Origin of the sequence: Bradyrhizobium prioriisuperbiae (assembly GCF_032397745.1) — a bacterium.
In the GTDB taxonomy this organism is placed as follows: Bacteria; Pseudomonadota; Alphaproteobacteria; order Rhizobiales; family Xanthobacteraceae; genus Bradyrhizobium_A; species Bradyrhizobium_A prioriisuperbiae.
The window spans coordinates 4,432,563-4,544,450 of record NZ_CP135921.1; the positions used below are offsets into that span (position 1 = coordinate 4,432,563).

Annotated in this window: 109 protein-coding genes and 1 pseudogene (1 of these 110 cut by a window edge); 67 read left to right on the forward strand and 43 right to left on the reverse strand. The window is 64.3% G+C overall.

Features of this window, described 5'->3' with window-relative positions; translation table 11 throughout:
- The 3 genes from RS897_RS20825 to RS897_RS20835 all read right to left on the reverse strand — a co-directional run.
- On the reverse strand, positions 1-416 hold the 5' end (the start) of the coding sequence (locus RS897_RS20825; protein WP_315838385.1) for a M23 family metallopeptidase. It extends 1,387 nt beyond the left edge of the window; the window shows 416 of its 1,803 coding nt (coding positions 1-416); the start codon lies at positions 414-416; its stop codon lies beyond the left edge, outside the window.
- A gap of 265 nt (positions 417-681) precedes the next feature.
- Positions 682-2,436 (reverse strand): S10 family peptidase, encoded by a 1,755-nt coding sequence (locus tag RS897_RS20830; RefSeq protein ID WP_315838386.1) that lies wholly within the window; start codon positions 2,434-2,436, stop codon positions 682-684.
- A gap of 102 nt (positions 2,437-2,538) precedes the next feature.
- Complete coding sequence (locus tag RS897_RS20835; protein ID WP_315838387.1) at positions 2,539-3,036, reverse strand: anthrone oxygenase family protein; 498 nt, start codon at positions 3,034-3,036, stop codon at positions 2,539-2,541.
- Between the two features lie 342 nt (positions 3,037-3,378).
- Here RS897_RS20835 and RS897_RS20840 point away from each other — a divergent pair, with 342 nt between their 5' ends.
- The 5 genes from RS897_RS20840 (at position 3,379) to RS897_RS20860 (ending at position 11,009) form a co-directional block, all read left to right on the forward strand.
- Positions 3,379-4,842, forward strand: coding sequence for a caspase family protein (locus RS897_RS20840; RefSeq protein ID WP_315838388.1), 1,464 nt, complete (start codon positions 3,379-3,381; stop codon positions 4,840-4,842).
- Positions 4,843-5,139: 297 nt separating this feature from the next.
- Positions 5,140-6,573, forward strand: coding sequence for an outer membrane protein (locus tag RS897_RS20845; RefSeq protein WP_315838389.1), 1,434 nt, complete (start codon positions 5,140-5,142; stop codon positions 6,571-6,573).
- 186 nt (positions 6,574-6,759) lie between these two features.
- A complete protein-coding gene (locus tag RS897_RS20850; RefSeq protein WP_315838390.1) occupies positions 6,760-8,202 on the forward strand; it encodes an outer membrane protein in 1,443 nt (480 codons plus the stop codon).
- A gap of 184 nt (positions 8,203-8,386) precedes the next feature.
- Positions 8,387-9,823, forward strand: a complete 1,437-nt coding sequence (locus tag RS897_RS20855; protein WP_315838391.1) for an outer membrane protein — start codon at positions 8,387-8,389, stop codon at positions 9,821-9,823.
- 253 nt (positions 9,824-10,076) lie between these two features.
- Positions 10,077-11,009, forward strand: a complete 933-nt coding sequence (locus RS897_RS20860) for a DUF2167 domain-containing protein (RefSeq protein WP_315838392.1) — start codon at positions 10,077-10,079, stop codon at positions 11,007-11,009.
- A gap of 87 nt (positions 11,010-11,096) precedes the next feature.
- Here the strand turns inward: RS897_RS20860 and RS897_RS20865 are convergent, their stop codons facing one another.
- Both RS897_RS20865 and RS897_RS20870 read right to left on the reverse strand, forming a co-directional pair.
- A complete protein-coding gene (locus RS897_RS20865; protein ID WP_315838393.1) occupies positions 11,097-13,868 on the reverse strand; it encodes a bifunctional diguanylate cyclase/phosphodiesterase in 2,772 nt (923 codons plus the stop codon).
- Between the two features lie 225 nt (positions 13,869-14,093).
- Positions 14,094-14,480 carry a VOC family protein gene (locus RS897_RS20870; RefSeq protein ID WP_315838394.1) on the reverse strand — a complete coding sequence of 129 codons (387 nt, stop codon included), beginning with the start codon at positions 14,478-14,480 and terminating at the stop codon, positions 14,094-14,096.
- A 197-nt stretch (positions 14,481-14,677) separates the two neighbouring features.
- Here RS897_RS20870 and RS897_RS20875 point away from each other — a divergent pair, with 197 nt between their 5' ends.
- Entirely contained in the window at positions 14,678-15,790 is a 1,113-nt protein-coding gene (locus tag RS897_RS20875) for an alkene reductase (RefSeq protein ID WP_315838395.1), read from the forward strand.
- A gap of 10 nt (positions 15,791-15,800) precedes the next feature.
- On the opposite strand, the gene RS897_RS20880 is transcribed toward RS897_RS20875, so the two are convergent.
- Complete coding sequence (locus RS897_RS20880; protein ID WP_315838396.1) at positions 15,801-16,739, reverse strand: LysR family transcriptional regulator; 939 nt, start codon at positions 16,737-16,739, stop codon at positions 15,801-15,803.
- 177 nt (positions 16,740-16,916) lie between these two features.
- Here RS897_RS20880 and RS897_RS20885 point away from each other — a divergent pair, with 177 nt between their 5' ends.
- Genes RS897_RS20885 through RS897_RS20895 form a run of 3 tightly spaced genes read left to right on the forward strand, consistent with a single transcriptional unit; the run spans position 16,917 to position 18,912 of the window.
- Positions 16,917-17,126 (forward strand): DUF1127 domain-containing protein, encoded by a 210-nt coding sequence (locus tag RS897_RS20885; RefSeq protein ID WP_315838397.1) that lies wholly within the window; start codon positions 16,917-16,919, stop codon positions 17,124-17,126.
- Positions 17,123-17,710, forward strand: coding sequence for a GNAT family N-acetyltransferase (locus RS897_RS20890; RefSeq protein WP_315838398.1), 588 nt, complete (start codon positions 17,123-17,125; stop codon positions 17,708-17,710). The genes RS897_RS20885 and RS897_RS20890 overlap by 4 nt, the downstream gene beginning before the upstream one ends.
- An 8-nt stretch (positions 17,711-17,718) precedes the next feature.
- The gene (locus tag RS897_RS20895) at positions 17,719-18,912 is read left to right on the forward strand and encodes an MFS transporter (RefSeq protein ID WP_315838399.1); all 1,194 of its coding nucleotides are present in this window, start codon (positions 17,719-17,721) and stop codon (positions 18,910-18,912) included.
- Here RS897_RS20895 and RS897_RS20900 read toward each other — a convergent pair.
- A complete protein-coding gene (locus RS897_RS20900) occupies positions 18,902-19,636 on the reverse strand; it encodes an SDR family NAD(P)-dependent oxidoreductase (protein ID WP_315838400.1) in 735 nt (244 codons plus the stop codon). The genes RS897_RS20895 and RS897_RS20900 overlap by 11 nt on opposite strands.
- A gap of 179 nt (positions 19,637-19,815) precedes the next feature.
- Between RS897_RS20900 and RS897_RS20905 the strand changes: the two genes are divergently transcribed.
- Positions 19,816-20,607, forward strand: a complete 792-nt coding sequence (locus tag RS897_RS20905) for an SDR family NAD(P)-dependent oxidoreductase (RefSeq protein ID WP_315838401.1) — start codon at positions 19,816-19,818, stop codon at positions 20,605-20,607.
- Between the two features lie 62 nt (positions 20,608-20,669).
- Here the strand turns inward: RS897_RS20905 and RS897_RS20910 are convergent, their stop codons facing one another.
- Entirely contained in the window at positions 20,670-21,791 is a 1,122-nt protein-coding gene (locus RS897_RS20910; RefSeq protein WP_315838402.1) for a helix-turn-helix transcriptional regulator, read from the reverse strand.
- A gap of 300 nt (positions 21,792-22,091) precedes the next feature.
- Positions 22,092-22,511 (reverse strand): nuclear transport factor 2 family protein, encoded by a 420-nt coding sequence (locus RS897_RS20915; protein WP_315838403.1) that lies wholly within the window; start codon positions 22,509-22,511, stop codon positions 22,092-22,094.
- Between the two features lie 180 nt (positions 22,512-22,691).
- Here RS897_RS20915 and RS897_RS20920 point away from each other — a divergent pair, with 180 nt between their 5' ends.
- Together RS897_RS20920 and RS897_RS20925 are read left to right on the forward strand one after the other, a co-directional pair.
- Positions 22,692-23,117 (forward strand): MarR family winged helix-turn-helix transcriptional regulator, encoded by a 426-nt coding sequence (locus tag RS897_RS20920; RefSeq protein WP_315838404.1) that lies wholly within the window; start codon positions 22,692-22,694, stop codon positions 23,115-23,117.
- 39 nt (positions 23,118-23,156) lie between these two features.
- The gene (locus RS897_RS20925; RefSeq protein WP_315838405.1) at positions 23,157-24,086 is read left to right on the forward strand and encodes a ketopantoate reductase family protein; all 930 of its coding nucleotides are present in this window, start codon (positions 23,157-23,159) and stop codon (positions 24,084-24,086) included.
- A 171-nt stretch (positions 24,087-24,257) separates the two neighbouring features.
- Here RS897_RS20925 and RS897_RS20930 read toward each other — a convergent pair whose 3' ends face one another.
- Positions 24,258-24,443, reverse strand: a complete 186-nt coding sequence (locus RS897_RS20930; protein ID WP_315838406.1) for a hypothetical protein — start codon at positions 24,441-24,443, stop codon at positions 24,258-24,260.
- A 563-nt stretch (positions 24,444-25,006) separates the two neighbouring features.
- Between RS897_RS20930 and RS897_RS20935 the strand changes: the two genes are divergently transcribed.
- From RS897_RS20935 to RS897_RS20955, 5 genes are all read left to right on the forward strand, one after another.
- Positions 25,007-25,720: a Crp/Fnr family transcriptional regulator gene (locus RS897_RS20935; RefSeq protein ID WP_315838407.1), complete on the forward strand. Its 714-nt coding sequence runs from the start codon at positions 25,007-25,009 to the stop codon at positions 25,718-25,720.
- A 117-nt stretch (positions 25,721-25,837) separates the two neighbouring features.
- Positions 25,838-26,440 carry a GNAT family N-acetyltransferase gene (locus RS897_RS20940; protein WP_315838408.1) on the forward strand — a complete coding sequence of 201 codons (603 nt, stop codon included), beginning with the start codon at positions 25,838-25,840 and terminating at the stop codon, positions 26,438-26,440.
- 266 nt (positions 26,441-26,706) lie between these two features.
- Complete coding sequence (locus RS897_RS20945; RefSeq protein ID WP_315838409.1) at positions 26,707-27,444, forward strand: aminoglycoside phosphotransferase family protein; 738 nt, start codon at positions 26,707-26,709, stop codon at positions 27,442-27,444.
- A gap of 91 nt (positions 27,445-27,535) precedes the next feature.
- Entirely contained in the window at positions 27,536-27,736 is a 201-nt protein-coding gene (locus tag RS897_RS20950) for a hypothetical protein (RefSeq protein ID WP_315838410.1), read from the forward strand.
- A gap of 131 nt (positions 27,737-27,867) precedes the next feature.
- Positions 27,868-28,851 carry a hypothetical protein gene (locus tag RS897_RS20955; RefSeq protein ID WP_315838411.1) on the forward strand — a complete coding sequence of 328 codons (984 nt, stop codon included), beginning with the start codon at positions 27,868-27,870 and terminating at the stop codon, positions 28,849-28,851.
- A gap of 137 nt (positions 28,852-28,988) precedes the next feature.
- Here the strand turns inward: RS897_RS20955 and RS897_RS20960 are convergent, their stop codons facing one another.
- Together RS897_RS20960 and RS897_RS20965 are read right to left on the reverse strand one after the other, a co-directional pair.
- Positions 28,989-29,222: a dodecin family protein gene (locus tag RS897_RS20960; RefSeq protein ID WP_315838412.1), complete on the reverse strand. Its 234-nt coding sequence runs from the start codon at positions 29,220-29,222 to the stop codon at positions 28,989-28,991.
- 214 nt (positions 29,223-29,436) lie between these two features.
- Positions 29,437-30,381 carry a LysR family transcriptional regulator gene (locus RS897_RS20965; protein WP_315838413.1) on the reverse strand — a complete coding sequence of 315 codons (945 nt, stop codon included), beginning with the start codon at positions 30,379-30,381 and terminating at the stop codon, positions 29,437-29,439.
- Between the two features lie 112 nt (positions 30,382-30,493).
- Between RS897_RS20965 and RS897_RS20970 the strand changes: the two genes are divergently transcribed.
- Genes RS897_RS20970 through RS897_RS20980 form a run of 3 tightly spaced genes read left to right on the forward strand, consistent with a single transcriptional unit; the run spans position 30,494 to position 34,340 of the window.
- Positions 30,494-31,375, forward strand: a complete 882-nt coding sequence (locus RS897_RS20970; protein ID WP_315838414.1) for an NAD(P)-dependent oxidoreductase — start codon at positions 30,494-30,496, stop codon at positions 31,373-31,375.
- A gap of 32 nt (positions 31,376-31,407) precedes the next feature.
- Entirely contained in the window at positions 31,408-32,937 is a 1,530-nt protein-coding gene (locus tag RS897_RS20975) for an aldehyde dehydrogenase family protein (RefSeq protein ID WP_315838415.1), read from the forward strand.
- Between the two features lie 41 nt (positions 32,938-32,978).
- Positions 32,979-34,340, forward strand: coding sequence for a DUF3100 domain-containing protein (locus RS897_RS20980; RefSeq protein WP_315838416.1), 1,362 nt, complete (start codon positions 32,979-32,981; stop codon positions 34,338-34,340).
- 11 nt (positions 34,341-34,351) lie between these two features.
- Here the strand turns inward: RS897_RS20980 and RS897_RS20985 are convergent, their stop codons facing one another.
- Both RS897_RS20985 and RS897_RS20990 read right to left on the reverse strand, forming a co-directional pair.
- Positions 34,352-37,405: a bifunctional diguanylate cyclase/phosphodiesterase gene (locus RS897_RS20985; protein ID WP_315838417.1), complete on the reverse strand. Its 3,054-nt coding sequence runs from the start codon at positions 37,403-37,405 to the stop codon at positions 34,352-34,354.
- 136 nt (positions 37,406-37,541) lie between these two features.
- Positions 37,542-38,189, reverse strand: a complete 648-nt coding sequence (locus RS897_RS20990; RefSeq protein ID WP_315838418.1) for a FadR/GntR family transcriptional regulator — start codon at positions 38,187-38,189, stop codon at positions 37,542-37,544.
- A gap of 197 nt (positions 38,190-38,386) precedes the next feature.
- Here RS897_RS20990 and RS897_RS20995 point away from each other — a divergent pair, with 197 nt between their 5' ends.
- The 10 genes from RS897_RS20995 (at position 38,387) to RS897_RS21040 (ending at position 47,237) form a co-directional block, all read left to right on the forward strand.
- Positions 38,387-39,550 (forward strand): zinc-dependent alcohol dehydrogenase, encoded by a 1,164-nt coding sequence (locus RS897_RS20995; RefSeq protein WP_315838419.1) that lies wholly within the window; start codon positions 38,387-38,389, stop codon positions 39,548-39,550.
- 85 nt (positions 39,551-39,635) lie between these two features.
- Positions 39,636-40,079, forward strand: a complete 444-nt coding sequence (locus tag RS897_RS21000) for a cupin domain-containing protein (protein WP_315838420.1) — start codon at positions 39,636-39,638, stop codon at positions 40,077-40,079.
- A complete protein-coding gene (locus RS897_RS21005; RefSeq protein WP_315838705.1) occupies positions 40,079-41,062 on the forward strand; it encodes a quinone oxidoreductase family protein in 984 nt (327 codons plus the stop codon). The genes RS897_RS21000 and RS897_RS21005 overlap by 1 nt, the downstream gene beginning before the upstream one ends.
- 80 nt (positions 41,063-41,142) lie before the next feature.
- Positions 41,143-42,021, forward strand: a complete 879-nt coding sequence (locus tag RS897_RS21010) for a branched-chain amino acid ABC transporter permease (protein WP_315838421.1) — start codon at positions 41,143-41,145, stop codon at positions 42,019-42,021.
- Positions 42,021-43,022 (forward strand): branched-chain amino acid ABC transporter permease, encoded by a 1,002-nt coding sequence (locus RS897_RS21015; RefSeq protein WP_315838422.1) that lies wholly within the window; start codon positions 42,021-42,023, stop codon positions 43,020-43,022. The genes RS897_RS21010 and RS897_RS21015 overlap by 1 nt, the downstream gene beginning before the upstream one ends.
- A complete protein-coding gene (locus tag RS897_RS21020; RefSeq protein WP_315838423.1) occupies positions 43,019-43,759 on the forward strand; it encodes an ABC transporter ATP-binding protein in 741 nt (246 codons plus the stop codon). The genes RS897_RS21015 and RS897_RS21020 overlap by 4 nt, the downstream gene beginning before the upstream one ends.
- Entirely contained in the window at positions 43,749-44,480 is a 732-nt protein-coding gene (locus RS897_RS21025) for an ABC transporter ATP-binding protein (protein WP_315838424.1), read from the forward strand. The genes RS897_RS21020 and RS897_RS21025 overlap by 11 nt, the downstream gene beginning before the upstream one ends.
- 48 nt (positions 44,481-44,528) lie before the next feature.
- A complete protein-coding gene (locus RS897_RS21030) occupies positions 44,529-45,809 on the forward strand; it encodes an amino acid ABC transporter substrate-binding protein (protein WP_315838425.1) in 1,281 nt (426 codons plus the stop codon).
- Positions 45,810-45,835: 26 nt separating this feature from the next.
- Positions 45,836-46,810: an NAD(P)-dependent oxidoreductase gene (locus RS897_RS21035; protein ID WP_315838706.1), complete on the forward strand. Its 975-nt coding sequence runs from the start codon at positions 45,836-45,838 to the stop codon at positions 46,808-46,810.
- A 139-nt stretch (positions 46,811-46,949) separates the two neighbouring features.
- A complete protein-coding gene (locus RS897_RS21040; protein ID WP_315838426.1) occupies positions 46,950-47,237 on the forward strand; it encodes a DUF1330 domain-containing protein in 288 nt (95 codons plus the stop codon).
- Between the two features lie 45 nt (positions 47,238-47,282).
- On the opposite strand, the gene RS897_RS21045 is transcribed toward RS897_RS21040, so the two are convergent.
- A complete protein-coding gene (locus RS897_RS21045; RefSeq protein ID WP_315838427.1) occupies positions 47,283-48,032 on the reverse strand; it encodes a TetR/AcrR family transcriptional regulator in 750 nt (249 codons plus the stop codon).
- Positions 48,033-48,100: 68 nt separating this feature from the next.
- Here RS897_RS21045 and RS897_RS21050 point away from each other — a divergent pair, with 68 nt between their 5' ends.
- Complete coding sequence (locus RS897_RS21050) at positions 48,101-49,504, forward strand: serine hydrolase domain-containing protein (RefSeq protein ID WP_315838428.1); 1,404 nt, start codon at positions 48,101-48,103, stop codon at positions 49,502-49,504.
- A 12-nt stretch (positions 49,505-49,516) separates the two neighbouring features.
- On the opposite strand, the gene RS897_RS21055 is transcribed toward RS897_RS21050, so the two are convergent.
- On the reverse strand, positions 49,517-49,978 hold the full coding sequence (locus RS897_RS21055) for an Lrp/AsnC family transcriptional regulator (RefSeq protein WP_315838429.1): 462 nt from the start codon (positions 49,976-49,978) through the stop codon (positions 49,517-49,519).
- 152 nt (positions 49,979-50,130) lie between these two features.
- Between RS897_RS21055 and ald the strand changes: the two genes are divergently transcribed.
- From ald to RS897_RS21070, 3 genes are all read left to right on the forward strand, one after another.
- Positions 50,131-51,261 (forward strand): alanine dehydrogenase, encoded by a 1,131-nt coding sequence (gene ald / locus RS897_RS21060; RefSeq protein ID WP_315838430.1) that lies wholly within the window; start codon positions 50,131-50,133, stop codon positions 51,259-51,261.
- Complete coding sequence (gene aptA, locus RS897_RS21065; RefSeq protein WP_315838431.1) at positions 51,261-52,595, forward strand: omega-aminotransferase AptA; 1,335 nt, start codon at positions 51,261-51,263, stop codon at positions 52,593-52,595. The genes ald and aptA overlap by 1 nt, the downstream gene beginning before the upstream one ends.
- A gap of 304 nt (positions 52,596-52,899) precedes the next feature.
- Complete coding sequence (locus RS897_RS21070; protein ID WP_315838432.1) at positions 52,900-53,286, forward strand: hypothetical protein; 387 nt, start codon at positions 52,900-52,902, stop codon at positions 53,284-53,286.
- An 88-nt stretch (positions 53,287-53,374) separates the two neighbouring features.
- Here the strand turns inward: RS897_RS21070 and RS897_RS21075 are convergent, their stop codons facing one another.
- Positions 53,375-53,605: a hypothetical protein gene (locus RS897_RS21075; protein WP_315838433.1), complete on the reverse strand. Its 231-nt coding sequence runs from the start codon at positions 53,603-53,605 to the stop codon at positions 53,375-53,377.
- A 94-nt stretch (positions 53,606-53,699) separates the two neighbouring features.
- Here RS897_RS21075 and RS897_RS21080 point away from each other — a divergent pair, with 94 nt between their 5' ends.
- Positions 53,700-53,963: a hypothetical protein gene (locus tag RS897_RS21080; protein WP_315838434.1), complete on the forward strand. Its 264-nt coding sequence runs from the start codon at positions 53,700-53,702 to the stop codon at positions 53,961-53,963.
- 59 nt (positions 53,964-54,022) lie between these two features.
- Here RS897_RS21080 and RS897_RS21085 read toward each other — a convergent pair whose 3' ends face one another.
- Positions 54,023-54,508 carry a DUF5662 family protein gene (locus tag RS897_RS21085; protein ID WP_315838435.1) on the reverse strand — a complete coding sequence of 162 codons (486 nt, stop codon included), beginning with the start codon at positions 54,506-54,508 and terminating at the stop codon, positions 54,023-54,025.
- A 252-nt stretch (positions 54,509-54,760) separates the two neighbouring features.
- Here RS897_RS21085 and RS897_RS21090 point away from each other — a divergent pair, with 252 nt between their 5' ends.
- Positions 54,761-55,006, forward strand: a complete 246-nt coding sequence (locus tag RS897_RS21090; RefSeq protein WP_315838436.1) for a hypothetical protein — start codon at positions 54,761-54,763, stop codon at positions 55,004-55,006.
- Here RS897_RS21090 and RS897_RS21095 read toward each other — a convergent pair.
- Positions 55,003-55,683, reverse strand: coding sequence for a TetR/AcrR family transcriptional regulator (locus tag RS897_RS21095; RefSeq protein WP_315838437.1), 681 nt, complete (start codon positions 55,681-55,683; stop codon positions 55,003-55,005). The two genes, RS897_RS21090 and RS897_RS21095, sit on opposite strands and share 4 nt — an antisense overlap.
- Positions 55,684-55,861: 178 nt before the next feature.
- Here RS897_RS21095 and RS897_RS21100 point away from each other — a divergent pair, with 178 nt between their 5' ends.
- Positions 55,862-56,350 carry a MaoC family dehydratase gene (locus tag RS897_RS21100; protein WP_315838438.1) on the forward strand — a complete coding sequence of 163 codons (489 nt, stop codon included), beginning with the start codon at positions 55,862-55,864 and terminating at the stop codon, positions 56,348-56,350.
- Positions 56,351-56,386: 36 nt separating this feature from the next.
- Here RS897_RS21100 and RS897_RS21105 read toward each other — a convergent pair whose 3' ends face one another.
- Positions 56,387-57,325, reverse strand: coding sequence for a glutathione S-transferase family protein (locus RS897_RS21105; protein ID WP_315838439.1), 939 nt, complete (start codon positions 57,323-57,325; stop codon positions 56,387-56,389).
- A 158-nt stretch (positions 57,326-57,483) separates the two neighbouring features.
- Here RS897_RS21105 and RS897_RS21110 point away from each other — a divergent pair, with 158 nt between their 5' ends.
- Positions 57,484-57,795, forward strand: coding sequence for a hypothetical protein (locus RS897_RS21110; RefSeq protein WP_315838440.1), 312 nt, complete (start codon positions 57,484-57,486; stop codon positions 57,793-57,795).
- A gap of 94 nt (positions 57,796-57,889) precedes the next feature.
- On the forward strand, positions 57,890-59,149 hold the full coding sequence (locus tag RS897_RS21115) for an MFS transporter (RefSeq protein WP_407654522.1): 1,260 nt from the start codon (positions 57,890-57,892) through the stop codon (positions 59,147-59,149).
- Positions 59,150-59,161: 12 nt separating this feature from the next.
- On the opposite strand, the gene RS897_RS21120 is transcribed toward RS897_RS21115, so the two are convergent.
- Positions 59,162-59,740 (reverse strand): hypothetical protein, encoded by a 579-nt coding sequence (locus RS897_RS21120; RefSeq protein WP_315838441.1) that lies wholly within the window; start codon positions 59,738-59,740, stop codon positions 59,162-59,164.
- A 399-nt stretch (positions 59,741-60,139) separates the two neighbouring features.
- Here RS897_RS21120 and RS897_RS21125 point away from each other — a divergent pair, with 399 nt between their 5' ends.
- Positions 60,140-60,355: a hypothetical protein gene (locus RS897_RS21125; RefSeq protein ID WP_315838442.1), complete on the forward strand. Its 216-nt coding sequence runs from the start codon at positions 60,140-60,142 to the stop codon at positions 60,353-60,355.
- Between the two features lie 392 nt (positions 60,356-60,747).
- Positions 60,748-62,112, forward strand: coding sequence for an MFS transporter (locus RS897_RS21130; RefSeq protein ID WP_315838443.1), 1,365 nt, complete (start codon positions 60,748-60,750; stop codon positions 62,110-62,112).
- Between the two features lie 27 nt (positions 62,113-62,139).
- Here the strand turns inward: RS897_RS21130 and RS897_RS21135 are convergent, their stop codons facing one another.
- On the reverse strand, positions 62,140-62,508 hold the full coding sequence (locus RS897_RS21135) for a ribbon-helix-helix domain-containing protein (RefSeq protein ID WP_315838444.1): 369 nt from the start codon (positions 62,506-62,508) through the stop codon (positions 62,140-62,142).
- A 239-nt stretch (positions 62,509-62,747) separates the two neighbouring features.
- Between RS897_RS21135 and RS897_RS21140 the strand changes: the two genes are divergently transcribed.
- Complete coding sequence (locus RS897_RS21140) at positions 62,748-63,347, forward strand: cysteine hydrolase family protein (RefSeq protein WP_315838445.1); 600 nt, start codon at positions 62,748-62,750, stop codon at positions 63,345-63,347.
- A 16-nt stretch (positions 63,348-63,363) separates the two neighbouring features.
- Here RS897_RS21140 and RS897_RS21145 read toward each other — a convergent pair.
- Positions 63,364-63,567 (reverse strand): annotated as a pseudogene (locus RS897_RS21145) (c-type cytochrome); the annotation flags it as partial.
- A gap of 255 nt (positions 63,568-63,822) precedes the next feature.
- On the opposite strand from RS897_RS21145, the gene RS897_RS21150 reads away from it, so the two are divergent.
- From RS897_RS21150 to RS897_RS21170, 5 genes are all read left to right on the forward strand, one after another.
- Complete coding sequence (locus tag RS897_RS21150; RefSeq protein ID WP_315838446.1) at positions 63,823-64,713, forward strand: helix-turn-helix domain-containing protein; 891 nt, start codon at positions 63,823-63,825, stop codon at positions 64,711-64,713.
- Positions 64,714-64,979: 266 nt separating this feature from the next.
- A complete protein-coding gene (locus RS897_RS21155) occupies positions 64,980-66,233 on the forward strand; it encodes an MFS transporter (protein ID WP_315838447.1) in 1,254 nt (417 codons plus the stop codon).
- A gap of 36 nt (positions 66,234-66,269) precedes the next feature.
- On the forward strand, positions 66,270-67,136 hold the full coding sequence (locus RS897_RS21160) for a dihydroorotate dehydrogenase electron transfer subunit (RefSeq protein WP_315838448.1): 867 nt from the start codon (positions 66,270-66,272) through the stop codon (positions 67,134-67,136).
- Positions 67,133-68,080 (forward strand): dihydroorotate dehydrogenase, encoded by a 948-nt coding sequence (locus RS897_RS21165; RefSeq protein WP_315838449.1) that lies wholly within the window; start codon positions 67,133-67,135, stop codon positions 68,078-68,080. Before RS897_RS21160 ends, RS897_RS21165 begins: the two co-directional genes overlap by 4 nt.
- On the forward strand, positions 68,059-69,366 hold the full coding sequence (locus tag RS897_RS21170) for a Zn-dependent hydrolase (RefSeq protein ID WP_315838450.1): 1,308 nt from the start codon (positions 68,059-68,061) through the stop codon (positions 69,364-69,366). Before RS897_RS21165 ends, RS897_RS21170 begins: the two co-directional genes overlap by 22 nt.
- A 218-nt stretch (positions 69,367-69,584) precedes the next feature.
- Here RS897_RS21170 and RS897_RS21175 read toward each other — a convergent pair whose 3' ends face one another.
- On the reverse strand, positions 69,585-69,932 hold the full coding sequence (locus tag RS897_RS21175) for a hypothetical protein (RefSeq protein WP_315838451.1): 348 nt from the start codon (positions 69,930-69,932) through the stop codon (positions 69,585-69,587).
- A 284-nt stretch (positions 69,933-70,216) separates the two neighbouring features.
- Here RS897_RS21175 and RS897_RS21180 point away from each other — a divergent pair, with 284 nt between their 5' ends.
- A complete protein-coding gene (locus RS897_RS21180; protein ID WP_315838452.1) occupies positions 70,217-71,200 on the forward strand; it encodes a Bug family tripartite tricarboxylate transporter substrate binding protein in 984 nt (327 codons plus the stop codon).
- A gap of 15 nt (positions 71,201-71,215) precedes the next feature.
- On the opposite strand, the gene RS897_RS21185 is transcribed toward RS897_RS21180, so the two are convergent.
- Positions 71,216-72,136, reverse strand: a complete 921-nt coding sequence (locus tag RS897_RS21185) for a LysR family transcriptional regulator (RefSeq protein WP_315838453.1) — start codon at positions 72,134-72,136, stop codon at positions 71,216-71,218.
- Between the two features lie 142 nt (positions 72,137-72,278).
- Here RS897_RS21185 and RS897_RS21190 point away from each other — a divergent pair, with 142 nt between their 5' ends.
- Both RS897_RS21190 and RS897_RS21195 read left to right on the forward strand, forming a co-directional pair.
- On the forward strand, positions 72,279-73,226 hold the full coding sequence (locus tag RS897_RS21190; RefSeq protein ID WP_315838454.1) for a dihydrodipicolinate synthase family protein: 948 nt from the start codon (positions 72,279-72,281) through the stop codon (positions 73,224-73,226).
- A gap of 176 nt (positions 73,227-73,402) precedes the next feature.
- A complete protein-coding gene (locus tag RS897_RS21195) occupies positions 73,403-74,812 on the forward strand; it encodes an MFS transporter (protein WP_315838455.1) in 1,410 nt (469 codons plus the stop codon).
- A gap of 19 nt (positions 74,813-74,831) precedes the next feature.
- Here RS897_RS21195 and RS897_RS21200 read toward each other — a convergent pair whose 3' ends face one another.
- From RS897_RS21200 to mhpA, 3 genes are read right to left on the reverse strand one after another with little or no spacing between them, the layout of a single operon-like run.
- Positions 74,832-76,043, reverse strand: coding sequence for an ABC transporter substrate-binding protein (locus RS897_RS21200; RefSeq protein ID WP_315838456.1), 1,212 nt, complete (start codon positions 76,041-76,043; stop codon positions 74,832-74,834).
- A gap of 60 nt (positions 76,044-76,103) precedes the next feature.
- Positions 76,104-76,952, reverse strand: a complete 849-nt coding sequence (locus RS897_RS21205) for a fumarylacetoacetate hydrolase family protein (RefSeq protein ID WP_315838457.1) — start codon at positions 76,950-76,952, stop codon at positions 76,104-76,106.
- A 28-nt stretch (positions 76,953-76,980) separates the two neighbouring features.
- Complete coding sequence (mhpA, locus tag RS897_RS21210; protein ID WP_315838458.1) at positions 76,981-78,501, reverse strand: bifunctional 3-(3-hydroxy-phenyl)propionate/3-hydroxycinnamic acid hydroxylase MhpA; 1,521 nt, start codon at positions 78,499-78,501, stop codon at positions 76,981-76,983.
- 291 nt (positions 78,502-78,792) lie between these two features.
- On the opposite strand from mhpA, the gene RS897_RS21215 reads away from it, so the two are divergent.
- Positions 78,793-79,944, forward strand: a complete 1,152-nt coding sequence (locus RS897_RS21215; protein ID WP_315838459.1) for an ABC transporter substrate-binding protein — start codon at positions 78,793-78,795, stop codon at positions 79,942-79,944.
- Positions 79,945-79,992: 48 nt separating this feature from the next.
- Positions 79,993-81,183, forward strand: a complete 1,191-nt coding sequence (locus tag RS897_RS21220) for a cytochrome P450 (RefSeq protein WP_315838460.1) — start codon at positions 79,993-79,995, stop codon at positions 81,181-81,183.
- A 10-nt stretch (positions 81,184-81,193) separates the two neighbouring features.
- On the opposite strand, the gene RS897_RS21225 is transcribed toward RS897_RS21220, so the two are convergent.
- On the reverse strand, positions 81,194-81,985 hold the full coding sequence (locus RS897_RS21225) for a DNA-binding transcriptional regulator (protein ID WP_315838461.1): 792 nt from the start codon (positions 81,983-81,985) through the stop codon (positions 81,194-81,196).
- A gap of 205 nt (positions 81,986-82,190) precedes the next feature.
- A protein-coding gene (locus RS897_RS21230; protein WP_315831865.1) for an IS5 family transposase occupies positions 82,191-82,948 on the reverse strand; the annotation gives its coding sequence in 2 pieces (ribosomal slippage) (positions 82,191-82,621 and positions 82,621-82,948; 759 coding nt in all).
- 145 nt (positions 82,949-83,093) lie between these two features.
- Between RS897_RS21230 and RS897_RS21235 the strand changes: the two genes are divergently transcribed.
- Positions 83,094-84,077, forward strand: coding sequence for a VOC family protein (locus RS897_RS21235; protein WP_315838462.1), 984 nt, complete (start codon positions 83,094-83,096; stop codon positions 84,075-84,077).
- A gap of 40 nt (positions 84,078-84,117) precedes the next feature.
- The gene (locus tag RS897_RS21240) at positions 84,118-84,291 is read left to right on the forward strand and encodes a hypothetical protein (protein WP_315838463.1); all 174 of its coding nucleotides are present in this window, start codon (positions 84,118-84,120) and stop codon (positions 84,289-84,291) included.
- Between the two features lie 74 nt (positions 84,292-84,365).
- On the opposite strand, the gene RS897_RS21245 is transcribed toward RS897_RS21240, so the two are convergent.
- The gene (locus RS897_RS21245; protein WP_315838464.1) at positions 84,366-84,824 is read right to left on the reverse strand and encodes an RICIN domain-containing protein; all 459 of its coding nucleotides are present in this window, start codon (positions 84,822-84,824) and stop codon (positions 84,366-84,368) included.
- A gap of 305 nt (positions 84,825-85,129) precedes the next feature.
- Between RS897_RS21245 and RS897_RS21250 the strand changes: the two genes are divergently transcribed.
- From RS897_RS21250 to RS897_RS21265, 4 genes are all read left to right on the forward strand, one after another.
- Positions 85,130-86,107: an MBL fold metallo-hydrolase gene (locus tag RS897_RS21250; RefSeq protein WP_315838465.1), complete on the forward strand. Its 978-nt coding sequence runs from the start codon at positions 85,130-85,132 to the stop codon at positions 86,105-86,107.
- 252 nt (positions 86,108-86,359) lie between these two features.
- Positions 86,360-87,052 carry a TetR/AcrR family transcriptional regulator gene (locus tag RS897_RS21255; protein WP_315838466.1) on the forward strand — a complete coding sequence of 231 codons (693 nt, stop codon included), beginning with the start codon at positions 86,360-86,362 and terminating at the stop codon, positions 87,050-87,052.
- An 18-nt stretch (positions 87,053-87,070) separates the two neighbouring features.
- On the forward strand, positions 87,071-87,331 hold the full coding sequence (locus RS897_RS21260; RefSeq protein ID WP_315838467.1) for a hypothetical protein: 261 nt from the start codon (positions 87,071-87,073) through the stop codon (positions 87,329-87,331).
- A gap of 3 nt (positions 87,332-87,334) precedes the next feature.
- Complete coding sequence (locus RS897_RS21265) at positions 87,335-87,733, forward strand: hypothetical protein (RefSeq protein WP_315838468.1); 399 nt, start codon at positions 87,335-87,337, stop codon at positions 87,731-87,733.
- Between the two features lie 4 nt (positions 87,734-87,737).
- On the opposite strand, the gene RS897_RS21270 is transcribed toward RS897_RS21265, so the two are convergent.
- Positions 87,738-89,654 (reverse strand): methyl-accepting chemotaxis protein, encoded by a 1,917-nt coding sequence (locus RS897_RS21270; RefSeq protein ID WP_315838469.1) that lies wholly within the window; start codon positions 89,652-89,654, stop codon positions 87,738-87,740.
- A gap of 495 nt (positions 89,655-90,149) precedes the next feature.
- Complete coding sequence (locus tag RS897_RS21275) at positions 90,150-90,749, reverse strand: TetR/AcrR family transcriptional regulator (RefSeq protein WP_315838470.1); 600 nt, start codon at positions 90,747-90,749, stop codon at positions 90,150-90,152.
- A gap of 83 nt (positions 90,750-90,832) precedes the next feature.
- Here RS897_RS21275 and RS897_RS21280 point away from each other — a divergent pair, with 83 nt between their 5' ends.
- Complete coding sequence (locus tag RS897_RS21280) at positions 90,833-91,654, forward strand: acetoacetate decarboxylase family protein (RefSeq protein WP_315838471.1); 822 nt, start codon at positions 90,833-90,835, stop codon at positions 91,652-91,654.
- 331 nt (positions 91,655-91,985) lie between these two features.
- Here the strand turns inward: RS897_RS21280 and RS897_RS21285 are convergent, their stop codons facing one another.
- From RS897_RS21285 to RS897_RS21300, 4 genes are all read right to left on the reverse strand, one after another.
- Positions 91,986-92,333: a hypothetical protein gene (locus tag RS897_RS21285; protein ID WP_315838472.1), complete on the reverse strand. Its 348-nt coding sequence runs from the start codon at positions 92,331-92,333 to the stop codon at positions 91,986-91,988.
- A gap of 186 nt (positions 92,334-92,519) precedes the next feature.
- Positions 92,520-93,329 carry an aldolase gene (locus RS897_RS21290; RefSeq protein WP_315838473.1) on the reverse strand — a complete coding sequence of 270 codons (810 nt, stop codon included), beginning with the start codon at positions 93,327-93,329 and terminating at the stop codon, positions 92,520-92,522.
- A 119-nt stretch (positions 93,330-93,448) separates the two neighbouring features.
- Complete coding sequence (locus tag RS897_RS21295; protein WP_315838474.1) at positions 93,449-94,831, reverse strand: sensor histidine kinase; 1,383 nt, start codon at positions 94,829-94,831, stop codon at positions 93,449-93,451.
- Between the two features lie 35 nt (positions 94,832-94,866).
- Entirely contained in the window at positions 94,867-95,616 is a 750-nt protein-coding gene (locus RS897_RS21300; protein WP_315838475.1) for a response regulator, read from the reverse strand.
- A 253-nt stretch (positions 95,617-95,869) separates the two neighbouring features.
- Here RS897_RS21300 and RS897_RS21305 point away from each other — a divergent pair, with 253 nt between their 5' ends.
- The 3 genes from RS897_RS21305 (at position 95,870) to RS897_RS21315 (ending at position 100,674) form a co-directional block, all read left to right on the forward strand.
- Complete coding sequence (locus RS897_RS21305; RefSeq protein WP_315838476.1) at positions 95,870-97,345, forward strand: efflux transporter outer membrane subunit; 1,476 nt, start codon at positions 95,870-95,872, stop codon at positions 97,343-97,345.
- Positions 97,346-97,508: 163 nt separating this feature from the next.
- Positions 97,509-98,711 carry an efflux RND transporter periplasmic adaptor subunit gene (locus RS897_RS21310; protein WP_315838708.1) on the forward strand — a complete coding sequence of 401 codons (1,203 nt, stop codon included), beginning with the start codon at positions 97,509-97,511 and terminating at the stop codon, positions 98,709-98,711.
- 1 nt (position 98,712) lies between these two features.
- Positions 98,713-100,674 (forward strand): MacB family efflux pump subunit, encoded by a 1,962-nt coding sequence (locus RS897_RS21315; protein ID WP_315838477.1) that lies wholly within the window; start codon positions 98,713-98,715, stop codon positions 100,672-100,674.
- A 122-nt stretch (positions 100,675-100,796) separates the two neighbouring features.
- Here RS897_RS21315 and RS897_RS21320 read toward each other — a convergent pair whose 3' ends face one another.
- Positions 100,797-101,087, reverse strand: coding sequence for a hypothetical protein (locus tag RS897_RS21320; protein ID WP_315838478.1), 291 nt, complete (start codon positions 101,085-101,087; stop codon positions 100,797-100,799).
- Between the two features lie 110 nt (positions 101,088-101,197).
- Between RS897_RS21320 and RS897_RS21325 the strand changes: the two genes are divergently transcribed.
- On the forward strand, positions 101,198-102,163 hold the full coding sequence (locus RS897_RS21325) for a GlxA family transcriptional regulator (protein ID WP_315838479.1): 966 nt from the start codon (positions 101,198-101,200) through the stop codon (positions 102,161-102,163).
- Here the strand turns inward: RS897_RS21325 and pdxR are convergent.
- Positions 102,115-103,617, reverse strand: coding sequence for a MocR-like pyridoxine biosynthesis transcription factor PdxR (gene pdxR, locus RS897_RS21330; RefSeq protein WP_315838480.1), 1,503 nt, complete (start codon positions 103,615-103,617; stop codon positions 102,115-102,117). The two genes, RS897_RS21325 and pdxR, sit on opposite strands and share 49 nt — an antisense overlap.
- 118 nt (positions 103,618-103,735) lie before the next feature.
- Here pdxR and RS897_RS21335 point away from each other — a divergent pair, with 118 nt between their 5' ends.
- Positions 103,736-104,923 carry an MFS transporter gene (locus tag RS897_RS21335; RefSeq protein ID WP_407654524.1) on the forward strand — a complete coding sequence of 396 codons (1,188 nt, stop codon included), beginning with the start codon at positions 103,736-103,738 and terminating at the stop codon, positions 104,921-104,923.
- 63 nt (positions 104,924-104,986) lie between these two features.
- Here the strand turns inward: RS897_RS21335 and greA are convergent, their stop codons facing one another.
- Together greA and RS897_RS21345 are read right to left on the reverse strand one after the other, a co-directional pair.
- The gene (greA, locus tag RS897_RS21340) at positions 104,987-105,469 is read right to left on the reverse strand and encodes a transcription elongation factor GreA (protein WP_315838482.1); all 483 of its coding nucleotides are present in this window, start codon (positions 105,467-105,469) and stop codon (positions 104,987-104,989) included.
- Between the two features lie 27 nt (positions 105,470-105,496).
- Complete coding sequence (locus tag RS897_RS21345) at positions 105,497-105,877, reverse strand: nuclear transport factor 2 family protein (RefSeq protein WP_315838483.1); 381 nt, start codon at positions 105,875-105,877, stop codon at positions 105,497-105,499.
- A 291-nt stretch (positions 105,878-106,168) separates the two neighbouring features.
- Here RS897_RS21345 and RS897_RS21350 point away from each other — a divergent pair, with 291 nt between their 5' ends.
- The 3 genes from RS897_RS21350 to RS897_RS21360 all read left to right on the forward strand — a co-directional run bounded on the left by RS897_RS21350 (position 106,169) and on the right by RS897_RS21360 (position 108,703).
- Positions 106,169-106,747 (forward strand): class I SAM-dependent methyltransferase, encoded by a 579-nt coding sequence (locus RS897_RS21350; protein ID WP_407654525.1) that lies wholly within the window; start codon positions 106,169-106,171, stop codon positions 106,745-106,747.
- Positions 106,748-106,979: 232 nt separating this feature from the next.
- Positions 106,980-107,633, forward strand: coding sequence for a flavin reductase family protein (locus RS897_RS21355; RefSeq protein WP_315838485.1), 654 nt, complete (start codon positions 106,980-106,982; stop codon positions 107,631-107,633).
- Between the two features lie 101 nt (positions 107,634-107,734).
- Complete coding sequence (locus RS897_RS21360) at positions 107,735-108,703, forward strand: Bug family tripartite tricarboxylate transporter substrate binding protein (protein ID WP_315838486.1); 969 nt, start codon at positions 107,735-107,737, stop codon at positions 108,701-108,703.
- A gap of 60 nt (positions 108,704-108,763) precedes the next feature.
- On the opposite strand, the gene RS897_RS21365 is transcribed toward RS897_RS21360, so the two are convergent.
- Both RS897_RS21365 and RS897_RS21370 read right to left on the reverse strand, forming a co-directional pair.
- Positions 108,764-110,569, reverse strand: coding sequence for a hypothetical protein (locus RS897_RS21365; protein ID WP_315838487.1), 1,806 nt, complete (start codon positions 110,567-110,569; stop codon positions 108,764-108,766).
- A gap of 10 nt (positions 110,570-110,579) precedes the next feature.
- A complete protein-coding gene (locus RS897_RS21370; RefSeq protein ID WP_315830715.1) occupies positions 110,580-111,620 on the reverse strand; it encodes a hypothetical protein in 1,041 nt (346 codons plus the stop codon).
- Positions 111,621-111,888 lie beyond the last annotated feature (268 nt).

A 111,888-nucleotide genomic window follows, 5' to 3' on the forward strand; every position in this document is an offset into this window, starting at 1 on the left:
GGCGGCTGGCCGAGCCGGGCGATCACATGAGTGAAGGGTTTCGGGCCGAGTTGGTCGTCGTCGAGCTGTTCGATCCGTGCGCGCATCAGGCCGTCGTCGTCTTGCGCCTGTGTGGCGGCGAGGCGATCGCCGCGTGCAAATGCCGTATCGGTTGCGATCCGCCGCGCGAATGTCGGCGCCGCCGCGAATTGGGCGTGCGAACCCAGCATGGACCACAGCGCGCCGAGCATCAGCGCGGCCGCGACTGTCGCCATCAGTATCACCGCGGTGAGCCATCGCACGCTGACAGGCATGCTGATCGGGCCGAGGACGATGGTGTGGCGGATCGGCGTGGTCTCGACGTCCGCGTCGGTCGCGCCGTTCAGGGGCGGCGCGCCGTCGGTCACGGTCGCGTCGGGCAGCAGCGGTCCCTTCATGCGACGACGACCCGCATCATGCAGACATCATCCGCCACGCGTGATGACGCAAGCCGACTTCAATTCTGATGGTGGCGTGGAAGCTCGGCAACACTGTTCCGCCCGCGGTCCGGGCGAACCACGTCTGTCGGCGGCTCCCCGATGCTGGCGGATGCGATTCGACGTTACACTATAACGTTGGAAAGGTAGGCAGCATTGTGGCGCCGGCTTGCAGATCGTATCCGCAAGCGGTCATTTAATGATTGCCACGAGCTGTGGACGTCATTCAGTCCGTCTGCTTCGCATCCCATCCCGTGGCGGCGGCATAAAACGCCTTGGCGTCTGCCGTGAAGGCGAGGCGAGAGGGACGAACCGTGTAATGCATGTGGCCGCCGCGATAGAGCTTCAGCGCGACGCGTCCGGCGGCGAGCGATGGCGGCAAATGGTCGACGACATAGCGGCTGACGCCATAGGGCGTGATCAGGTCGCTGTAGCCCTGCGTGATCATCAGCCGAAATGACGGCTCCAGGGCCAGCAATTCGCGAATGTCATCGCTGACGCTTGCCTGGTTACGCGAGCTGCCGCCGCCGTTGTCCCATTTCCACTTGCCGTTCACGTCGGTGGCCAGCAACTGGTAAGTCATCTCGGTCTTGAAGCCGAGTTGGTCGCGCGCGTAGGCGGCAAACGCACCCCCATAGGCGCGGGTGAAGCCGTCGAGCACCGGATCGGGGCCACGGTCCGACAGCGATTCCGGATAGGGATCGGGTGCCACCAGCGTCGCGTCATAACGACTGACCACCGCCTGGTCGCTCTCGCGCAATTGCTTCAGATACGCGTCGCGCACGAAGCCGCGGCTGCGCGTCACCACGTCGAGCGGCAGGCCCGTCATTTGCGCGACACGGGCGTAGAAGGCGGCCGCCGCCTCGCCGGTCGGGGCAGCTCCGGCCAGCGTGGTCATGTACTCGGTCATCGCGAAGCGGTCGGCCTCGGCCATCGCCTCGCGGCTGAAAGCATTGCGTCGCTCGAGCTCGGTCGCCACCAGCGAGGGCAGTTGCAGCGCGGCGCCGAGCGGATAGCGGCTGGCGCCGAAGATCAGCCGCCCTTCCAGCAGCGGCGACACCATGACGATGCCGGCGACGATCAGGCCCTGTTCCTGGCGCAGCGCGTCGGCGGTCTTCGCCGCGCGAAATCCGCCATAACTTTCGCCGAGCAGATATTTTGGCGAGCCGGCGCGATTGTTGTGGGCGACATAGAGTGCGATCGCCTTGGCCATCGCGGAGGCATCGGGGCGCACGCCGTAGAAGTTCGCGGCATCGTCGGCCTTCGCGGTGCGGCTCCAGCCGGTGCCGATCGGATCGATCATCACGAGATCGGTGAAGCCGAGCCAGCTCTGCGGATTGTCGACGAGTTTGGCGTTGGCGCCGTCGCGACCGCTCGGGCCGAAGTCGAGAATTTTCGGGCCGACCAGGCCGAGATGCAGATAGGCCGAGGCCGCGCCGGGCCCGCCATTGAACACGAAGGTCACCGGGCGGCCGGCGGATGCGGTTTTATCGGCGCCTTTCGCGACATACGCGGTGTAGAAGATCGCTGCCGTGCGCTCGCCGCTCTGTCCGTAGAGATTGAGCGTGCCCGCGGTCGCCGTGTAGGCGAGGGGACGGCCGTCGATGTCGGCGGTGTGTTCGGTGACGGAATCGGCCGGCAGCAGCGCCAGCACGCCGGCGCTCGTGCCTGCATTGTCTGTCCGCGCGCCGGGCTTGCCTTCAGGTTTTCCGGCGACTGATGCGTCGTCAGCGGATTTTGGACCGTCGGGCGTTGCAGCATCTGACTTTGCCGCGTCGGGTTTGGCGGCATCCGACTTGGTCGCACCGGCCTTAGCCGCTTCCTTGGCTGTTTCCTTGGCCGCTTCGCTTGCGGCATTCACCTTCGGCCTGGCGCCTCCGGCGCGTTCCTGTGCCGCGGCCTCGCGTGGCGTGACTTGCGGCAGCGCGACCAGCACGAACAGCGGAAGCGCGAGCGCCCGCAAAGCGACAGGGAACGTCATGAAGGCTCTCCAATAATGTCAGTCAGCAGAGCAAAAACCGCACCCAGCGTCCATGCGAGAGCCTGCACGTTGTCGTGAAAACGCTGCGGCGGTTTTGCGCAGTTACGCCGCGGTGCGCTCCAGCGCGGCGGCGATCACCAGGCACAATGCGACAAGGCCGAGCCGCAGCCGTACCACATGCCAGCGCCACCAGCTGTTGCGCAATTCGGTCCAGTTCTCCGGCGGCGCGTCCTTTGACCAGCCCAACATCTCTGTGTTGATCGGCTGGCTGAGGAAGCGGGTGATCAGGCCGGTTGCCATGAAGCAGGCGGCGGCGATCGCAAGCGTGACCACCCGGGTTCGGTCCTCATAGGCGAGCAGGGTGGCCACCAGCGTGACCAGCACGGTCAGCGCGCCGAGCCGCGGCATCGTCACCCGCATGCTGCGAACGACACTCTGTTGTTGTGCGATATAGGTCGCGGCATCGAGTCCTGTGGGATTGTGGCTCAGCCAGACCCCGAAGATGGAGCCGACCAGGAGGGCTGCGAGCAACAGGTCGGCGAAATCGACGACGAGGGACACCAGCAGCAGGTTGGCGAGATCGATGATGGCCATCAACATGAATCCGCTCTCAAATGATAGATGATCAAAACACGGGCTTGAAAATCCTGGCGCGGACGGTTCTGTATTGGTGTGGCGAAATTGCAGATGGCGCTGCACACTCTTGCCGGCCGCGTGGACAGTGTCGCAACTTCAACTTGCGACACTGCGGATCAAGTCGTGCGGGCTCTGCATCATGATTGCCATGTGCCACCCGTTGCGGGGCTTTTTTCTGCGGAAAAACACCTTATTTATCTGATCGGTCAGGCCCGATCCCAACCGGTTTACCCCTTGCAAATTCCGTATTCCGCAAGCATGTCGTTCGATCGCATGTGGTCCGCAATGCACAGCGTTGCGCGACTGATGACGAGCCTCGTGGTTGCGCTGGTCTGCGTTGCCGTGCCTGTGCGGGCACAGGACCAGCCGTCGCAATATTGCGATCCGGAAGCCTACACCGCCGAGGATATCGATGCGGCGCTCGCGGCGTGCGATGCGCAACTCGCCGGCAAGAGCGTGCTTTTGCGCGAGCGGATTCGCGCCTATTTGACCCGTGGCGATCTGCTGGGGTTGAAAGGCCAGCCTGAAGCGGCGATGTCGAACTACGACCAGGCGGTGAAGCTGATCGCGACCGCGGGGCAGCTCACCTCCGGCTCGCTGCTCGACAAGGAGACGCCGGACTCGGTGAGCAGGATCCTGGCCGCCTCCGTGCTCTATCATCGCGGCGAGGCATTGCGCGTGCAGGGGCAGATGCCGCTCGCGGTCGCCGATTATTCCAGGGCGATCGACTATTACGAGGACGACGCGCAGACATACTGGCATCGCGCCCAGGCCTATGAAGCGGGCGGCCAGCTCGCGCTCGCGCTGCGCGATCTCGACAAGGCCGCGACCCTGGAGCCGGACGGCGCGCGCTATCTGATCGATCGTGGCCGTATTCTGACCCGAACCGGCGCGCTCAACCGCGCCATGGCCGATTTCGACAAGGCGCTGGCGCTGTCGCCGAACGATGCCAATGCGCAAGCCGGCCGCGAGGCCGTACAGGCGCGACTGCGTGCGCAATCGCAGCAGACGTCGACGCGGGGGCCATCGCCCGCCGTGGCGGAACGGCGTGTCGCGCTGGTGATCGGCAATTCGGCCTATCGCAACGCGCCGCGGTTGCCGAATCCGGCGCGCGATGCGGCTGGTGTCGCCGACGCGCTGCGTCGCGTCGGGTTCGCCACCGTGACCCTGGAGACCGATCTGCCCAGGGACAAACTCACCGAGGCCTTGCGCGCATTCGCGCAGCTCGCCGACGAGGCCGACTGGGCGCTGGTGTATTACGCCGGCCACGGCATCGAGCTCGGCGGCGCCAATTATCTCGTTCCGGTGGATGCGAAACTCTCGGCTGACCGTGACATCGGCTTCGAGGCGGTGCCGCTGGAGTCCGTGCTGAGTGCGGTGGAAGGTGCGAAGAAGCTGCGCATCGTGGTGCTCGATGCCTGCCGCGACAATCCGTTCGCGAGCCAGATGCGCCGCACGCTGAGCGCAACGACACGGGCAATCGGCCGCGGGCTTGCCTCGGTCGAGCCGGAGCGCGGCACGCTGGTGGTCTATGCCGCCAAGCACGGCGAGACCGCGCTGGACGGCGATGTCAGTGGCAACAGCCCATTTGCCACTGCGTTCATCAAGAACGTGCAAGTCCCGGGCCTCGAAGTGCGCCGGATGTTCGATGTGGTGCGTGACGACGTCATGGATATCACCGGACGGCGGCAGCAGCCGTTCAGCTACGGCTCGGTCTCGGGCCGGCAGGACTTCTACTTCGTGGCGGCGCAGACGGCCGGAAAGAAGTAGGTCGACGCGGGGCCTTCGGAATGCCCGGCTCGAGCGTTCGGGGACATGGCCGACTGGTGTTTGGAAACATCGCCGACATGGCTGACCGGTTCGAACTGGCCGGTTTTGGAGGGGCCCGCCGCTTCCTTGGTGCATGTCTCTTTCCGCGCAAAATCTTCAAAATTCTTAAGAGATATCAATACTTGCGCTTGTCGAAATGTCCTGGCTGTGACCTGCGGGACACAGCTCTGGCAGATGTCTTCAGGTAATGTCCATGGCAGAAAGATTCTGCAGTCCTGCTGTCTCCCGGAGAGTTCCATGAAAGTTGTTGCCCTCGGCTCCGCCGCCCTCGCGCTGGGCACTGCCCTTGTCGCAGGCGCTGGCGCCGCTTCCGCCGCCGATCTGCCGGCCCGCGTCTACACCAAGGCGCCGCCGATGCTGGTGCAGGCCTACAACTGGACCGGCTTCTACGCCGGTGTGAACGCCGGCGTCGGTTTTGGCCGCAGCAAGACCGATCTGGCCGTGCCCGGCCTTGGTGACGAGCACTCGCGCCTCGGCGGCCTCGGTGCCCTCGGTGGCGCCCAGATCGGCTACAATCTGCAGACCGGCAACTTCCTCGGTCTCGGCAACATCGTGTTCGGCGTTGAAGCCGACATCCAGGGTGCCGACCTTCAGGACAACCGCACCTGCTACTATTTCTGCGCCCCCGGTGCCGGGGCCGCGATCAACCAGAAGCTCGACTGGTTCGGCACCGCGCGCGGCCGCGTCGGTATCGCCAGCGGTCCGGTGTTCAGCTACTTCACCGGCGGTTTCGCTTACGGCAACGTCAAGACCACCATCACTGACCTGAGCGGGCTCACCGCTCCGTCCACCTTCAGCAGCACCCGCACCGGCTGGACCATCGGCTCCGGCGTCGAAGCGGCGCTCGGCGGCAACTGGACCGGCAAGGTCGAGTATCTCTATGTTGATCTCGGCACCCAGAGCGGCATCAACACCGCCGTGCCGTATACCTACTCGTCCGAGATCCGCGAGCACATCTTCCGCGCCGGCCTGAACTATCGCTTCGGCGGCACCGGCGTCTATGCACCGGAACCGGTGGCGAACTGGACCGGCTTCTACATCGGCGGCAACGGCGGCGGCGCCACCGCGCTCAACAAGAGCTCCCTGCAGGATGGCGCGGTCAACGAGAAGTTCAACCTGAGCCCGGACGGCTACTTCGGCGGCGCCCAGATCGGCTACAACTGGCAGGCGGCGAACTGGGTCTGGGGCCTCGAAGCCGACATCCAGGGCGGTTCGCTCAAGGATAACTTCGCCTGCCTGAACAGCTGCGACGTGGCCACGTCGACATTGATCGCATTCAACCAGAAAATGGAGTGGTTCGGCACCGTTCGCGGCCGGCTCGGCTATTCGGTTGGCTCCTCGCTGTTCTATGCCACCGGCGGTCTCGCCTATGGCAACGTGAAGACCCAGCTCTCCGGTGCCAACGGCCCGGGCATCCCGATCGACGAGTCGTTCTCGCACACCAAGGTCGGCTACGCGGTGGGCGGCGGCATCGAATCGCCGTTCGATCTGTTCGGCTGGTTCGGCAAGAACTGGACCTCGAAGACCGAATACCTGTTCGTCGACCTCGGCAAGTCGACCGACTCGGTGTCCGCGGTTCCGGGTCTCACCTTCACCACCCACGCGCAGGAGCACATGCTCCGCACCGGCCTGAACTATCACTTCAACTCCCCGGTGGTGGCGAAATACTAAGCTTCGACAGGGCTTTATCCGAAGACAAAACCCCGGCCGTGCGCCGGGGTTTTTGTTTGGCCGGCCGTGGTTGAGGATTGCGCGCGATTTGGCGTTCAGTCTGAAACTTCAATCCTGTGGCCGGTGGGTTACATCGTCGCACCCCTGATCGATGTAATGTTTCTGCATATTGGCGGGGGTTTTGACATGAAGATTGCAGCTTTCCTGACGGGTGTCGCGGGTGCCGCGCTGATCGCAGGGGTAGGTTCGGCGCACGCCGCTGATATGCCTGCCAAGGTTTACCGGAAAGCCCCGCCCATGGTGGTGCAGGCCTACAACTGGACTGGCTTTTACGCCGGCGTGAATGCCGGCTTCGGCTTCGGCCGCGATTTGACCACGGCGCGCAATGGCGTCCTCAACGAGCAAAGCCGCATTGGAGCGCTGGGCGGTCTCGGTGGCGGCCAGATTGGCTACAACTGGCAGTTCGGCGATTTCGGCTTGGGCAATGTGGTGCTCGGCGTCGAGACCGACATCCAGGGGGCGGGTATCGAGAGCGATCGCACTTGCGGCGTCAACAATTTCTGTGGTCCGACCTCCGGCACCACCTATTCGCAGAAGCTCGACTGGTTTGGCACGGCGCGCGGCCGCATCGGCGTCGCCACCGGTCCGGTGCTGAGCTATGTCACCGGCGGTTTTGCCTACGGCAGCGTCGAAACCGGATTCAGCCGTCCGCTGGTCGGCTCGTCGAGCTTCAAGGAGACCCGCACCGGCTGGACCATCGGCTCTGGTATCGAAGCGGCGCTCGGCGGCAACTGGACCGGCAAGATCGAATATCTCTACCTCGACCTCGGCACCCAGAACGGCGCGCCACTGCTGGCGACCCTTCCGACCTCGTCATTCTCGTCGGAGATCCGCGAGCACATCTTCCGCGTCGGCCTGAACTACCGCATCGGTGGCACCGGCGTTTATGCGCCGGAGCCGGTGCGCAACTGGGCGGGCTGGTATGTCGGCGGCAACGGCGGCTCCGCGACCGCGCGCAACCCGACCTCGGTGATTCCGGCCTCCGATCCGACGGTACGCGAGCGTACCGTGCTGAGTCCCGACGGTTACTTCGGCGGCGCCCAGATCGGCTACAACTGGCAGGCCGCGAACTGGGTGTTCGGTTTGGAAACCGACTTCCAGGGCTCGTCGCAGAAGGACGACAAGGTCTGCCTGTTCGGCTGCCCGACCAACGGTCTCGGCGGTGCCGTCGACCAGAAGATGCAGTGGTTCGGGACGGCCCGCGGTCGCCTCGGTTATTCCGTCGGCTCCTCGCTGTTCTATGCCACGGGCGGTTTCGCCTATGGCAATGTGAAGACCAACTTCACCTTCCTCGATGTGCCGTCGGTCTCGACTTCGATCTCGCAGACTCGGACAGGCTGGACGGTTGGCGCCGGCCTCGAATCGCCGTTCGAGTTCTTCGGCCTGTTCGGCAAGAACTGGACCTCGAAGACCGAATATCTCTATGTCGATCTGGGACGCACAACGGGAACCGTCGCGACGCCCGGCTTCTTCGGTGGCAGCCAGACGTTTACCTCGCGTGCGCAGGAACACATTTTCCGCACCGGCCTGAACTACTACTTCAACTCGCCGGTGGTGGCGAAGTACTGAGCAATCCTGAGACCGAACATCTCAGCGAACTGGCTGAAAAACCCCGGCCTCGTGCCGGGGTTTTTACGTATGGCCAGGGCGTCTGCCGCACGGTGGTTTGCGCCCGACTGTGGCCTGCGCGGTACAGACGAGACGGGCCGAACGACGTATCGTTACGCAATATTTCTGGGGTGCCATTGGGGGGATGCTGGTGAAAAAGCTTGTTGTCGCAGCTGTTTTTATCGCAACCGCCGGCGGATCCGGCGCCGCGTTGGCCGCTGATCTTCCGGCCCGGGTCTACACCAAGGCGCCGCCGCTGGTGGTGCAGGCCTACAACTGGACCGGCTTCTACGCCGGTGTAAACGCCGGCTTCGGCTTTGGCCGCGACCTCACGACATTCAACAGCGCGACCGGCATCGCAGAGCGGATGCGCATCGGCGCGCTTGGCGCTGTGGGCGGCGGCCAGATCGGCTACAACTGGCAGGCGGGCAATTTCGGCCTCGGCAATGTGGTGTTCGGTCTTGAAGCCGATATCCAGGGGGCAGGGCTCTCCAGCGATCGCACCTGCGGCCTGTTCTGCGCACCCGGTTTCGGATTGCAGTATTCCCAGAAGCTCGATTGGTTCGGCACTGCGCGCGGCCGCATCGGCCTCGCCACCGGTCCGGTGCTGAGCTACGTCACCGGCGGTTTTGCTTTTGGCAATGTCGAGACCAGTTTCACGTCTTTTGCCAATCCGGTGACCGTCACGAGTTTCCGGGAAAACCGCACTGGCTGGACGGTAGGTTCCGGCATCGAGGCGGCGCTTGGCGGCAACTGGACCGGCAAGATCGAATATCTGTATCTCGATCTCGGCACCCAGACCGGCGCGCTGACGCTTCAGGGGATTCCTTCGGCGTTCTCCTCCGAGATTCGCGAACACATCTTCCGCGTCGGCCTGAACTATCGTATCGGCGGCACCGGCATCTATGCGCCTGAGCCGGTGGCGAACTGGGCCGGCTGGTACATCGGCGGCAATGGCGGCTCCGCCACCGCGCGCAATGCAACGACCTTCGGCATTCCTTCGGTGCCTCCGTCCCAGCAGCGCACCTTCGTCAGTCCGGACGGCTATTTCGGCGGCGTCCAGCTCGGCTACAACTGGCAGGCGGCGAACTGGGTGTATGGTCTTGAAGCGGACATCCAGGGCTCGTCGCAGAAGGACAACAAGGTCTGTGCCGCGCCCTGCGCGCCGGGCTTCGTCACCTTCGCCATCGATCAGAAAATGCATTGGTTCGGGACCGTGCGCGGCCGGCTCGGCTATTCGGTCGGCTCCTCGCTGTTCTATGCCACCGGCGGCTTCGCTTACGGCAGCGTCAAGACCAACATCCTGACCATTGCCGCGGGCGTGCCCGCAGACAGCTCGTTCTCGAACACCCGCACCGGCTGGACGGTCGGTGCCGGCCTGGAATCGCCGTTCGAGTTCTTCGGCCTGTTCGGCCGCAACTGGACCTCCAAGACCGAGTATCTCTATGTCGACCTCGGCCGAAGCACGGACACGATCGTGCATCCGATCTTCAATACCACCTTCAGCACCCGTGCCCAGGAACACATCTTCCGCACCGGCTTGAACTATCACTTCAATTCGCCGGTGGTGGCGAAGTACTGAGCAGGACAACCGAGACCGAACATCTCGGAGTTGACAGCAAAACCTCGGCCTTCGCGCCGGGGTTTTTGTTGATGTTGTCACCACGACGATCACGTTCCGGATCGTGCCGTCGGATTCATTCTCAGCGATGGTCGCGAAGCCCATTGCCATTGCCCGCACGCTCTGCATAGTGCTGCGTGCATTTTGTGATCGCTGCAATTTCATATCGATGCCATCGCGCTGTCGTGCTGGCGAATTTTCATGGAGATCGGCGATGCAGGCGCTCCTGCTGAGAGACTTGCTTTCCCGGAGCATGATGGCCGCCGTTGCGTTGCTGATGTCTGTGGTCGCATCGTCGCCGGCGTCGGCCCAGCCCGCGCCGCCGAGCGAGGCCGCGCGCAAGGCGGAAATGCAGGCCGCTTGGCAAGCCGCCGAGAAGGGTGGCAAGGCCGGCCCCGCCGATATCACCTTGATCGATCAGGCCACGCTTAAGCTGCCGGTGGATTATTTCTTTGTGCCCAAGGCCGAGGGTGCGCGCGTGCTGCGGGCGATGGGCAATGTGGTCAATGAGGCGAGCTTCGTCGGCCTCGTGGTCGGCACCCGACAGAACGATAACTGGATCGTGGTGATCCGCCACGTCAAGGATGGCTACATCAAGGACGACGATGCCAAGAACTGGAATGCCGACGAACTGTTGAAGAATCTCAAGGACGGGGCGGAGGAGGCCAACAAGGATCGCGTCGCGCGCGGCTTTCCCGAGATGCAGGTGATCGGTTGGGTGGAGCCGCCGGCCTATGATGCTGCCAGCCACCGGCTGGTGTGGTCGCTGCTCGCCAAGGACAAGGGCGAAGCGGACACCGCGCCGAAGGCGATCAACTACAATACCTATGCGCTCGGACGTGACGGCTATTTCAGCCTCAATCTGTTGTCCGGTTCGGAGCGGATCGCCGGCGAAAAACATGTCGCGCACGAATTACTCGCCGATCTTTCCTACGATGTCGGCAAACGCTACGAGGACTTCAGCCCCACGACCGATCGGATTGCCGAATATGGTCTGATGGCGCTGGTCGGCGGCGTGGCCGCGAAGAAGCTCGGCTTGTTCGCACTGATGGCCGGCGTGGTGCTCAAGTTCGGCAAACTGTTCGCGGTCGGCGCCGCGGTGGCTGGGGCGGGTTTGTTGAAATTCTTCCGCCGCAAGCCGCAATAGTCAGCTCGGCTATGGCGAGCCGAAAGCCCGGCAATTGGCCGGAACAAAATTAAGAATCTTCGCCTGACAACGTCGCGCCTTAAGTCCTCACGCCGCAGACACGGTGCGCGAAGGCGCGCTGCGATCCGCATCTATCAGCAACTGCCGGATCTCGCAGGCCGGCCTCGCGGCGGAGAACAAAAAACCCTGCATCTCGGTGCAGCCGAGCGTGCGCAGCAGTTCGCGCTGGCGGTCGGTCTCCACACCTTCCGCCACCGTGGTCATGTTGCGGGCGGCGGCGATGTTTACCACGGCCTGCACGATCGAGGACGATCCAGCGGCGTCGCCGATGGCACTGACGAACGAGCGGTCGATCTTGATCTTGTCGAACGGGAAGCGCTGCAGATAGGAGAGTGACGAATAGCCGGTGCCGAAATCGTCCAGCGCGATGCGCACGCCGATGGCGCGCAGATGATGCAGGATGGCAAGCGCCGTATCGTCGTCGCGGATCAGCACTGCTTCGGTGATTTCCAGCTCCAGCCGGCTCGGCGAGAGTCCGGAGGATGACAGCGCCGTCGCGACATTGAGCGCCAGAGTGTGGCTGCGGAACTGCACCGGAGAGACGTTGACGGCGAGCCGAACGCCGTCAGGCCAGCGCGCAGCCTCGGTGCAGGCGGTCATGAGCACCCATTCGCCGAGCGCGATGATCAGACCGGTTTCTTCGGCCACGGGAATGAATTCGGCCGGCGAGACCATGCCGCGCTCGGGATGGCGCCAGCGCAGCAGCGCCTCGCAGCCGGTCACGGTGTTGCGGGCGAGGTCGAGCAGCGGCTGGTAATGAATTTCGAAGCCGCCGCCCTCGAAGTCGCGGCTGCCCACGATCTGGCGCAAGTCCTGCTCCATCTCCTGGCGTGCCTTCACCCGCGCGTCCATCTGCGGCTCGAAGAAACGCCAGGTGCGCCGGCCGTCGGCCTTGGCGCCGTACATCGCGAGATCCGCATGCTTGAGCAACTGGTCGAGATCGGCGCCGTCGCGCGGTGCCAGTGCGATGCCGATCGAGGCGTCGGTTGAGATGCGGTGACCCAGGCATTCGCATGGCCTGCGGATCGTCTCCTGGATACGGGTCACCATGTCGACGACGTCGCGCTGGTGCCGCACACCGGTCTGCACCACGGCGAATTCGTCGCCGCCGAGCCGGGCGACGAAATCCTCGTCGCGCAGGCAGCCGCGCAGCCGTGCCGCGATTTCCTTCAGCAGGGCATCGCCGACGGGGTGCCCCAGCGAATCGTTGATGCTCTTGAATTCATCGATGTCGAGATAAAGCACGGCGAACTGGCCGCCGCCTTCGACGCTCCCGAATTCCTGCTCCAGCCGCTCATGCAGCAGCACCCGGTTCGGCAGGTCGGTCAGCGCATCGTAGTGCGCGAGATGAGCGATCTTTTCCTCGGCGCGGCGGCGTTCGGTGATGTCTTCCAGTGTGGTCACCCACCCGCCATCGTCGAGCGGCTGGTACTGGAACTGGATGATGCGTCCGTCGCCCGGCTCGAACAGCGATTGCGTGACCTCGCCCTTCGCCACCATGCGCATGAAATTCATGCAGTAGTCGTCGACGTCGCCTGGGAAAGATCCGCGCTCTCTGCGATGCTCGATCAGATCCCGCAACATGCAGCCCGGCTTCACCACGTCGGGCGACAGGTTGAACATGTCGATATAGCGCTGATTGAACACCACCAGCCGCTGCGATCGGTCGAACAGCAAGAGGCCGTGCTTCATGTTGTTGAGCGCGGTGTCGAGATGGCGCTTTTGCTGCCCCAGCCGGCGCTGCGAGGCCCGATGCTGCCGCGACATCTGCCGCACGATCAGATACAGCATCGAGGCGATCACCAGCGCCGAAAGTCCGGCCGCCGCGATCAGAAGCCGGGTCTGGGCGCGCCAGTCGGACAGCGCTGCCTCCACCGTGGCGGTGGCGATGAGCGTGAGCGGTGTGCCGCCGAGGTGGCGCACGGTGCCAAGGCGATCCTGATGGTCGACCGGACTTTTGAACCGCAGCGTTCCGGAGCCGCCGTTCTTCCGCGCGAGGGTCAGCAGCGGGCCGTTCGCAAGGTTTTTGCCGACCATCGCTTCGACGTGGGGATGCCGCGCAAGCAAAGTGCCATCGCGATGAAACATGGAGATCGCGGAGCCTTCCGCCAGTATGACCGAGCTGAAGAACTGCTCGATCATTTCGGGAGCGATGCCGCGCGTCACCACGCCGAGAAACTCACCGTTGGGTCCGAGGATCCGCCGCGAGGCGATGATCGCCCAGCTGCCGGAGAGACGGCTCTGCACCAGCTCAAGCTGGGTGGGCATCGGCGCACTGCCGGACTTGAAGGCCTTGAAGTAGGCGCGGTCGGCGATGCTGATCGGCCGTATCGGCCAGACCGTCGACGAGTTGACCATTATTCCGTTGGCGTCGTAAATGTTGATGCCGTTGGTATCCAGTGTGCTGCCAATCCGCGTTGTGAGCATCTGGTGAGTATCTTCGCCGGAAATTGCATCGCGAAACGCTTCCGGTGAGATGACAGTGCTGACAGGCAGATGGGCGACGATGTCCCCCTGCATGGCCTGGATGTCCTGGAATTGCAGATCGAAGTGGCGCGCCAGCAGCAGGATGGTGTTATTGAGTTCGCGCGCCGTGCTCGCCAGCGCCCGGTCGCGGGAATGACCGATTGTCATCGCGGTGCCGACCGCGATCGCCGCGATCAGCAGTGCGCCGCAGATCAAAAGCCAGCGGACGGGGCTGCGCCAGCCGGTTGCTCTGGCGTCGACCGTATCGCTGTCGCCGGACGTTGTCCGGCCGCGATCATGCTCCATGCTGCGTTCGACGAGTTGCAACGCCATCGCCCCACCCTTGGGGGTAAGTAAATACGTGGCACAGATGGAGTTATCGTTAGCAATGTCGGTTACCCAAAGGTTTATGAGACCGTTCGAATGCCGCGCGTGCGGGAATGTGGCATGGCGCTGCAATTGTGCTCCCGAATTCGCGCTGATCGGCAATGATGGAGTAAGGATAATGCGCCTGCGTGAATTCCATTCTCATGGAAGCTGTCGTCGCGTCATCGCTGCTCACGGCGGCGTTGGTGACGGCACGGTCATCACCTCGATCTTGTTGCCGTCGGGATCGCGGATGAAGGCTGCATAATACATCACCATGGTGGCCTGCCGCAGGCCGGGTGCACCGTCGTCGCGGCCGCCACTGGCAAGGGCGCGGGCATGAAAGTCCTGTACGGCTTCGGTGGTCTTGGCCCGCAGGCAGACATGCGCGCCGGTGTCGTCGTCAAGCGGACGCATCGCGGGCCGGGCGTTGAGCCAGACCTCGGGATATTTCTGGCCGAAACCGATGGTCGCGGGCCGCTCCACCAGGCGGCTGTAACCCAGTGGCTCCAGCACATGCTGATAGAACGCCGCGCTTGCCGCGAGGTCGCGCACGGCAATGGAGATGTGGTCGATCATGAAAACCCCCGCCTGTGTCCGGAATTGCAGCAAATCATGCTAGCAGCCGAGCCGGAAGCCCGAAGGGTGCGTCTGCAAGGCAGCCATGACAGGCGCCATCGATTGCGGTGGTTGAACCGAGTGGGAGCGGCGGGATAGCCTGCCGCCGTCCTTTCAGAGCTTCCTTCAATTATGCCTTAATTGCCCTTGGAGCCTCCATGCCGACATCGTCGCTGTTTTCACCGCTGCAGATCGGGCCTTATCGGCTGGCGCATCGCGTCCTGATGGCGCCGTTGACTCGGATGCGGGCGGAGCAGGCGAGTTTCGCGCCACGCCCGCTCAACGCCGAATACTATCGGCAACGGGCCAGCCGAGGCGGCCTGATCATTGCCGAGGCTTCCCCGGTGGCGGCGACCGGACGCGGCAATCCGGCGACGCCCGGTATCTATTCGGAGGAGCAGATCGCCGGCTGGCGCAAGGTCACCGATGCGGTGCATGCCGAGGGCGGCCTCATCTTTTTGCAACTGTGGCACGTCGGGCGTGTCTCGCACTCTTCGCTGCAGCCGGGCGGCGTGCTGCCGGTGGCGCCCTCGGCGGTCGCCATCGACGGCGTTACCATGACGCCGGCATCCAGCACGCCGCAGCGCTACGAGACGCCGCGCGCGCTGGAAACCGCTGAGATCCCCGGCGTGGTCGAGGCCTTCCGGCAAGGTGCGCGCAATGCGCTTGCAGCCGGCTTCGACGGTGTCGAGATTCATGGTGCCAATGGCTACTTGGTCGAGCAGTTCCTGCAGTCCCATACCAATCTGCGTACTGACCAATATGGCGGCTCGATCGCCAACCGCACCCGTTTCCTGCTGGAGGTCACCAATGCGGCGATCGAGGTGTGGGGTGCCGATCGCGTCGGCGTGCGGCTGTCGCCTTATGGTGTCGCCAACGGTAGCGGCGAGGCCGAGCCGATGCCGCTTTATGACTATGCGGTCGGCGCGCTCGATCCGCTGGGCCTCGCCTATCTGCATCTGCTTGAGCCGCGCTCAAGCGGCGCGGGCCGGGCCGAGGTCAATCACACCAACGTGCCCTCGGCGATGGAGTTGTTCCGGCCGAAATGGCGCGGCGTGCTGGTCACCGCCGGGGGCTTCACCGCGGACTCTGCCGAAGCTGCTGTTGCCGAAGGCCATGCCGACGCCATCGCATTCGGCCGCTTCTTCATTTCCAATCCGGATCTGCCGCGGCGCATCCAGCGCAAGATCCCATTCACGCCCTACAACCGCGCAACGTTCTATGGCGGCGAGGAGGCGGGTTATACCGATTATCCGGTCGCGGCGGAGTAGGGGCGCCACTTCAGTTCTTCGCCAATCCCTTCAGCACCTGCACGGTTTCCTTCAGGCCGCGATGCAGCGGCTTGTCGCGGCGGATGACGACGGCGAGCGTGCGGGAGAGCTTCGGCGACAGCGGGCGAATCACCAGCGATTTCACGGCGGCGCTGCGGGCGCCGCCGTCCCGGCGTAGCGCCATGCCCGGAACCACCGCACAGCCGAGGCCGGCGGCAACCAGCTCCTTGATGGCTTCGACGCTTGCCAGCGTCATCGCCGGGCGCAGCGCCACGCCGCTCGAGGCGAACCAGTTCTCCACCAGGCGGCGGGTGTTGCCGCCCGGCAGCAGCACCGGCAACGCGGCGAGCGTCGATGGGCTCACCCGTGCGGGCAGCTGTGTGTTCGGTGGGGCGATCAGCATGAAATCGTCATCCAGCACCGGGGTGATTTCGAGCGCACGGCCCGAGGCCGGTAGCGTCACGAGGCCGATGTCGAGGGTATTGTCCTCCACCGCCTTCACCACATCGATGGTGTTGCCGGTGCCGACCGAAATCTCGAGGGTTGGAAACCGCCGGCGCAGCTCGCGCAGGATCGACGGCAACAGGAAGATGCAGGCGGTGGCGCCGGTGCCGAGCCGCACCCGTCCCATCGCGCCGGTGGCGTGCCGCGCCATGGCATCGTGCGTCGCCGCGACCGCGGCCTCGATCCGCACGGCATGATCCAGCAGTTCGGAGCCCGCGACCGTGGGCTTCGCCCGCCGCCCGACGCGCTCGATCAGCTTGACGCCGAGGCGCTGCTCCAGCGCCCGCACCTGGAGGCTGATCGCTGGCTGCGACAGGTTCGCGCGCTCGGCCGCGGCGGAGAACGATCCCAGCTCGATCACGTTGCGGAAGCTGCGCAGTTGATCGAGGTTGAGTCCGGGCGCATGAGGCGCCGCGATTTGCACGTCCTGGCGAAATGAGCGCATGGATTCTCCCTCAGGCGGGCGATGCATTCCGGATCGTGTCGGCATCATGGGGCACCGAGCCGAATTGATAAGAAAATCTCATACTCCGTATAATTTATCAAAGCTTCTTTTATGTCTTGGATGGGTGCACATTGGCTTCGGAGCTGGTTGAAAACACGGATCGACAGGTTAAAGACAATGTCACGCCCACCCTATGGAGCTCTCACGGAGCGCTGCTTCGACGCCATCATCGACTGGAGCATCGAGCTCGGATTGATCATCACCGGTTCGCCGCATTCGCAGCTGCGCCAGCGCGCGGCGCTGCGCCGGCTGGATTCCCGGCTGCGCGCCGATGTCGGCGTCAGCCGCACGGAAGCATTGCGCGGCCGACGCGATCTGACACCATGACGCTTGCGCGGGGCTCCGATCCGAAGCTGCCGCGCTCCGCCGTCGTGGTGCGCGATGCCACCGTCACCGACATGACGGACGTGGCCGCAATCTATTCCGATCACGTGCTGCACGGCCTCGCCACCTTCGAGGAAGTGCCGCCGACGGTGGATGAGATGGTGTCGCGCCGGGCTGCGGTGCTGGCGCTCGGACTGCCATACCTGGTCGCGCAGATCGAGGAACGGGTGGTGGGTTATGCCTACGCCAGTGCCTATCGGCCGCGCCCGGCCTATCGTTTCTCGGTGGAGAATTCAGTTTACCTTGCCGACGGGCTCGGCGGCCGCGGTCTTGGTGCCGCGCTGCTTGCCGAACTGATCAGGCGTTGCGAGCAGGGCCCGTGGCGGCAGATGGTCGCTGTCATCGGCAACAGCGGCAACGCAGCGTCCATCGCACTGCACCGTAAGCTCGGTTTTCAGCCGGTGGGTACGCTGACATCGGTGGGCTTCAAACTCGGGCGCTGGGTCGATACGATGCTGATGATCCGACCGCTCGGCGAGGGCGATACGACATCGCCGGATGCCAATCCCGTGGGCGTCCGAACCTGAAAGTCTGAATGCCGATCCCCTCCCGCACCGTCTTCTGCCTCGGCCTTGCGCAGCTCATCTCGTGGGGCATTTCCTATTACCTGATCGGCGGATTCGGCGAGGCGATGTCGGCCGATCTCGGCTTCTCGCGCGGGCTGATCTATGGCGGTTTCTCGGTGGCGCTGCTGGTGATGGGCCTGAGTTCGCCGCTGGTGGGATCGCTGATCGATCGCCATGGCGGTCGCAGCGTGATGATCGCAGGCACGCTGCTCAACGCCATCGGTTGTATCACGCTCGCATTGTGCCGTGGCCCGGTGCTGTATTTCGTGGCCTGGATCGTGCTCGGGCTGGCGATGCGGCTGACGCTTTATGAGGCGGCGTTCGCGGCTCTGGCGCGGCTCGGCGGACCGCAGGCGCGCCGCGCCATGTCGCAGATTACGCTGCCGGGCGGCCTTGCCTCCACGGTGTTCTGGCCGCTCGGCCATTTGATCGCCGAACATGCCGGCTGGCGCGGCGCTGTTTTCGCCTATGCTGGGTTCGCGCTGCTCACAATTCCGCTGCATCTGGCGATTCCGCGCGGCCGCTATGCGGACGGTGTCGCGCATGACGCGGGACCACAGCACGTGCCTCTGGCACAAACGCCGCGTGCGCGGCTGCTGGCCGGGGCGCTATATGCCGTGATCGCGATGCTGACCAATTTCCTCAATGCCGGGATGTCGTCGCACATGATCGCGATCCTGACCGGGTTGGGAGTTGCCGCCACCACGTCGGTGTGGATCGGCGCCTTGCGCGGCATTGGCCAATCCGCATCGCGTCTCAGCGAAATCCTGTTCGGGCGACGAGTACCGCCGCTGCTGCTCAATCTCGCCGCCTGCAGCCTGCTGCCGTTTGCCTTTATCGCCGGCTTGTTCAGCGGCACCGTCGGGATCGCCGCGCTGGCGTTCGCCTTCGTCTACGGTGCCACCAACGGCATCGTCACCATCACCCGCGGCACGCTGCCATTGGTGCTGTTCGATCATCGCGTCTACGGCTCGCTGGTCGGCCGTCTGCTGGCGCCAAGCTTCGTCGTCTCCGCCGCAGCGCCCCTGATCTATGCATCGGTAATCGACCGCTTTGGCGAGGCTGGCGCGCTGTATCTCTCGCTCGCAGCGGCGGGCATTGCTTTTGCCGCGGCGGCGTGGCTGGCGGTGGCGTTCCGGCCGGCGACGTCGGTCACAAGATAAGCCCGCCGTCGACGACCAGCGTCTGTCCGACGATGTAGGAGGCCAGCGGCGACGCCAGAAACAGTGCCGCACCGGCCATATCCGCCGGCGTGCCAAGCCGTTTCAATGGAATCTTCTCCACAGCGGCTTCCAGCCGCTTCGGATTGGCCGTCGTCACCCTGGTCATCTTGGTATCGACCAGGCCGGGCGCGATGCCGTTGACGCGGATGCCGTCTTCGGCCCAGGCCTGCCCCAGTGTCCGCGTCAGTCCCATCGCACCGGTCTTCGAGGCGTTGTAGGCGGGATTGCCTTTGGTGGAATGATAGGCCGCCGTGGACGAGACGATAATCAGCGTGCCTCCGCTCGCCTTCAGCATGTCATGGAACTTGCCGCCGCAGGCCATCAGGCTCATCAGGTTGACCTCGAGTACCTTGCGGAAGCCCGGCATCTCGAATTCGGCGCGCTTGTAGAGCACGGCACCCTGCGCCAGCACCAGGACATCCAGCCGGTCGAAAGCGGGCTGGAAGGCGTCGATTGCGCGGGGATAGCCGACGTCCAACTGGCTGTAGTGCAGGCCATCGAGGTTGCTGCCATCGTCGGGCGAATAGTCCCGCGCCGTGGCGCGGGTGCCGGACACATGTACGCTCGCGCCCCTGGCGCGGAACGCCTGCGCGATGCCGTTGCCGATCCCGCTCGAGCCGCCGACCACGAGTGCGGTTTTGCCGGCAAAATTCAGTTCGTTCATCGCTGTCCGTCCCTGATCATTTCTTGTTCGTCTGGATGCTGCACAAGGCGATTGACCTGATCCAGTTTGCTCCCGGACAATGCGTGCGATCAACAGTGCAGGTTTGGCCGGTATCCCGTTTCGCGGAATACCTGCAATGAGCCCGTTCAATGAAAAGCAGTGCAGGGAAGGACAGCCACATGTCGGATGCCACGTCGGACTTCAAGCAGCTGAGCCGTTCGGTTGCGGGATCGCGCGTGCTGGTTACGGGCGCCGCCAGCGGCATGGGCCGCGCCACGGCGCGGGTGTTCGCAGCAGAGGGCGCGGTGGTGGCGGTGACCGACCTGGCACTGGCGGATGCGGAGCGGGTGGCCGCCGATATCCGCGCCCGGGGCGACCACGCTACGGCGTGGGCGCTCGATGTGGCTGACGGCGACGCCATCAGCCGCGTGGTTGGTGAGATCGCGGACAAATTCGGCGGCCTCGACATTGTGATCAACAATGCCGGCGTCTCCGGCACCTCGCCGATCGATGGCGACGGCTATGATGCGCTGTGGCAGCGGAGCATCGCGCTTCTCCTAACGGCGCATCCGCGCATCATCCGCGCCGCGCTGCCTCATCTGCGCAAGGCGAGGCACCCGCGTATCGTCAACATCGCGTCGACCGAGGCGCTCGGCGCCACCGCGCTGCACAGCCCGTATTCCGCGGCCAAGGCCGGCGTGGTCGGGCTGACGCGTTCGCTCGCGGTGGAGCTGGGGCGCGAGGGCATCACGGTGAACTGCATCTGCCCGGGGCCGATCACCACCGGCATGACCGCGCGGATCAGCGACGAGCACAAGGCGATCTATGCCAAGCGGCGCACCGCGCTGGGGCGCTACGGCGACCCGGAAGAGGTCGCGCACATGACGCTGAGTCTCTGCCTGCCGGCGGCCTCGTTCCTGACCGGCGCGATCATTCCGGTGGATGGCGGGTTGATGGCCAGGAATGCTTGAGCAATGCGTAGCGAATACATTGAGAATATGTCAGTCGAATAAGCGCAATCAGCCTTCGCTGACTACATCTCGCCCAGGGAAAAATTCCGCACCAGGGCGCCCAGCGCGGCCTGGGTGCGAACGCCGGTCTTGTCGAAGATGCGCTTGAGGTTGAAGCGCACGGTGCCGGTGGTGAGATCGAAACGCTCGGCGATACCATCGACATTGGTGCCGCCCGCCACCAGCGCGGCGATCTCGCTCTCGCGCGGTGTCAGGCGGAAGACGTCACTGAGCGCCGCGGCATCGATCTTGAGCACGGCGTCCGGCTCGCGGATGAAGACGACGGTGCGCGGTGTCCGCAATCCCGGCTCGGAGGTGTGCAGCCGCCAGATCGGTGCGATGTGCAGCAAAAGCGGCAGCCGGGCCGACGGCCGCGGCAGGTGCATCCGCTTGCCGTCGCTGATGGCCGACGTGCCGACTACGGAGAGGGCGTCCTGTAATTTCTCGGTCAGTGCCGCGGTTGCCGCGCGCAGGCCGCAACGTCCCAGCGACAGCCCGTCGTTCTGATCCAGGATCTCCATGGCGCGTGCGTTGAGGATCAGCGGCTGTTGCGCGTCGTCGAGCACGATGGCGCCGTCGGCCATCCTTTCGATCACGCTCGCCAAACCGTCGGCGCGGCGTTCGGCATCGCTGATGCGATTCTGCAGGTCGATCGCGGTGGCGACGTGGGGAATCATCGCTTCCATCAGGCGGACCTCATTGGGGGCGAAGGCGCCGACATGGCGCCGCCGGCAGGTGATGAGATGGAATGGTGCGCTGGTCTGAACGTGTTGGACCGACATCGCATAGAAGCCGTTCGCCGGCCTCACCAGTTCATTGTAAATCTCGCTGCGTTCGAGATCGCGGTCGGCGATCATTTCCGCCGATGACACCACCTTGCCTTGCGGCAGCATCTCGACCCACTCATGCCACAGCGGTGCGGTCGTCGACGAGGCGAACCGCGCTACGCCTTGTGTATCGAGGCCGGCACTGGCCTTGAGCGGGCCCGGGCCCGGTTGCGAGGTGTCGGTCGAAAACAGCAGCGCATGCTCGCCGCGAAAGTGCATCATCATGTTGTCGAGCGCCGTGTCCCAGAACTGTGGGTCGGCGGCGGACTGATAGACCTGGTCGACCAGGCGAAGCAATTCAGGCGTCACGTCAGTCATTAAAATTCATCAACAACAGGTGCAAAAAATTCACCAGCGGAATGCGCGGCTTATGTCTCATCGGCGAACTTTGCGGCTAAAACAAGGGAGAATCCGTTGTGTCGCGACCACATCCCCATCGCGTATTGCGAAGAGCGCGCATGTCTCTCATGCAACTCATGTTTGAGAGATGCACAGGCACGCGCGGCTTCGCGTTTTATACAGTTGCCAAGTTTTGACATCTGGCCAAATCGCACTGCGCCCAATCATGCGGCGCCAAATGCAACGCGAACAGGCCGGTAAAATAGCTCACATAGTGGTTTATGCGTAGCTTGCCGCCAGCGCCTTGAACCCGACCCATCCCCAATAAACGCGATGGTGAGCGATCAGGCCGTCGACGATATCCATCACCTCGACGAGGTCGACCTGATCGCCCTGCGGTGTGGCGCGGGGATATTCCCAGGTCAGTTGCCGGCCGTTGGCGAAAAACGTGCCGGTGCGGTACCAGCGGCCGAGACCGTTGCTCGGTTTGTTCAGGCCCACGGCGAAGAACGCGCGGATCGCGGCGTTGCCGTGCAGGACGCCTTCGCTGCGGTCGCGCAGCGTGGCGAGTATCAACGGCGTTTCAAACACGGCGTCTTGTGCGTAGAGCGCCATTAGGCCATCGAGATCGCGGTTCACCACGGTATCGTGCCAGCGCTCGTAGATGTGACGAATCTCCGCCTCGGTATTATCGCGCATCGTTGCTCCCATTGCTGATATCGTGAAGAGGACGCAAGCTAACGCGCACGGTGTCGCCAATGCTTCGAAGTTGGTCGAAGTGTTGATCCGTGGACAGTCAGATCCGGAAAAACATCGCGCAACGCTTCCATGCATGTGTTGCATTTGACCTCCATCGATAAGCGGGTATATACCCGCAATATGATGGATCAAGATGCCTGCTTCTGCGCGTCGCTGCGGCGGATGGCCCACGCGGCCACCGAAATCTACGATCGCGCGCTGGAGCCGTCCGGCCTGAAGATCACCATGTTCCGGGTGCTGCGCCGGCTGTCCCATGCGGGCAAGCCGAGCATCAGCGAACTGGCACGCATCGTCGAACTCGATCGTTCTTCGCTCGGCCGCAACTTGAAAGTGTTGCAGCGGCAAGGCCTGGTGCGCTTCTCCGGGGGCGACGACGAGCGAAGCAAGCTGGTGCTGTTGACATCCAAGGGGCGGACCGCGCTGGACAAGGCGCTGCCGCTGTGGGCGAAGGCGCAGGCCAGGATGCGATCGGTCCTCGGGCGCGACAGTGAAGCGGTGTTTTCCGCTCTGGCGAAGGTCGATGCGGAGAACGTCACGGCGGCGTGATGCAGTAGGCGCCGAAATAGTCACGACAGGAGTTTGACAATGCGATTGCTCGTGGTCGGCGCCGGCTCGACCGGTGGATACTTCGGTGGCCGGCTGGCCCAGGCCGGCCGTGACGTGACCTTCCTGGTGCGGCCCGGACGGGCCGAGCGATTGCGGCGAAATGGTCTGCAGTTGATCAGCCCGCATGGCGACGTCACGCTGGAGCGGCCGCAACTGGTCACCGCAGGCGAGATCCGCGGGACCTATGATGCGGTGCTGCTCACCGTAAAAGCATTCTCGCTGCAGGCGGCGCTCGAGGACATGGCGCCGGCGGTCGGGCCCGACACCATGATCCTGCCGGTGCTCAACGGCATGAAGCATGTCGATATCCTCACCGCGCGGTTCGGTGCAAAGGCCCTGGTTGGCTGCGTCTGCAAGGTGGCGACCCTGGTCGATGATGACGGCCGCATCGTTCAGCTGAACAAGCTGCAGGATATCGCTTATGGCGAAATGGACGGCACGGAGTCGCCGCGCACCCATCGCATCGATGCGTTCATGCAAGGTGCGGGTTTCGATGCGCGGCTATCGGCCACCATCGCGCGCGAGATGTGGGAGAAATGGGTATTGCTTGCGACACTCGGCGGGGTCACCTGCCTGATGCGCGGCACCATCGGCGAGATCGAGGTCGCACCCGGCGGGGCGGACTTCGTGCTGCGCTTTCTCGACGAAGTGGTGGCGGTGGTTCGCGCCGTTGGCGTCGCACCGGGCGACGGATTTCTCGCGGCGACCCGCACGCTGCTGACCACCAAGGGATCGCCGCAGACCTCGTCGATGTATCGGGATTTGCAGAAGGGCAGCCCGATCGAGGTCGAACAGATTATTGGTGACCTCCTGGTCCGCGGGCGCAGCGCCGGGTTCGCAACGCCGCTGCTGGCGACGGCCTATACGCATCTCAGTGTCTATCAGAACCGGGTGCTGGCGGCGGCGTGACGCGCCGTTAAGTCGGATGCCGGACATTGGCAATGGTCTGGTCGTGGCATCGCGATCCCGGGGACATGACACGATGCCGGATTTGCGAATTACGCGTTAATACGGATGTCGATGGCGTGCAGCTGGGATGGAGATCGTGTCGGCGTCGTGGTCACATCTGACGGAGCGCCGCTAATCCGGCTTGGCGAGGAGGATGGCGAGCTCGATCACCTTCTGCCGGTCGTCGGCGGAGGTAATCTTGCAGAAGGCCTGCATCAGGTCGAGGCTTTCCGTCGTGAGTGCCGGGTCGAGCATACGGACTTCAGTCGATCCGCCGGGGATCACGGTGAGCGATACTTTCGCGGATTCGTCGGTCATTGTGCCTATCCCGCAGGTGCTGGGCTCTGTATCAGGCTTGGGTGCTAGCTTCGATCTCGGCATGCAACGAATGTGACGCCGTCAAGGGGTGATCGAAGCCGCTCCGGCGCCCGGCTGCTCGGTCCGATCACCCCGTCACATCGATGTTCCACGATACGCCCGACGACCGCGGTTGGAATTTCGCAGCAAAGATGGCGCGAATTCAAGTGCAATCGAACATGTGTCGGTAGGTTTCCGGACGCGGGATGCCTCGACGCTGCGGCAGTTGGCGACGGCGATATGGCAGCCGGAGAGGCTCATGCCGGGCAACCGCCATCCGCTGTGTCCGGTTATTGACATAAATTTCTATGGGCGGACAATGTCGCCGTGATCTGTCCGGACGCGTTAGCTGCGAAACACCGGCGGATCTGCCATCGGCTGCCGTCCGGCCAAGTCCACGCGTATGAACGGTTTCGGGCCGACACGACGGGGCCGCCTCTCTAGATTGGCAGGTCCTGTCACGGCGTGCTTTTGCGCACTGCGTGTTTGCTGCGAGCCAACCTGATGGCAGGGCGAGGATCGTTGTGAATTCGTCACCATCGAAGCCACTCAACAACGGGCTGCTGGCTTCGCTGCCAAGCGCGGATTTCAATGCGATTCAGAAACACCTGAGCTTGGTCGCGCTGGAGCGGGGCATCCAGTTACTGGCGCCCGGCGACGAGGTCGACACGGTCTTTTTCCCGGTCAGCGGAATGCTGTCGCTGTTGGTGCTGATGGGTGATGGCCGCGCCATCGAAACCGCGACCGTCGGCCGCGAAGGCGCCGTCGGTGCCATGGCCGGCCTCGGGCTCTATGTGTCGCGGGTAAAGGTGGTGGTGCAGTTGCCGACCACGCTCGCGCGGATTCCCGCATCGCAATTCAGGAAGGCGGTCGCGGCCAGCGCGGTGTTGCGCGAGCTCTGCTATGGCTACAATGAACAGCTGCTGACTCAGGCGCGGATCACCGCCGCTTGCAACGCGCTGCACCAGGTCGACGCGCGCTTCTGCCGCTGGCTGCTGCAGACCGCCGACCGCGCCGAGAGCGACGTCATGGCGCTGACCCAGGAGCTGTTGTCGCAGATGCTCGGCGTGCGCCGCACCTCAGTCACCGACGTGGCGGGAAAGCTGCAGGCCGAAGGCGTGATCAGCTACTCGCGGGGCATCATCAGGATCCTGGATCGGGCGGGTCTCGAGGCGCGAAGCTGCGAGTGTTACCAGGCGATGACGCATGAGTTCTCGGCATCGCCCCTGCGTGGCTGAAGTCGCGAAGCGGGCAAGCCTTGTGAAGTCGTTGAATTTAATCCGTTGAGTTTTGATCCCGGGCATTTTGCGGGTAGGTTGCCGGTCCGGCTGGTTCGACAGGGATAGGGAGCCATCGTGGGGACTGTGATCCGACAGGCGTCCGCGGAGGATGCCGACTTCATCGCCTGGACCATTCTTGCCGCCCAGCGCGGACATCGGCCACGCGGCTGGTTCGATATCGCGCTGGATCGCGGCGAGCCGGATAGCCTCACCTTCGTGCGCCAGGTCGTGCTGTCGCCGATCCGCTCCTGGTGGCATGTCGCTCATTTTGTTGTCGCAGAGGTGGACGGCGTGTGCGCCGCCGCGCTCTGCGCGTTGCCGGTCGACGGCACGATCGCGGCCGCGCGCGCTGCGGTTGATGACGCGATGGTCGCGCTCGGCTTCGACGCGGAGGAACGGGGGGCGTTTGGCCAGCGCGGCGCCTATGCCCGCAACTGCTGGATGCGCGGCGAGGATGATGACTGGATCGTCGAGCACGTCGCGACCAGATCCGGCTACCGCGGCCGCGGACTGATGGCGGCGCTGCTTGCGCATGCGCTGGCGGCCGGCGCGCGCAACGGTTACAAGCGCGCGCAGATCACGTTCTATATCGGCAACGATGCGGCCGAACGCAGCTACGCCCGCGCGGGCTTTCGTTTCGCCGAAGAGAGAAACGCCATCCGGACTTCGAGGTCCTGACCGGCGCGCCCGGCTTCCGGCGTTATGCGAGGGATTTGAGTGACTGCTGATTCACGTGCTGGTCTGCCGGTTGTCGCGGACATGGAGACCTTCCGAGCGTGGCGCTCAACTCCTTCGTTGTGGCTCCCGGCCGTTATCGATATCGCGCGCAGTCACGGCTTGCCCCACGACGCGGTCGAGCCGTTTGCGACCGGGACAAATCTCGTGGTCGCGCTCGACGCCATCGCATTCTGAAACTGTTTCCGCCGCTATTGAGGAGCCAGTTCGTGTCCGAGCGCGGCACGCTGCGCCAGCTCAGTGGGCGTCTTGATGTGCCGATCCCCGAGATCGTGCTGGAAGGCGAGCGCGAAGGGTGGCCGTATCTGGTCATCACCCGTCTCGACGGGGTGCTGGGAACGCAGGCGTGGCCGCAACTTCCCGAGGACCAGAAGGAAAGGGTCCTGCATCACATCGGCGAGACGATTGCGCAGGTTCAGCGCGCGCCGCTCGGCGAATTGGCGGATCTGGAGCCCGCGTGGCCGGCGTTTATCGCCCGGCAGATAGCGGGATGCCGGGCGCGCCACGAGCGGCTGGGATTGCCGCGAAAATATCTCACCGAACTCGACGATCTCGTGGCTCAGGCGCCGGCACGGATTCCGATGAACGCTGCGCCGGTGATCCTGACTGGCGAATTCATTCCCGAGAACATCCTGCTGAGTGAACAGCCCGGCGGGTGGCAACTTGCGGGGCTGTTCGATTTCGGCGACGTCATGACCGGCTGGGGCGAGTATGACCTGCTAGGTCCCAGTTCGTTCATGACAGCCGGGAATTCCAGGCGGCTGCACAGCCTGCTGCGTGGCTTTGGCTATGCCAGGGCGGACATCGATACCGCGCTGACCCGGCGCCTCATGATCCTGACTTTGCTGCATCGCGCGAGCGATCTGGTCCGGCAGCTCAGCATCCCGAACTGGCCAGACAAGGCCGATACCCTCGCGGGGCTGGAGCGCCTGCTATGGCCCATATGAAGGCCGTGGAACCTTATCGTGGCCATCGCCGTTAGGCCCCCCGTAGCGGGCGAACCGAATAACGAATCCGGACAATCAATCGCGGATCGCGGTGATCACGGGCGTCGTTTATGCCTTGATTGGCTTCGCTCTCGCCGGGGGCGGCGCGTGGCTGGCCGCCCTCGGCGGCTCGCCGGCCTCCATCGTCATCGGCCTTCTCATCCTTGTTTCCGGTGCGCTGCTGGTGGCGTTCAGCCGGTTGGTGCCTGACCGCTCCGGGCAGGAGCTCTACGCAGTGCCGAGTTGTTGCTGAAGATGTCCCGCGCCTGCGTGGGTTCAATTTGTCATCGGAGCGTTCGAACCTGCGCGTCCCCCCGGCGTCTAACCCTGAGTGCTTGACCCCTGAGGTCGGACCACCACGATTGCGGTTTCGCGGGGCCACACATGACACTGACACTGCGACGACGATCTTCAGGGGCGGATAGCACCACCTTGCTGGTGTGCGTGCTCGGTTGCTTCCTTGCAGCCATGGCGAGCGCCCGTGCCGCGCCAGCGCCGGAAGATCGTTATGTCGCGGCACGCGAGGCGGCGATCAAGACACTCAAGCCGCTCTACGATGGCGGCAAGGCCGAAGCCGCAAGCGCCGATGACACGGCGCGCGCCGATCTGGAGGCGCAGATGCGCGCCATCCTCGGGCCACTGGCATTCCCGGGCTATGGTCCGGGCAAGCTCAATCTCGATGCGCTGTACGGCAGTGACCAGGGCTTCGGCATGCTCGATGGCCTGCGTTTCGATGCCGACACCGGCGTCAACGGGGAGCCGTCGGGCACCGGCAAGGACGACAAGTACGTGGCGCCGAAGGCCCATATCCTCGTAACCACGCAAACCCTGTTCGGGCGCTGGCTGCGCGCCCACAAGGACTGGTGGGACAAGGGGGTGAAGAACGTGCCGCAGCAGATCGGCGCGGCGCTCAGGGATGAGAGCTTCTACACCCAGGCGATCTCGACCGATGCCGCCGTGGTGAGCTTTGCCGATCTGCCGCTGGCGAAGCCCGCTGGGGCAACGCAGGTCTACGGCATGCTTGCCGCGCGCACCCAATCGGAGATTCCGGACGCGGCGGACGAGGTCTTTGTCTCGGCGCTCGCAGGCGACAAGGTCTATGTCGTCTATGGCGCGATCGCACCGCCGGTGCGGATCGCAGCCTGCAGCACCATCCGCCCCGACTACAACAAGAAGGCCGAGGACGCCAACGAGGCACTGCAGCAGAAGCGCATCAGCCAGAAAGCCTACGACAAGCTCGGCAATCTGATCCAGCAGGGTGAAGACGCCTTCAAGCGCTGCTTCGCCCCGCTGGCGTCAAAAGAGCCTACCTTCGCGGAGGCGCAAAAGCAGGCCCAGGCGATGCTGCAGACCGCGGTCGGGAAGTAGCTGGACCGGGTATCGGGGCAATACGTCGATAAGCAACAGCGCTCGAATGTGATGTGTCGGAATTTGGAGACTGCCTCGCAGCAGCCCCCAGATCCGGCAGCCCTATAGGCCTGTGTGTGGTTGGATGCGACGCAGTCTCAGCGCTTCTTGCCCGCGGGCTTGTCGCCTTCGAACTTGAACGAGACTTTCACCTTGGCGCGATAAGCCTCTACCTTGCCGTTGGACAGCTGCATATCCAGCTCGACGATCTCGGCGACGCGCAGATCGCGCAGGGACTTCGAGGCGCGGTCGACCGCGGCTTTCGCCGCCTTCTCCCAGGACTCGGTGCTGGTGCCCACCAGTTCGATCACCTTGTAGACGCTTTCGGCCATTTCCCGCTCCTCTGATGATTATTGATTATGAACGCCGGCGGCTTCGCCCGTCGCAAGATGAGATGCTGCGGCCGGCGCTGGAATGATGTGCTCGTTTGCGGCAGCCGTCAAAGGCCGTGTGGATGCAGCCCCGGTTGCGGCAGCGCAGCACGCTGCCGTCGGGTGCGGCTCGGTGGGGACTCGTCTGAAGATGATTGGCCCGCGCATCCCATCGTCAGCGCTCCGTCGCCGACATCGGAATGGATGTCTCGCGGAACGCGCGCATCTGGGCGATCAGGAATCGGAGAAGCTGACCGGCGGCATGAGGCAATTCCCGACCGAGCCGAGTGATGACCTGGGCTTGCGTCGATGCGAGCAGCGGATTGTCGATCGGCAGCGCCACCAGAGATCCGTCAGCCAGGTCGGAGGTGATGGAGAATGCGGGAAGCAACGTCAAACCCATGCCTGTTTTGACGAAGTGCCGCAGCACGCTGATCGAACTGGTGGTCAGTTTCGGTGAGAGCCCGATCTTCTCCGACGCCTCGGCCATGGTGACGATCTGCCTTGTGCCGTAGCTCGGATACATCAGGCCGATCGCGTGGCCGGCAACCTCTCGCAACTGGATCGGGCCGCCGCGTCGCGCCAGCGGATGATCGGGGGCGGCGATGAGACAGATGGGCTGCTGGATCGCAACGACGGTCCTGATCCGTGCATCCGGTCCTGCATTGTAGACCAGACCGATGTGACACCTGTCTTCCGCGACAGCACGAATGACCTCGTTGGTCCCCGCCAGATCGAACGACATGGTGAGGCGTGGATGACGCTGCCAGAACCTGTTGAGCGGTCCGGACATCAGGTCGCTGACAAAGCCTTCGCCGAGCACGACGTCGACATGGCCGCGCTGCAGACCCTGGATCTCGCGGAGTTTGGCGATGGTGTCCTCGCGGTCCGCCGACCATTGGCGAAAGCGCTGCACCAGAAGTTCGCCGGCCTCGGTGGCCCGAATGCCGCGGCTGAGACGCTCGATCAGCCTGACGCCCAGGTCTTTTTCCAGTTGTGCGATCTGGCGGCTGATCACCGATGGATTGACGTCGAGTCCCTCGGCGGCCGCGCGCACCGAGCCGAGGCGGACGGCCTCGAACAGATAACGCAAACGGTGCTCATCCAGTGGGGTGTTCATGTCAGGCAGGACTCGTCCGTTGACTCCAGAGCAACACTAAATCAACGCCCCGGGTATGTCTGCCGACTTTTTGGCCGGTTATTTTTTTAGGCAACCACACGGGGACCGGATCATGGCAGCCGTCGGCATCATCGGACTTGGCAATATGGGACGCGGGATGGCCCTGTCTCTAAAGCGCAGCGGCTATCGCGTGCTCGGCTTCGATGCCGTGGAGGCGACCCGTGCGGCGCTTGCCGAGGAGGGGATCGAGACATTTTCCGATATCGGTCCGCTCTGCCGGGACGCCGAAATCGTCATTCTGTCGCTGCCGACCGCGGCGATCGTCGAGGAGGTGGTGACAGGCAAAAATGGTCTGCTGGCGCATGCCAGGCCCGGACTGCTGGTGGTCGACACCTCGACCTCCCACCCGCAGACCACCCGCAAACTGTCCGGCCTGCTGGCCGATGCAGGCATGGCGCTGATGGATGCGCCGGTCAGCGGCGGTCCGAAAGGTGCCATCACCGGGACCATGACCATGGTGATCGGCGGTTCGGATGCCGACGTTGCCCGCGCGACGCCGGTGCTGGAAGCGATGAGCGCCAAGCGCGTGCATGTCGGTCCGGTCGGTGCCGGTCACGTCACCAAAATCATCAACAACCTGCTGTGTGCCGCGCAGTTGCTCACTGCCGCCGAGGCGGTGCGGATCGCGCGCGAGGCCGGTGTCGACGCCGAGCGCATGCTGGAGGGCATCAATGCCGGATCCGGGCGGTCCGGTGTCACGCTGGTGAATTTTCCGACCTGGGTGCTCAACGGCGCGTTCGATTCCGGCTTCAGCATGAAGCTGATGCGCAAGGATGTGCGGTTGGCCGAGCAGTTCATGGGAGAACTCGGTTTGTCGCTGCCGCTGGCCGCGGACACCGCGCGGATCTGGGCCGAGAGCGTCGCGACGATTCCCGACGGCGCGGACTTCAATCGGATCGTCGAGCTTCAGCTCGGCCAAGCCACCACGAACTGATTTTGCGAGCTGAGCTGCAAGGACCGACGCGCATGACCCACTTCATCGATCCCCGCCTGAAACAGGCGCTCTCTCCCTTCTGGCCCAATCTCGACCGGGTCGGCTCCCATGTCGGCGGGGCGATGATCGCCGGCGAAGGCGCGGCCGTGACGATTGCAGATCCTGTGACCGGCAAGCCTCTGTTGTCCTATGCGGATGCGGGGGCGCCGGTCGCGGCCAAGGCAGCCGCGGCCGCAGCGGCCGGGCAGGCGGAGTGGAGCAGGCTCACCGCCGCCGCGCGTGGCCGCACCATGCAGGCGATCGCACGCGAAATCCTCGCGCAGCTCGAACCGCTGGCCCATCTGGAATCGCTTGGTGCCGGCAAGCCCATTCGCGACACCCGGGTCGAGGTCGCCAAGGTTGCCGAGATGTTCGAATATTATGCCGGCTGGGCCGACAAATTCCATGGCGAGGTCATTCCCGTCCCCTCCAGCCATTTGAACTACACACGGCGCGAGCCGATGGGCGTCGTGCTCCAGATCACGCCGTGGAATGCGCCGGTGTTCACCTGCGGCTGGCAGGTGGCGCCCGCGATCGCCATGGGCAACGCGGTTCTGCTGAAACCTTCGGAATTGACGCCGCTGACGTCGCTGGCGGTGGCCGTGCTGGCGGAACGCGCCGGCCTGCCCAAAGGCGTCGTCAACGTGCTCGCGGGTTACGGTCACAGCACCGGTCAGGCGGCGATGGCGGAGCCCGCGGTGAAGAAGGTCGTGTTCGTGGGCTCGGTGCCGACCGGGCGGCTGATTGCCGAATCCGCCGCCCGACGGCTGCTTCCCTGCGTGCTCGAACTCGGCGGCAAGTCCGCCAACATCGTATTCGCGGATGCCGATCTTGCGCGTGCTGCGATCGGTGCCCAAGCCGCGATCTTCTCTGGTGCCGGCCAAAGCTGTGTGGCGGGATCGCGGCTCCTGGTCCAGCGGTCGGTCTATCAGCGTGTCGTCGATCTGGTCGCCGAGGGCGCGGCCCGGATCAAGCTCGGCGATCCGCTGTCGCCGGACATCGAGGTCGGCCCGATCAACAACGCCAGGCAATACGATCACGTTCTGTCGATGGTACGCGATGGTGTGGCCGAAGGCGCGGAAATCGTGACGGGAGAGAGCGGCGAGACCACGCCGGGCGGCTACTTCGTCAGGCCGACCGTGCTGAAGAACGTCCGCAACGACATGAGCATTGCCCGCAACGAGGTATTCGGTCCGGTGGTCGCGGCGATTCCCTTCGATACCGAAGCCGAGGCCATCGCTATCGCCAACGACAGTGATTTTGGTCTGGCCGGCGCGGTTTGGACCAGCGATGTGGGACGTGCGCACCGGGTGGCGGCCGCGGTCAAGGCGGGCACCTTCTGGATCAATTCCTACAAGACCATCAACGTGGCATCGCCGTTCGGTGGCTACGGCTTCAGCGGCCATGGCCGCTCCAGCGGCGTCGAGGCACTTTACGAATACACGCAGGTCAAGAGTGTCTGGGTCGAGACGGCGGCCGAACCCGCCGTCGCCTTCGGCTACGCGCCGGGCGTCCGAGCGTGACGGACAAGCTTGACTACGACCGACAGCGAGGGGGCTGACACATGAGCGATAGTCGGACGGCAGGATTGCTGCCAGATGCGATCGGACTGATTGGGCCAAGCCGGCTGGTCCGGGTTTTTATCTATGCGGCCCTGTGCGTGCTGGCGGCCGAATTGATTGGTGCGATCAATGTTCCGCTCGGAGGCACCTACAAGGTCGTGCTTCTGCCGTTGCTCTGGGCGTTGCTGCTTGGTGCGGCCTGGGGACTGGCCACGCCGGTTCTGCCGGCGCCGCTCAAGGTCAATGAAGGCCTGCAGAGCATTTCCGCCGCCGTGCTGCAGCCGGCGCTGCTGCTGTTCGTCGCCAAGCTCGGCTTGCTGGTCGGCGGGTCGCTTCCCCGGATTTTCAGCTCCGGCTGGGCCTTGGTATTTCAGGAGTTCGGACACTTCTTCGGCACCATGGTGTTCGGCCTGCCGATGGCGCTGCTGCTCGGGATCAAGCGCGAGGCCATCGGCGCGACATTCTCGGTCGGGCGCGAACCGAGCCTGGCCATCATTGGCGAGAAATACGGCATGGCCAGTCCGGAAGGGCGTGGCGTGCTGGCGGAATACATGACCGGAACCATTTTCGGCGCGGTCTTTATTGCGATCCTGGCCGGCGTGGTGTCGAGCCTCGGCATTTTCAATCCGCTGGCGCTGGCGATGGGCGCGGGCGTCGGATCCGGCAGCATGATGGCGGCCGCCGCCGGTGCGATCGCAGCACAGCAGACGCCCGAGGTGGCCAAGGACGTCGCGGCCTTCGCCGCGGCGAGCAACCTGATCACCACCACCATCGGCACCTATTTCACGCTGTTCCTGTCGCTTCCCTTCACGGTCTGGGCCTATGGCGTGCTGGAGCCGATCCTCGGGCGCGGCAAGGCCGTCGACGCGCCGGCAAGGGAACCGCCCGCGGCGCGCGCCGTGGCGGAGACCGCGGTCGAACTGTCGCTGCCGCAGCTCCTGGTGGCCTGGATGATCGCGGGCGCAATGGCGCTGATCGGCAATTTCCTCGCCTACAAGACCGTTCCGGATGCGCAGGTGATCGGCGGGCTGGCTGTGATCATCGCTGCCGTGATTGTCGGATACGGCATCTATCGGCTGACCAGGGGAATCGTGCCGGCGGTGGTGTGGGTGTCGCTCGCCGCCATGGCCCTGACCTATCCGGGCATGCCGTTCGCAGCCGAGATTGCGGCGCTCACCGGCAAGATCAATTTTCTGGCGCTGGCGACGCCGTTGCTGGCGTTCGCGGGGCTGTCGATCGCGAAGGATGTTCCGGTGTTCGCAAAGCTCGGCTGGCGCATCGTGTTGGTGTCGCTGATGGCCAATGCCGGAACGTTCATGGACGCGGTTCTGATCGCCCAGTTCTTCATGCACACGCCCGTGTGAGGTGCTGCCGCTCAGGCCTCCTTGCGGGCGCGCGTGTCGATGCTGCGGGTCTCGCTGAACAATTCCGACGGCGGCTGCGGGCGGCCGGTGAGGTAGCCTTGCGCGGCATGGCAGCCTTCGCGGGCGAGCAGGGCGAACTGCGCCTCGGTCTCGACACCCTCCGCCAGCACCGGCACGTTCAGGCTCTGGCCCAGCCCGATCACCGCACGCACGATCGCCTGCGAATGCCGGCTGGTGTCCAGGTCCATCACGAATTTGCGGTCGATCTTGATGCGGTCGAAGGTAAAGGCGTGCAGGTAGGACAGCGACGAATAGCCGGTGCCGAAATCATCCAGCGCGATCTCGACGCCCAGCGCCTTCAGCCGCCGCAGCACGGAGACCGCGCGGGCAAAATCCTCGATCAGCACGCCCTCGGTAATTTCGAGCTCGAGCCGCGAGGCCGGCAGCCCGGTGTCGAGCAACACCATTTGCACGAGGTTCGGCAGGTCGATCTGCTGGAATTGCCGCGGCGAGATGTTGACAGCCACCGTCTTCGGCTCGCGCCAGGACCGCGCCTCGCGGCAGGCGTCGCGCAGGATCCATTCGCCGATGTCGGCGATCAGTTCGCTCTCCTCGGCCAGCGGCATGAAGATATCCGGCGACACGTTGCCATACTTTTTTGAGGTCCAGCGCGCCAGTGCCTCGTAGCCGATCACCTGCCGGCTCGCCTCGGGACGCATCGCGACCTGCGGCTGGTAGTGCAGGCTGATTTCGCCGGCCTGCAGCGCGCCGCGCAACTCCTCCTGCATGGCGCGCCGCTCACGTACCCGTACGTCCATCTCGGAATTGAAATACTGCGCGGTGCCGCGCTTCTTCGCCTTGGCGCGGTAGAGCGCGAGGTCGGCATTGCCGAGCAAGGTTTTGGTGTCGGTGCCGTGATCGGGATAGACCGCGATGCCGATACTCAGGCCGACACGGAAACGCTGGCCGTCGAGGAAAAAATCCTCCTGCACCGCGGCGATCAGGCGCTCGGCCAGCCGCTGCGATTGCGAGCGGTCGGCGTTGTCGGTGCCGATCAGCGTGAATTCGTCGCCGCCGACCCGCGCCAGGAAGGCCTCCTCGGCGGTGGCCTGCAGCCGCTCGGCGATAGCGCGCAGCACCTGGTCGCCGGTCGAATGGCCGTTGAGGTCGTTGATCTGCTTGAAGCCGTCGAGATCCAGGCACATCACCGCGATCCGGCTGTGCTGGCCGGCGGCCGCGGCGATGACGGCGGTGAAATGCTCGTCGAACGAACTGCGGTTGGGCAGGTCGGTGAGCTTGTCGTGATGGGCGATGTAGGCGATGCGTTTCTCCGCCTCGCGCTGTGCGGTGACGTCGATCGCCGCGACGATGCGGGCGTTTTTCCCCTCGTAACTCAGGGCGTGGGAATAGACGCGGACCTCGAACACGCTGTTGTCGGCGCGTTGGTGCCGCCAAATCCTCTCGCCATAGTCGGTGACCGGAATGGTTTCGACGAAGTCCAGGAACCGGCTGCGATCTTCCGGCGGCCGGATCTCGGTGATCGGACGTCCGACAAAATCGTTGCGCGCAAAGCCGTATTGCGACACCGCAGCGTCGTTGACGGCGAGAAACCGCAGCGTGTCCTGGTCGTAGACCCACATCGCGATCGGATTGTTCTCGAACAGCAGCTTGAATGATTCCTCGCGCTGCCGGCTGGCGGTGATGTCGTCATGGGTGGAGAGATAGCCACCACCGGGAATCGGCTCGTTGACGACATGAATCAGGCGGCCGTCATCGGTCTGCATGGTGTATTCGTCGCGCCTTCCCGTCGCCATCAGGTCGCGCACCTGCCGTAGATAGACGTCGGGATCGCCCTTGAAGGTCCCGGTCGCGATCCGGAACGCGAGGGTCTCCCTGAGGTCGCAGCCGGGATGGGCCAGTTGCGCGGGCAGGCCGTACATCCGCACATAACCGTCATTGCTGACGATATAGCGCGCGTTGCGGTCGAGGATCACCAGCCCCTTCGACATGTTGTTGATGGCGGTGGTGAACTGGGCGTTGCTGGAGTTGATCACCTTGGTGAAGCGGCGGACTCCGAAAAATGCCAGCAGGGCGACCAGCGTCAGCACCGTGGCGGCGGCAAGCACGATGTATTGCGTGGTCCGGCGCCACAGCGCCAGCGCTTCGACCACCGTCGACGTCACGACCACGCGGACCGGATAGTGTTCCAGCCGGCGGATCGCAATCAGCTTGTCGCGCCCATCGATCGCGCTGTCCCGGCGGAATTCGATGCTGGGCGTCGTGAAATTCTGTTCGACGGCCGGGAACGTTTTCCCGATCAACTCCGGTTCGCGGGGGAAGCGCACCAGCAGCGTGCCGTCGTCGCGAAACAGTGCGATCGAGGCGTGTTCCGCCGGCGTGACGCTGGCGAAATAATCCTCGAAATAGTCGAGATCCATGGTGCCGTTGACGTATCCGGCAAGTCTTTTGTCGGGAAATGACAACCGGCGCGAAATGAAGAAACTGAGCTTGCGGGTTTCCGGATTGAGCAGCGGCTCGCCCAGTGTGGATGTCGCATTGGGATTGGCGCGGAAGAACGCAGCCGGATTCGGGCTCAGCACATCGTCGGGGATCGGCCAGCCGAACGAGGAGTTGATGAGTTCACCGTCCGCGTTGCGGATGGTCAGTCCTGAAATATGCGGCAGCCCGATGGTGTGGGCGCGCAGGCTGTCATGGATTGGCTGGGTGCCGAGCCTTGCCTTGAAATCCGCATCCCGCGCCACCGGCATCCGCGTGATATCGGCGGCGATGGCCTGCTGCACCAGTTCGATCGACTGGAAGCTGCGGTCGAGCTGCTCGGCCAGCACCAGCGCCAGCCGGCGCTGTTGCAGCTTGTTTTCCTCCATCACCTTGGCGCGCAGGGTGAACACCACCGCGATGGTCGCCACCAGGAACAGCGCCGACACCACGATGCTTGCGACGATCAGCCAGCGCTTGAGCTGCCAGGCCTTCGCTTCCAGACCGAACCGGCGCCCTGGCGGCGCTGGATTCGCCTGTGTCTGGAAGGAGGTGAGTGGCATCTGCATGGGGCCTGAGGATCCGTCTGGTTTGTCCGGATTTATGCAGGCGAAGGTTAGTTTCCTGCGGCCATTTTACCGCCCGTTGCGATTATCCCTTACCAATCGGCCGGCAATTGCGGACAATTGTCTGTAGCGGATGGGATCAGCCGGGCGATCCGATCAGCTTGTCGCTGGTGGTGCGCAGATGGCGCCGCATCGCGTCCATGGCGCCGGCCCGATCGCGCTTTTCGATCGCGCCGATGATGGCGTCGTGTTCGTCGAAGGAGGAGTAGTCGGGCGGCGGTCCGGACGGGCGGGTATCGAGCCATTTCCACACTACGGCACGCCGTACGTCGTTGACGATGCCGTGCACCGCCGCCAGCAGCTTGTTGCCGGCGGCCTCCGCGATCAGGCAGTGCAGGCGTCCGTCATACTGTTCGTAGGCCTCCCAGGTTTTGGCGTGCCGCATCTGCGTGGCCAGCGCCTGCATGGTTTCGATCTGCTTGTAGGACGCATTGATCGCCGCGAGGCTCGCCAGTTCGGGCTCGATCAGCAGCCGGGCTTCCATCGCTTCACGCGGCGACGTGCTTCGCTGCAGCGTATCGAGTTCGGAGACCTGTTCGGCCAGCGGCGCGCGCACGAAGGTGCCGCGGCCGACTTCGCGGGTCAGTTGCCCATCAGCCTCGAGCCGCGCCAGCGCCTTGCGGATTTCGTTGCGGGAGACGCCGAATTCCGCTGCGAGCTGGCGCTCGGGCGGCAGCTGGGTGCCGGCTCCGGCCTCGATGTAGCGCGACAGCAGGTTCAGAACCAAAGTGCTTGTCCCTCAACCAATTTCAACCAATCATGAAATTTGCCCAAAGGCGAGAGTTTTTCAAGACCAATTTTGCCAGATCACGCGATTTGCGTTTGACGTTAGAGAAAAATATCGGCAGATTTCGCTGCAACAATCGAGACCAATACAAAATTTGGTCAACCAATACACTGAACCAATCACAGGGAAACGTCGCGATGTATGGCTCTCCGGGGGTGGTCACCTCCAGCGACATGCCGATCCCGGACCGGATGAAAGCCTGGGTGCTCGGCGCGCCGAATGAACTCAAGCTCACCGAGAAGCCGGTGCCCGTGCCGCGGCGCGCCGAGGTGCTGGTCCGCATCGATGCGGTCGCCATCTGCGCTACGGACCTGGAGATCATCGAATATGGCACGCCGGCGCTGATCGAGGGTGGTCCTCCGTTCAACAGGAATTTCACCCCGGGCCATGAATACATGGGCACGGTGGCCGCGCTCGGCCCGGGCGTTGACGAATACCGCGTCGGTGAGCGGGTCACGGTGGAGATCCACGCCGGCTGCGGCCAGTGCAAGCGCTGCCGCCAGGGCATGTACACCTCGTGCCACAACTACGGCCTGAATTACGGCGCGGTCGACAAGGGCCATCGCGCCAACGGCTTCACCACCGACGGTGGTTTCGCCGAATACGCCATCAATAACATCAACACCCTGGCACGGGTGCCCGACCACATGAGCGACGAGGAGGCGACGCTGGTCGTCACCGCCGGGACGTCGATGTACGGGCTGACGGAACTCGGCGGCCTCGTTGCCGGCGAAAGCGTCGTGGTCAGCGGTCCCGGACCGATCGGGCTGTTGGCGGTGGCGGTGGCCAAGGCGCTCGGCGCCGATCCGGTGATCCTGTCGGGCACGCGCGATGCGCGGCTGGCGATCGGGAGCAAGCTCGGCGCCGACCGTGTCGTCAACATCCGCAACGAGAACCTGGTGTCGGTGGTCAAGCAGATGACGGGGCGCGGCGCCGATTATGTCATTGAATGCGCCGGCACCGATACGGCGATCAACGAGGCGGCCCAGATGATCAACCGCGGCGGCAAGATCTGCCTCGCCGCCTTTCCGCACGAACCGGTGCTCGCCGACATCGGCGCGCTGGTCAAGAATAACGTCTATGTCTACGGCATTCGCGGTGAGGGCAGGAGCGCGACCCACCGCGCCATGGCGCTGATGGCAGCCAAGCGCTTCGACGCCAGGCTGATCCACACCCACACTTTTCCGCTCGCCGACCTGCCGACGGCGCTGCACTATGCGCGCAACCGCATCGAAGATGCGATCAAGGTCGTGGTCCGGACGCGCGGCGGCGTCGAACAGACGAAAAAGGAAGTCGCCTGATGCGCGGGGCCAGTGGCGGCGAAACGGACCGTGCCGGCCTTGCGACCAACTGCCGAACCGATCAAGACCAACAGGGAGAACCCCGATGACCGATCAATCCCCTCGCGCGCACTGGCCGCAGGAATTGCAGCAGCAATTCGAGCAGGGCTATCACAATGGCTGCGTCGGCAGCGTGCTGGTGTCGGAGACCGAGAAGGTGCGGGTCTGGCACCTGCATATTCCCGCCGGCAAGCGCTGCGGCTTTCATCGCCATGTGCTGAACTATTTCTGGACCGCCCACAACGCCGGCAAGGCGCGCGGTTATTTTGAGGACGGGCGCATCGTCGACACCGACCATCACCAGGGCGAGACCAAGCATCTCTCTTACGGCGCGGGCGAGTACATGGTGCACTCCGTCGAGAACATCGGCACCACCGACCTGTTGTTCACCACCGTCGAGTTCCTCGACAGCCCGAACACGCCGCTGCCGATTCCCGACGGGATGAGGCTGCAGACGCCGGCCGCGGCCCAGATCAAGAAAGCATCGTGATGGGCACCAAAGCCAAGGCGATCCGCATCGCCAGCCAGGGCGGACCGGATGTCCTGACAATCGCCGATGTGGAGCTTCCGCCGCCGGGCGAGGGCGAGGTGCTGTTGCGGCAGACCGCCATCGGCTTGAACTTCCTGGATGTCTATTTCCGTGACGGATCCTATCCGATGGATCTGCCGGCCGGCATCGGCGCCGAGGCGGCCGGCGTGGTCGAAGCGACAGGAGCCGGCGTGACCGGTCTCAAGGTCGGCGATCGCGTGGCTTATGGCGGCTCGGCGCCCGGCGCCTATGCTAATTATCGCATCATGCCGGCGGCGCGCCTTGTCCAGATTCCCGACGGCGTCAGCGACGAGGCTGCCGCCGCCGTGCTGATGAAGGGCATGACGGTCGAATACCTGCTCAACCGCTGTCACGTGGTGCAGGCCGGGCAACAGGTGCTGTTCTATGCCGCCTCCGGCGGCGTCGGCCTGATCGCCGGCCAATGGGGCCGTCATCTCGGCGCCCGGATGATCGGGGTGACGGCGGGCGACGACAAGATCAAGCTGGCGCTGGCGCATGGCTACGACGCCGTCATCGACCGCAAGCGCGAAAATATTTCGGAGCGGGCGCGGGCGCTCACCGGTGGCAAGGGCGTCGCGGTTGCCTACGATTCCGTCGGCAAGACCACGTTCGAGGACACGCTGGCCTCGCTCGCGCCACGCGGCCTGTTCGTGACCTTCGGCGCCACCACCGGCGCACCACCGCCGCTGGAAGCGGCACGGCTGCAGAAGAACGGTTCGCTGTATTACACCCGCCCGACACTTGCGACCTACATCGCCGCCCGCGAGGATCTGGTGGCGTCAGCCGCCGCGGTGTTCGATCTGGTGCGCAAGGGCGTCATCACCCCGCAGGTCGGCCAGCGTTACGCGCTCGCGGATGCCGCCAAGGCGCATCGCGATCTCGAGGCCGGCCAGACGCGGGGCTCGTCGATCCTGATGCCGTAACAACACCCGCGAAACGATACGCCACAAGCAACAAGCCGATAACGGCGAGGCGAGGAAACCTCTGAGGAAACGAACCCGCGATGGGACAGGTTGCAAGTCTGCTGCTCGACGCCCTGGTCTCCGGTATCTTGATCGGCGGCTTCTATGCGGCGATGGCGGTCGGAATCTCGGTTGCGTTCGGCATGCTGGGCATCAGCAACATCGCCCATCCGGCGCTGATCCTGCTGGGGTCGTTCATCGCCTATGTGCTGAACACCCAGTTCGGCTGGGATCCGGTCCTGATCGGCATTGTGTGCACGGTGCCGTTCTATTTCCTCGGCATGGCGCTCTACACCGGATACGAGATCGCGTTCGAGCGGCGCGGCACTGAACTGATCCGCGGGCTCGCGTTCTTTTTCGGTCTGCTGTTCATCACCGAAGTCGGCCTGCAACTGATTTTCGGCGTCGATTACCGCCTGGTGGAGGCCTCCTATATCGGGCCCACGCTCGACATCGGTCCGCTGTCGCTGCCACTGCGCATGCTGATCCCGTTCGTGGCCTCGGTCATCCTGCTGGCCGGGATGCAGATCTTCTTCAGCAACACCTTCACCGGCCGCGCCATCCTGGCGGTGGCGCAGGACAAGCTGGCGCTGCAGCTGATGGGAGCCGATCCGGTCCGCATCAAGCGCATCGCGTTCGGCATCTCGACTGCGACCGCGGCGCTCGCCGGCGCATTCCTGATCATCCTGCAGCCGGTCGAGCCGTCGATGGGACGTGACTATATCGGCCGCATCTTTGCGATCTGCGTGCTCGGCGGTGTTGGCTCGCTTCCCGGCACCTTCGTTGCCGCGATCATTGTCGGTGTCGCCGAAAGCATCACGGCGACGTTCTACGGTCCGTCCTGGTCGCCGGCGGTCGCGTTCGGGTTGCTGCTGATCGCGCTGGTGGTGCGGCCGGCCGGCCTGTTCGGGAGGGCCTGATGTCGAACCTGCGCTTCATCGCCCTCGCAATCCTGGTCGGTGCGTTGTTGACCGGCATCAGCCTGCTGGTGACCAACGAATATTACATCTTCGCCGCCTATGTGGTGCTGCAGTATGTGGTGCTGGCGACCGCCTGGAACATCCTCGGCGGTTATGTCGGCTACGTCAATTTCGGCACCACCGCCTTTCTCGCCATCGGGCTCTACAGCGCGGCCGCGATCAACAAGTGGCTCGATTTGCCGATCCCGGCGCTGATCCTGATCGCGGGCGTGCTGTGCGGTGGCATCGGCCTCGCGATGGGTTACCTGACCATCCGCCTGCGCGGCATCTATTTCACCATCGCGACACTCGCGCTATCGGTGGTGGTGCAGACCTTCATCGTCAATTGGGATTATGTCGGCGGTTCCCGCGGCCTCTACATCATGCGTCCGAACGAGGCGCCGGTGTTCGGCACCTATCTCAATTATCTCTTTTTCCTGATGATCGTGCTGGCCGTGCTGTCGGTGGCCATTGCGCGGGTGATCGAACGATCGACGTTCGGCTTCGGCCTCGCCGCGATCCGCGACGATGAAGCGGCGGCCGCCGCCTCGGGCGTGCCGACACTGCGGCTGAAGCTGATCGCGGCCACCATCAGCGGTGCGCTGATGGGCATGGCCGGCGCGCCGTTGCCGTTCTACCTCACCTATGTCGAGCCGACCTCGTCGTTCAGCCTGGCCTACACCGTCAATAGTGTGGCCATGCCGCTGGTGGGCGGCACCACGAGCTGGCTCGGGCCGGTGATCGGCGCCGTGCTGCTGGGCTCGATGCAGCAAGCGATGACGGTGCTGATCTCGTCGTCGATCAACCTGCTGGTGGTGGGCGTGCTGCTGGTGCTGTTCGTGGTCGCTGCACCGAATGGCATTCTCGGCCTGATCCAGACATTCCGGCGCCGCGGAGCGCAGCAGCCTGAGACGAACCCGGTTGCGGCCCTGCTGGTGCCGGAGAAGAGAAGCGCGCCATGAGTGGCGAGATCATCCTCGAAGCGATCAATGTCCGGAAACGCTTCGGTGGCTTTGTCGCGCTCAACGACATCAGCGTATCGGTGCGCCGCGGCGAACGGCTCGGCCTGATCGGTCCCAACGGCTCCGGCAAGAGCACCTTCACCAATTGCCTGTGCGGCACGCTGAAGACCGACGGCGGCTCGGTGTCCTTCGCCGGCCGCCCCATCGACGGTTTGCCGGCGCATCAGCGGGCCCGGCTCGGGATCGGCCGCAGCTTCCAGCTGCCGCGTCCCTTTCACAGCCTGTCCCTGGCGGACAATCTGCGCATTCCGCTCGAATACACCGTCAACGCCCGGGGCGGCGCGCGGTTGTCTCCGCGCGACATCACTGATCGAAGTGCCGAACTGCTGAACCAGTTTGGTCTCGGCGGCAAGGCGGACCGGCTGCCGCGCGAATTGACCCAGGTGGAGATGCGCAAGCTCGAGCTGGCGCGGGCGATGGCGACCAGCCCCAGCCTGCTGGTGTCCGACGAGGCCATGGCCGGGCTGTCCAACTCCGAGGTGGACGACATCGTGGCGCTGCTGCTGCGGCTCAACCAGGACGGCGTCGCCATCATTTTCATCGAGCACATCATGCGTGCCGTGATGGCGTTTTCCGAGCGGCTGGTTGTGCTGGTGGCCGGGCAGAAGATTGCCGACGGAGTGCCGAAGGAAGTGATTGCCGACGATCAGGTGATAGGAGCCTACCTTGGCCAGTAGCCTCCGCATCGACAATCTCTGCGCCGGCTATGACGCCGTGCGGATCCTGCACAACGTGTCCATCGATGTCGACGCGCGGGCCACGGTGACGCTGCTCGGCACCAACGGCAATGGCAAGAGCACGCTGATCAAGGCCATCATGGGCATCGTGCGCCCGTTTTCGGGCCGCATCGTCGCCACCATCGATGGCCGCGAGCACGATCTCGTCGGCATGGCGACGCAGGCCATTGTCGATCTCGGCATTGCACTGGTGCCCGAGGGGCGGCGGCTGTTTCCGCGGCTCAGTGTGGAGGAAAACCTGCTGCTGGGCGCCTTCCGGCCGACCGCGCGCGGCAAGTTGAAAGAGAATATCGCCTATTGTTACGAAGCGTTTCCGCGTCTCGCGGAACGGCGCTCGCAATTGGCCGGCACCATGAGCGGCGGCGAGCAGCAGATGCTGGCGCTGGGACGTGCACTGATGTCGGCGCCGAGCATCCTGATCGTCGACGAGCCGTCGGTCGGCCTCGCGCCGTTGTTCGTCAGCCGGACCATCGACATGATCGCGCAGCTGAAGGAGCGTTATCATCTCACCGTGCTGATGGCCGAGCAGAATTTCACCCAAGCGATCCGGATCGCCGACAAGGGCTACGTCATCGTCCACGGCGAGATCGCGTTCCGTGGCGATGATCCGGAGCAGATGCGGCAGAGCGATCTCATCCGCAAACACTATCTGGGGCTTTGAATCTACGAGTGTCCAAAAGGTCACCGCTACAAGGGAGAGGAAGCAGACATGACATCGTCGACGAGGGGCATGAAACGCTGGAGCGCACTGAAGCTGATGGCGGGCATGACGGCCATGGCCAGTGCGGCCATGATGTGGGGCGGGGCGGCGCTCGCCGCCGATCCCATCAAGATCGGGTTCGCCATGCAACTGACTGGGCCGCTGGCCGGCAACGGCAAGGCGGCGCTGCTCGGCGCACAGATCTGGGCTGACGAGGTCAACAAGGCCGGCGGCCTGATCGGCCGGCCGGTCGAGCTCGTGGTCTATGACGACCAGAGCAATCCCGGGCTGGTGCCCGGCATCTATTCCAAGCTGCTGGACGTCGACAAGGTCGACCTGCTGCTGTCGAACAACACCAACCAGACCGCGCCGGCGATGCCGACCATCATCCAGCGCAAGCGGTTGATCATGGGCATGTTCGCGCTCGCCGTAAACGAGCAGTTCAAATATCCCGGTTACTTCCAGATCCAGCCCTACGGGCCCAACGGCAAGGACGCGCTGACCCGAGGCTATTTCGAAAACGCCATGACCATGACTCCGAAACCGACCAGCGTGGCGCTGGTCGGCGCGGATGCCGAGTTCTCCAAGAACGCCTTGGATGGCGCGCGGGCGCATGCCAAGCGGCTGGGTCTCAACGTCGTCTATGACAAGGTCTATCCGCCGACCACGGTGAACTTCACGCCGGTGATGAAGGCGCTGCAGGCGACCTCGCCGGACCTGGTGTTCGTGGCATCGTATCCATCCGACACCGTCGGCATCATCCGCACCGCGCATGAGATCAAGCTCGAGCCGAAGATGTTCGGCGGTGCCATGGTCGGCACGCAATATGCCGCCATCAAACAGCAACTCGGCGAGGCGTTGAATGGCGTGCTGAGCTTCGAGCAGTACATTCCGGAGCCGACGGTGAAATTTCCGGGCATCGAGGAGATGTTGAAGAAGTATCAGGCCAAGGCGATGGAGCAGGGCGTCGACGTGCTCGGTTATTACGTGCCGGCCTTCGTCTATTCCGCGCTGCAGATCCTCGGCGAAGCCGTGGTCAACACCAACGGCGTCGATCAGCAGAAGCTGATCAGCTATATCCATTCCAGCACGTTCAAGACCGTGATCGGCGACGTCACGTTCGGAGCGGATGGCGAATGGGTCGAGCCGCGGATGTTTGCGGTGCAGTTCCGCAACATCAAGGGCAACGATATCCAGCAGTTCACCCAGGCCGGCAAGGAAGTGATCATCTATCCGCCGCTCTACAAGTCGGGCGACCTGGCCTATCCTTACGCGGATGCTCGGAAGTAACGAGCCCGCGATGTCACCGCGGGTGAATCCGCGGTGAAGACTGGTCCCGGACGGCCACGTCCGGGACCACTTTCCAACGTACGAGACATCACATGGTTGAAACGGTCGGCATCGTCGGCGTCGGCATCATGGGTTCGGCGATGGCCCGCAATCTGCACGCGGCCGGTTTTGCCGTGGTCGGCTACGATCCGTCGGCTGCGGCCTGTGCGCGCCTGGAGGAGGTCGGCGGGCGTGCACTCGCTTCGCCGCGAGCTGTGGCGGAGGCCGCCGATATCATCATCCTGTCATTGCCGAATGCCGACGCGCTCGCGGCTGCAGTGAGCGGGCCGGATGGCATGGCGCGCGCCGCCGGCAGCGGCCAAATCGCGATCGAATGCTCGACGCTGCCACTCGCGGCCAAGCGTGCAGCCCACACGGAGATGGCATTGGCGGCGAAAGTCCTGCTCGATTGCCCGGTCAGCGGCACCGGCGCCCAGGCCGTGACCAAGGATCTCGTGGTGTTCGCCAGCGGCGACGAGGCGGCGTTTGTCCGTTGCGCCGGTGTGTTTGCCGGCATGTCGCGTGCGCAGCGTTATCTCGGGCCGTTCGGCAACGGCAGCATCATGAAGTACATCGCCAATCATCTGGTGACGATTCACAACGTCGCCGCGGCGGAAGCGATGCTGCTCGGCGTCAAGGCGGGCCTCGATCCGGCCGTGGTCTACGACACCCTGGCCGACAGCGCCGGCACCTCGCGCATGTTCCAGGTGCGTGGCCCGCTGATGCGCGACAGCGCCTACGACATGCCGACCGCCACCATTCGCACCCATCTCAAGGATGTCGGGATCATCAGCGCGTTCGCCGCTGAGCTCGGATGCGCGCTGCCGGTCTACCAGGCCGCGACCCAGCTCTATATGGCGGGAGAGGCGCTCGGCTTCGGCGCGCGCGACACCGCGTCGGTGTGCGCGGTGCTCGAAGCCATGCACGGCATCGACCGCGGCGGACGCGGCGAGCCGAGCTGACTCAGAGCTTTTTCCGTTCCGATAGAATCGGAACGGAAGCTCTAGATTCTTGTTTTGACGCGTTTTCTTAACGCGAACCGGTATCCACCTCGCTGGAAAACGCTCCAGTCCATCATTCGAAAGCCAAGGGAGTTTTACGATGTCGGCCTATTGGTGTTCACGGGTGCACGTGACCGATCCCGAAACCTACGCGAAATACGCCGCACTGGCCGGCCCGGCCATCGAAAAACACGGTGGCGTCTTCCTGGCGCGCGGCGGCAAGCAGGTGATCCTGGAGGGCGGCGCCTACGAGCGTAGCGTGGTGGCGCGTTTCCCCAGCCTGGAGGCCGCGGAGCGCTGCTACCATTCGCCGGAGTATTCCGAAGCGCGCAAATACACCATCGGAACCTCCGAGCGGCACATGGTTGCCGTGGAGGGATTGGACTGAGCGACTGCAGAGGGCGCGCACTCAGGTGTGCTCCCGCCTGTCGGATCATGGTGTCTGTAGGAACCGGACCATCAGGCGCGTCACGTCGTCCACGAACCTGTCCGCTTTTTCGTCGGTCAAGATATCCGGGCGACGGACGACGGCCGCATGGGTCAGCGCCTCCACGGCGGTCACGCAGACGAATGCGGCGATGTCCGGATCGGCAACATCGAGTTGGTCTCGGTGAGCCACGATGTAATCCCGGACAAGTGCATAGGTTTCGCGCTCGATGGCGTCGATATTTTCCAGCCGTCCGGCGCGCGGCACCTGCTCGACAAGGACGCGATGCAGTTTGGGATCGACGCGATGGGCCTCGATCATGACGGACACGAGTTCGCGCGCCGCGACCTCGACCGGGCGGGCCGCCACCTCGATCAATGAGTGGCGCACCAGCTGCAGCATCTCGCGCATATGACGGTCGACAACGGCTGACACCAGCGCTTCCTTGCTGGGGAAGTACTGGTAGAGCGATCCGATGCTGACGCCCGCCACGGCGGCGATCTTGTTGGTGCTTGCCCTGTCGTAGCCTTCCCTGGTCAAGACGCGAGCAGTCGCTTCCAGCAGCGCATCGACGGTCAGACGCGATCGCTCCTGAGAGGCTGATTTTCTAGGCCTTGTCGACGGTTTTCGGGCCATGCGCGTCCGCTCGGAATTGCGAGTATTATATTGTGAGCGATAGCTTATATTTTGTCCATGACGAAAACGAACCGATCCGTGCGCGCTCGGCTGCCTGCGGTGCAGTGCCTGAAGCGGCATGAGCCTCCGGGATTGTTTGAATGAACCACAGCAAACGAGCCACGCGAGCGGCATCAAGGCGGACCAGAATGACATTGGCTTTTATTATCTGCGGCTTTGCACTGGCCGCCGTCCTGTTCGGCATCCGCTATCGCCTTGACCGGGTTGTTGGCGTGCCGGTGCATTTTGCGAGCCATCAATTATGCTCGGCGGTGTTCGTGGGTGGCCTGGATCCGACGGACTACTATCGCGAGGCGATCCAGCCCAAGTTCGGATCGATCGGTAAACTCATCCATTATGAGATTGACCGTGAACGGAGCGAAGTACGCGTCAGCCTCGCTGGTTTGGTGAGCAGCCGTGCTGTCGATGAAGGTTCGTACGGTTGCCGGGTGGTTCACTCCGGCAATGGTGTTCATGGTACTCGCAATGAAAAGCGCGCTTCATGGTCTCAGTCGTCGCTTCCGTCGATCGCCGAACCGGGTCCTGTCGTGCCTGGAAATACTGCACTGTCTCAGGCGCTGGATCATGCCTTTGCCGAGCCAGCAACCGCGCCACACCGCTGGACCAAGGCCGTCGTCGTTTTGCACCGCGGCCAGGTGATCGCTGAGCGGTACGCGCCCGGCATGACCGCGGTGACGCCGCTGCATGGATGGTCGATGACCAAGTCGGTCACCAACGCCCTTCTCGGCATCCTGGTGCGGAAAGGAAAGCTGGATGTGAACGGACCGGCGCCGATCGCGGAATGGTTCGCACCGGGCGATTCCCGACGCCGGATCAGCATCGATCAGATGCTGCGCATGGTGAGCGGCATCAACTGCGGTCAATCCCTGCATTTCGGCTGGTGGACCATCTTCGACACCGATACGCACATGGAATTTGACATGCCCGATCAGTTCGCTTTTGCGGCAAGCCGCGGCCTGCGCGCCGAACCCGGCCACGAGTGGCGGTATACCAACTGCAATTTCGTTCTGCTGTCACGGATCGTTCGCGACGCCATCGGCGGCGATGCCGAATCCACGCGTCAATTCATCGAGCGTGAACTGTTCGGCCCCCTGGGCATCGAACACGCCACGCAGGAATACGACAGCGCGGGCACGCCGCTTGGAACCATTCATTTGTGGGCCAGCGCGCGCGACTGGGCGCGGTTTGGTTTGCTCTATTTGCGGGACGGCGTGTCGCCCGGCGGGCAACGGATCCTGCCCGAGGGCTGGGTTGACTATTCCGCCCGGCTGACCCCTCAAAGCGATGCGTATGGCTACGGAGCAGGGTTCTGGACCCAGCGTGGCAATTCCAGCGCCGCCCGCGAGCGCGTCGCCGCGGGCTTCCCCGCCGACAGCTTCATGGCGCTCGGGAGCCAGGGGCAATATACGATTGTCATTCCCTCCGAGGATCTGGTGATCGTGAAACTGGGAAATTCATACACGCCGCATGACGACATCGTTGCGGTTCAGCGTCTGGTGAAGGACACCATCGCCGCGCTGCATGCGGATTGATGGGGCTGCGCTTTAAATCTTCAGCGCCGTGGTCTTCTTCACCGTGCGCAACACCAGGGTCGACTGGGTGCGGACCACACCGGGCAACTTCATCAGGATATCGGTGTGGATGCGCTCGAGGTCGGTCGAGTCGCGATAGACGATGCGCACCAGGTAATCGTTGGAGCCGGCGATCAGGAAGCACTCCTGAATCTCCGGCGGCTTCAGCACCGCCTTCTCGAACACCTCCATATCCTTGCGCGACATCCGGTCCAGCGTCACGAACACGATGGCGATGCCGGTGAGGTCCAGCGCCTGCGGGTCGAGCAGGGCGACATATTTGGCGATGGCGCCGCGTTGCTCCAGCATCTGTACCCGCCGCAGGCAGGCCGACGGCGACAGGTTGACCTGCTGGGCCAATTCGAGGTTCGACAGCCGCCCGTTCTGCTGCAGCACCCGCATGATGGTGCCGTCGATTGAATCGAATGCGGTCATTGTCCGGTTCTCCGAATAATATTCGATTATTTGGTATTTTAGCGCCGAGATATTGCAAAGGATAGGCACGGGCGGTGCCACTCCCGCACAAAATTTCGAACAGCCCCGGCTACGCTGCCGATCAGCCGGCTTCCAAGATATAAAGGTGCGCGATGCGGATTGGTGTTCCCAAAGAGATCAAGACTCACGAATACCGCGTCGGACTGACGCCGCTGTCGGTGCGGGAATATGTGGCGGCCGGCCACAGCGTGCTGATTGAGACCGGAGCGGGCGCCGGCATCGGCGCCGACGACGAGGTCTATCGTGCTGCGGGCGGCACGATCGCCGCGGACGCCGACGAGATCTTCGCCACCGCCGAGATGATCGTGAAGGTGAAAGAGCCGCAGCCCACTGAGTGGCGCAAGCTGCGCGAGAACCAGATCCTGTTTACCTATCTGCATCTTGCCGCCGATCCGGAGCAGGCCGCCGGTCTGATGGAATCCGGCTGCACAGCGGTGGCGTATGAAACCGTCACAGATGCCAAAGGCGGTCTGCCGCTGCTGGCGCCGATGAGCGAAGTGGCCGGCCGGCTGTCGATCGAGGCGGCCGGCGCAGCGCTCAAGCGCAATCTCGGTGGCCGCGGCCTTCTGCTCGGCGGCGTGCCCGGCGTGCCGGCGGCGCGGGTGGTGGTGATCGGTGGCGGCGTGGTCGGCACCCATGCGGCGCGGATGGCGATCGGGCTCGGCGCCGAGGTCAGCGTGATCGATCGGTCGCTGCCGCGGCTGCGCGAGATTGACGAGTTGTTTGCGGGACGGGTGCGGACGCGGTTCTCGACACTCGGCGCCATCGAGGAAGAGGTGCTGCAGGCGGACGTGGTGATCGGCGCGGTGCTGATCGCCGGTGCCGCGGCGCCAAAACTGCTGACACGGGCGATGCTGCCGCAGATGCGCAAGGGGTCCGTCATTGTCGACGTCGCCATCGACCAGGGCGGCTGCTTTGAGATGTCGCACCCGACCACCCATGACGATCCCACCTTCGTGGTCGACGGTGTGATTCACTATTGCGTGGCCAGCATGCCCGGCGCCGTGCCGCTGACGTCGAGCCATGCGCTCAACAACGCCACATTGCCCTATGGGTTGGCGCTCGCCGCCCGAGGCGTTGCGGCGATCGATGATGATCCCGGCCTGCATGCCGGTCTCAATGTCCGTCGGGGCAAGATCGTGCACCCGGCCGTGGCCGAGGCGATCGGTCATCATGTCCAAAAAATCGAACAGGCCCACGCCGCGCACGGGAGGATCCACTGATGAATATCCAGAGCAAGCCGCCGGTCGTCCCCAACGATCTCTCGTCGTTCTGGATGCCGTTCACCGCCAACCGCCAGTTCAAGCAGGACCCGCGTCTGTTCGTCTCGGCGAAAGACATGCACTACGCCACGCCCGACGGCCGCCAGGTGATGGACGGCACCGCGGGGCTGTGGTGCGTCAATGCCGGCCACGCCCGGCCGCGGATCGTCGAGGCAGTACAGCAGCAGATCGCGACCCTGGATTTCGCGCCGACCTTCAACATGGGCCATCCGCTGGCGTTCGAGACCGCCAACCGTCTCGCGGCAATCGCGCCCGAAGGCATCAACCGCGTCTTCTTCACCAATTCCGGTTCGGAGTCGGTGGACACCGCGCTCAAGATCGCGCTGGCCTATCATCGCGCCATCGGCAAGAGCGAGCGTGTTCGCCTGATCGGCCGCGAGCGCGGCTATCACGGCGTCGGCTTCGGCGGCATGTCGGTCGGCGGCATTGCTGCCAACCGCAAGGCGTTCGGCACCATGCTGCCCGGCGTCGATCACATCCGCCACACACATGACCTGGCGCGCAACGCCTTCAGCCGGGGACAGCCGGAGCATGGGGTGGAGTTCGCCGACGATCTGGAGCGTGTCATCACGCTGCATGACGCCTCCACCATCGCCGCCGTCATTGTCGAGCCGATGGCCGGCTCGACCGGGGTGCTGATTCCGCCCAAGGGGTACCTCGAGCGTCTGCGCGCGATCTGCGACAAGCACGGCATCCTGCTGATCTTCGACGAGGTGATCACCGGCTTCGGGCGGCTCGGGGCACCTTTCGCCGCCGATTATTTCGGCGTCACCCCCGATATCATCGTCACCGCCAAGGGCGTGTCCAACGGTGTGATCCCGATGGGAGCTGTGTTCGTCAAGGATGCGATTGTTGAGGCCTTCATGCAGGGCCCGGCCGAGCAGATCGAATTCTTCCACGGCTACACCTACTCGGCGCATCCGGTGGCCTGCGCCGCGGCGCTGGCGACGCTTGATACCTATCAGGAGGAAGATCTGTTCGCCCGCGCGGCCGCGCTCGCGCCCTACTGGCAGGACGCGCTCCACAACGGCCTGAAGGATTGCCCGCACGTCATCGACATCCGCAACCTCGGTCTGGTTGGCGCTGTCGAACTCGATCCGATCCCGGGCGCGCCGACCAAACGCGCATACAAGGCTTTCACCGATGCGTTCAAGGCCGGTCTGCTGATCCGCGTCACCGGCGACATCATCGCGCTGTCGCCACCGCTGATCATTTCAAAATCGCAGATCGACGAACTGATCGACACGCTGCGCAAGGTGCTGCTCACGGCCTAGTGAAGTGTGGTCGATGCGTAACCCGGGTGTGCCCCATGCACCCGGGTTACGCACCCGATCAGTCGTCTGCACTGCAGGCATGCCGGCCATGACGAGCCAGACCAGCTGCACAGACGAAGCCTTGATTTTGCACGCGATAATGCCGCGTCGAACGCGTCTGCGACAATTGTGCCGGGGACGGCCCTCACGATCCCGTTATTACTTTCTTGCATTCGCACCTGCAGCACCAATCTCATCTGATGTCATTCATCATTCTTTCGAGCGCCTTTCCGGGATCGCCCGATTTGCAAAAGGACATACGACGATGAGACATGCCGCAAGAGCCGCCGTGCTGACCGCTCCGCAGTCATCTTCCACCCACAGACTATTGCTGGCGCTCGCCGCCGCACTGGCGCTGACCGCAGCGATCCCCTCGGTCGTGCGCGCGGAGCCCGCGGCAACCCCGTTAGCCAAGACGCAGCCTGTGAAAGCTCAGTCGGCGAAGAGCAAGTTCGCGGCGAGCACGGTGACGGATTTCAGCGCCGCGCGCCGCCATCGCCATGTCGCGTACAGCGCCCGTGTTCGTAACGCTTATGGCGCGGTTGTCGGTGCTCCGGTGTATGAGGCCCCGTCCCGAGTCTATGAGACCCCGTCCTATGGTGGCGGTTATGGATACGGCTACGGCGACAACTCCCGCAACCAGACCTGGTAACCGGATCTGCTCGAACCAGATCTGATCATCGCCTGTTCAACAACATCGCCGGCCGCACACCGTGGTCGGCGATGTTGTTTTTGAATGCTCAAAACAGCCAGTAGTCGCGGTGCGCGAGCAGCTTCAGTTCGGCATGCCGCGCGGTGCGGTAATCATCGATCAGTTCGGTGTTGTCGATGAAGTCGCCTTGCTTGGCGAGCAGGTGATACACCCGGGCGACCCGGCGCATCTGCTCGCGTGGCCGGCCGAACGGCATTTGCCGCGACTGCAGTGTCGCGGTTCGTGCATGGGCCATCAGATAGTCGGTTGAGTCTGACATGCGGGGAGAACGCCGGGAACAGCGCGAGGTTTCCTGTTGACTTCTGGGTTCTTGTTTTGTTCTATGTGAGCCTGCTTGTTTAAAAGGCCGGGCCATGAATCTGCATCAAGAGCATCTGCATCAAGAGCATCTGCATCAAGAGCATCAGCAAAATCATCATCAGCTTGCGGGCAAAACCCGCGAAATCATTCGCCTGTGGAACACGATGCGCAGTCACGAGCGTGAGATGGAGGCGACGGAGCTTGCATCCGATCGCGCCTGCTCCACGCTCAAGGTGCTGGACATCCGCCGGGAATTGCAGCGTGCACTGGCGGAGCGGGATCGGCTGGTCGAGGCGTCGCGTAACGCGGCGTCTTGAATTCCAATGTTCCGGATGTGACAGCGCAATGAAGAGCACAGGTGTTACCGCCTGAATTTCTACGCGGAAAAAATCTCGCGCATCACCTGGGTGATGCGCGCCGCGGTGTCCGGATGCAGCCTGAGCTTCATCCGGTTGGCCTGATACCACGGCCATTCGCTTTCGCTCACGGGCCATAATCCATCATAGGCGCGGGTCGCGCCCAGCCAGTCCGCCACCATTTCGCGCACATAACCCATCGGCATCGGCAGGGGTTCGCTTGGGCTGGGATCGCCGGGGTGGATGCTGCGCGGGATCCAATATTCCCAGTGATGCGGATTATGGTTCTGGTGATGCAGCCAGGCCCGGGCGAAGCCTGCGGGATCGCTCCTGTCGCCGAACGCGGCACGCCCGTAGTGCGGCGCCTCCGCCGGCGTGAACTTGCTCCAGTCGTGAATCAGCAGGAGCCAGATCGGCGCGCGGGTGCGCAGGCCGGCGCGGAACACGAACACCTTGTGCTTGATGGTGAGCCAACCGAATTTGAGGGTCGGCACGATGTTGGTCATTGTTGCTTGTCCATCGTCTGCGATTCGGATCGCCCTTTTGGTATGCCAAGCCAGCGTATCGGAAACTCAGTGTTAGTCGAAATCGACTTATTCGAAGCCTTGCCGCAGGTTGACTCGGGAAATCACGGCCCCATATGAGTACGCACGTTTGCCAACGCCTGTTGGCAATAATGGGACGATATCTTCTTGCCAAATTCCTACGACGGTCCTGCAAACGAAGGGCGGGCGATGCGATCCTCCGGGTCCCTGGCCATGCAACTGGAACCCGATGATTCGCAGTCCGACCGGCCTGTGCCGTCACTCGCAGCACCTGAGTTTGCGGCCGGTGACCGGGTTCGCATGAATGCGCTCGGGCGCAGCCGGCATCCGCGTTATGGCGAGCGCCAGGCGGTGGTGGTGCGCAAGGTGGCGGCCAATGGCTGGCGCGTGCTGTTCGAGGGCCGCACGTCGCTATTGACCATCCATCGCGACTATCTGGAAAAGGTCGAGCCGGTTTAAGTCCGCAGGGTCGACGCGGTTGAACCGGGGCGGGGCGATTTCGCCGTTGATCCGTTCGTGGATTTGTTAGTCTTGGGTTTGCTGGTCTTTGATGTGCTCCGTGGCGCGGCAATGCCCTCAGTAAGATAGGCCTGCAAAGTGGCGCCGATGCGCTGCACGATGACGTCCTGCGACAGGCCGACCACTGGCGGAAGCTCCAGCACATAACGCGTCAGCGCCAGCCCGAGCATCTGGGTCGAGATCAGCGCGGCGCGCTCGGTGGCATGCCTGGGTCCTGTGACCCCGGCAATCATCGGTGTGATCTGTTTGCGGAACATCGCCAGCAGCAGCGCTCGTCCATCGGGATGAGTGATGCACACCCGCAAAAGCCCCGGCAGGTCGCGGTCCCGGGCCTCCCATCGTTTCAGGAAATGGCGCACCAGGGTGCGTCCCATCTGGTCCCGCGCCACTTGCGTGAGGTCGGGAAAGTCGAGATCAAAGGTTGCCGCTGCCGCGAACAGGCCCTCCTTGCTGCCGTAGTAACGCATCACCATCGAGAAATGGATGTCGGCTTCGGCCGCCACCGCACGGATCGTGGTGCGCTCATAGCCCGTGTCGCAGAACAGCCGGCGAGCGGCCTCGAGAATGCGGTCGCGGGTCGGCTGCGAGCGCAGCGGCTTTTTTGTCGTTCGTGTCATGGCCGTTCAGTGTGCTCATTGCAGGCGGCCGTTTCAAGCGTTCTGCGCTGCATCGGCTGGGTGTGTTCGTCACCAACTGTTGACAGCGGGACGAGCGGCGGACCAGAACGGATCAAGGCTGTCAGAGGCCACAACGATATCGGCCGGCCGCACCGGCTGCACGCAGGAGGCGCCCCCGATGCAACGATCAGTCACCCCAGTCAGCCCGGTCGATCCGCTGAGCCATCAGTTGCTGCCGATCCGCCGCTTCTCCGAATTATCGCTGGGCGAAATATTTCCACTGCCCTCGCGCACGGTCACGCATGCGCATTTCTCGGCTTTCCAGGCGCTGACCGGCGACAATCATCCGATTCATTACGACCGCGGCTATTGCCAGGCGCTCGGCCATCCCGATCTTTTGGCGCACGGCCTTCATGTGCTGAGCATGACCGCGGCCGGCGCCGGCCTGTTTCCTCATGTGGTCGGGCCGCATCTGATCGGATTCGTCGAGGTGCAGGCCAAATTCCTCCGTGGCGTATTTCCCGACGATACGCTCTATCCCAAGCTCGAAATCACCGCGCTGACGCCGCAGCGCACCACCGGCCTGGTCACCATGGCAGCGACCATCGACAACCAGCGGGGCGAGCGGGTGCTCGAGGGCAGCCATACTTATCTTGTCCGGCTTTAAGCCGTGATGCGCGCGGCCGGCGCCGTGGAGAAAATGTCAGTTTGCAAGTTCGATGCCGAATCCGTCCCGCGGAAAATGCACCACGACCTCGCCTACGGCAGGATCATGACGCTTGAGCGCGATGGCGCTGCCGCTGATCGCGGCCAATTCACCCGCCACCGGATCGAAGCCCCAATCGTCGGGCGTCACCGTCACCCGCGCGCCGATCTCGGACGCATGCGGATCGTCGGCCTCGGTCGGCGGCACAGCCAACGGCGTTGACGCGTGCGCAATCGCCAGCGCCTTGTCGGGGGCGAGCTCCTGCATCGTCCCGTGGCCGATGGCTTCGAGGCGCGTCATCCAGCCGATCAGCCGCGGATGGTCGACAAGCCCGGCATCATCTTCGCCGAGATTGCCGCGCGCATACCACAGCGGATGATAGGCAGCGAGATCGGCCACCGACGGCTGAACACCGAGCAGGAATCGGCGTCCGTCGGTGAGGGCGTGCTCCAGCCGCGACAGATCGCGGCGGAGACGTTCGCGCAGTGTAGGGATCATCGCCGCCATTTTGGCGCTGTCCCAGCCGTCGAACCGGCCCGCGGTCAAGCGAGCGCGGTCGGCGTGCAACGCCGTGGGGAAACGATCGCCGTGCAGGCCAAACACCAGCCCAAGCGCGGTCGCGAAGAGCTCGCGGTCGGCCCAGGCCGCGATGATGTCGGCGAGCCCATCCGTACCCGACGGATACAGTGGCGGCTCGGGATAACGTCGATCGAGCTCGGCCAGGATGCGGCGGGTGTCGCAGAAGATATCGGCGCCGATCTGCAGCACCGGAATCCGGCGATAGCCGCCGGTGAGTGCTGTCAGCAGCGGCTTCGGCGCGATGCGCGGCTGCTCGACCGAGCGCCAGCGCAGTCCCTTCAGGCCCAGCGCGACACGTACTTTCTCGGCGAATGGCGAGCGCGGATAGTGATGCAGGATGAGGTCCACTTGATCCATCACATGTCCTCAACAGCGTTTACGCATGGATATCCCAGTCCACAGCCGGGCTGCGAAACACGGGATGGCGACACATTTGCCGCGGAGATGCCTAAAAGGCGAGATTAATTGTCTTGTTTTCAAGTTCCGCCGGTTCCTTTTACAACGGGCATTTGACCATGGTGGATTATTATCCATTGCTTGCGAAGGCGATTGCGAAATCACCGGAAGGCGGAGCGCAGGCGAGGGACGCCATTTTCGAGAGTGCCCGCGCGGCCCTGACCCGACAGTTGCGCAACATCGAGCCCGCGATCTCCGAGACGGTGATCGCGCAGGAGCAGGCGAGCCTGGAAGACGCTATTCGCCGGGTGCAGGCGGAATTCAGTTACACTCTCGATCTCGACGATGGCCTTGTGAGCTTCGATCGTCCGTGGCGCACTGAGCAGCTTTTGCTGCCCGCGCCCGATCTGCACGAGAGTTCTTCTCCTTAGAGCGCTTCCATCGAAAGGCGTCCCAGCGCGCGATTTGACGCACGCGCTGGGAACTGGATGTTGCAAGTCCACCGTGCAATATGGCCGCGACATCATGACAGGCGTAAAAGCAGGACGGAGCACGGTGGCAATCGGCATCGACGATCGGCCCAAAACCCGGCAGCGCATTCCCGCCGGCATCTGGGCACTCGGTTTCGTTTCGATGCTGATGGATATCTCGTCGGAGATGATCCATGCGCTGCTGCCGGTCTATATGGTTGCAGTGCTCGGCACCTCGGCGCTCGCCGTCGGTGTCATCGAAGGTATCGCCGAAGCCACCGCCTCGATCACCAAGGTCTTTTCCGGCGCGCTGAGCGACTGGCTCGGAAACCGCAAATGGCTGGCCGTGTTTGGTTACGGTCTCGCCGCGCTCATTAAGCCGATCTTTCCGCTGGCGCCCTCGCTCGACTGGTTGATCGCCGCGCGCTTCATCGACCGCGTCGGCAAGGGCATTCGCGGCGCGCCGCGCGATGCCCTTGTCGCCGACATCGCTCCGCCGCATCTGCGCGGCGCGAGTTTCGGTCTGCGGCAGTCGCTCGATACCATCGGGGCCTTTCTCGGTCCGCTGCTGGCGATCGCGCTGATGTGGGTCACGGCGGATCGCTTCAACGTGGTGTTCTGGATCGCGGTTATCCCGGCCGTTCTGTCGGTGGGCCTCCTCCTCGTCTTCGTGAGGGAGCCGGAGCGGCCGAAGCTGCTGCGCAAGGTTCGTTTGCCGCTGCATCGCGATGAGCTGCGTCGCCTGAGCGCGAGCTACTGGTGGGTGGTGGCGGTGGCGGCGGTGTTCACGCTCGCTCGTTTCAGCGAAGCCTTTCTCATCCTGCGCGCGCAGTCGATCGGCCTGCCGCTGGCGCTGGTCCCCGTCGTTCTGGTCATCATGGCCTTGGCCTATTCGCTCTCGGCCTATCCGGTCGGCGCGCTGTCCGATCGCGTCGATCGGCTGACGCTGCTGGGCATCGGCCTGCTGCTGCTGGTTGCGGCTGACCTTGTGCTGGCGTTTGCAAGCGGTCTGATCGGAGTCGGCATCGGGGTCGTGTTCTGGGGCCTGCATATGGGCTTCACCCAGGGCCTGCTGGCGACGCTGGTCGCCGAGACCGCGCCGGCGGAGCTGCGCGGCACCGCGTTCGGCTTGTTCAACCTGATGACCGGCGTCGCGCTGCTCTTGGCCAGCATCATTGCCGGTGTGTTGTGGGACGTCACAGGCCCGCAAGGCACCTTCCTCGCGGGTGCGGCGTTCAGCGTGCTGACACTGGCGGGTCTGGTTGTCGTCCGCGGCCGGCTGCGAGCATCGGAAGATGTGGTGACGTCAGGCTGACACGACGCCGGCTCACGTCGCGCAGCGCGGCCCGATGTTCAGCGATCGCAGGAAGCCGGCAAAGCCGTCCGGACGCCGGCACGACGGCTTGGCCTCGGTGGTGGCTTTGGCACGGGCGACAGCCGTGTTTTTCTTCGGCGGAGTGGCTTTAACCTGCTTGGCCGGTGAGGGGGCCGCGATCATCTTGGCGTGGGCGTCATGCCGCGACCGGTCGGCGGTTTTCGGCGCCGGCTTTACGGGGGCTGGAGCGGGCGCCACGGCCGGCGGGGATTCTGCGGCCAGCGCCGCTACTGGAGCGGGTGCGGTTTCTGCCGGGCTCGGCGCCGGCGCGACCTCCAGCCTGTCCGCCTTGGTCAGGGTGTCGGTGCCCGAGGTCATCGTACCGCCGGCCACATTCGATGTGTCGTCGCCGGCTGCGCGTTTCATGACGGAGCTTTCGCTGGCGCTGTCTTGTGTCGAGCTCATGCCAACCGTTGTCGGTTCAGTCTCCGCCACGGTGGTCGCAACCGGCGCATCGCCGTTGATGCGGACGGCGGCCGCCACCGCGAACACGACGCCAAAGAGCACAACAAGCCATACTGCTTTGATCATGGCCGAACTCTTAGAGCCACCGGGCTGGAGGTTTGCGAGGCTCGGGTTCGAATCCGGCAACTCGGTGGCAAGTCCGGCCAAAGGGGGCACGGGCCGCGCGAACGCTGGCCTTACGGTTAACGGAGACTGTCGGTTCCGGGTATCGGCGTCATGCGGTATGGCGGCGAGTGCCACTCGCGCGGCGACCAGTAACTTCCTTCGGCAGTCCGGTTCCCTGTCATACGCACGCCACCGCGAGCGGTCACAATTGTCGAATCGATCATCCCGATGTTGTGCGTGCCGATGCAGGCTGTGGCTTGCAGGCGGGGCCGCGTCGACTCCCATGATTGATCATGAAGCGAGGGAATCGATTGCGTGTCCTGGTTTTGGTTTGCGTACCTCCAACGGAGAATGCATCGCATGCCCGAGGTTCAATCGTTCTCGGAATCGTTCCCGCAAGGGTTCGTCGAGGGCTGGCGTTTCGTCATGGGACTGAACGCCGAGCCGCCGCGAATTCCGGACGCTGAATTGATCGAGGGCAAAACGCCCTATCAGTCCGGCCTCGCGAAAGGCGTCGAGCTGGGCATCAGTGCCAAGCAGCACAGCGGTGAGGCGGGGCATCGCGTGCATCACTAGCCGTCCATCATTCCTTCCGATCGTGAATCCTCGATCCTGAGGAGTTCGCTCTTGGTCGCAAGCCACGAAAACTAAGCGAGCGGCATCGCGCACTGTCGCCCGCCGGCTCTGTTGCAGTGTTGCGCCCGCGACAAGCGTGAGCGACAGCGTTGTGCTGCGCCTCCCGGCGCTTACCCGTCGAGACATCCTGCTCGGCGGGTCGCTTCCGATCGTCTCTTGAAAATCGATTTTTTATCATATATGTAAAAAACATCGATTTTATGAGTAGGCGTCGTCTGGTCTGCGCGTCCGGTCAGCGGGCGCGCAATCCCTTGCGTGCGGCATCGGCTCATCGAACCGCAACAAAACAAAATCAGGAAACGCGTTCAGAAAAAACCAAGGGGAGAGCGACCATGCGTGCGTCCGACAGCGTCGATGTTCAGGCCTTTCTTGATGAGCAGCCGTTCTCGGCTTTCCAGTGGCTGGTGTTCGTCCTGTGTTTTGCCATTGTGCTGTTCGACGGTTTCGACACTGCGGCCATCGGCTTCATCGCTCCCTCGCTGGTCAAGGAATGGGGGGTGGAGAAGTCGGCGCTCGGCCCGGTGCTCAGCGCCGCGCTGTTCGGCCTCGCCGCCGGCGCGCTGTCCACCGGCCCGCTCTCGGATCGTTTCGGCCGCAAGCGCATGCTGGTCGCTTCGGTGCTGGTGTTCGGCGCGGCCTGCCTCGGTTCGGCTTTTGCCGTCGATCTTCAGCAACTGACGATCCTTCGGTTCGTCACCGGCATCGGGCTCGGGGCGGCGATGCCGAACGCCGTCACCCTGATGAACGAGTATTGTCCGCAGCGACGCCGCGCGATGCTGACCAATCTGATGTTCTGCGGCTTCCCGCTTGGCGGCGCCTGCGGGGGCTTCCTTGCGGCCTGGATGATTCCGCAGTGGGGCTGGCGCAACGTGCTGGTGGCTGGTGGCGCTGCGCCACTGCTGCTCGTCGTGCTGTTGCTGCCGCTATTGCCGGAATCGGTGCGTTACATGGTGGCGAATGGCCAGCCGGTGGAGCTGATACGCAAGGTGCTGAGCCGCATCTCCCCGAGCGCCGCCACTGCGCGTGCTTTCGTGCTGACCGAGCAAGTGCATGTCGAGGCCGCGAGCGGCACCGTCGGGCTGATCCTGTCGCGCGCGTTTCGTGTCGGGTCCATCATGCTGTGGCTGGCTTATTTCATGGGCCTCGTGGTGCTCTATGCCCTGGCCAACTGGATGCCGATCCTGTTCAAGGACGCCGGCCTCACGCCGCAGACGGCAACCCTGATCGCGGCGCTGTTTCCGCTCGGCGGCGTTGGCGCGGTGCTGTTCGGCTGGCTGATGGATCGCTTCAATGCCAACCGCATCATCGCGGTCGGCTATGTGTTGACCGCAGTGACGGTATTCGCGATCGGCCATTTTGCGGACAACGTCGGCCTGCTGGTGCCGGTCGTGTTCGTCGCCGGCGCGCTTGCCAACACCGCCCAGTCGTCGATGCCGTCGTTGGCGGCCGGCTTCTATCCGACGAAGGGCCGTGCCACCGGCGTCGCCTGGATGCTGGGCATCGGCCGCTTCGGCGGCATTGCCGGTTCGTTTCTGGTCGCCGAACTGGTCGCGCGTCACTTCAGCTTCAGCCAGATCTTCGCCATCGTGGCGATCCCCGGTGCCATCGCGGCGCTGGCGCTCGTGGTCAAGCAGGCCGCAAGCCCGCAGGAGTCAGCTGAGAAGGCCGCCGACAGAGCCGTCGTGCGGGTTCACTGAACTCCACTGAAGGGCGAAGCCGCTCGCTCAGGCGGCGGTCGGCGGCGCCGCAAGCGTAGCGCGCTCGTGCGCAAGTACGGCGTCTGCGTCCAGCGAGCGGATCGACACCGACGTGTCGCTGGGAATGCCGCCCGAGACCTGCAGCGACATGTAGCGCAGGCAGCACACTCGCAGGAACGAGGTGAAGTTCACGATCTCGCCGCGAGCTTCGATGATTTCATCGTAAAGCCTGGTGATCAGCTGGGTGAGGTTCATGCCGTCGCGCCGGCCGATTTCGCTGAGCACCTGCCAGTAGTGCGTCTCGAGCCGGATGCTGGTGACGACGCCGTGCAGCCGTATTGAGCGGGTGCTGGTCTCGTAGAGCGCGGGGTCGGCGCCAATGAAGATCTTGCACATGAAACCTCAACGCTCTGCGAGTCAAAATGGTCGAAGCAGCGGACGATACCGCCGCGACTGGCGTGTCGCCATCATTTTCCTGCCCTTGATCGTAACATCGCATGATCTTGCGTAGTATGGGGTTACTACGTTGCGCATCTCCGTAACATTCCGCTGTTACCCGCCTCGGGCTCACCCGGTCTAATCTGCTGCCGCAATCAAGCGCGCGATCGCAGCACCAGCACCGGGAGGCCCAATCGATGAATCCGCAGACCACGGCTATCGTCCTGATCGAATACCAGAACGACTTCACCACGCCGCGCGGCGTGTTTTATGAGGGCGTCAAGGATGTCATGGACGCCAACAACATGCTCGGCAACACCGTGGCAGTGGTGGACCAGGCACGCGCCGCCGGCGTGACCATCATGCATGCGCCCATCAGCTTCGCCGAGGGTTATGGCGAATTGACCGGAAATCCCTATGGTATCCTGAAAGGCGTGGTCGATAACAAGGCTTTCCGCAAGGGATCGTGGGGCGCCGAGATCGTCGGCGTGCTCAAGCCGCATCCCGGCGATATCCTGATCGAAGGCAAACGCGGCCTCGATGCGTTTCCTTCAACCAACCTCGATTTTATCCTGCGCAGCAAGGGCATCAGGACAGTGGTGCTTGGCGGCTTTCTCACCAATTGCTGTGTCGAATCCACCATGCGCAGTGCCTACGAGCGCGGCTTCGACGTCATCACCCTGAAGGACTGCACCGCCACGCTGAGCCGCGAGGCACAGGAGATGGCTCTGACACACAATTTCGGCATGTTCTCCCGGCCGATGAACCACGACGAATTCCTGCAATTGTTGCAGTGAAGCGCGCCAGCGCTCCGATGGCGCTCAGCGTTGTGGCGTCGAGGGGCGCATCGGCGGGCAGCAAGCCGTTCAGGTTGAGGATGAAGGCGGAGACTGCATAGACGTTGTCATTGCTGAGCGACTGCGGGACGTCTAGCGGCATGGGGCGGCGGATGTTGTCGAACAAGGTTGGCGCATGGGGCCAGAAGTTGCCGACGGTCTTCACCGGTTTTGGGGGGGCGCCAGCTTGCATTTCTTTTCTCACTCCGTCATTGCCGGGCTTGACCCGGCAATCCAGCTTATTCGCGATGGATTTGTCCTGAGCAAAGCTGGATCCGCGGGTCAAGCCCGCGGATGACGCAGAAAACGTTCGAGCGCCTCGCGCATTCCGCACGCCGACACAGTGGACGACACACCCGGCGCACTGGATCAATCTGGATCAATCCATTAGTTTGGACTCGGAACTGTCCTCCGGACCGACGCAGATCAGGATCCCATGCCCATCGACTATTTCCAGGTTGGACAGCGGCTGCGTGCGCACCGGGTGGGGCAGGGATTGTCCCCGGAGGAAGCGGCCGAGAAGCTCGGGATTTCCCGCGCCGCGCTCTACAACTACGAGAAGGGCGAGGGGCCGGTGAAACTCGATACGCTGGAGCGTATCGCCGATCTGCTGCAGACCTCGCTGCCGTCGCTGCTCGGGGTCGGCACCGAATATTTCTCCAGCGCGCTCGCTTACTTCGAGCGTCTGCGCCAGATCGAGGCGCTGTCGGATCGCGTGCTGGTCTATTACGAGCCGGTGTCGTTTCTGCTGACCTCCGACGAATATCCGAAGATCCTGCAGGACATGCTGCTGGAGGGCCTGCCCGACAAGCTGCCGAACCGCCGGAAGGCGCAAACCGAGATCGAGCAGCTGATTACGATCCTGGCGCAGCGCAAGGCAGCCGTGACCTCCGGTGGGCCGAGCTTCGCCGGCATTGTCGGCGCCACCCAGGTGCGCCGCCTGCTGCGCACCGGCTTCATCGGCACCTACGACCTCACCAAAGGCGAGCGCGAGAAGCGCCGCCTCGCCGCGCGCAAGGAGGTCGAGCGGATCGCGGACGTAATGGAGAACGAGCCGATCGGCGTGCAGATCGGCGTGGTCGACGATACGCTGCCCAACCAGACCTTCGAGATCTGCCGGCTGCGCGGGGGCGGTGCGCTGGTGGCGGTCAGCCCGTTCCGGCTCGGCGAATTGCCCAACATCCGGCTCGGCGTGGCGTCGATTACCGGCGCGGACGAGGCCATCGGCCTGTACCAGCAGCTCGCCGACCAGATGTGGTCGCGTGCGGTGAAGGGCGGCGCCGGCGCCGCGCTGCTGCGCAAGTGCCTGCGGGAACCGCAGAGCTGAACTCGCTAGGTCGTCGTTCGACGTCTCGTCTATTTTTTTAGATTTGTCTTGATTTGTGTACGAACCTGGTGTTGACTTGCTGCTTCCGCGATCGGCCGGGCCTTTTTGGTTTTGACCGATCGGCTGGATGTCCGGCGGGGCTACGGCTTCTGACCGGGCCACAACGATCTGGGTTTCTTGACACGTGATTGGGACTGACGTCCCGCCGGGTGGCTGTGCCGCGCCGGTGGCGACATGCTTTTTTGATTGGCATGATGGGGAGCGACATGAGCCAGATTCAGGATACCGCGGAATTGTCATTATCCGGTGTGGCGACACAGGGTGGCGAAGGGGCCGAGGCGCGCAGGGCGCTGTGGGGGTCGGCGCTGGGCTATGCCATGGACGGGTTCGACCTGCTCATTCTCGGCTTCATGTTGCGCGTCATCTCCGCCGACTTGCATCTGACATCGACGGAAGCCGCGTCCCTGGTGACGGCGACGCTGATCGGCGCCGTGATCGGCGGTCTTGTTTTCGGCATGCTGTCCGATCGCCTGGGACGGGTGCGGGTCTTGACCTGGACCATCGTGCTGTTCGCCGTGTTCACCGGTATGTGCGCGCTGGCGCAGGGTTATTGGGATCTGCTGGCCTATCGCACCATTGCCGGCCTCGGCCTCGGTGGCGAGTTCGGCATCGGCATGGCGCTGGTGGCGGAGGCGTGGCCAGCCTCCAAGCGGGCGCGGGCGTCGTCCTATGTCGGCCTCGGCTGGCAGTTCGGCGTGCTGGCGGCCGCGATCGTGACCCCGCTGCTGCTGCCGGTGATCGGCTGGCGCGGCATGTTCGTGGTCGGCATCTTTCCGGCGCTGGTGGCTTATGTCATCCGCCGCAAGCTGCACGAGCCCGACGTGTTCGTCGCCAACAAGGCGCGCGATCCCGATGCTGCGTTCTCGCTGCGGCTGCTGGTGGCCGACAAGGAGACCACCAAGACCAGCCTCGGCCTGATCATTCTCTGCTCGGTGCAGAACTTCGGCTACTACGGCATCATGATCTGGCTGCCAAACTATCTCTCCAGCCGGTTCGGTTATGGCCTGACGCAATCCGCGGTGTGGACCTCGGTGACCATCGCCGGCATGGCGCTCGGCATCTTCCTGTTCGGCCATATCGCCGATCGTCTCGGCCGCAGACCCGCATTCCTTGGCTACATGCTCGGCGCGGCGATCATGGTGGTGGTGTATTCGCAACTCACCGGAGCGACCGCATTGCTGATCGGCGGCGCGGTGATGGGCTTCTTTGTCAACGGCATGCTGGGCGGCTATGGCGCGCTGATCAGCGAGCTCTATCCCACCGCCGCCCGTGCCACCGCTCAGAACGTGTTCTTCAATATCGGCCGCGCGGTGGCGGGCTTCGGTCCGCTCGCGGTCGGTGCGCTCAGCGCGGTCTATGGCTTTGAGACCGCGATCGCCTGCCTGGCGCTGCTCTACATCGCCGACATCGTGGCGCTGTTTCTGCTGATCCCCGAGCGCGGTGGCGCGGAACTCGCCTGAGGCCCGCTCGCGTCTCGTGATCCAAGGAGTGGCGTGATGTCCGTTCAGCTCGTCGTTTCAAATGGTGATGCGTCCCGTCCTCACGGTGGATGCGCAACTCCTTGGTCAGCCAGCGTCGTTGCCGAGCCGGCGCGGGTGCTGGCCAACACCGAGGTGAATGCCGAATATCGCCATTTGGTGGTGCGTTGCAGCGCCATCGCGGCCCAGGCGCAGCCGGGACAGTTCTTTCAATTGCTGTGTCCGCAAACCGGTGGCGATCAACCGTTCCTGCGCCGGCCGATGAGTCTTTACGGCGCCGATCCCCGGCGTTGCCAGGTTGAGTTCCTCTACAAGGTCACCGGCGCCGGCACCCGCGGCCTCGCGACCCTCAGAGAGGGCGACGACATCGACATCATGGGGCCGCTCGGCGAGGGTTTTACGCTGGATGCCGCTCACCGCCATATCGTGGTGATCGGACGCGGCGCCGGTCTTGCCACGCTTGCGCCGCTGGCGAAGGCGGCACAGCAGGGCGGCATCGCGGTGACCGCCGTTCTCAGCGCGCGACGGCCGGAGCTCTTGGTCTCGGTCGATCTGTTCGCGCGCCACGGCGCCGATGTCATCACCGTCACCGATGCCGACAGCACCAGCGGCCCCGCTTATGTCGAGCGTATCCTGCGCACCTTGATCGCCGGTGGACGCTGCGATGCCTTTTTCACCTGTGGCTCCAGCCGGCTGTTGCGTGTGCAGCAGCGGCTGGCGCGGGAGTTTTCCATTCCCGGCCAGGTGGCGATGGAGCAGCAGATGGCCTGTGGCCTTGGTCTCTGTTTCTGCTGCGTGCGTGATTTCCATGTCGATGGTGAGATCGTGCACCGCCGGGTGTGCTGGGACGGCCCGGTGTTCGACATGATGCAGGCGCTGCCATGACTGATCTTTCGGTCCGGATCGGCGCGCTGACCCTGGAGAACCCGGTGATGCCGGCGTCCGGCACCTTCGCCGAGGGACTGGACCGGGTGATGGATTTCGATCGGCTCGGCGCCTTCGTCACCAAGACCATCACCCGCGAGCTGCGCGCCGGCAATCCGCTGCCGCGGGTGGTGGAGCGGCCCGGCAGCCTGATCAATTCGATCGGCATTCCCTCCAAGGGCGTGCCGTATTTCCTCGCACACACGTTGCCGTACTATGCAGCCTATCGGCCGCCGCTGGTGGTGAGCATCTCGGCGCCAACGGCCGAAGAGTTCGCCCATCTTGCCGCGGAGCTCACGCGTCCCGGCATCGCGGCGATCGAAGCCAACATCTCCTGCCCGAACATCGAGGAAGACGGCCAGGCCTTTGCCATGCGCGCGGCCTCGACAGAGGCCGTGATCCGGCAACTGCGCGCGGCGACGCCGCTGCCGTTGTGGGCGAAGCTGTCGCCGAACGCGGGTGATGTTGCGGAGATCGCCCGCGCGGCGGAAGCCGCCGGCGCCGACGCGGTGGTGGTCGCCAACACCATCCTGGCGATGGCGATCGATATCGAAACTTTCAAGCCTTGTCTCGGCAACATCATGGGCGGACTGTCCGGCCCGGCGGTGAAACCCATCGTGCTGCGCCAGGTCTATCAATGCTCACGCGCCGTGCGTATTCCGGTGATCGGTTGTGGCGGTGTCTCGTCCGCCGAGGACGCGGTCGAATACATGCTGGCGGGCGCGACCGCCGTGCAGGTCGGCACCGCGAGCTTCGTGCAGCCTGCCGCCATCACCACCATCATCGATGGCTTGTCCCGGTTTTGCGAGCGGCGCGGCATCGATCGCGTCGCCGACCTGACCGGCGCCGCGCTCAGTGAGGAAGCTGACGAGCCGGAACTCGCGTGGGTGGCGCCGTCGCCATGATGGGTGAGCCGGCGATTCTGGAAAGGCCGCTTGCCCGGCGCGAGAGCGAATTCTGCGAGCGCTTGTTTGCGGTGTTGCGCCATGCCACCGGGGACGGCGTCGGCATCACCCGGGAGAGTTTCGGCACGGGGGAAACGCGCGCGCTTGCCGTTGTCGAGCGGGCCGCGCGGGACGCCGGTCTTCTTACCGAACGCGACGCTGGCGCTAATCTCGTGGTGACGCTGCCCGGTAGCGAACCGGATCTGCCGTTTCTCGCCTGCGGATCGCATCTGGATTCCGTGCCCCAGGGCGGCAATTTCGACGGCGCCGCCGGCGTCATCGCCGGGCTTGCGGTGCTCGCGGGATTGAAACGTGAGGGACGGCGTCCGCGCCGCACCTTGAAGCTTTATGGGCTGCGCGGCGAAGAGAGCGCCTGGTTCGGCCGTGCCTATATGGGATCGAGCGCGCTGTTCGGGCGGCTCACGGCGGATGATCTCGCCGCACCCCACGCTGTCACCGGCCGGCCGCTCGGTGATTGCATGCGCGCCGCGGGCGCCGATGTCGATCGCATCAGTAGCGGCGAGCCGCTGCTCGATGCGCAGCGTGTCGCCGCCTGGATCGAACTGCATATCGAGCAGGGCCCGGTGCTGGTGGCGCGCGACCGCCCCGTCGGTATCGTGACCGGCATCCGTGGCAACATCCGACATCGCCGGGTGGAATGCCGCGGCGAGGCTGGGCATTCCGGCGCCGTGCCGCGCGCGCTGCGGCAGGATTCGGTGTTCGCCACGGCGGAGCTGATCACCCATCTCGACAGCCACTGGCGCGCGTTATTGGAGCAGGGCCGGGACCTCGTCGTCACCTCGGGCATGATCGGCACCGATCCGTCCGAGCACGCGCTGGCGCGTATCCCCGGCAAGGTCGGCTTCAGCTTCGAGGCAAGGAGCGAAAGCCGGCAGACGCTGGAGGACTTCTACGGCTTGTTCGTGACGGAGTGCCGCGACATCGCCACTGAGCGCGGCGTGCAGTTCACGTTCGACCGCAGGCTCGAAACATCTCCGGCCGTGATGGACGCAGGCTGGGTGCAGCGGCTGCGCGATGCGGCCAGCCGGCTCGGACTACCCGACGAGCCCATGGCAAGCGGCGCCGGCCACGACGCCGCGGTGTTCGCCAATGCCGGCATTCCCAGCGCCATGATTTTCGTGCGCAACGACCACGGCTCGCACAATCCGCACGAAGCCATGGAGATGTCGGATTTCATGGCCGGCGTCGCCGTACTGCGCGAGGCGTTGGTGCAGGCGGCGTGGTGAGGGGCGGGAGGTTTCAACATTCTCGGTGTCATCGTCCGGCTCCGACCGGACGATCCAGTAACCGGGAGCGAGGATGGTGTTTGATGAGGAGCCTGCCGACGCTCACTCGCTGATGCCTGCGTGTACTGGATCGCCCGGTCGGAGCCGGGCGATGACACAGAGTGTGAGGCGTGGTCCTTCTGTCCCTAACGCGAGGACGAGGCGCCATGCCACTTCACTCAAAACAGCTTCGTCGCCGCGATCTTGTTCAGCGTGGCGATTTGCTCCGCCGGCGGGGCCTGGATGGCGTTCTCGGCATCGCCGACAACGCCGAGCAGGCGCTGGAATGCCTGCTTCGCCACGTCCACCGGCAGCGGCTCCTCGTCGAACGAGTCGATATAGCCGCCGACCAGCATCGCGAGCATGCGATAGACCGCCAGGTGGTCCGCGTCGGACCCCGCCAGTTGCAGCACTTTTTGCTGGAATGTCTTGTAGGTTCTCAGGCCCGGATGCTGATCCGCCAGCCAGTTGTGTAATTCACCCAACGTTCCCTCCCTCCTGCGAGAAGAAACAACCAGTTCTATCATGCCCTGCGCCAGCGGCAAACATATTTTTGGAAAAGTACAAAAAAATATACGGCTCCCGGGAGCGCCGGCTCTGATGGCTACGCGCGGGATGGCGTCTCCATCGGCCTGTCACCACCATCGCGTTCATCGCTAACAGCTATGCTGCATTTGTAATGGCCGCGCGCTCCGGCAGCTGCGCCAAATTCCCCGTTCGGTGATCCGCGTCGTTGTTGGCAACGAGCGTTGGCCCAAGCGATGCAAAGTCGCGCCGACGGCATCAAGAGGAAACCACGAAAGGACGGCCAGTGACAGGATTTCAGCCAAGCCGCCGGACCGCGCTGCTGGGAGGCGCGGCCGTCGCATTTTCAAATGTTGGACGGGCCTTTGCCCAGCACGACAGCCTGAAGGGCCCAATCACCATCGTGGTTCCGTTCGCAGCGGGCGGTGCCACCGACATTGTCACGCGTCTGGTCGGCAAGAAGCTGGGGGAGCGCCTGGGCGTCTCGGTGGTGATCGAGAATGCCGGCGGCGCGGGCGGCGTGGTCGGCGCGACGCGCGTGGCCCGCGCCACGCCGGATGGAACGTCCCTGCTGATGGGCACGGTGGCGACCCACGCCATCAATCCATTGATGGCGCAGCAGCCGCCTTATGATCCAGTCAATGACTTCACGCCAATCTCGCTGGTGGCTACGGTGCCCAACGTCCTGCTGGTCGGCCCGCAGGTCAAGGTGACGAATGTCACTGAGCTGATCGCCATGCTCAAGGCCGAGCCCGGACGCTACAACTATGGTTCTTCGGGCAACGGCACGCCGCCGCATCTGTCGGGGGAGTTGTTCAAGGTTATGGCCAAGGTCGAGATGACCCATGTGCCGTACCGCGGCGGCAGTCCGGCCATGACGGATCTCGTCGGCGGCCAGATTCCGATCCTGTTCGACGTGCTGACGGGTGCCGCGAATTTCGTGCGCGAGAAGACGGTGCGTGCACTTGCGGTCACCACCAAAACACGATCGCCGTCATTCCCCGATCTCCCGACCGTCGCCGAGTCGGGCCTGCCGGGTTACGAGACCTACACCTGGAATGCGGTGTTTGGACCGGCACGGATGCCCGCGCCGCTTGTCGCGTTGCTCAGCAGCGAGATCAGCCAGGCCGTGGCCGATCCGGAGGTGAAGCAGCGGCTGACGGAGCTGAGCGCCGAGCCTGTCGGCGGGACGCCGGAGGCGCTGAAAGCCCAGGTGCAGGCCGAGCTTGCCAAATGGGAGCCGGTCATCAAGGCGGCGGGTCTGAAGTGACAGTCATGGTCACCGTTATGGACTGGCCGCGCGCCGCAGTCCGCCTGCGCCGGACTTCACGATCTCGCGCGTCAGCTGCATCACGGTGCGGCAGGCCAGCGTCATCTGGCCCAGGCGCGACATCGCGAGTGCGATGTGGCGGGTGACAACCGGATCGACCAGCTTGGCCGATTGCAGGCGGCAGTCCCGCGACGCGGCCGATATCGCGTAGGGGCCGAGCAGGGCGTAGATGCCGCCCTCGGCGACGAGATGCGTCTGCAGGCTCAGCGAGTCCGCCTCCAGCACGACGTTCAGCGCCACGCTGCGCGCGGCAGCGATCTGTTCAAGCTGGTTGCGCCAGCTGTTCGGCCGACAAAACAGCACCAGCGGCAGATTGTGCAGCGCTGAGAAGCGCACCGTCCGGCGCGATGTCAGCGGATCGCCGGCGGCACCGACCAGATAAGTCGATGTCTCGGCCAGATACGTATCGCCGTTCTTCGGCGTCTCGTCGGTTCGATAAAGGATGGCGAGGTCGACGCTGCCATCCTCGAGCCATGTCTCGATCTGGGATCCCTGTCCCTCCCGTACCGCGAGCTGGATCAGCGGGTAGCGTTCTCTGAGCTGCTTGGTGAGCGTGCTTACCAGCGGATGCGCGGTCGAGGGCAGGCTGCCGATGCGCACCTTGCCGATCGGCGTGCCGGCGGAGGTGCGTACGTCGTTGGCCAATTGATCGGTGCTCGCCATCCAGGCGCGGACCTGCGGTTCGATCCGCTGCCCGAGTTCGGTCAGCGTCACGCCGCGGCCGGTGCGCTGGAACAGCCGTCCGCCGCATTGCTGCTCGAGGTCGCCGATCCGGCGGCTGATGTGTGGCTGGCTCGTGCCATGGGCCAGCGCCACCTTGCTGAGGCTGCCGAGCTCGGCGGCATCGATGAAGAGTTTCCATGCGGCGTAGTCCAACAGTGGTCCTCCAGATATACCCATGTACTTATATCTGAAATGTGTGATCTGAGTCTTCAGGCATATGAAGTGGTCTGCGACAGTCCTCCGCACGCGATCGGCAGACGATCCGGCAAATACAAACTCATCGGAGGACACTCACATGGAAGCTCTCGATCTCAGAGGTCTCGTTCCCGCACCCGTCACCCCTTTCACCCGCGACGGCGAGGTCGACCACGCGGCGATCCAGCGGCTCGGCGGCTGGCTCGGCAGTTTCAAGGAGGTCAAGGGCCTGGTGGTTCTGGGACACGCGGGCGAGGGCACGTTCCTTACTCCCGACGAGCAGGCCTCGGTAATCGAAAGCTTCGTCAAGTCCGTGGACGGCAAGATTCCGGTCATCGCCGGCATCACCCTGGAAGGCACCAACGTCGCGGCGCTCGAAGCGAAGCGCGCGGTGAAGGCCGGGGCCGAGGCCGGGCTGGTGTATCCCTCGCACGGCTGGCTGCGCTTCGGTTACCAGAAGGGTGCGCCGCAGGACCGCTACCGCGCGATCTATCAGGAGAGCGGCCTGCCGCTGATCCTGTTCCAGTATCCCGATGCGACGAAGGCGACCTACAACCTCGAAACCCAGCTCGACATCGCGGCGCTGCCGGGCGTGTTCGCCATGAAGAACGGCGTGCGCAACATGCGCCGCTGGGACACCGAGATCCCGGTGGTCCGCCGCGAGCGCCCCAACCTGCAGATCCTCACCTGCCATGACGAATATCTGCTGCATACCATGTTCGACGTGGACGGCGCGCTGGTCGGCTATGGTGGCCTCACGCCCGAGCCGCTGATCGAACTGATCGCCGCGGGTAAGGCCAGGGATTACGCCAAGGCGCGCGCGATCCATGATCGCCTGCTGCCGGTGACGCGCACCGTTTATCACCGTGGCTCGCACATGGAAGGCACGGTTGCGCTCAAGCACGGCCTGGTCGCCCGCGGCATCCTGGAGCACGCCACCATCCGCTCGCCGCTGTTGCCGCTCGATCCAGGCGCGGATGTCGAGATCGCCGACGCGCTGCGTTCGGCTGGGCTGGTTGGGCCTGCGGCGCGATCGAACGCGGCGTGACGCAACGCTTGGCTATTTTTGCTTGTCATGGCCGGGCTTGTCCCGGCCATCCCGCTTAGGCGGGCACTGCGTCCATGATCGGGATGGCCGGGACAAGCCCGGCCATGACTGAAGAGAAAAGCGTGGCCGAGCGTATCTCCGCTCCGCTGAAAACAAACACACCAGGGAGGATCATCATGTCTGCGCTTGCTGCAGAAGGCGCCGTCGTGCGTTCGGTTGCCGCCGCTCCGGTCAACGCCGCGGCCTATGCCCAACTGGTCGGGCGGCTCGAGCGGCTTCCGGTCACGCCGCGGCTGATGTTGCTGCGCGTGATCGTCGGCATCGCCACCTTTTTCGATGCCTACACGGTGCTGGCGATCGCCTTTGCGATGCCGCAGCTCGTTGCCGAATGGAAACTCACGCCGGCCGAGGTCGGCCTGATCATTTCCGCGGGTTATGTCGGCCAGCTGTTCGGCGCGGTTATCTTCGGAGCGTTGGCCGAGAGATTCGGCCGGCTGAAGATCCTCTTCATCACCATCATCCTGTTCGTCTCGATGGACGTCGCCTGCCTGTTCGCCTGGAGCAGCGCATCGATGATGCTGTTTCGATTCCTGCAGGGCGTCGGCACCGGCGGCGAGGTGCCGGTGGCGAGCGCCTACATCAACGAGTTCATCGGTGCCGAGAAGCGCGGCCGATTCTTCCTGCTCTATGAGGTGATCTTCCCGATCGGGTTGATGTTCGCCGGCATGGTCGGCTTCTTCCTGGTTCCGGTCTATGGATGGAAGGCGATGTTCATCGTCGGTCTCGTTCCCTCGGTGCTGACGATTCCGTTGCGCTGGTTGATGCCGGAGTCGCCACGCTGGCTCGCGTCCCGAGGACGCACCGCGGAGGCGGACGCCGTGGTGACGCTGCTCGAGGACAGCGCGACGCGGCGCGGCCTGGTTCTGCGCGAGCCGGCGGTACGCCCGCTCGATGCCGCAGCCGTCGCCCGCTCCGACTGGCGCGAACTGTTCCGGGGCATTTATCTCAAGCGAACGTTGATGATCTGGGGTCTATGGGTGTGCGCCTACATGATCAACAACGGTTTGGTCACCTGGCTGCCCACGCTCTACAAGCAGGTGTTCCAGCTTCCGCTGCAGACGGCGCTCGCCTACGGCTGGATCACCTCGAGTGTCGGCGTCGTCGCCTCGATCATCTGTGCGCTGGCGATCGACAGGGTCGGCCGCAAGCCCTGGTACGCAACCGCGTTCCTGCTCGCCACCGTGCCGCTATTGGCGCTGGCATGGCTCGGCGCCACCTCGGCGATCGAGGTGCTGATCCTGGCGACGGCGACTTACGCCGTGCTGCAGACCATCGCTTTCTCGCTCTATCTCTACTCCGCCGAACTCTATCCGACACGTCTGCGCGCAGTCGGCACTGGTTTCGGCAGTGCATGGCTGCGCGCGGGATCGTCTGTCGGTCCCATCCTGGTCGGCTGGATCGTCGCGGACCTGGGGATCCGCTATGTCTTCGCCGCGTTCGCAGCCGTTGCCCTGGTGGGTGGCCTCGTCACGCTGATGTTCGCGATTGAGACCAGGGGCAGGGTGCTGGAGGAACTGTCGCCTTGAGAGCGCCGAAGCGGGTGCTCTACTTCCCGACCAGCGGACAGCGGCTGCGGTCGAGCGGCCGGAACGCCTGGTCCGGCGGAATCGTCGCCACCAGCTTGACCAGGTCCCAGGGTCCCTGGGATTCCTCCGGCGTCTTGACCTGAACCAGATAGAGGTCATGCACCATCCGCTGATCGGCGCGGATGGTGCCGCCGTTCGTATAGGCATCGGAGACCGGCGTCGCCTTCATGTGCGCCATCACCTTGGCGCCGTCGTCGGAATCGATGTCCTTTACCGCTTGAAGATAATGGCGCACGGCGGAGTAGACGCCGGCCTGGATCTGCGAGGGCATCGCCTTGCGCCGTGCATAAAACGCGTCCGAGAAGCGCCGCGCCGCCGGCGAGACATCCTCGAAGAAACTGGTGAGAATGAGATCGCCCTTGGTGGTCTTGAGCCCGATGGCATTGATATCGACGTTCTGGAACGACATCGGCACGATGGTCATGCCCGCCGCCGCCAGACCAAATTCGTCGGCCTGCTTGATGGCGGTGGCGTTGTCGGCAGCCACGTTGATGGCCAGGACCTTGGCGCCGGACGCCTGGGCCTGGAGCAGGAACGAACTGAAGTCCGGGGTGCCGAGCTGCGCCTTGACACTGCCGGCGACCTTGCCGCCGAGCTCGGCGATACGAGCGCGCGCGGTCGCCTCGATCGAATGCCCGAAGGCATAGTCGCCGGTGATGAAAAACCACGGCGCCTTGTTGCTGGTCATGATGCCGGAAACCACCGCGGTGGCGGTCGAGTACGCATCCTGGGTCCACTGCACGCTGGTCGGCGCGCAGGCTTCATCGGTCAATTGATTGGCGCCGGCGCCCAAGATCAGGAAAATCTTGCCATTGCCGCGCACCAGTTCCTGCACCGCGAGCGCAGCGCCTGAGCTGCCGCCATCGGCGATGGCCTGAACGCCCTCGCGATCGAACCATTGCCGGGCCAGTGACGTCGCAAGATCGGGCTTGTTCTGGTGATCGGCCTGCAGGATCTCGATCCGCTTGCCGTTGATGCTGCCACCGAACTCCTCCGCCGCCATCCGCGCCGCCTCGACCGACCCCGGTCCCATCGCGGTCGCGAACATGCCATTCATGTCGGTCAGCACGCCGATGCGGATGGCCTCGCCCTTGATCTGGGCCTGCGCGGTGGTGCCCGCCAGCAGCAGGGCGGAAAGGGCGGCGGCAATGGATTTGCAAGCCTGGGCCATCGTTATCCTCCAATGATTTTTGTCATTCGTTGTGAACAGCGCGCGACGGCATTGCACGCTTCAGTCCCCTTCGGCGGCCGCCGGATTGCGCAGCAAGCCAATCCCGGAAATCTCCACCTCCACCGTGTCGCCCGGCTTCATGAACAGCGGCGGAGTCCGCTTGAGGCCGACGCCGCCGGGCGTTCCGGTGACGATGACGTCGCCGGGCTCAAGCGTCATGATGGTGGAGCAGTAGGCGATCAGGTCCGGAATATCGGTGATCAGGAGATCGGTGGTGGTCTTTTGCACGCTCTCGCCGTTGAGCCGCGTCTCCAGTGTCAGCCGGCTGGGATCGGGAATTTCGTCCGTGGTCACCAGCCACGGGCCGAAGCTGCCTGTGTGATCGAAGGTCTTTCCGGCAAGGAATTGCGTGGTGTGGCGCTGCCAGTCCCGGACGCTGCCTTCGTTGTAGCAGGCATATCCGGCGACATGGCCGAGCGCGTCGCTGCGGCCGATGTGACGTCCACGCCGGCCGATGATCACCGCGAGTTCGCCTTCGTAGTCGAAATGATCGGACACGCGCGGGCGAATCACCGGCTGCAGATGGCCCACCTGGCTGGTGGCAAAGCGGGCGAACAGCGCCGGCTTCTCGGTCACGGTCCTGCCGACCTCCGCGACATGATCGCGATAGTTGAGGCCGACGCAGATGATCTTGCCGGGATCGGGAATCACCGGCGCATAGGCGATCGCGTCGAGCGCATGATCGGGCGTACCGGCCGCCAGCACCGCTGCCGCATCCTGCAGACGATCAGCCTCCAGCAGCTCGCGCAAGGTGCGTTGCGCGAGGCGCCGGCCGAGATCGACCACGCCTCGGTCCTTGACCGCGCCGTAGCTTGCGCTCCCTTCGGCAATAAATGACAGCAGCTTCATGATCGGTTCCTTGTGTCCAGACGTCGGGTTATGCGGCGGTCGGCACGTGTGACGTGCTGGTCAAAGCCGCGAGAAGTTTGCGGACATCTCCGCCGTCTTGCGCTGCGCCCAGGATGTAACGATCGGGGCGCACCAATGCCGCGCGGATGCCGCTCTCGCGGAGCCATCCATCGAGGCCCCTGGCCTCGTCGGTGCTGAGCAACGCGACGCCGGCCATCGTCAGTTGCGCGCAATCCTCCGGAGATAATTCGTCGGTCACAGCGGTCTCGGCGAGCAACGTAAAGCCATAACCGATGCGATCGTCGCTGCGTTGTCCGTTCGAAAGGGTGAATTGCGGCGCCAGATGACCGGTCATCACATGGCCGGTCGACAATCCAGGGCCGAGCAGGGGCTTTCGCACCTCCAGCTTGGCGGGGGCATCCTTGCGCGGCACGCCGGCGGCAAGGCCAGCCTCCATCGCCTTGGTGTTGATCAGTCCGCCGAGACGGATCGCAAGCTCGATGAATTCGCGCACATGGGGCGCGCGTTCGCTTTGATAGGTGTCGAGCAGGCTGGCGTTGGCCCAGCCGCGCACCACATGCTGCAGCTTCCAGGCGAGGTTCGCGGCATCGCGGATGCCGGCGCACATGCCCTGGCCGAGAAACGGCGGGGTCTGGTGCGCGGAGTCGCCGGCCAGCAGCAGCCGGCCGTTGCGCCAGGCCTTCGCGATAGTCGAATGAAAGGTGTAGACCACGGCGCGTTCGATCTCGGCATCCGCAGGCGTGATCCAGCGCTCCAGCAGTTGCCGGACACGCGTCGGCTGGGTCGCTTTCACAGCGTCTTCATCGGGATGCAGCGCGATCTCCCAGCGCCGGCGGTTGCCGGTGCCACGGACATAGGTGGCCGGCCGCCGCGGGTCGCAATACTGGATGCTGTGGTCGCCGAGGTCGGGGCGTTCGCGCGTCAGCAGCACGTCGGCCACGAGCCAGCGCTCATGAAAGCCGAGGTCATCCAAACCCGCGCCCATGAAGCGGCGCACCAGCGAGCGGGCGCCGTCGCAGCCGACCACATAATTGGCGCGGATCTCCGCGAGCTGTCCGGTGGCCATGTCCTCGTAACGCACCCGTACGCCGCTCTCGTCCTCGTCGAGAGCGTAGACGTCGCAGCGGTTGTGCACGCTAACGTTCGGCCAGCGGCTGAGGCCCGTATTCAAAGTCTCTTCGAGATTCGGCTGGTGGAAGCGGTAGCTGAGATGCCAGCCCATTGGCGTGAGTTCAGCGGATCGCGACCAGTCGAGCACCAGACGCCCGTCCGCATCGACAAACAGCATGCCGGGGCTCAGCATGACATGCGGCAGGATCTTGTCGCTGAGCCCGATGGCCTGGAACACCCGCATCGCTTCGTCGTCGAAATGCAGAGCGCGGGGCAGATGATAGGCCGTGGCCTCGCGTTCCAGCACCAAGGTGCGGAGGCCGCAGAGGCCGAGCAGGTTGGCCAGCGTGGCGCCTACAGGGCCGCGGCCGATGATGGCGACGTCGAATGTTGGGGATGAGGGCGAGGCGCTGTTCATGCCGGCATCTGTTTCCCAAGCAGGCCGCGGCTTCAACATCTCAGCTCAATCTGTCCGCGGAGCGGACAGGCGGCCTCGGTGATGCAGCCGCTCTGGTTTGTCCGCCAGCCGGACAGTTCGGCGATGGAGCTTCGTGTCAGGGCCTGCATTGGCTAGAGCATCATTCTGACCGTTAAAAATACCGACGTGATGCTGCTTCAACCAAAATACATCGCGCTTTCGTGACGAGAAAAAAGGGGGGCGGCAAAGCTCCTGCGGCTGCGAAAGCAGGCTGCTCAAGGGGAGAAGACGATGATGCTTCGATCTCTGCTCGGCGCCTGCCTCGGACTGCAATGTCTGGCCATGCCGGTCTGCGCGGCCGATATCAATGTCGGCATCGTGCTGTCGGCGACCGGGCCGGCGGCGGCCATCGGCAATGCCGAACGCAATGGCACGGTATTTGGCCCCGCTTCGATTGCCGGCAATAAGGTCAACTACCTCTTCCTCGACGAGGCCTCCGACAGCACAGCGGCGGTCGCGGCCATGCGCAAGCTGGTCCAGGAACGCAACATCGATCTCCTTATAGGCCCGACCACCACGCCGGGATCCTTCGCGGTGATCGATCCCGCGGTCGAGTTCAAGGTGCCGGTGATCTCGCTTGCACCGGTCAATGCGCTGGTTTCTCCTGTTGATGCGCGGCGTCGATGGATTTTCAAGACCACAACCAATGATGACCATGAAGCCACGCCCTTGTTCGCGCACATGAAGCGGACCGGGGTCAAGGAGCTGGCGCTGATCGGCTTTGCCGACTCCTATGGCGATGCCTGGAGCAAGGTCAGCGCCGAGATCAGCGCGGCCTCCGGCATCGCCCTGATCGCCAACGAGAAGTATGCCCGGACCGATACCACGGTACTGGGCCAGGTGCTCAAGATCCTGGCGGCGCGGCCAGATGCGGTCCTGATTGCCGCCTCCGGCGCACCGGCCGCCCTGCCGCTGCTGCAGTTGCGCGAGAAGGGGTATGCCGGGCCGATCTACGGCACGCTCGGCGCCACCTTCGGGGATTTTCGCAAGCTGACCGGCGTGCAGGGCGAGGGCATCTTCGTGCCGCTTAGTCCGGCGGTCGGCGCCGCGTCCTTCCCCGATAACGACCCGGCAAAAGCAGCAGCGCTGGAATTCATCGCCCGCTACGAAGGCAGGTTCGGTCCGGGCAGCCGCAACATCTTCGCCGGCTCCGCTTATGATGCGCTGATCCTGCTCGCACACGCGGCACCGGCCGCGCTGAAGGCAGGAGCGCCCGGCACCGCCGAATTCCGCGAAGGGCTCCGCACCGCCATCGAATCCCTGAAGGGCGTTGCCGGATCGCGCGGGGTCTACAATTACGGTCCCGACAACCACACCGGGCTCGACCAGAGCGCACTGGTGCTGGGCCGGATGGAGAAAGGCGAGTGGGTGGCCGTGCGCTGAGTGAATTTAGCCGCATTGACGCGCGCCTGCCGATTCTGTGGAGCGATGATGAGTGCACCAGACGTTCCGGCGGATTGTCCGGTCTATGACATCGATCTCTATGGCGATGAGGTGTTGCAGGATCCCTATCTGCACTACCGTGTGCTGCGTGAGCGTGGTGCCGTGGTCTGGCTGCCGCGGAACCGGCTCTATGTGCTCTCCCGCTTCGACGACGTCCGCACCGCGCTGCGCAACACCGCCGTGTTCTCGTCCGCGCACGGCGTTGCCGCAAATGATGCGGTCAACGAGATGTCGCGCGGCACCACATTGGCAAGCGACGCACCGCTGCACGATCGCCTGCGGGCGATCGTTGCGGCGCCGATGCTGCCGCGGGCGCTTGCGGACATCAAACCGCAAATCGAGGCCGAGGCGAACCGGCTTGTCGACGATCTGCTCGTGCGTGGGCAGTTCGACGCGGTCACCGATCTGGCCCAGCACTTGCCACTCACGATCGTCTCCAAACTGGTGGGCCTCGAGGATTATGGCCGCGGCAGCATGCTGCGCTGGGCGGCGGCGACATTCGACGTGCTCGGGACGATGAACCAGCGTGGATGCGCAGGGATGGCGCATGTGCTGGAGATGCGGGCCTATCTGGACGAGGGCACGATCCGCGACCGGCTGCGCCCGGGCAGCTGGGGCCGGCGGATTTTCGAGGCGGCGGATCGTGGCGAGGTCGAGCCGCAGAGATGCCCGGTCCTGATGCGCGATTATCTGGGCCCGAGCCTCGATACCACGATCTTCGCCACGGCGAGCCTCATGCTACTGTTCGGGCGCCATCAGGATCAATGGGATCTGGTGCGCGGCGACCCCGGCCTGATCCCGAATGCGATCAACGAGGTCTTGCGTTTGGAATCACCGGTGCGCGGGTTTACCCGGTTCGTCACCGCCGATGTGGCCGTCGGGGGCGTGACGATCCCGGCTGCCAGCCGGGTGCTGCTGCTCTATGCGTCGGCCAATCGCGACGAACGGAAATGGCAGGACGCGGACCGCTTCGACGTGCGGCGCCGCGCCAACGACCATCTCGGTTTCGGCAACGGCCCGCATATGTGCGCGGGGCTGCATCTCGCCCGCCTGGAAATGGCCGCCTTGCTCCAGGCGCTGGTGCGCAAGGTTCGCCGTTTCGAAATCGGTGAACCGGTGTTCGCCCTCAACAATGTGCTGCGCGGCCTGGCGTCGCTGCCGATGCGGGTGCTGTCCTGATGCCGGCCGATCACGGTGCGATGGGAAGCGCTGCGGCCATGTCCCGCATCGGTGGGGCAAAAGCGGCGACCGCCTCGTCGAGCGAGAGCGCCGAGCGGATCCAGATGATCGAGATGCAGCCGAACACCACATCGCCGCGCACGATCGGGACCGCGATGCTGGACGTTTTGGGATTGTATTCGCCTTCGTCGCGGATAGCGTAGCCTCGCTGCGCGGTGTCCGCGATCATGCGCGCCAGGCGGCCGGTGTCGAGAAAAGGTCGATCTTCGGCCTCGTCGATGCGGCGCAGGTGATTGATGATGACGTCGCGTTCGCGCGGCGCGCAGGCGGCGAGATAGGCGCGGCCGGCTGAGGTCCGCAGCATCGGCAGCCGTTTGCCGATCATGCCGCGATCGATCGACAGGGGGCTGCGCGGATGAGTGGTTTCCTGCACCACCATGGCCGCGTTCTCATAGGTCGACAGATCGACCGGCCAGACCAGCTGTTTGCTGAGCTCGGCGAGATGGGGCGCCGCGGCTTGGGAGATCACCACCCCCGGATCATAGCCGTCGCCGAGGCTGCTGGCGCGCCGCGTCACCCGGAAACGCTCGTCGCTGGCGCTGCGCGCCACATAGCCGAGTTCCTCCAGGGTTTCGAGCAGGCGATAGACCGTGGGCCGCGGCAAATCGAGCTGGCGCGCCACGTCGCCGGCACGGATGCCGCCGGAGCGGTTGACCTCATGCAGCACGTCGAGGCCGCGTTTGAAGGCGCGCACGCCCGCCGATCGCCGGGATCCCGATCCGGGCGTCCGCTCCTTGGACACTTCCAATTCTCCTCCTTGCCGGCGGCCGTGCCACCGGTATTCTTTGTGCGATCGCTGCGGTGCGCCTGCATCCTAGTACCCGGAATCAGAGCTGAGTGATACGCGATCCTCTGCGGAAGAAGGGGCTTCTCTTGCTAGCAGAATCATCCTGACCTTGAATCGCGACTCACGTTCCAAGAAAAGGGGGTACTAGGGTCCAGACTCATTAGATCCACCATACAAGAGCGGCGGCGAGGCAGACAGATGCCAAGTAGTTGCGGGCCAGCTTATCGTATCGGGTTGCGATGCGCCTGAAGTCCTTCAGTCTGCTGAAAGCGCTCTCGATACGCCAGCGCAGCTTGTAGAGGCGCTTGTTGAAGCTAAAAGGTTGCTTCCTGTTGCGGCGGTTTGGGATAACCGGCTTGGTCCCGCGCGCGTGCAATTCCTCGCGCAATTCGGCGCTGTCGTAAGCCTTGTCGCCGAGCATGCACTCCGGCGGCATCACCCTGTGGATCAGTCGTTCCGCGACCGGGCAGTCATGCGCTTCACCTCCGGTCAGCAGAATGGCGATCAGGCGCCCCTTAGCATCTGCGAGTGCGTGGATCTTCGTGTTGCGCCCTCCGCGCGAGCGGCCAATAGCCTGATTGTGCTCCCCCTTTTTCCGCCCGCTGCCGAGCGATGTGCTTTGACATGGGTTGAGTCGATCATTTGCGTGTCCGTGGCGCGGCCCCGGCCGGCAAGCTCTCGGAACAGATTTTCCCAGACCCCACGTCGTGCCCAGCGCACAAAGCGATTGTAAATCGTCGTCGGAGGACCATATTCGGGCGGGCAATCGCACCAGCGGCAGCCGCTTCTCAGCACATGAATGATGCCGCTGATGACCCGACGATCATCCGCGCGCTCTACGCCGCGGACATCCGTCGGAAGGTGAGGTTCAATCCGTCCCCACTGTTCGTCGCTCAACCAAAATAGATTCTTGCGCACGATCCCAAACCCTTCCAAAAGCGAATCAGGATCGTATTGTCTCTGCTGAGAAATTAATGAGTTCTAACCCTAGTGCAGGATTCCCAGCCGCGATATCCTTCCGGTTGCAGATCAATGCAGCCGTGAGCAGGACAAGGAAACGTCCATGGAAATCACCGCACTCGGGTATGTCGGAATCCAGTCCTCGAAACTCGACGACTGGGCGCGCATGGCGACGAAGCTGCTCGGCATGCAGCAGGTCGATCGCGGTGCGCTGGTGCGGGCTTTCCGCATGGACGACCGCAAGCAGCGCCTGGTTGTCGATGGATCCGGCGACGCCGGCCTTGCGGTGATGGGCTGGGAGGTCGCATCGCCCGTGGATCTCGACCGTCTGGCCGGCCGGCTCGACGATCACGGCGTCGCGGTGACGCGCGGATCGCGTGCGCTCGCCGACCAGCGCCACGTCACCGAGCTCATTTCGTTTCACGATCCCGCAAGCAATCTGCTGGAGGCGTTCTGCACGCCGGCGTTGGCCACCGATCCCTTCAGGCCCAGCAGGCCGATCTCGGGATTTCGCACGGGTGCGCTCGGGATGGGGCATGTCGTGATGAATGTCGAGGATGTCGAGCCTCTGCTGCCGTTCTATCGCGATCTGCTCGGCTTCCAGGTGTCGGATTTCGGATTGACGCCGTACAAGCTCTATTTCTTCCACGTCAACGGCCGCCATCACAGCTTTGCCATGGTGGGCTCGGGACGGCGCGCCATGCATCACTTCATGGTCGAGGTCGGCAGCCTGGACGACGTCGGCCAGGGCTATGACCTGGCGCAGCTGGATGAGAGACGGATCGCCTATACGCTGGGGCGGCACACCAATGACCATATGACCTCGTTCTACGTCCACACGCCCTCGGGTTTCTTCATCGAATACGGCTGGGGCGGCCGGGTCATCGATCCGCCGACCTGGCAGCCGCATGAGACCTTCGACGGTCCCTCGCTGTGGGGCCACGAGCGGCTGAACATGCCGGAGGCGCAACGCAAGCGTCTGCGGGACATGCGGCTGGACGCGGCGGCGCGCGGTGTGCGTGTGCCCGATCCGCAGGTGCCGCCGCTGAACTGTCCATGGCTCGACACCGTGATCGCGCGGGAGTAGATCGGTTTTTGTTCTTGATCGGTTTGTTCAGCGGGGAAACATGAGACTGCAGAAAATCCTGCTCCAGGCCAGGTTTGCCCTGCTCGCCTTCGCGCATACCGCTGTGGCCGAGCTCCTGAAGGTCACACTGCTCGGCACGGGAACGCCGACGTACGGTCTGTCGTTCGCGCAAATCGTCGACATCGTAGCGGCAGCGCCGCCGCAGCAGGAGTGATCGGCAGGTGCGATGTCCGGGATCTGATCCGCAGATAGACCCCGGGGTATCGCTTTGCTCAGCCGGGCTATGTGCTAGTCAAATCGCGTTGCTGACCTGACAGGCTTGATGATCCAGGTCCGCGACGGATCGCCGTCGCAGTCGAACTGGAGAGCTTCCACATTGTTGTCGGTACTCACGCCCCCGGCAATGGTCAGGCACTTCTTGGTTTGCACATTCCTGATCTGAGAACCGCCGTCGACATTGAAGATCCTCCAGCGGCGCGACGGATGACTGTCGCAGTCGAATTGGAGGGCTGTGACGTTGTTATCGGTACTCAGTCCTCCTGCAATGGTCAGGCACTTGCGGGTTTGCGCATTGACCAGCATCACCTGGCCGGGCGCTGCAAGCGAGATATCGGGAACCGCAACAGCAAACAGCCCTGACGCCAACAGGCCGGCTGCGAAAAAATGACGGGCGCGCGAGAAAATTGTCATAATATCTCTTCTCCTGGCAATGTGGATGTTGAGCGGGACAGTTGAGTAGAAAATCATGGCACACCCTCAATGGGTTGAACGCATGAACGGGCTGCCGCCGATTTTGCTGACGGGCGGCCGGGCTGGTCCGGCTTGCGTGAGTCGCTGGGCGATATCGATCGGTTCAAGCGTTATCTTGGCTGAATCGACGATGGCGATGCGTCGGCCTCAGCGATCCGAGTTCCTGCGCAGGCGGGCGGCGGCGCGCGGCGTTCGCGTGCCCGGTCCGCAGGTGCCGCCGTTGAACTGTGCGTGGCTCGACAGCGTGATCGGGCGGGAGTAGATCGGTTCTTGTTGCGGATCGGTTTGTTTAGAGGGGAAACATGAGACTCCAAAAAATCCTGCTCCAGGTGGGTTTTACCCTGCTGGCCTTCGCGCATGCGGCAGCGGCCGAACCGCTGAAGGTCACGCTGCTGGGCACGGGAACGCCGACGCCGCGGCTCAGCAACTTCAGCGCGTCGACGCTGGTCGAGGCGGGACCGGAGAAGCTGCTGTTCGACTTTGGCCGCGGCGCCACCATGCGCCTCTATCAGAAGCGCGTTCCGCTTGGTGCGCTCACGGCGCATTTCATCACTCATCTGCATTCCGATCATGTTGTCGGCTTGCCGGATGTCTGGCTGACCGGCTGGCTCGCCGTGCCCTTCGGCTCCCGCAAGACACCGATGGTCATCTTCGGCCCGAAGGGGACCGTCGCCATGACGGAGAACCTGACCAGGGCTTTTGCCGAGGACATCCGCATTCGGATCGACGACGAGCACCTGCCGCCTGAAGGTGTGGTCATCACGGCGCGGGATGTCGAACCGGGCCTCGTGTATGACAAGAACGGCGTCAAGGTGAGTGCCATCGCGGTCAATCACGGCGAGAAGATCAAACCGTCGTTCGGTTATGTCGTGGAATATGACGGCAAGAAAGTCGTGCTTTCGGGCGACACCAAATATGATGAGCGCATTGCCGCGGCCGCCAAGGGCGCGGATCTGCTGGTCCACGAAGTCGCGGTGATCGAGCCGGCCTTGCGTGAAAACTATCCGGCCTATCGCGACATCGAGGCGCATCACACGTCGCCGGAAGAAGCAGGGCGCATCTTCAGCCTGGCCGCGCCGAAGCTTGCCGTCTATTCGCATATCGTGTTCGCCAGCGTGAAGCCCGCGCCCGATGTGCCCGAGGACGTGCTGATCGCGCGCACTCGCGCGACCTATGCCGGACCGCTGCTGGTCGGCCGCGACCTCATGACGTTTACAATCGACGACGGGGTGAAAGTCGCGGACGGGGCAGGCGAGGCGATCCAGCCATCGGGCAAGTAATTGGACGGCGCTCGCTTCATCCGCGAAAGCTTTCGTCGTTGATGACAGTCAGAAATGGATGCCAGGCGCCTCATCCCCACTCTGTCGTTGCCCGGTCCTTCGGCCGGGCGATGACACCTGAGTGTATGGAAGCGACCTCCAAGCCACGCCCGTCAATCAACCAGACGTGACGAAGAGGTACCCGGAGCAGGGTTGACGTCGGTTCGGTTGCCAATATATGTACAATCGAACATATATTGGATATTGGCTGAAATGCCCGTAAAAACTGCCTCAAAAGCCGCGTCGGCGCCCCGGCCGCCTCGCGGCCGGCGCACCCGGGAGCGTCCGGACGGCCGCACGGCATTGCTCGCGGCGGCGACCCATGCGTTCGCAAGCCTCGGCTTCGACGCGGCCGACTTGCGCAGCATTGCGGCTGCGGCCGGTGTCGCGCCCAATCTCGTGCGGGTCCATTTCGGCAGCAAGGCGGAGCTGTGGCAGGCATGCCTGGATGCCATCGCGGTCGAGGCCGTTCCCGTCTTTGTGCATTTGAAGATGCTGGCGGACGCTGTCGAGCGGCCGCTGATGGAGCGGCTGGCCGAGTTGATCGTGCGCGTCGCCGACTTCTTTTCCGTTTATCCGGACGTGCGTGATTTTGTCGCCCGTCATGCCTCCGGGGAGGCCGAGCGGGCCGCGCGGGTCACCGATTGTCTCATTCGCCCGGCGTATGAGAGCGCAAAGCCGCTGTTTACAGCGGGAATCGAAGCCGGGATCGTTCGCAGCCGTCATCCGGCGCTGTTCTTCGCGCTGCTCAACAGCGCGGTCAATCAGCCGCCCGCGTTTCCGTTACTGCTGCATCGCCTGTCGCCGGAGATTGCGCCGGAGACGGCGCGCGCGATGCTGACGGAGACCATTGTCGCGACACTGCTTCATTCACCGGCCGAGAGCAGGCCGCTCACCAAACAATGAGATAGAGGATCTGATGTCATGAGAGTGCGTATCGCCGCCGTCTTGCTGGGGATGCTGATGCTGGTCAGCCCTGCGCTTGGCCAACCGGCCCCATCGGAAGATCAGCAGCGCCAGGCTTGCCTGAGCGATGTCATGCGCCTGTGTGTCGCCCATGTGCCGAACCGTGCCAGGATCCAGTCCTGCCTGGGGCAGCACCATCAAGAACTCAGCCCGCAATGCCGCACCGTCTATGACGCGTCGCTCAGGGCTCAGCGCGCGGCGCCGCGATCGCAGGAGTGAGTCGTGTCGTCGCTCTCGCGCCGATCTCTGGGCGTCCTCGCGCTGCTGCTGGCTTTGAACAATCACGCGCACGCGGAGATGTCGAAATCCACTTGTTGGAGCGCGGGCTCGCTGTTCGCGCTGGCGCAGTCCTGCGAGCGCCGGCATTTCAGCTCGCCCGGACAGATCGAAGCCATCCTCGCCGATCTTGATCAGCACCTGTCATTGCGCGACAACCGCCGATTGAAGCAGGGTTTTGAGCAGGGCGCCCGCCGCGGGCGCGTGTTCATTCCGCGGCGGGGCTGGGTCACGAACCCCGTCGACAAAGCGGAATGCGCACGGGCGCAGACGGCCATCGACGCCTACAAGACCATGCTGGATCTAACACTGCCGATAGCTGGAGAAACGTCGCCGGCGTCCTGAGATGCTACGCCTCCCGCACCGTTGCCAGGAAGTTCCCCACCTCGCGCTTCAGCCGCTGACTCTCTCGTGCCAGCGATTGCGCCGAAGCATGGACGTCGGTGGAGGCCTCGCCGGTCTCGCCGGCGCCGCGGCTGACGTCGGCGATGGTGGCGGCGACCGCGACCGTGCCGGTGGTGGCGTGCTGGATGTTGCGGGCGATTTCCCGGGTGGCCGCGCCCTGCTGTTCGACCGCCGCCGCGATGCTGCCGGCGATCTCCGACATCCGTGCGATGGTGCCGCCGATGCCGCGGATCGCCGCGACCGAGTCCCGGGTGGTGGCCTGCAGCGCCAGGATCTGCTGGCCGATCTCGCCGGTGGCGGCCGCGGTCTGCGTCGCCAGTTGTTTCACCTCGGAGGCGACCACGGCAAAGCCGCGGCCGGCTTCGCCGGCGCGCGCCGCCTCGATGGTGGCGTTGAGCGCCAGCAGATTGGTCTGTCCGGCGATGCTGGAAATCAGCTTGACCACGTCGCCGATGCGCTCCGCCGCGCTGGCCATCTCGGCGATCCGTGCATTGGTGTCGCCGGCCTGCTGCACCGCCTCGGAGGCGATCCGGCTGGACTCGTCGACCTGACGCCCGATCTCGCCGACCGACGACGACATTTCCTCGGTGGCGGACGCCACCGATTGAACGTTCTCGGAGGCCTGTCCGGATGCGGCGGCGACGGTTGCCGACAACTGCCGGGTGCGGTCGGCATTGCGGGTCAGCGTGTCGGCGGAGGCTTCGAGCCCGCTTGCTGCCTGCGACACCGTGTCGATGATCTCGCCGACCGCCTGTTCGAAGCCGTTCGCGAGCTGGTGCATGTCCGCGCGCCGCCGTTCTGTGGCTTGGCGCTCCTGTGCGGCCTTGACCTCGGCGTCGCGTTCTGCCTTGGTCGCCACATTGACCTTGAAGGTCTCCACCGCCTGCGCGATCTCGCCGATCTCGTCATTGCGGCCGAGCCCCGGCAGCACCACCTGCAGATCTCCTGCGGCAAGCTGCTGCATGGCGCGCGCCATGCTGGACATCGCGCCGGCGACGCGGTGGGCGACGATAAAAATCACGAGGCCGGTGATGAGTGTCGCCAGCGCAATGATCCAGATCAGGTTTTGCCGCAGCTGGCGCGCCTTGTCCTCGGCCGCCTGGTAGCGCGCCTCCGCCGCGGCGATCACCGCGAGCAAAGCGGGACGGTTGCGGGCGTAGAGGGTGGCGAGGTCGTCGGCTTCTTCGGTCAGCTGGTCGCGCGACACCATGTAGGCCATGAACGCGGATTCGTAGGCCTCCGCGAGCTTGGCGAGCTCCGCTTTTACCTCGGCCGCGAGATCGGATGCCGCGAGCTTCGACTTGAAGTCGGCGACGCTCGCCTGCAGGGCATCGCCATACTTGTCGTCTCCCCGCAGCATGTAATCCTTCTCATGGCGGCGCATGGTCAGCATCACGTTGGTCAGGGCGGTATCGTTGAAATCCGCAAGCCTGCTCTCGATCGTGTGCACGGCGGCGCGCAGCCGGCCCTGCAGGCCGTCCTTCTCGGTCAGGCCGAGCACGCGTTGCGCGGCGACGACATTCTGGAAGCGGACCGCGTACTGGTTGATGCCCGGCCGCAGCGAAGCCGCTGCCTTCAAGGGATCATCCGTCGGCAATGGTGCGATGAAAGCCTCGATCGCGGTCAGGTGGTCGGCGGCGCGGGCCAGCGTCGCGGCGTGGAGGCCGATGCGCTTGTCGTCATGCTTCTGCATGAATTCGTTGGCGGCCTGGCCGGCCTCGAGATAGCTCTCCGACAGGCTCATCACGTCGAAGCGGAAGCGCACGCTGGCGTCGGAGTCCTGCTGCACTCTTGCGTCGATATGAAAGCCGGTCAGGCCGATCGCGCCGGCGATCATGGCGCCGGCAACTCCAAGTGTCACGATTTTGAGACGCAATCCGATACGGATGCGGAGAGAACGAATGACGCGAACGAGAGAGTGCAGACGCAGATACCGGAGCATGTGATCAACAGCAGTTTCTTCTTGAGACAATTGGCCCCCGCCACGGCCGCCGACTAACATCGGACTCGTAACGAAACTCTGAAGAAAATCTTGCATGTGCGAGAGAGACAGAAGATACGTCCAATCGTACGACTTTCGAACGATGCGATATGACGTTGCGGCGAATGGAAGATGTCTTTTGGATAACGTTGATTTTTCGAATCGATCGCCGTTATGGATCGGACGCGTTTCGTTCCTGCATCCGGATTTCGTGTTCCGCGCGAACGATCATGGCACCGATCGCGAACGGCACGGCAATGATGCGGGAACGCAGTTGCGCGCGTGTGCAATTCCGCGAATGAAATGACGCTGGTGTGACAATCGCATACTCGTCTGCGACAAAACGAGAGTCGTGCTTAATGATGACGCGCGTTGTCACGATCTGCGACGGCGCTTGGTGTCCGGCACCAGGATGCGCACGAATTGCTCCGACATCTTTTCCAGGTGCCGGGGATCGCGATAGGCGCGCTCCATCACCGCCAGTCCGCGGGTGAAGGTCACCACAAGCTCCGCGGCGGCATCGGGATCGCAACTGAGCTTTCGTCGCGTGGCCGGGGTCGAAAGCGCATCCCGGATCAGTGCGGTGAGATCTTCCAGCAGCTGCTTGACCCGGGCTTCGATCGCCTTGCCGGCGAGCGGCAGTTCGAGCGCCGTCTTGGTCGTCAGGCAGCCACGCGACGGGGCGCCTTCGCTCATGTTGGCGATGACACCCTTGAACAAAGTTGTCAGCGCGACCACGGGATCGGGGTCCGACAGCATTTGCCCGACAAAATCGAGAAAGCGGCTTGCGTAGCGTTCGAAGGCAAGCAGGAACAGCCGCTCCTTGTCGCCATAGGCATTGTAAAGGCTGCCGCGTTGAACGCCCGTGGCTTCCGCCATGTCGATCATGGATGTCGCGACGAATCCGTTCTGCCAGAAGGTTTCGAGGGCGGCCTCCAGCAGGGCGTCTTCATCGAATTGTCGCGTGCCGACCATGGGGGCAGATACTTCATTCTTGACAGTAATGTCAAGTTTGACAAGTATGTCAAACATACGGTGTATGAAGAAGGAGACGATCAATGACCTATCGGTTTGAGGCCGGACGCATCTATCGGATGCCGACGCATTTCGGACCGGCGTACGGACCGCGCCAGTTGCCCGATGATATCGTGGTCGACCCGAAGCGGAGCCGGCGAACGCTGTCGGTCGTGGCGAGTTTCCTGACCGATCCGGAGGTTCTGGAACAGCATCTGCCCGATGGCTTCCGTCTCTCCGGCGAACCGGTGGTCACGGTTGAATGTCATCACATGACGGACATCGACTGGCTCGCGGGGCGGGGCTACACCATGATCTGGGTCGGCTGGCCGGCGACGTTCACAGGCCGCCGGGATCGCGCCACCGGCAAGTTTCTGGCCGTTGTCTGGGAGAATCTCGCCGATCCGATCATCACCGGGCGTGACGAGATCGGGCATCCCAAACTCTATGCCGAGATCGCAGAGCCGCGTCGGTGGAATGGGGCCCAGATCTGTACCGCGGGCTGGATGGGATTCCGCTTTCTCGAGCTCGAGGTTTCGCAGTTGCATGACGCGGAGCCGGATCGGCAAGGTGCTGCTTCGGACGGAACCCTAATGCTGAAATACAAGCCGCGCACGGGCGCCTGGGGCGAGGCGGATCTATGCCAGGTGACGCTTACGCCGGCTGGCGATCCGGACAATCATATCGAGCAACGCCAGGCGGGCGCGGGTTTGGTGCGCTTCCACAAGGCAAGCTGGTCGGACCTTCCGACCATGCATCATGTGGTGAATGCGCTGGCTGCATTGCCCGTCATCGAAGCGCGCGGTGGCTCGGTCACGCTCTCGCGTGGCGGGAAGTCCTACCGCGACCAGCGCGTGCTCGTGTAGCGCCGGCCGACACGGAGCGACATGGCGCCACTCGCCGATGGGATTCGTTAATCCTTGCCGAGCGCCGCCATGGCCTGGGCAAGTCCACGGAACGAGAGTCCGATGCCGACATCACGCTGGGCGGCATCCTGTCACCACGCCCGCTCCCGGATACTGGATCGCCCGGTCCTGCGGCCGGGCGATGACGCCGGGTGTGGGAGACGCGCCTCGAGCCTCAGGGAGAGTCAGTCCCGGCTGCGGTACGCCGGCTCTTCCCGATCCAGAACCCGCCTCACGCTTTCCAGATGCCGCCGGGCGGTCACAGCGGCAATGTCCGTAGCCAACCGCCGCGTCACATCAATTTCATCGGCGCGTCGCCAACCACGCGCAGATGGATCCTGCCGATCAGGCCCGCACGGCGCGTCTCGGCGGCGGTGATGGCGGCCTCGGTCTGTCGCAAGGTGCTGACATTCGATCCGAGCGACACGATGCCGCCAAGCACCAGCGCAATCGACCAGAGGGCTGCGGTCGCATCCAGTCCGAACAAGCCGAGCAGCGTGACGAGCAACAACGCAAACCCACCGCCGATCGCCAGCTTCGATCCGAAAATAATCCGCCTGCTGCGTTCGGCGCTCTCGGCAAGCTCCTCGATCCGCGCTTCGATCTCGGACATCTCGTCGGTCGGTTCGTCTTCGGTCATCGGGGTCAGGTCCGTGGGGCGGGTCAGGAATGGCGGATTACGCCTTTCGGCTGATCCGCCCTGCGTGCTGAGTGTGAGGGTAGATTAGAGCGTTTTCCAGCGAAGTGGGCACCGGTTCGCGTCAAGAAAACGCGTCAAAACTAGAATCTAGAGCCCCGTTCCGATTCTATCGGAACGGAAATGGCTCTAGCCCCGGCTCCTGTAAGCCGGCTCTTCCCGATCCAGAATGCGCCTCATGCTGTCCAAGTGCAGCCGCGCGGATTCCCTGTCGCCTTCGCGCATCTGTTTGGCGGTGACTGAGGCAATCTCCGGGGCGACCGGGACAATCGGGCGTCCGGTGGACATGGCGATGCACTGCACTTCGCAGGCCCGTTCCAGATAATACAGGTCGTCCCAGGCTTCCGCGATGCTGTTGCCGAGGACCATCACGCCGTGGTGCTTCATGAACACGATGTCGGCATCGCCCACCGACGCCGCGATGCGGTCGCCTTCGCGGCTATCGAGGGCGAGGCCGTTGTAGTCGCGATCCACCGTCGTGCGGTCGTAGAATTTCAGCGCGGTCTGGCCGGCGAACACCAGCGGCTCGCCCTCGACCATGCACAGCGCGGTGGCGTGCGGCATATGGGTGTGGAACGCCACCCGGGCGCGTGGCACCTTCATGTGCAGCCGCGCATGGATGAAGAAGGCGGTGGCTTCCGGCGTTCCCTTGCCCGAGAGCACGTTGCCGTGGAAATCGCAGATCAGCAGATGCGCCGCAGTGAGTTCGCTGAAGGCGTAGCCGTAGGGGTTCACCAGGAATACGTCGTCATAGCCGGGCAGCACCGCGGAAAAGTGGTTGCAGATGCCTTCATGCATGCCGAGGCGGTGAGCGAAACGGAAGCAGGCGGCGAGATCCTCCCGTGCATTCCACACCGCTTCGCTGTCGAAGTCGGGCCGGTTCGGTGCGACCGCGGTCGAGCTGTCGGGGGCGGTGTCTCGGTTTAATGCATGGGCCATCGGTCAACTCTCGTCCGTCACCGCTCCTTGTTGCATCTTATGGCACCGGGGGCGACCGGAAATCGTCGGCGGATGGGCATGGCTCCGCTGCGCGGGGCACCGGCTTGGGCCTGGTTGCTCTAAACTTCCTGAGGCGATGTGGCTGACGGCAGCACCATCAGCACCCGCAGGCCGGAGGGCTCGGCCGGGCGCATTTCGATGCGGCCACCGTGCCGCTGGATGATCTCCTGCGCGATCGACAGGCCCAGGCCGAAGCCGCCGCTGCTTTCGCGCCGTGCGTTGTCGACCTTGAAGAACGGCTCGAACACCTTGTCGCGCAGCGCGGCGGGAATACCGGGGCCGTCATCGGACACCTCGATGGTGACGGAATCGCCCGCTTCGGTGTGGAGCGCCACCGTCACGGTGTGGGCGTGCTTGACTGCATTCTCCACGATGTTGGTGACGGCGCGCGACAGCGCGCGCGGCCGGCAGGTATAGGACAGCCGCGGCGGCCCCGCGTAGCGCACCGCGTGTCCGGTGTCAGCGAAGTCCGAGCAGATGGTCTGCAGGAAGCTCGGCAGGTCGATGCGCGATATCGCCTCCGAGCGGGTGTGGTCGCGCAGATACTCCAGCGTCTCGTCGAGCATGCGGCTCACATTGGTGAGGTCGCTGAGCATGGCGTTGCGCAGGCTGTCCTGGCCGACGCGCTCGGTGCGCAGCCTCAAGCGCGTCAGCGGCGTGCGCAGGTCGTGGCTGATCGCCGCCAGCATCCGGGTTCGGTCGTCGAGCAGGCCGCGGATGCGGGTGCGCATGTCGTTGAGTGCGTCGGTGACCTGCATGATCTCGCGCGGGCCGCGCCGGCTCAGCGCACCATGGGCCTGCGGCGAGCGGCCGAATGCGGCGGCGGCGCTGGCGACATCGGCCAGCGGCGCGATCACCCAGCGCACCGCATAAAGCGACAGCAGCAGCATGGAGAACATGACAATGATCACCAGCAGCGCCGTCGGCGTGAGCAGGAGCGGCCAGATGCTGGCCTCCAGGGGAATGCCGACCACCAGGGCATGGCCGGCGTCGAGTCGGGTGATGATCTGCCCGGACGGGCCGCCGGGGTCGCGCAGGCCCTCGAGCAGTTCGATATCCGACTGCGCCTCCAGCGGCCGCAGCGCGAGGCGTCCGATGAGAGGCCGGCTGTCGGCTGTGGCCGGCATCAGGTCGGTCAGGGCGACGCGCCTGACCTGAAGATCGTTGCGCTGGATCGCGGCGAGCAGCGCGTCGGCATCGGCAGGGCTTTTCGCCGCACGGATCAGCCGCGTGATCTCGGTGACGCGTCCGGCCGCGAACATCGGGTTATCGTCGCGCGAGGGCGGATCGAACAGCAGCCAGATGACCGCCACCACCAGGGTGATGCCGAGCAGCACGGCGATGGCGACAAGGCCGGTGATCTGGGCCGTGATGCTGCGCGGCATCAGGTGCCGCGCCCAATTCATCCGGCTGGTCATCGGAGCAGGAGGCAAATCAGTCATGTCACTTGTGATTTGGCCGGTCATCAGGCCGGCCATCATGCCGGCTCCACCACGGGCGTGAACAGATAGCCGCCCAGCCGCACCGTCTTGATCATGGAGCGGTCCTGCGGATCGGGTTCGATCTTCTGCCGGATGCGGCTGATATGGACATCGATGCTGCGTTCGACCGGCCCGGCGAGGCCACCCTGCGCGAGATCGATCAGCTGCTCGCGCGACAGCACCTGTCCGGGGTGGCGGCAGAACGCCAGCAGGAGATCGAATTCGGCGCTGGTCAGCGTGATCCGCACACCGGTGGGATCGTGCAATTCGCGCCGGGTGGGATCGATGCGCCATCCGGCGAAGGTCAGCGGGCGGGCACGGTGCCGCATTGTTGCCGCGCCGCTGTCCGCGCGGCGCAGCAGCGCGCGGATGCGGGCCATCAACTCGCGCGAATTGAACGGCTTGGTCACATAGTCGTCGGCGCCGAGTTCGAGGCCGAGGATGCGGTCGAGGTCTTCGCCCCGCGCCGTCACCATGATGATCGGGATCGACGACCATTGTCGCAGCCGGCGGCAGATGCTGAGGCCGTCCTCGCCCGGCAGCATGACATCGAGCACCACGAGGTCGATGCTCTCGCGCTGGAGCAGCGCATCCATCTCCGAGGCCGTGCCGGCAAACATCGGCGCGAAGCCATTGTCTTCGAGCACATCGCTCAGCATGTGCGCAATCTCCGGGTCATCCTCGACGCAGAGAATGCGCGCCTGGGTGGCGGGAGTGGGGAGCACGTCGTGTTCAAGAGCCAGCATCGCGGCAGTTTAGAGCCATCCGTGGCTTATGAGCAGCGTGCAATTGTGTCGTTTTGTTAAGGGCGGGCTCGAAAATGGCCGGAATATGTCGCGGGTTTTGGCGGGCGAGACCTCTCTTATTGTTTCTTAATCCCGGGCCTGCGGCCCGCATCCTAGGGTGGCGCGATCCGCCGCTGTGCCGAGGACAACGACAGGCTGCCGCCGCAGTGCGGGCCGCCGCGGCGATGAGATTGATGGATGTTGCCAGGTTACAATGAAAGCTTTTGCTCGTGCGGCCCGTGTTCTTGTGCTGCTTGCCGTCATCGCGCTGCTGGCCGGCTGCGCCGTCGGGCCCGACTACCAGAGCTCGTCGATCGCATTGCCTATGCGCTGGAGTGACGACAAGAGCGCGCAGCCGCAGCCCGCGCCCGTGCTGGCGCAGTGGTGGCGCCGGCTGAACGATCCGTTGCTCGACCGGCTGATCGAGGAAGCTGTGCAGGGCAATCTCGATGTGGCCGCCGCGAAGGCGCGCATCCGCGAGGCGCGGGCGTCGCGGCGGCAGGCCGTCGGCGCGCTGTTTCCACAGATCACCGGCTCCGGATCGGCGACCGCCAACCAGAGTAGCGCTGCCAGCGCTGGCGTCGGCGCCTCCAGCTTCAATCAGTTCCAGTCCGGCTTCGATGCGAGCTGGGAGCTCGATCTGTTCGGCGCTAACCGCCGCGCGGTGGAAGCTGCCACATACAACGTGGATGCATCCGAGGACGATTTGCGTGCCACGATGCTCACTTTGATCGGCGACGTCGCCTCCTACTACATCGAAGCCCGCGGCGACCAGGCCCGCGTGGCGCTGGCGCGGCGCACCGCCGCCTCGCAGCGCGCAACGGCGGCGCTGACCCAGAACAAGTTCAATGCAGGTTCTGCGTCCGCGGTCGACACCGCAAAAGCGGTGGCGCAGGCCGCCAGCACCGAGGCCACGATTCCCACCAGCGAGACCTCCTACAAGGAAGCCGTGCATCGGCTCGGCGTGCTGCTGGGGCGCGAACCTGTCGCGCTGGCGTCGCGGCTTGCGCGGGCCACGCCGATCCCGGCGCCGCGCTTGCCGTTGCCGAAGGGCATTCCGGCCGATGTGCTGACCCTGCGGCCGGACGTGCGCAAGGCCGAGCGGCAGCTTGCGCAATACACCGCCAAGATCGGCCAGGCGGAAGCGGCGCTCTATCCCGATGTCAGCCTCAGCGGATCGGTATCGACCACGGCGCTCAAGCTCGGCGATCTCGGCAAGAGCTCGACCATCGGCTGGTCGGTCGGTCCGACGCTGAGCGTTCCCATCTTCAACGCCGGCAAGCTGCGCGCCGCGGTCGAGGTCGCGCAGGCCCAGCGCGACCAGTATCACGTCGCCTGGCGCAGCGCCGTGCTCACGGCGCTGGAGGATGTCGAGAACTCAACCGTCGCGCTGGCCCAGGAGCGCATCCGGATCCGCAGCCTGGCTGAGGCGGCGCAGCGCTACGGCGAGGCCGCGCGGCTGTCGCGCTCGCTCTACGAGAGCGGCTCCAGCAGCTTCCTCGACGTGCTCGATGCCGAGCGCTCGCAGTTCTCGGCCGAGGACGCGCTGCTGCAGAGCCGGGTCACCATGGCGAAGAACTATGTCGCGCTGGCGAAAGCGCTGGGGGGCGGCTGGGACGGCGCGATCGACGCGAGCCGGCCGGAGGTGGTGGATGCCGACACCGGTCCCCATCTGGCCAGAGGCTTGTGATGCGCATGCATACCCGGACACCCGAACATCTGATGATGCCATCATGAGCAACGTGGCCAAGATTGAGGACACAGATCACGTGCTGCGCGCCGAGTTCGCGCCGCGGCCGTCGGGCGACACCCCGGTCGCGCCGCCGCCGCGCCGCAGGCCCGCGCGGCGGCGCATGCTGCTGGTAGCCGCCGTGCTGGCAGTGATTGCAATCGGCTGGGGCGTCAAGGCGCTGCTGTTCTCGAAGCCAGCCACAAATCTTTTGACGGCGCTGGTCACGCGCGCTGACATCGAGCAGACCGTGCTGGCGACCGGCACCCTGAAGCCGGTCAAGCTGGTGGCGGTGGGCGCGCAGGTCTCCGGCCGCGTGGTGTCGCTGAAGGTCGCGCTCGGTGAGAAGGTCAGGGCTGGCCAGCCCATTGCCGAGATCGATTCCGTGACCCAGCAGAACACGCTGCGCACCAACGAGGCAGCGCTGCAGAACACCCGCGCCCAGCGGGCGGAGAAGGAGGCGACACTCGCGCTGTATGAGGCCAATCTCGCGCGCCAGCAGACGACCCTGGCGCAGAAAGCGTCGTCGCGCGCCGACTATGACACTGCGGAGGCCAATGTGGCGACCACGCGAGCGCAGATTGCCCAGCTCGACGCCCAGATCATCGAGGCCGAGGTCGCCATCGAAACGGCCCGCGTCAATCTCGCCTACACCCGCATCACGGCGCCGATCGACGGCACCGTGCTCTCCATCGTCACCCAGGAGGGCCAGACCGTCAACGCCGTGCAGTCGGCGCCGACCATCATCGTGCTGGGACAGGTCGACAGCATGACGGTGCGCGCCGAGATTTCCGAAGCCGACGTGGTGCGGGTGAGGCCGGGACAGAAGGTCTATTTCACCATTCTCGGCGATCCCGGGCATCGCTACCATGCGAGCCTCGCCTTCATCGAGCCGGCGCCGGAGTCGGTGAAGACCGACAGCAGCTTCACCACCACCACCTCCTCCTCCTCGACCAGCAGCAGCTCCTCGTCGTCATCCTCCACGTCCGCGATCTACTATAACGGCATCTTCAACGTGCCGAATCCCGATGGTGACCTGCGCACCTACATGACAGCCGAGGTGCACATCGTGCTCGGCGAGGCGCAGAATGTGCTGACCATTCCCGCCGCGGCGCTTGCTGAGACTAGAGTCGACGGCACCACCAACGTCAGGGTGGTCGAGCCCTCCGGCGCCGTCGTTGCGCGCAATGTCAAGGTCGGCCTCAACAACAAGATCAGGGCCGAGATCCGCAGCGGTCTTGCCGCCGGCGAGCAGGTGGTGGTCGGCACCACAGACACGGACGCTGCGTCGAAGACCATGCCGGGCCCGCCGGGGCCGGGGATGTGACATGACCGAGCCCCTGATCGTTCTTGACCAGCTCTGCCGCGTCTATGCGTCCGGCGACTCCACCGTTGTCGCGCTCGATCACGTCGACATCCGCATTGCGGCCGGCGAGATGGTCGCGATCGTAGGCGCGTCCGGTTCCGGCAAGTCGACACTGATGAACATCCTCGGTTGTCTCGACCAGCCGACCTCCGGTCACTACCGCATCACCGGGCGCGATGTCGGGGCGCTGACCATGGACGAGCTCGCCGAATTGCGGCGCGAGCATTTCGGCTTCATCTTCCAGCGCTATCACCTGTTCGGCGAACTCACCGCGATCGGCAATGTGGAAATGCCGGCGGTGTACGCCGGCCTGTCGTCCACTCAGCGCCGCGATCAGGCGGCGCGCCTGCTCGCGCGCCTCGGCATGGCCAACCGCCAGACGCACACCCCGGGGCAGCTCTCGGGCGGCCAGCAGCAGCGCGTCTCCATTGCCCGCGCCCTCATCAACGGCGCCGACGTGATCCTGGCGGACGAGCCGACCGGCGCGCTTGACAGCCGCAGCGGCGAGGAGGTGCTGCGCATCCTGGACGAGATCCACACCGAAGGCCGCACTGTGATCATCGTCACCCATGACATGGCGGTGGCCCGCCGCGCCCGGCGCATCATCGAGATGCACGACGGCAAGGTGATATCGGACCAGCCCAATCCCGGCGGGCGTGCCGCCATGACAGCGGGCCGCGCGGCCGCGCGTGCCGCGGCGGCGGCATCAGGCTGGTATGCCGGATGGGGCCGCTTCCGCGAAGCGCTGCGCATGGCGCTGCTGTCGATGAACGCCCATCGCCTGCGCGCGTTCCTGACCATGCTCGGCATCATCATCGGCGTGATGTCGGTGGTCTGCGTGGTCGCGCTGGGCTCCGGCTCGCAGGAGCGGGTGCTTGCCAACATCAACAGCCTCGGCACCAATACGCTCGAGGTCTTTCCAGGCAAGGATTTCGGCGACACCCGCTCGGGCAAGATCAAAACCCTGGTGCTGGCGGATGCGCGCATACTGGCGCAGCAGCCGTATGTGGCTGCGGTGACGCCGACGGTGTCGACCTCGAGCACGCTGCGGTTTGGTGCGATCGAGGCCAGCGCGCAGGTCAGCGGCGTCGGCGAGCAGTATTTTCAGGTCAAAGGCACCCAGCTCGCCGAAGGCAGCTTCATCGATGCCGATAGCGTCCGCAGCTACGCCCAGGATGCGGTGATCGACGACAATGCACGCAAGGCGCTGTTTCCCGACGGCGCGGCAAGCCCGGTCGGCCGCATCATCCTGGTCGGGCGCGTGCCCTGCCGTATCGTGGGCGTCACCCGTCCGCAGCAGGGCGGCTTCGGCTCCAGTGCCAATCCCACGGTCTATCTGCCCTACACCACGGTGCAGGCGCGTTTCCTCGGCGACCGATCACTGCGCAGCATCAGCATCCGCGTCAGCGACACCACCTCGACCGACAACGCCGAGCAGGCGGTCACGCGTCTCCTGACCGAGCGCCACAACGGCAAGGACTTTTTTATTCTCAACACCGACGACATCCGCCGCACCATCCAGAGCACCACCCAGATCCTGACGCTGCTGGTGGCCGCCATCGCCGTGATCTCGCTGATCGTCGGCGGCATCGGCGTAATGAACATCATGCTGGTGTCGGTGTCCGAGCGTGTCAGCGAGATCGGCGTGCGGATGGCGGTCGGCGCGCGCCAGGCCGATATCCTGCAGCAGTTCCTGATCGAAGCCGTGCTGGTGTGCCTGATCGGCGGCGCGCTCGGCGTCGGCTTTGCGCTCGGCTTCGGCGCTGCGTTCAACGCCTTCGATGTGGGATTTCGGCTGATCTATTCGACCACATCGATCGTCGTCGCCGTCGTCTCCTCGACCATCATCGGCATCGCGTTCGGTTACATGCCGGCCCGCAACGCGTCGCGCCTGGATCCGGTGGCGGCGCTGTCGCGGGAGTAGGCTGGATGTCTCGCGGCGATCTGCCGTTGGCGTCATCCCATCGAACGGTGTCTCGACGGGATCGAACACCTCAGGCAGATCGCCGCGCTCGTCGTCAGACGCGCCGACGATGTCCGCGCCCGTTACTTGCCCTGGATCAGCAGGCCCAGCGGGGCGAGCGGGCCGACCGGCATCAGCTCGTAGGTCATCAGTTTTGCGGCAGTCAGCGGCAGTGCCTCGACGGCCGCCTTGGCCTGCTCGAGTGACGCCACGTTCATGAGAAAGATCGGTCCGGCATTTTCGCGAAACCAGAACTGCTCGATGATGCCCTCGAGATAGTGCTTGAGGGTGGCGGGGACTTCGCTCGGCAGGTACTTCTGCCGCAGCTCCGGCGTCAGCGGGGTGTTGATCGTTCCGACAGCCATAACCTTCATGGGAAATCTCCTTGTTCGGACGTCACTGCGACGTTCGGCAGGGATGGTTCTAGCGTCGGGGCCGCAAAACCAGTATTGTCGTAAATGCCAACTTTAGGGCCATTTACGCCATGCGCATTGCCATCCTTGCCCTCGACGGACTGTTCGACACCGGGCTCACCGTGGCGCTCGATGCATTCGCCATCGCAAGCCGGTTTGCGGCCCGGGACATGGGTGGGACGCCGCGTTTCGATGTGTCGATCGTGGGCGTACGCAAGAAAGTGCGCTCTGGTCTTGGACTGGCGATCCCTGTGCAGGCCGTCACGCCCGATCTGAAACCGGACTGGGTGATCGTGCCGGCGTTGACGACGTCGACTCCGGACTTGCTGGTCCCCGCGCTTGCACGCGCGGATGTAAGGCAGGCGAGGGCGCAACTGCTGGCATGGCACGATGACGGCGTTCGTCTCGCGGCCTCCTGCATCGGCTCCTTCATTCTGGCGGAGACCGGACTGCTCGATCATCAGGAAGCCACCACCACCTGGTGGCTGGCGCCACTGTTTCGGCAGCGCTACCCCGATGTCTCGCTTGATGAATCGCGCATGCTGGTGCCCTCGGATGTGGGAGTGACAGCCGGCGCGGCGATGGGGCACCTTGATCTCGCGCTCTGGCTGATCCGCAGAGCCAGTCCGGACTTGGCCGCTGTCGTCTCGCGTTATCTGCTCGCCGACATCCGCTCCTCCCAGGCGCCCTACATCATTCCCAATCATCTGGCACAGGCAGACCCGCTTGTTCTGCGTTTCGAACAATGGTCCCGGAAAAATCTCAAGGCAGGCTTCTCGTTGCAGGATGCCGCCAAGGCGCTGGCAACAAGCGCGCGCACCTTGCAGCGCCGGTGCGAAGCGGTGCTCGGCAAATCGCCGCTGGCCTACTTCCAGGATCTGCGCGTCGAGCGCGCGCGATCTCTTCTGCACGGCAGCGGTCTCGACCTCGACGCCATCGCGGCCGAAGTCGGTTATGTCGATGGCGCCACGCTGCGCACCCTGTTGCGTCAGCGCCTGGGGCGCGGGGTGCGCGATCTTCGCGCCGATCTGCGCTGAAGGACCTCTGCGAGGCGCCGGGTTGCGAGATCGGTTTCGGCAGCCGTCAGGCCGGAGAACCCGAGCAGCAAGCGCGGCTCGGGCGGCGTGCGGATGTGCATCGGTGAGATCGGGATCACGACCACGCCACCTGCGAGGGCTGCGTGTGCCAGGGCGCGATCATCCTGCCAGGTGCCGGTGCTGTTCGCCGTCAGATAAACGCCCTGCTCGGGGCGCAATGCGACGAGGTGATCCGAAAGTCGCTCTTGAAGAAGATCGAACAGCAGATCGCGCGAGGCGCGCGAACTTTCGCGCAGACGCCGCAGGTGCGCGGGGAAGTAGCCTTCGTTCAGGAAGTCCGCCACCACGAGCTGGTGCAGCGGGGCAGGGAAGCGGTCGATGACGGGCCGTACGGCGCGAAATGCGGCGGCCAGATCGTCGGGGACGACGAGATAACCGACCCGGATGCCAGGCACCAGCGCCTTGCTGAAAGACCCTGCGTAGATCACGCGGCCGCCGGCATCGAGGCCCTGCAGCGAGGCGATGGGGTGGCCCTCATAGCGAAACTCGCTGTCATAGTCGTCCTCGATGATCCAGCAGCCGCGCTGCTGCGCGAAGGCAAGAAGCTGCAGCCGGCGGGCCAGCGGCAGCGCCGAACCACAGGGATATTGATGGGAGGGCGTGACGTAGATCAGGGCCGGGGCGGGACCGTCGGAGGCGTCGAGCGTCTCGGTCACCATCCCCTTCGCATCAACAGGCACGCCGACGATCCGTGCGCCGTTCAGCAACAGGGCCTGCCGCGCCGGCGGGTAGCAGGGGTCTTCGACCAGCGCGGTGTCGCCGGGAGACATCAGCACGCGAATGGCGAGATCGAGTCCTTGCTGGGTGCCCGATGTGATGAAAACCTGCCGCGGGTCGCAGCGCACGCCTCTGGATGCCATGAGATAAGCGGCGACCGCCTCTCTCAAGGCGGACTCCCCCTGCGGATCGCGATAGCCGTCGTGGGCATAGTCGATGTGCCGATGCGCGAGCCGCTTCAGGAGGATCGCCGTTCGCTGATCGTGAATGACGCGCCCGGTGGCGAAGGCCATCTGTGCCGGAGGGGCCGTTTCCAGGCTCAACGCCAGTCGCGCGGCCGCGGAAATGCCGCGCTTGCGACCGTCGGCCTTGGTGCCGCGGGAGGCATTGCCTTGCACTTTCGGCAAAGGCAGGTTGTCGGTGACGTAGGTTCCCGATCCGTGCTTGCCTGTCGCATAACCTTCCGCGATCAGCATCTCATAGGCCTCAGCGACAAGCCCCCGCGACAGCGACCATTCGGTGGACGCCGTCCGGGTCGACGGCAGGCGAGCCCCCGCCCGCAGCGTGCCTCCGACGATGCTGTCCCGGAGCTGCAAATAGAGTTGCCGCACCGCCGGGACCGGCAAAGCCGAATCGATCACGGGCCGAAAACCGGCCGCCGCGCTCTCGCGCCGCATCGTTGTCTTCGAGACAGTCGTCTTCGGGAAAGTGGCCTGTTTGGACATCGGAAAGTGGCCCTTTTTAAGTTATAATAATTAAATAATGTCAGGCCACTTTCAAGAGTGGTCAGGTCCCATGCGCAAATCGTCCGCACAGTTTCTGTTTCTCGGCACCATGCTGGCGGCAGCCGGCTATGGCGCCACGTTCCTGCTGTCAGCCTACTACCGTGCGCATGGCGGCAGCGACCTCGACACCGGCACGACCCTCGGGGCCGCCATGCTCGGCACCTTCATCGGTGTGCCGCTTGTGGGCTGGTTCTCCGGGCGTTTCGACGCCGCGCGTTTGAGCGCGATCGCATCCTGCGCCGTGGGGTGTGGCTTTCTGCTGCTGGCTTTCAGCACGGGCGGCACGCTGGCTGTGTCGCTGACGTCCGGTGTCCTGGTCGGCCTCGGCTGGGGCATGTTTTATGTCGGTGCGCCGATGTCGCTCTCGGAACGTGTCACGGACAGCGATCGCGGCTTCTGGTTCACACGCTTCGGCGCCTTCCAGATGGCGGGCATCGGAGGGGGGCCGCTGGTCCTCAACCTGGCCGTCGATCAGGCGGGCCTCTCGATCGAGACGACATTCCGGCTGGTCGGTTTTGCCTGTCTTGTTGCCGGGCTGTCGCTGTGGGTGTTCTCCACGCTGGCGCCCGGTGCGCCCCGTTCGTTCTCGCTGCGGTCATGGGTGCGCCCGATCGGCGTCATTGCGCGCAGCGCATCTGTGCGCCCCATCCTGATGGTCGGCTTCGGCGCCTGCGTCTTTTCCGGCCTGTTGACCTTCCAGTCGTCCCTGGTCGCGGGAACGTCCGCGAAAGCCTCGACCTTCTTCGCCGTCTACGCCATCACGGTGGTTGCCGGCCGCCTGCTGCTGGCGCGCACCCTGGCGTCATTGCCGCAGGACCAGCTTGCCGCGGGTTTGCTGGTGTCCATGACCCTTGGCGTGGTGGCGATGTTCGGCGTCGGTTTCCATCCGGCGTTCCAGATCCTGTCCGCGGTGCTGACCGGCATCGGCTATGGTCTGGTCTATTCCGTGATCCAGACCTGGGCGGTCAACGACACCGAGGCAAAATATCGCCACGCCGCACTGACATGGTTCGTGCTGTCCTACTTCATCGGCGTCTTTGGATTTCCCGTGATCGGGGGATGGATGCTGGTCCACCTCGGGCGCAGCGCTTTTCTGGGCGCGCTCCTGGTCGCCGCACTGTCGGAACTCGCCATCCTCTACGGCGGACGATCGAAGGCAAGCGATGGGGCACGGCTCACGTCGAAGACTGCGGGATAGTTCAGCGCAGTTCTTTCACAAGCGGGTGCTGTCGCGTTCAGCGATATCCTGGGTGTGAGCGTGTTACGCGATCGCGGTGATCTCGAGCTCTTGGCCGGGCGGGCCGGCCACATCGCCGACAGCCTTGCCCAGCAGCAGCCGGGCCACCGGCGAGACGAAGGAAATGGAGCCGGCCTTGGGGTCGGCTTCGTCTTCTCCCACGATACGATACGTTTGGACGCGGCCATCATCTCGCGAAAAAGTCACGGTACTGCCAAAGGCGACCGTGTCGGCTGACGTTGGAGCGGCCATGACCTGAGCAGTTCGAACCCGTGTCGCAAAATAGCGCGCATCACGCAGCGGATTGGCCGATTGCCGCCGCCGTTCATTCACGTCATCGATCTTTTGCGCCGTCTCGTAAGCCTCGCGCGCCTGGGCCAGTTGAGCTTCCAGCGCCTTCAACCCCGCTTCCGTCACAAGGTTCGGATGCGGCGAAACCGGGCGGTCGGGCAGCGCGGTCTCCGACGCGGTTTCGGCACTCTCTTCCTTGGTGAAGGCAACACTCAAACCCGGAACTCCTTTTAACGCCTGATATCAGGCCTCTCGTTCGACAAGATGCACACGCGAGGGGGCAGGGTCAAACCGGTCGGCGAAATACTGGGTTTCGCTGGCCACCAGTCCGTCACGGAATTCCATGATGCTGACCACGTAGGATGGTGTGCCGTCATAGGTCAGGATGTATTCCGTGACCCAGAGATCGCCGCCTCCGACAATTCGCTGCACCGTGAAACGTTTCCTGTTGGGCTGGAGGAACCGGCTCTGCTGAATGTTGCGCCGGCCGCGGATCCGCTCGCCGGATTGCGGATAATGCAGCACGGCGTCCTCCCGGTAGATGTCGTGTTCGACCTCGAAATCGCTCGCGTCCGAAGCTGCCCAATGGCGTTCCAGCGCCGCCCGTATGGTTCGATCGTCCATCTGTGTCTCCCACCTGCGCTCACAACGCGCGGGAAGCTTACATTGAAGTCGCGGTGTGTTCACGTGGTGACCTGTCAGCCTTTGCACCCGTGAAGGCCTGGACGCGAGGCTTCTCGTCATGTTATGTAACTTTTGAAGTTACAAATTGGTGTCGATCGTCTATTGATGGCTCCATATCTCAATGTTCCAAGGTGACAGGCCGTGAACTCCTCTTGCTTCGATGCACAATTCGCCAGTTGTTACGCGGAAGGCCCGCCGCGGCAGGTTCCGGGCTTTGATGGCCTTCATCGCATGATGTCGCTGCTGCTCACTGAGCGAACACCGTCGAATGGCCGCGTGCTGGTCCTGGGTGCGGGCGGCGGATTGGAACTGAAGGCGCTGGCCGAAGCGCATTCCGGATGGTCGTTCGATGGCGTGGACCCGTCGGCCGACATGCTCAGACTGGCCGAGCGGACGGTCGGGCCGCACGCCGCGCGAATGCGCCTTCACGAAGGTACCATCGTCGATGCGCCGGAAGGCCCGTTCGATGCCGCCACGTGCGTGCTGACCCTTCACTTTGTCCCGCGCGATCAGCGTCTCCCGACGCTGAAACAAATTCGCCGTCGCCTCAAGCCCGGCGCTCCCTTTGTCGTCGCTCATATCAGTTTCCCGCAAACCGAGCCCGAGCGCTCGATGTGGCTTGCGCGTCATGTCGCTTATGGCGGCACCGACCCCGCTCATGCGGAGAGTGCGCGGCAAGCCATGAGCACCAGACTGTCGATCATGGCGCCCGAGGACGATGAAGCCATGCTGCGCGATGCAGGCTTTGCCGACGTCAGCTTGTTTTATGCGGGGCTAAGCTTCAAAGGCTGGGTGGCCTACGCCGGATAGCGAGCGTGGCCCATAAAGTTCTGATCAAGAACTAAAATGGCCGATGATTTCAGAGGGCAGGGCCGAAGCCATGGTCTCACTGATCTACTTGCATAACATTATTAATGCAACGGGCGTTGGCACTTTGCGCTGGCAATGGCCCGGTTAAATCCGTTGACAGTTCTTATTTAGAACTTAGTGTCACCTCCAACTGTGCGGGCCGCTGGCCACGCATGACATCGGGAGGGCATGCATGGATCCGTTGGATTTCCATTATTACGAGCCTGCGAAGGGCCACGGGCTGCGGCACAACCCGTTCAACGCCATTGTCGCGCCGCGGCCCATCGGCTGGATTTCGTCGCGCAACGCGGCCGGGCAGCTCAATCTCGCGCCCTACAGCTTCTTCAACGCCTTCCTCTACGACCCGCCGATCATCGGATTCTCTTCGATCTCGTGGAAGGACACCGTCAAGAACGTCAGCGAGACCGGCGAATTCGTCTGGAATCTGGTGACCATGGATCTGGGCGAACGCATGAACATGACGGCGGCACCGTTCGATCACGGCGTCAGCGAATTCGAGAGGGCGGGATTGACGCCGGTGCCGTGTCGCCACGTCGCCGTGCCGCGGGTCGGCGAAAGCCGCGCCGCGATGGAATGCAAGGTGATCGAGGTCTCGCAACTGGCGAATGCGCGCGGCGAGAAGGTCGAGGGATGGTTTGTCCTTGGCGAAGTCGTCGCCGTCTACATCGACAAGGCCTTGATCCAGGACGGCGTCTACAACACCGCGCTGGCGCGTCCCATCCTGCGCGCGGGCCGTGGTGGCGACTATTTCGAGGTCACCACCGACAACATGTTCGAGATGCAGCGTCCGCCCGGCAGCAGCCGGCCGGAATTCCATGGCAGCTGACGTCGTGTTTTCAAGCGAAGTGGACGCCGCTCGGCGTGAAGAAAACGCGTCAAACAAAAATATCAGGGGCAATAATGATATTCTCAATCAACAGACTCTGCATGCAAGGGTTGGCGCTGATCGCCTTCGTCATGTGCACAAGCCCCGCTGTCAAAGCGCAGGGCTATCCCAACCGTCCCATCACCATCAAGCTGGCGTTTCCCGCCGGCGGTCCCGCGGATGTGTCGGTGCGCGCCGCGAATGTGGTGCTCCAGCGCAATCTCGGCCCGTCGCTGATCACCGAGAACGTTCCCGGCGCTAGCGGCTCGATCGGCGTTCTGGCCGCGCTCAAGGCCACTCCCGATGGCTACACACTGCTCGGCACCACCGGCACGGATTTCCTGGTCGCGCCATTCGTCGTGCCGGCTGCAAAGTATGAGCCGGAAAAATTCCGGTTGCTGGGCGTGGTCGGCATTTCGGATTTCGTCCTGCTGTCCAGCAATACGTTGTCCTTTCGCAACATCGACGAGTTGATCGAGTACGCGCGCAAGCCCGGCAGCAAGATGCTGACCCTGGCGCATTGGGGCACGGGCTCGACCCCGCATATTGTCGGCGCCGATTTCCAGGGACGCACCAACACGAAATTCCTGGAAGTGCCCTACAAGGGCGTGGCTCCAGTGCTGGCCGATATGTCCGGCGGCCACATCGATCTGACGTTTGCGCCGCTGGGGGGCTCGACCCTCAGCCTGATCCAGTCGGGCCAGGTCAAGGCGATCGCCGTCGCCAGTGCTGAGCGCAATCCCGCGTTGCCGGATGTGCCGACCATGAGCGAGAGCGCAAGCCTCAGGAGTTTCGAATACAGCCTCTGGTCAGCATTGTTCGCGCCGCCCGGCACGCCAGAACCGGTGGTCGCGCGACTGAACGAGGCGCTGAATGTCTGGAACACCAGCGACGACAACCTCGCGCGGATCAAGGCCAATGCCTCACGGCGTCTCGAGCCCATGAGTGTCGACCAGGCCGACGCCTTCCTCAAAAGCGAGCGCGACAAATACATCGCCATGGTGCGCGCGCTCAATCTGCAGGCGCAATAGCAGGGTGTCGGCGGCGACCAGGGGACGGGCGAGGGCGTTGAAGAACTTCAGCCTCGCGCCTCACCCTCGCATCAAGTCCTGCAATTCCGCCGGCAGGTTCTCGAACTTGACGTCGCCCTTGCTGATCATCTCCCGCAACAGCCGGCGCACCTCGCTCCAGCGCTTCTGCGCCTTCAGCCGCCGCAGCCGGTTGAACAGGGTCTCGAGGTGGGCGGCATAACGTACTTCGAGGCGGCGGCGCATCGCTTCCTCGAACTTGTTGAGGCCTTCGCTGATCGGCCGCGTTCCGCCATAGGGATTGTTCTCGCGGGCCGGCCGTCCTTCCTTGGTGATACGGCCGGTGAAGGGATCGCGGGTGTGCTCTTCGTGACCCAGCACATAGTCCTCTTTCAGCGGCCGCCCGTCGGGGCCGATGTCGCCTTTTTTCGGCAGTCGATAGTCGCCGGTGGGGTTCTCCCGGATCTGGCGGCGGATATGCTCGCGGATCCAGGACGGCACGCTGGGGTCGTCGGCCAGCTCCACGATGCGAGTGTCGCGCCCGGTGCGTCCGATGTCGCGTCGCGGTTCGGGCCGGGTGCCTTCGAGAAATCGTTCCAGCGGTTCGCCGTAATAGCCGGGGCCGGGCGGCTTCGGCGCCTCGAACGGCTTCCACCGTCGTGGTGGGCTGTAGCCGCCGGGCCCGAAGCTGCGCCCGCCGGCGCCGCCATTGATCTGGATGGCGCGGTCCGGCGGTATTTCTTCCAGGCCTTTCGGCAATCTCGGTTTTAGTTGCGGTCTTGGCTGTATCCGTTGCACGCGCGGCTGCGGCCTTGGTCGCGGCCGCGGCTGAACGCGGGGCCCCCGGCCTTTCGGAACCGAGCCCAGCTTCTTCAGTCCCCATGTCGCCGCCGCGATGATCCCGTCGATCGAGATCGAGGCCACGGCGCGGCCGAAGGCTTCGCGGGCGCGGGCGAACTCCCGCGCATTGCCGGCGGTGTTGAGGGCGGAGAGCGCGTCCAGCAGTTCGAAGAACTGCTTGCCGAGGGTGTAGAGCAGATAGGCGTCGAGCAGGATGTCGATGCCCGGCACGAATTGCAGCACCACGATTGCGAACAGCCCCAGCACGAAGGCATGCGGATCTGGCAGCGCGTCCCAGAAATCCTGGCCGAGTTCACCCGACGAGATCAACTGGTCGAACGCCAGATAGATCCGGTCGATCGGACCCATCTCGTCCAGCATAGTGTCCAGCGCGTCCCAGTCGGATTGTTCCGGGGTGTCGATCCAGCCGGAGAGTGAGTTCTCGTCGTCGTCCGGCGAGTAACCGAGCCGCGCCATCTCCTCAACGTAGACATCGTTGTCGGCGACGTCGCCATGCGGCGTGTAGGAGAGGCCGCGCTCGCGCGCCAGCATGTGCAGATGCATCAGGCGTTTTTCGCGCAGCCCATCGCGCGGATCGAAGTCGCCGTCCGACGGCGCCGGTGATGGAGTGTCGTCCGGCGAGAGCGCGATCCGGTCGTCCGGCATGTCGGGGGCTCGCGCGCGCCGGCGCCGCTTGCGCCGCCAGTGCGCATAAATGTAATCCATGCGCCCGCCGGGACCGGATTCCTCATGAGCGGGCACGAATTCGTAATCGTCGTCGCCATCGTGGTCGTCGGGCCGTTCGCGGGTCCGCGGTTCCGGCCCGGTGTCGGCAAAGCCGCCGTTGAACAGCACATGCTCCATGGCAGCGCGGCGCCGGCGATTGCGTTCGCCCTCCAGCGCGTCGAGGCGTTCGCGCTGCGCGGGGCTGGCGGTGTGATGGCCGCCGAGTTCAAGCGCCATCTGCGCGATGGCGTTGTGCAGGGCCTTGTCCGGCAGCTCGATGAGATCGATGATCGGATCCGGCATGGGCCGCTCCTCAGGGCTGCGCGTAGGGATCTGCGGTCGGGATCTTCTGCAGCACGGCCACCGCCTGTTCCTCCGGCACCAGCACCGAGACAATGGCGTAGACTTCCGTCGCCGGGCTGCTGCCCTCCACTTCGCCGCTGGCGTCGCGCCACGACACCGTGGTGCTGCGGCGCTGCAGGCCGTAATTGTCGGAGTCGCCGCCGACATGGACGAACCGCACCGCGCTGTCGCCGGTGATCTTGATCGCCCAGGCCTCGGTGGTGGAGGTCGTGCCGGCGGGTTCGGCGATCCGCCCTGTCACCAGCGGCACGCCGCAATAGTGCAGCTGCTTTTTTGCGGTCAGCGGGCAATATTCGAACACCGGATCGATGCCCTTGTCCTGGTGTTCCTTCACCAGCCGCCAGATCACCCGCGAGGTGGTGACGATGACATCGGGACCGACGCCGAAGTCGCCGTCGCTCGGACAGCAGCGCGCGATGATCTCGGCAAGACCGCCGAGCAGCTTGCGCGCCGGATCGTAGGTCACGTGCTGCGGGCTCGCCGCCGGCAAATAATAGCGGAAGCCGGCGAGCTCCGACTGGTCGTCGTTGGAGGGAAAGGAATTCCACGCGGCGTCGCTCATGGCGCGGACCACGGCGGTGCCGGCCAGGATCTCCTGGTGGCGGCGCATGCTCTGCTCCATCAGCGGGTCGTCGCGGAAAACCGTGCTGACTTTCTTGAAGCGGGTGCCTGCGATGTCGAACTCCTGGCCGAACGGCGTGCTGGCGCCCTGCACCCAGGTGGTGCCGGCGCCGCCGCGCGCGGTGAAGGGCGGTTCGAACAGATCCTCCGCGGTACGCACCTGGTACTGGCGCGCCACCGGCCGGTCCGAGCCGCCGGCGCGCACGAACGGCACCAGGCGGATGAAATCGTCCGCGACCTTGTAGCTCGCATCCTGCACCGCGGGCGCATCGCCGCGCGACGGCGGCACCGGGCGCGGCAGCACCACGGGCGCGCGATAGTTCTGGTTGAGCACTTCCAGCGAAAAGCGGGTGACGGCGGCAAATCCCATGATGGCTCCTTTGGCGGCTGTCGAGGCCGCGCCTGTTCACGATCCGCGCACGCATGCGGGCCGGCGCAAGGCATTGCGCGGCAACGGGCGCCCACCGGCTTTCGACGGCGATGGCGCGGCGGATCCTTGAAAACGATGCGGCGGAAAAACCCCGCCATGCCGGAGTTTGAAAAACGACGTGCTGAAATTCTTCTTGGTGGTCGCGCGGATTTCTGAAGGCTGCGCCTTACAGGCGCATGGCCTCAAACGATCGTCGATGCTTCAGATG

Coding starts and splice junctions, on each gene's coding strand:
- RS897_RS21325 (WP_315838479.1), top strand. CDS start 101,198: ATGCGCATTGCCATCCTTGCCCTCGACGGACTGTTCGACACCGGGCTC.
- RS897_RS21255 (WP_315838466.1), top strand. CDS start 86,360: ATGCCCGTAAAAACTGCCTCAAAAGCCGCGTCGGCGCCCCGGCCGCCT.
- RS897_RS20960 (WP_315838412.1), bottom strand. CDS start 29,222: ATGGCCGAAAGCGTCTACAAGGTGATCGAACTGGTGGGCACCAGCACC.
- RS897_RS21360 (WP_315838486.1), top strand. CDS start 107,735: ATGCAAGGGTTGGCGCTGATCGCCTTCGTCATGTGCACAAGCCCCGCT.
- RS897_RS20885 (WP_315838397.1), top strand. CDS start 16,917: ATGTCACGCCCACCCTATGGAGCTCTCACGGAGCGCTGCTTCGACGCC.
- RS897_RS20880 (WP_315838396.1), bottom strand. CDS start 16,739: ATGCGCTCATTTCGCCAGGACGTGCAAATCGCGGCGCCTCATGCGCCC.
- RS897_RS21125 (WP_315838442.1), top strand. CDS start 60,140: ATGCCCGAGGTTCAATCGTTCTCGGAATCGTTCCCGCAAGGGTTCGTC.
- RS897_RS21305 (WP_315838476.1), top strand. CDS start 95,870: ATGAAAGCTTTTGCTCGTGCGGCCCGTGTTCTTGTGCTGCTTGCCGTC.
- RS897_RS20905 (WP_315838401.1), top strand. CDS start 19,816: ATGTCGGATGCCACGTCGGACTTCAAGCAGCTGAGCCGTTCGGTTGCG.
- RS897_RS21105 (WP_315838439.1), bottom strand. CDS start 57,325: ATGGATCAAGTGGACCTCATCCTGCATCACTATCCGCGCTCGCCATTC.
- RS897_RS20975 (WP_315838415.1), top strand. CDS start 31,408: ATGACCCACTTCATCGATCCCCGCCTGAAACAGGCGCTCTCTCCCTTC.
- RS897_RS21005 (WP_315838705.1), top strand. CDS start 40,079: ATGGGCACCAAAGCCAAGGCGATCCGCATCGCCAGCCAGGGCGGACCG.
- RS897_RS21275 (WP_315838470.1), bottom strand. CDS start 90,749: ATGGTCGGCACGCGACAATTCGATGAAGACGCCCTGCTGGAGGCCGCC.
- RS897_RS20890 (WP_315838398.1), top strand. CDS start 17,123: ATGACGCTTGCGCGGGGCTCCGATCCGAAGCTGCCGCGCTCCGCCGTC.
- RS897_RS21040 (WP_315838426.1), top strand. CDS start 46,950: ATGTCGGCCTATTGGTGTTCACGGGTGCACGTGACCGATCCCGAAACC.
- RS897_RS21090 (WP_315838436.1), top strand. CDS start 54,761: ATGCAACTGGAACCCGATGATTCGCAGTCCGACCGGCCTGTGCCGTCA.
- RS897_RS21295 (WP_315838474.1), bottom strand. CDS start 94,831: ATGACTGATTTGCCTCCTGCTCCGATGACCAGCCGGATGAATTGGGCG.
- RS897_RS21165 (WP_315838449.1), top strand. CDS start 67,133: ATGACTGATCTTTCGGTCCGGATCGGCGCGCTGACCCTGGAGAACCCG.
- RS897_RS21015 (WP_315838422.1), top strand. CDS start 42,021: ATGTCGAACCTGCGCTTCATCGCCCTCGCAATCCTGGTCGGTGCGTTG.
- RS897_RS20915 (WP_315838403.1), bottom strand. CDS start 22,511: ATGCGCGATAATACCGAGGCGGAGATTCGTCACATCTACGAGCGCTGG.
- RS897_RS21370 (WP_315830715.1), bottom strand. CDS start 111,620: ATGGGATTTGCCGCCGTCACCCGCTTTTCGCTGGAAGTGCTCAACCAG.
- RS897_RS20980 (WP_315838416.1), top strand. CDS start 32,979: ATGAGCGATAGTCGGACGGCAGGATTGCTGCCAGATGCGATCGGACTG.
- RS897_RS21085 (WP_315838435.1), bottom strand. CDS start 54,508: ATGACCAACATCGTGCCGACCCTCAAATTCGGTTGGCTCACCATCAAG.
- RS897_RS20895 (WP_315838399.1), top strand. CDS start 17,719: ATGCCGATCCCCTCCCGCACCGTCTTCTGCCTCGGCCTTGCGCAGCTC.
- RS897_RS21215 (WP_315838459.1), top strand. CDS start 78,793: ATGATGCTTCGATCTCTGCTCGGCGCCTGCCTCGGACTGCAATGTCTG.
- RS897_RS20965 (WP_315838413.1), bottom strand. CDS start 30,381: ATGAACACCCCACTGGATGAGCACCGTTTGCGTTATCTGTTCGAGGCC.
- RS897_RS21280 (WP_315838471.1), top strand. CDS start 90,833: ATGACCTATCGGTTTGAGGCCGGACGCATCTATCGGATGCCGACGCAT.
- RS897_RS21120 (WP_315838441.1), bottom strand. CDS start 59,740: ATGATCAAAGCAGTATGGCTTGTTGTGCTCTTTGGCGTCGTGTTCGCG.
- RS897_RS20865 (WP_315838393.1), bottom strand. CDS start 13,868: ATGGCGTTGCAACTCGTCGAACGCAGCATGGAGCATGATCGCGGCCGG.
- pdxR (WP_315838480.1), bottom strand. CDS start 103,617: ATGCGGCGCGAGAGCGCGGCGGCCGGTTTTCGGCCCGTGATCGATTCG.
- RS897_RS21240 (WP_315838463.1), top strand. CDS start 84,118: ATGAGACTGCAGAAAATCCTGCTCCAGGCCAGGTTTGCCCTGCTCGCC.
- RS897_RS21075 (WP_315838433.1), bottom strand. CDS start 53,605: ATGTCAGACTCAACCGACTATCTGATGGCCCATGCACGAACCGCGACA.
- RS897_RS20855 (WP_315838391.1), top strand. CDS start 8,387: ATGCTGGTGAAAAAGCTTGTTGTCGCAGCTGTTTTTATCGCAACCGCC.
- RS897_RS21000 (WP_315838420.1), top strand. CDS start 39,636: ATGACCGATCAATCCCCTCGCGCGCACTGGCCGCAGGAATTGCAGCAG.
- RS897_RS21155 (WP_315838447.1), top strand. CDS start 64,980: ATGAGCCAGATTCAGGATACCGCGGAATTGTCATTATCCGGTGTGGCG.
- RS897_RS21045 (WP_315838427.1), bottom strand. CDS start 48,032: ATGCCGCTTCAGGCACTGCACCGCAGGCAGCCGAGCGCGCACGGATCG.
- RS897_RS21080 (WP_315838434.1), top strand. CDS start 53,700: ATGAATCTGCATCAAGAGCATCTGCATCAAGAGCATCTGCATCAAGAG.
- RS897_RS20840 (WP_315838388.1), top strand. CDS start 3,379: ATGACGAGCCTCGTGGTTGCGCTGGTCTGCGTTGCCGTGCCTGTGCGG.
- RS897_RS20995 (WP_315838419.1), top strand. CDS start 38,387: ATGTATGGCTCTCCGGGGGTGGTCACCTCCAGCGACATGCCGATCCCG.
- RS897_RS21300 (WP_315838475.1), bottom strand. CDS start 95,616: ATGCTGGCTCTTGAACACGACGTGCTCCCCACTCCCGCCACCCAGGCG.
- RS897_RS20930 (WP_315838406.1), bottom strand. CDS start 24,443: ATGACCGACGAATCCGCGAAAGTATCGCTCACCGTGATCCCCGGCGGA.
- RS897_RS21195 (WP_315838455.1), top strand. CDS start 73,403: ATGTCTGCGCTTGCTGCAGAAGGCGCCGTCGTGCGTTCGGTTGCCGCC.
- RS897_RS21205 (WP_315838457.1), bottom strand. CDS start 76,952: ATGAAGCTGCTGTCATTTATTGCCGAAGGGAGCGCAAGCTACGGCGCG.
- RS897_RS20875 (WP_315838395.1), top strand. CDS start 14,678: ATGCCGACATCGTCGCTGTTTTCACCGCTGCAGATCGGGCCTTATCGG.
- RS897_RS21320 (WP_315838478.1), bottom strand. CDS start 101,087: ATGAAGGTTATGGCTGTCGGAACGATCAACACCCCGCTGACGCCGGAG.
- RS897_RS20925 (WP_315838405.1), top strand. CDS start 23,157: ATGCGATTGCTCGTGGTCGGCGCCGGCTCGACCGGTGGATACTTCGGT.
- RS897_RS21290 (WP_315838473.1), bottom strand. CDS start 93,329: ATGGCCCATGCATTAAACCGAGACACCGCCCCCGACAGCTCGACCGCG.
- RS897_RS20845 (WP_315838389.1), top strand. CDS start 5,140: ATGAAAGTTGTTGCCCTCGGCTCCGCCGCCCTCGCGCTGGGCACTGCC.
- RS897_RS20870 (WP_315838394.1), bottom strand. CDS start 14,480: ATGATCGACCACATCTCCATTGCCGTGCGCGACCTCGCGGCAAGCGCG.
- aptA (WP_315838431.1), top strand. CDS start 51,261: ATGAATATCCAGAGCAAGCCGCCGGTCGTCCCCAACGATCTCTCGTCG.
- mhpA (WP_315838458.1), bottom strand. CDS start 78,501: ATGAACAGCGCCTCGCCCTCATCCCCAACATTCGACGTCGCCATCATC.
- RS897_RS21055 (WP_315838429.1), bottom strand. CDS start 49,978: ATGACCGCATTCGATTCAATCGACGGCACCATCATGCGGGTGCTGCAG.
- RS897_RS21140 (WP_315838445.1), top strand. CDS start 62,748: ATGAATCCGCAGACCACGGCTATCGTCCTGATCGAATACCAGAACGAC.
- RS897_RS20860 (WP_315838392.1), top strand. CDS start 10,077: ATGCAGGCGCTCCTGCTGAGAGACTTGCTTTCCCGGAGCATGATGGCC.
- RS897_RS21115 (WP_407654522.1), top strand. CDS start 57,890: ATGACAGGCGTAAAAGCAGGACGGAGCACGGTGGCAATCGGCATCGAC.
- RS897_RS21175 (WP_315838451.1), bottom strand. CDS start 69,932: ATGATAGAACTGGTTGTTTCTTCTCGCAGGAGGGAGGGAACGTTGGGT.
- RS897_RS21355 (WP_315838485.1), top strand. CDS start 106,980: ATGGATCCGTTGGATTTCCATTATTACGAGCCTGCGAAGGGCCACGGG.
- RS897_RS21010 (WP_315838421.1), top strand. CDS start 41,143: ATGGGACAGGTTGCAAGTCTGCTGCTCGACGCCCTGGTCTCCGGTATC.
- RS897_RS20900 (WP_315838400.1), bottom strand. CDS start 19,636: ATGAACGAACTGAATTTTGCCGGCAAAACCGCACTCGTGGTCGGCGGC.
- RS897_RS21135 (WP_315838444.1), bottom strand. CDS start 62,508: ATGTGCAAGATCTTCATTGGCGCCGACCCCGCGCTCTACGAGACCAGC.
- RS897_RS20850 (WP_315838390.1), top strand. CDS start 6,760: ATGAAGATTGCAGCTTTCCTGACGGGTGTCGCGGGTGCCGCGCTGATC.
- RS897_RS21050 (WP_315838428.1), top strand. CDS start 48,101: ATGACATTGGCTTTTATTATCTGCGGCTTTGCACTGGCCGCCGTCCTG.
- RS897_RS21030 (WP_315838425.1), top strand. CDS start 44,529: ATGACATCGTCGACGAGGGGCATGAAACGCTGGAGCGCACTGAAGCTG.
- RS897_RS21310 (WP_315838708.1), top strand. CDS start 97,509: ATGCTGCTGGTAGCCGCCGTGCTGGCAGTGATTGCAATCGGCTGGGGC.
- RS897_RS21245 (WP_315838464.1), bottom strand. CDS start 84,824: ATGATTTTCTACTCAACTGTCCCGCTCAACATCCACATTGCCAGGAGA.
- RS897_RS21235 (WP_315838462.1), top strand. CDS start 83,094: ATGGAAATCACCGCACTCGGGTATGTCGGAATCCAGTCCTCGAAACTC.
- RS897_RS20830 (WP_315838386.1), bottom strand. CDS start 2,436: ATGACGTTCCCTGTCGCTTTGCGGGCGCTCGCGCTTCCGCTGTTCGTG.
- RS897_RS21350 (WP_407654525.1), top strand. CDS start 106,169: ATGATGTCGCTGCTGCTCACTGAGCGAACACCGTCGAATGGCCGCGTG.
- RS897_RS21220 (WP_315838460.1), top strand. CDS start 79,993: ATGAGTGCACCAGACGTTCCGGCGGATTGTCCGGTCTATGACATCGAT.
- RS897_RS20835 (WP_315838387.1), bottom strand. CDS start 3,036: ATGTTGATGGCCATCATCGATCTCGCCAACCTGCTGCTGGTGTCCCTC.
- RS897_RS21345 (WP_315838483.1), bottom strand. CDS start 105,877: ATGGACGATCGAACCATACGGGCGGCGCTGGAACGCCATTGGGCAGCT.
- RS897_RS20985 (WP_315838417.1), bottom strand. CDS start 37,405: ATGCAGATGCCACTCACCTCCTTCCAGACACAGGCGAATCCAGCGCCG.
- RS897_RS20970 (WP_315838414.1), top strand. CDS start 30,494: ATGGCAGCCGTCGGCATCATCGGACTTGGCAATATGGGACGCGGGATG.
- RS897_RS21100 (WP_315838438.1), top strand. CDS start 55,862: ATGCAACGATCAGTCACCCCAGTCAGCCCGGTCGATCCGCTGAGCCAT.
- RS897_RS21335 (WP_407654524.1), top strand. CDS start 103,736: ATGCGCAAATCGTCCGCACAGTTTCTGTTTCTCGGCACCATGCTGGCG.
- RS897_RS21200 (WP_315838456.1), bottom strand. CDS start 76,043: ATGGCCCAGGCTTGCAAATCCATTGCCGCCGCCCTTTCCGCCCTGCTG.
- RS897_RS21160 (WP_315838448.1), top strand. CDS start 66,270: ATGTCCGTTCAGCTCGTCGTTTCAAATGGTGATGCGTCCCGTCCTCAC.
- RS897_RS20910 (WP_315838402.1), bottom strand. CDS start 21,791: ATGACTGACGTGACGCCTGAATTGCTTCGCCTGGTCGACCAGGTCTAT.
- RS897_RS21285 (WP_315838472.1), bottom strand. CDS start 92,333: ATGACCGAAGACGAACCGACCGACGAGATGTCCGAGATCGAAGCGCGG.
- RS897_RS21110 (WP_315838440.1), top strand. CDS start 57,484: ATGGTGGATTATTATCCATTGCTTGCGAAGGCGATTGCGAAATCACCG.
- RS897_RS21250 (WP_315838465.1), top strand. CDS start 85,130: ATGAGACTCCAAAAAATCCTGCTCCAGGTGGGTTTTACCCTGCTGGCC.
- RS897_RS20920 (WP_315838404.1), top strand. CDS start 22,692: ATGATGGATCAAGATGCCTGCTTCTGCGCGTCGCTGCGGCGGATGGCC.
- RS897_RS21315 (WP_315838477.1), top strand. CDS start 98,713: ATGACCGAGCCCCTGATCGTTCTTGACCAGCTCTGCCGCGTCTATGCG.
- ald (WP_315838430.1), top strand. CDS start 50,131: ATGCGGATTGGTGTTCCCAAAGAGATCAAGACTCACGAATACCGCGTC.
- RS897_RS21130 (WP_315838443.1), top strand. CDS start 60,748: ATGCGTGCGTCCGACAGCGTCGATGTTCAGGCCTTTCTTGATGAGCAG.
- RS897_RS21150 (WP_315838446.1), top strand. CDS start 63,823: ATGCCCATCGACTATTTCCAGGTTGGACAGCGGCTGCGTGCGCACCGG.
- RS897_RS21365 (WP_315838487.1), bottom strand. CDS start 110,569: ATGCCGGATCCGATCATCGATCTCATCGAGCTGCCGGACAAGGCCCTG.
- RS897_RS21020 (WP_315838423.1), top strand. CDS start 43,019: ATGAGTGGCGAGATCATCCTCGAAGCGATCAATGTCCGGAAACGCTTC.
- RS897_RS21260 (WP_315838467.1), top strand. CDS start 87,071: ATGAGAGTGCGTATCGCCGCCGTCTTGCTGGGGATGCTGATGCTGGTC.
- RS897_RS20955 (WP_315838411.1), top strand. CDS start 27,868: ATGACACTGACACTGCGACGACGATCTTCAGGGGCGGATAGCACCACC.
- RS897_RS21095 (WP_315838437.1), bottom strand. CDS start 55,683: ATGACACGAACGACAAAAAAGCCGCTGCGCTCGCAGCCGACCCGCGAC.
- RS897_RS21070 (WP_315838432.1), top strand. CDS start 52,900: ATGAGACATGCCGCAAGAGCCGCCGTGCTGACCGCTCCGCAGTCATCT.
- RS897_RS21190 (WP_315838454.1), top strand. CDS start 72,279: ATGGAAGCTCTCGATCTCAGAGGTCTCGTTCCCGCACCCGTCACCCCT.